Consider the following 115,343-nt stretch of genomic DNA (forward strand, 5'->3'; position numbering starts at 1 on the left):
CATTATAAACTATATCCGTTTTTCTTTGTCAGCTCAAGAACCGACTTTTCTATCGCTTTTCCAAGGTCATCAGAACCTGAGCTTCCTCTTTTTTTCATTTCTTCATCAATGTAATTCTGGCGCTTCTTAGACAATTCTTCAATTTCTTTCTGAATTTTTTCACGTTCGGCAGATTTTGCGGCAACCGCTTTTGTGATTTCTTCTTTGCTCTTACCTTTGAGCTCTTTCGGAAGTTCTTCTTCTTTTACCGATGACATGAAATTAGCGTCTTTTTCGGCACGGTCCACCAAATCCCAGTGATCGTTTTTGTAAGCATTTTTCTTAGATTTGGCAACGGTTCTTTCCACGGCGTTAGAAACAGACTGAGCTTCTGCATTTCTGTCCTGTGCAGCCTGTTTTACCTTATATTCTGAACCATGACTTCCGTAATAGATATATGTATCGTTCAGTTTTGTATTACATTCAGAAATCCTTATATCATAAGGTGTTTCAATATAAATCACTTTTCTGTTGCTGTCGATGTTAAAATATTTTCCGCCTCCGAGTAAAGCCCCGTTTTGCCAGAAAGTCTGGATGCCTTCATTTCTGTCACCACAAAAGATGGTATTCGTATAAATATTCTTTCTTTTGACACTTGAGATCACATCTTTATAATTAATTTTTCCCTGATCAAAAGACTCATTTCCGACAATATAGATCAGCTTCATGCTTTTCTCGTTTCCGTCCCAGTTCAGATTAAGGGCTGCATCACGAATAACAGCTCCGCAATATTCACTTCCGCCATTCGTTCTTAGGGCAAAAAGCTTTTCCGAGATTAAATCCAGGTCTTGCGTCAACGGAGCAACCTGCCGGATATAATTTTCATCTTTCAGTCCGTCATTTCCATATTCATACAAAGCAATTTCCACTTGCGGAGCTTTTCCGTTATATTTTAAGGTAGTTAAAGTATTCACGATATTCCAAAGTCGGGATTTTGCCTGGTCGATCAGTCCGTCCATACTGTTGGAAGTGTCCAGAAGTAGTGCAACCTGAATTTTATTTTCTTTCAAAATAGCATCATAAGGTTTTGTTTGTACAAGACTTTGATGTTCTTTTCTATCGGTAGTTTTATTTTCGCAAATTCGATTGGATATATTGGGACTTAAAAAAACAGCGCCCAATATGAGTGTTAAAATTTTTGTAGTCATTGTAATGTTTTTTAGTTATCTGGTGTAGTATTGTATTTGTAGATCCTTTGGATATTTTATTTCATAAGAGAAATTTATTTTCTCTGAACCTCCGCTAATAATTGTTCTGTTCCAGAGCAGGCTTCCGGTCTTATCATCATAATTTCCTCCATTAATGTCTGTTGCTTTTACCAAAATTTTAGAATTTTCACTGATAGGAAGCTGATCGAGAATTTCAAGATTGATACTTTCTTTGGTATTATTTCTAATATCAATCTGATATTTTTCCGTTTCTGATTTATTAGAAGTATTGGTCTTCTGTGACATTTTATCTTCAAATTTTGTCCTTTTTACGACAATTCTTTCATCTGCACCTAAAGAAATCGGGAATTCATCTTTTATATAATTGCTTGTGATGGTAATTTTACCAATATAATTATCTTCAAAATAGATGTTCGCTTCCCCTGAAATAAGATTAAGATTCTGCCAGTTTTTAACAAAAGCCATCAGGAAAACCTGGTTGCTGAGTTTGGGAACTGTGTGGTATTTGTAAGTGGCATCTATTTGCTTTTTATCGAGAATTACATATTGTTCTCTTTCTTGGCTTATAATATTCTGGCTGTATTTTAATTCATACAAAATATTCATCTGGCTTTCGGAAACGGTTGCCACCGGAATCTGGCTTGGTTTTGCAGCTTGCTCTCTCATTTGGTAAGAATTCATATTTACGGTAGATGCTTTTAGCTGATAATCTTTTGTTTCGGACTGAGAATTATAAGGGGAATATTCTGCTACATAAAGCGGTGACAGAATAGGTCGGTTTTGATTATATGAAGGTCTGTACGTTGATACAAAAAGTTTTATATTATTCCAATCCTGACCTGTTTTCTGATAAATTTTTCCTTTATAAACAATTTCTAACGGATTTTTTACAGATTCTGCTCTAAGATCATAAGAAGGAATCCATCCTGCATTGGAAACAATATAACTTAACCCAAGGTTTAGATTAATTTCATTTTCGGTTAATATTTCCAGCAAAAGCTCCTTGGTATTTGTATTTTGATGATTCTGGGTTTCTGCAAATTTCTGATTGATTTTTTCAACATTTTCATTGAATATATTTTTCTGTTCGCTGAGAAGAAAAACTTCATTATCAATTTCAAGCATTCTTTTTCTGTAAAATTCAGTAAGCTTTGCCAGTTGTTTTTGAGGAGTTTCCCTGTCATTAGTTGAAATTTTCAGATTATCATTAATAATTTTCTTTTCGCCTTCGAGCGTATTAATTTTAATATTTAGCAGATCTGCCTGTCTTTGGATTTTCTTTTTTTCAAAATCAAGTTTCTTGTCACTTTCAGACAATTCTCCGTTTTTTAAAGCAGCTGTTTGTGGAGTGATGGAAAGAAGGGTAGTGTTCTTGTCAAGATTGATTTTATATGTATTTTCATCAAGATCATTGGGAAGATTGATTATCCTCACCGTATTTCTTCCTTTTTGAAGGCTTACGTTGGTACTTCCAAAAACTTTGGCGCCTTGCAAAAATACAGTTGCTTGTTTTACATCGATCTCTTTCTTTATTTCCTGTGACTTAAAAATAGAAACAAAGAATATAAGAAGTATTAAAAAGTATCTCATAGTTTATTATTATCTTTCTTAAATAAAATTACACCTAATTAGAAACCGATTTTTGAAGACTTGGTGAAGGTGAATTTTGACTTGGTGAAACCTTAGCGATGAAAATAAGACAGCCCTTTCAGACTGTCTTAATTTATTCTAAAGAATTTCGTATTTCGTTTTGATGCTGTATTTCAGCTTGATATTTTCGATATTCTCAAAAGAATAATCGATTCCTGTATCTGCGGCTTCCAGTTGTATATTGCTTACCCTTGCAGATTTATAAGCAGCAGGAATAACTGTATCGCTGGTATAATCTTCAATTTCTACGATTTCAAGAGGTGCTCCTGTTTTTTTGTTCATGCTTTCCAGTAAATAATCTGCTTTTTCTTTGGCCGCTTTTAAGGCATTGATCTTTACCGTTTTTCTGAAATCTGCAATCTTTGTGTTTTTAATTTCGGCAATGCTGATGTTGCTTACCCACTTTTGATTAAGGTTTTCAAACAGATTGCCCATGTCAGTTTTCCTGTCCACTTTAAACTGAAAACTTTTCGTAAAAGTCTTTTTAAGATAAATATTCTGATACATCGATTTAAATTTGATGTCTTCGTTTTTTACCCCGTTGTTTTTCAGGATTTCAAATAGTTTTTTTTCGTTGGTGGCAAGATCATTCTTGTTATCGCCTTTTATTCCGATACTGAAGATGATCTCATCCGGTTCTACTTCCATTTCTGCAACTCCGGTTACTTCAATGGCATTTTTCTTTACTTCCTGTGCATTGGCAAAACTTGCTACTGTAAAGAATCCGATCAATAAAAAATGTTTAAGTCTCATAATTTCCTGTTTAAATTTCTAAAGTAAAATTACCCTAAACAGAAACTGAAATCTGACAAACTTGGTGAATTGAGGCTTTCACTTGGTGAAAGAAATAGAAATGAATCTCGATGCTAATCAACCAGGATATGGAATCTGTCCTGTAATGCATTCATCCCTTTATGATCAACTGATTTAGCTTTTATTATCTGATTGTTAAAAGAAAAAATAATCGAATCATCGTTTTCGTTTTTTATCAATGAATGTTTTGAAACATTATGCTGATCGTCTTCAATAATGATTTGCTGATCAAATGAGATGTCGTAATGAAAAGAGATCATCTTTTCTGAAGATTCTTCCATGAAGATCAGATAATGGTCTTTATGAAAGAATATGTATTGATAGGGGCAATTCAGTGAAGTTACGTGATAGGCTCCTGCTAAACCTAAAGAATCTTTTTTGGCTTCAGTATTAAGATCATTATGTAAATAAGGCATTCCTATTTTAATAAAGATTATTCCTAAAATGAGAATCTTAAAAAATGTTTTATAGGGTAAAAATAGAGGTCGATCAAAAAAGGTTTTATCTTTAAAACTGATAATAATAAGAATAAGTTTCCACCCGTTTTTTCTTACAAGAAAAAGGCTCATTCCAAGCAAGATCAGTGAAAAGAATTTTACAGAAATATCAAAACTGATATTGATAATAAATACCTGAGCGAAACAGATAATAGCCAGTAACAAGCCTGAAAGCCGGAAGCTTCTGAACAACAATAAAATACCTGAGAAAAATTCAATAGAACCTATGATTGTATTATAAATCTTCGATGTTCCTATTGTGCTCCAAAACAGAATATCTTTATCTAAATTTCCCAGTCTTGTCAACAGAAGATTAGATTCAGGCTCCGGGAACTGGGTTTTAAAAATCTTATCAATACCATATTTTATCAGAATAACGGCAATATACATTGTACATATATATTCTGTAACCAGTAAAAAATAACGGGTCCATTTTTCCTTCATCAAACAACTGAAAATGATGGAAGTAAACAGTAAAATAAGTATCAGAATCAACATTGAATAACTGTCCGAACTGTAATCTATTCTTACATACTTTTTACTGAAAATAGTTTCCAGTATAAATTGCGTACTATTTCCGAAAACAAATTGTGTAAATTTCAGCTGAAAATCATACAAGAAGTTCAATGGAAAAAAAAGGATAAGCTGCAGAAAAAAAGCACAGATAAAAATATTGATCTTTCTCATCATTCGTAGTTGAAGTAAAGTGATAATCTTAACGGGACTTTCTATAAGCCACAACGAAAGCCAATACGGCGATACTGATAACGATATAATACAGCATTTCTTCTTTTGACTTTAAACCATTTATTTCTGCAGTTTTTATTTTCTTTTTACTGGGAATCGGTTTGTACTGTTTTGTTTTTTTATCATATTTAAGAAACACAGTACTGTCGAGATCATTCTGAAAATTATAATTTCTTCTCAGCACATTTTTCACACTGTCAATATTCTGACTGGAAAAAATAGCATGGTTGTATACTGTATCTCTTCCCGGTTTCCATTTTTCGGTATTGGACGTTCTCCTGTTTTTGCAGAATACTGAAGTTACAATCACGCTTTTGTTATCATCAATGATAAGTACACTATCCAATTTTGAATTGACAACATACCGTTCCGGTGCAACTCCAAGATTGGAATAATTGGTATTGTAGCTGTCCTCTACAATATTTTTTTCGAAGTATTCCATATTTCCGCTATGGCTTTTGTATGAAATTAATTTGGTTTGAGCCGATACGTGACCACTTAAAAGTAATACGGCAAAATGAATTAAAAAAGATAGATTTTTCATAAGAAGTAAGATTAAATATTGACACAAACTTAGTTTCATAATTAAAAGAAGAAGTTGTAGACTTGGTGAACACCAGTTTTCACTTGGTGAATAGTTTTTGGACAAACTATATATATGTATATCTTTGTTTTATGAAAATGTTGCGGCTTTTTGTAGTCTTTTCACTGATGGTTTTTGGGAGTAAAATGTATTCCCAGGCAATAAATACGGCCCAGGAAGTTCAAAAAGAAAGTAAAAAACTCAAGAAAGCTGTCGATAACAAGGATGAAAGCGCACAGGCCGATTCTTATTACAATATTGCTGAAAGTTTTTTCAATGACGGTAATTTTCCGAAAAGTGAAGAATATTACAATAAAGCGAAAAATATTTATGAAAAGCTCGATGATAAGCCTAATATTGAAAAGACCAGCCGGAAATTAGCCCAATCTCAGGAAAAACAGAAAAAAATAACTCCTGCAATCAGCAACTACAGCAGAGCAGCAGAAATGAGCTTTACCGAAAAAAGTAAACAGGTAAACTCAAATGATGCAACAAGACTTTCCGCCAGTTCTGCGGAAGAAAAAGCAACAGTGATTCAGAATAATATCCAGATCAACGAAAAAGAGAAAGATAAGGGAAATTTAGCGGCAAGCTACAGCCAAATGGCGGATGTGAATATTGAGCAGAAAAATATTCCTAAAGCCGAAGAAAACCTGAATAACGCTTACAAGGCTTCCAGACAGGCTGCACCGCAACAGGCTTTAGAAATCAGTCAGAAGCTCACAAACTTTTATGTTGAAAATAAAAATTTCGATAAAGCCATTGAAACTAAAAAAAAGGTCTTAAAAGAATCTTTTGTAAAGGATAATTCTCAGGAAAAAGTGAACCAGATTCAGGAGCTTGCCGATATTTATATCAAAAAAAATGATACTGAAGCTGCTGTTTCCTTATTGAAAAACGCCTACAAACTTTCCCTGGAAAAAGGACATACACTGGAAGCTCAAAAAAGTGTAAAAAAACTGGACAGTCTTTATAACATCTCTCAAAATACCGATGCATCAGTCCTGTTGTACAGAGATTTTCTGGAGAAATTACCGGATTTGGTTTCTAAAGATAAAAGTCTGATCGATAAGAAAGTACTTGAAGATACAGAAGAAAGAATCTCACAGCTGGAAAAGGAAAAAGGACTGAAAGATGAGCTGATCCGTAAGAAAAATGTTTTCAATTACAGTCTTATCGGTGCTTTACTTGTTCTGGTTGGATTGGTTATCGTTATTTTTAGAACCCTGAAAAAAGTTCAGATTAAAAACAAGAAAATTGCTTTACAGTCGCTCAGACGTGAGATGAATCCGCATTTTATCTTTAATAGTTTGAATTCTGTAAATCATTTTATCGCAACTAATAATGAATTGGAAGCCAATCAGTATTTAACGAAATTTTCAAAACTTATGCGGGGGGTGATGGAAAACTCTACCGAAGATTTTATTCCTTTTCAGCAGGAACTGGATCTGCTTCAAAACTATCTTGCATTAGAAAAAACGCGGTTTTCAGATAAATTCGATTATGAAATTGAGGTTGATGAAAGTCTCAATACTCAAAGTTTAAAAGTTCCGGGAATGTTGGTTCAGCCATTTCTCGAAAACGCAATCTGGCACGGACTTCGTTACAGAACAACAAAAGGATTTTTAAAATTAATTTTTGAAAAAGAAAATCAATATTTGAAAATCACGATCGAAGACAACGGTATCGGTATTGAGGAAAGCAAAAAACAAAAAACGCAGCATCAAAAAAATCGCGAAGGCCGCGGAATGAAAAATACACTGGAAAGAATTGCTCTTCTGAACGATCTGTATCACCAGAAAATTCAATGCAAAATCACTGATAAGAAAGATGAGAAGGGAGTTCTTGTGGAAGTTACCTATAAATTGATCAATTTATAAAATATACTGTAATCCTGCAACCTGTAATCTATAACCTAAATCCTAATCTATGAAAATAAAAGCCGTAATTGTAGACGATGAAGCTATTGCAAGAGATGTTTTAAGAAATTATCTCACCAAATACTGTCCGCAGGTTGAGATTTTAGGGGAAGCAGAAAATATTAAAGAAGCGGTTCCTTTGATCGCGAAAATGCAGCCTCAATTGGTTTTCCTGGATGTAGAAATGCCATTTGGAAATGCTTTCGATGTGCTGGAAGCTACAAAGGATTTTTCCTATGAAACCATCTTTATCACAGCATTTTCCCAATATTCTCTACAGGCTTTGAATAAATCGGCAAGTTATTATATTTTAAAACCTATTGATATCCAGGAGCTTATTTTGGCGGTCAATAAAGTATCTGAAAGTCTGCAAAGCAAAGAAGAGCTCAACCGGAATAAAATTCTTCTTGAAAACCTGAAGTTAAAACCTGAAAAACAGCAATTAATTCTTCCTACTCTTCAAGGTTTTGATGTAGTGAAAACTGAAGATATTGTCAGACTTCAGGCAGACGGAAACTTCACCCAGGTTTACCTTACGGACGGTTCAAAGAAAATGGTCTGCAGATTTTTAAAACATTTCGATGATATCCTGGAAAATCCTTTTGTGAGAGTTCACCGTTCACACATCATCAATACCCGTTTTGTGAAATCTTACCATAAAAGCGGAACGGCAACACTTTCAGATGAAACGGAAATTGAGGTTTCAGGAAGTTTTAAAGATCATTTTCTTAAAATTTTTTCCTAAACGGTCTGTTTCTGGACTGTTTAAGGCATCATTTTTGAACTTTCATAGCAACCACACAAATACTTGTATTATGAAGACTCTTCAAAAAATTGCCATTCCGGTTTCATTAGGTGTTTTAGGATTGATATTATTTAATTCATGTTCTACTGGAATTCCCAAAGGAGCTACTGCTGTAAAAAACTTTAATGCAGATAAATACCTCGGAAAATGGTATGAAATAGCCCGTTTCGATTATAAATTTGAAAAAGATATGGATAATGTGACTGCCACTTATTCTCAAAATCCAAACGGTACCATTCGTGTTGACAATAAAGGATACAATTACGTTAAAAAAGAATGGAAAGAATCCATCGGGGAAGCAAAATTCGTGAAAGATAAAAATGAAGCCCAGCTGAAAGTATCATTCTTTAAGCCAATTTGGGCTGGATACAATGTCATTGATATTGATGAAAACTACCAGTATGCTTTAGTTGCTGGAAGCAGTTTAAAATATCTGTGGATTCTCTCCCGAACAAAAGAGCTTCCTGAAAGCATTCGACAACGTTTTTTAGAAAAAGCAAAAAATATTGGTTACAATACAAATGAGTTAATTTGGGTAAAACATAATTAAGTCATTGCGAGGAGCTAAGCGACGAAGCAATCTCTTCACATAATAATACAAAGTCTATCATTCTGACGAAGGAAGAATCTATGCTATTTGAAAATTTCTTTACATAATAAAGGATTCTTCAGTACGCTTTGCTTCTTTCAGGATGACAGGCTTTGCGTTTTAATTCAAACTTTTATACTCTTTCCATTCCTCATACCGATGATCTATAAGCTGTTTCATAAGATCATAGTTTTTGTAGGTATCTTCAATATGGTAGAACGTTTCGTATTCATAATCACTTTCTTCCGCTTTTGCATCAAAAAGATTGATATAATCATCAGCAAATGAACTGAACCTGTTCCCAAAATCAGTGTCATCAGCATAATAATCCTTTGCAAAACTGTTTCCCAGATCATTAAGATCATATTTAGAAAACTTCCCGTCCATAACATCCATAACGAATTCTGCACCTGTGATCTCTCTTCTTTTTAATTTTTCAATTTCTTCTTGATAATCTTCTTTCAGTTCATCAGAAATTAAATCGTGAGTAATACACCAGTTTAAGAACATTCCGGTGTGGGTAGCGCCGTTTTTTTCAGGAAGACCTTCTGGAAAATCACCTCCATAATGCCATGAAGCATCATCATATTTTGACATAAACAAATTATAATTTTAAACAATTTCCGCCAAAAATAGAAAAAATCAATTTATATTGCCCGTCAATGAGAATTTTCCGTCATTTGTAGACGAATTTTTTTCGAAAAATAAATATGAAAAATGCTGTTCTGATTACGATTGGTGACGAAATCCTTTCCGGAAATACGGTTGATACCAATTCGAATTTTATTGCCACCGAGCTTAAAAATATAGGAATTAAAGTTTCACAGATCTTTACCATTTCAGATGAAATAGAAACCATTAAAAAAACAATTGAATCGGCCTTTGAAACAGGAGATTTAATTATTACAACAGGAGGTTTAGGACCAACAAGAGATGATAAGACCAAAAAAGCGATCGCTGAATTCTTTCATGATGAAATTGCTTTGGACGAAGCTACCTTCAACCATCTTAAAAGCTATATGGAAAGAAGGGGCCGTCTGGAAATTCTTGAGAGAAATCGAGAACAAGCCTTCGTGCCTACAAAATCTACGGTTTTTCAGAATCATTTTGGAACCGCACCTTGTATGATGATGGAGCAGGACGGGAAATTGCTATTCAGTTTGCCGGGAGTTCCGTACGAAGTAAAACCGCTTATTAAAGATCAGATTGTTCCTTTTCTACAGGAAAAATATAATCTGGACTATATTTTTACAAGAATAGTTTCCGTTGTAGGAATTCCGGAAAGTATTTTAGCAGATACTATAGAACCTTGGGAACTGGCTTTGCCTGAAAATTTAGCCTTATCTTATCTTCCTATCGGAACCCGTGTGAAACTAAGACTGACAGGAAGCGGGGAAAACGAAACGCTTTTGCAACAGCAATTGGAAGAAGAAATTCAGAAATTATTGCCTTTAATCAAAGACAATGTTATTGCAACTTCTGAAGATAAGATAGAGAAAATTCTTGCAGAGATTTTAACGGAGAGACAACTGACAGTTTCTACGGCTGAAAGCTGTACAGGAGGTGAGCTGGCAAAAATGATTACTTCTATTTCAGGAAGTTCAAAATATTATCTCGGAGGAATCGTGGCTTATGCAACTGAAAAGAAAATCGGGATTTTAAAGGTTAAAAAAGAAACGGTTGATGAATTTACAGTAGTCAGTGAACAGGTGGCTTCAGAAATGGCGGAAGGTTGTCAGCAATTATTTGGAACTCATATTTCACTTTCAACAACCGGTGTTGCAGGTCCGGGAAAAGGAGAGGACGGAAAAGATGTGGGAACGGTTTTTTACACCATCAGAATCGGTGAAAAAGAAATGACTTCAAAATTATATATGCCTCATTTGGAACGACTTGATTTTATGAATTTTGTTTCACAGAAAATTATTCAGGATTTAGTGGGAGTTTTGATAAATAATTAAGAGCCAACGAATTTTAATTTTTTTTTAATTAAATTCGAGATAGATTTTCATGCTTTTTGACCTCACTGAAAAAAATATAAATTGTGGAAAATTCAAGACAGATTTTTCAGACCGATAATAAAAAACGTTGGAGAAACGTCCAATGGGGAACCCGTGTTTTCATCTTTGTTGCGGTACTGCTTTTCTTGGCTCTAGGTCTGATGATGACATTGGACAGAAGCCCTAAAATTCCGTTTAAAGAAGATTATAAAGCGGTAATTACAGCGAACAAACCCTTTCTTCAGGAAAATAAAATTTCAAAAGAATATAAAGGTTTCAGAAATTTTATTTCTGAAAAGACAATTCATACCAATCTTGCAAAAATTGAAAAAGCAAGAGCGGAAAGACTTAAGAATCAAAACCGAAACTGGGCTCAATTTCCCGGAGGAATACGTTCTGCATTCTATGTAGCATGGGACCCTCAGTCTCTGATGTCTTTAAAGAGAAACGTTAAGCATATCAATCTGGTTTTCCCTGAATGGTTTTTCCTTGATCCTAAAACAGGTGACCTGAAAACGAACGTTGATCCTGAAGGTTATAAAGTGATCAAAAGAACAGGGGTTGCTGCAATGCCGATCTTAAGCAATAACTTCCAGCAGGAATTCCATTCTGAAGGTCTAGGAAAAGTTTTGAAAAATCCTCAGGAAAGAACAAAGCTGATTCAAAAACTGGTTCAGCAATGTCTTAAATTTAATTTTAAAGGAATCAATATTGACTTTGAGGAAATGAATCTGGATTCTGATGAGAATCTGATTGCCTTCATGAAAGAACTTTCTGATACTTTCAAGCAAAATAAGCTGCTCGTTACAATGGATGTGATGACGGATAATGATGATTATAATATTGAGAAATTAAATCCGTACGTAGATTATTTTGTATTAATGGCTTATGACGAATACTCTGCAGATAGTGATGCCGGACCTATTTCTTCGCAAAAATGGGTAGAAGCCCAAACCGGAAAATTTTTAAAGAAAACATCTCCGAACAAAATAATTTTAGGATTGGGAGCTTATGGTTACGACTGGAGTACCAATAAAGATGATAACAGCTCAGTAACCTATATGCAGGCGATTACAAAAGCCAATGCAAGTAAAGCAGTTATTAATTTTGATGATAATACTTTCAATTTAAACTATTCATATACTGACTCAAAAAACAATACCCATACCGTATTTTTCAATGATGCGGCTTCCATTTTCAATACCATGCGTTTTTCTTCAGAATATCCTTTGGCGGGAACTGCACTTTGGAGATTGGGAAGTGAAGACAGCCGGATATGGAACTTTTATGATAAGGATCTGACTTTTGCGGGGTTGGCAAAATTAAATTTAAAAACGCTGGAAAATGTGAAAGGTCAGACGATGGTCGATTATATTGGTGATGGAGAAGTTCTGGATGTGTTGAATACGCCTCACGATGGAAAAATTGCTGTGGAAATTGATCCAAAAGAAAAAATAATTACCGATGAAAATTACCTGACGTATCCAAGTTCTTATGAAGTGAAAAAATATGGGCAGGCTCCTCAAAAAGAATTGGTATTGACGTTTGATGATGGTCCGGATGAAACCTACACTCCTCAAATCCTGGATGTACTATCTAAATACCATGTTCCGGCAGCATTCTTTTTAGTAGGTCTAAATGCTGAAAAAAACCTTCCTTTGGTTAAAAGAATTTATAGAGAAGGTCATGAAATAGGAAACCATACTTTTACGCACGAAAATGTTGCAAAAGTAAGTCCGGAAAGAGCTTTGCTGGAACTGAAGCTGACAAGACTGCTGATAGAATGTATTACAGGACACAGCACCATTCTTTTCAGAGCGCCGTATAACGCAGATTCTGAGCCTACAACTTCAGAAGAAATAATACCTGTTGCTTTGGCAAGACAGCAAAATTATTTAGACATCGGTGAAAATATCGATCCTGAAGACTGGCAGCCCGGAGTAACAGCGGATGAAATCGTAAAACGTGTAATGGCCGGGATAAAAGCAGAGCGTGGAAACATTATTCTTCTCCACGATGCAGGGGGTGATACCCGTGAAGAAACCGTAAAAGCATTGAAAATCCTGATTCCGGCTTTGCAGAAACAAGGATATCATTTTACCAATCTGGCATCGATTTTACATAAAAATAAAGGAGAGTTGATGCCTGAAGTTCCTAAGACAAGAGCATATTATGTTATGCAGCTAAATCTGGTTCTGGCAACGATTATTTACGGAGTCAGCCACTTTTTGGTAGCACTTTTTACCATCTTTATCGGTTTGGGACTCGTAAGATTGATTATTATGCTGTATTGGGCTTTTAAAGAAAAAAGAAAAGAGAAAAAACTAGGAGAATTTCCGGTTCTGGAAACGTATCCAAAAGTTTCAATCATTGTGCCGGCTTACAATGAGGAGGTAAATATTGTGTCTTCTTTGCATAATTTATTAAAGCAGACCTATCCGAATTTCAATATCATATTAGTTGATGACGGAAGTAAAGATTCTACTTATGAAAAGGCAAAAGAAGTATTTTCTGATCATCCGAAACTGAAGATTTTACGTAAAGCAAATGGGGGAAAAGCAACAGCTCTAAACTTCGGAATTTCTCAAACCGATGCGGAATATGTAGTTTGTATTGACGCCGATACAAAACTGGAACAGAATGCTGTAAAATATTTGATAGCGAGGTTTTTAAACTCGACTCCGGAAGAAAAAATTGCCGCTGTTGCAGGAAACGTAAAAGTTGGAAATACAGTAAACTGGTTAACAAAATGGCAGTCTATAGAATATACAACCAGTCAGAATTTTGACCGATTGGCTTATGCGAATATCAATGCCATCACAGTGATTCCGGGAGCAATTGGAGCGTTCAGAAAATCTGTTGTTGAGGAGGTTGGAGGATATTCTTCTGATACTTTGGCAGAAGATTGTGATATAACCGTAAAAATTTTAAGAAATGGTTATACCGTTGCCAATGAAAATCTTGCGGTTGCCGTAACAGAAGCGCCTGAAACTGTAAAACAGTTTTTAAAACAACGTTTCAGATGGACCTACGGAATCATGCAGATGTTCTGGAAGCAGAGACAGACTTTTCTTAATCCGAAATATAAAGGACTCGGACTTTGGGCAATGCCGAATATATTATTGTTTCAGTATATTATTCCGTTTTTTTCTCCGCTTGCGGATGTTATCATGTTTTTTGGGATTTTATCAGGAAACGGAAGTAAAATATTCAGTTACTATTTAATTTTCCTTTTGGTGGATGCTTCATTGGCTTTTATAGCTTTCATTATGCAGAAAGAAAAACTGGTGAACTTACTATATGTTATTCCGCAACGTTTCGGATACAGATGGTTGATGTATATTGTACTGTTCCGAAGCTTAAGAAGAGCGCTTAAAGGTGAAATGCAGACTTGGGGATTCCTGAAACGCACCGGTAATGTAAAAGAAATTGCAGCTTCTTAATATTTTGTTTTAGAAGCTATTTCCTGCTTTCGCTACTCGCTTTTTCTGGTTTTCGGCGCGGCGGCAAAGCCGCCGCGCCGAAAACCAGAAAAGAGCTCAAACATACCGCTCAATCAGGGCTAGAGTGGTAATTATTAATTTAGAATCAGGAAAAAAATACAAAGTTTTATCATTTTTTTAAGATCAAAACAATGTTTTTTTAATATGATAAATCTCCTTTATTCAGAGTAAAGAATTTAAATGTAAACTTGATCTTAATATTTAATTAAATTTGTTTTCATAAAAAAGTAACAAATTAAAAAAAAGTTACACTTATTGTTAAATTGTAATTAGAAATGAAAAAATTAACGCTTTCTTTGGCTTTATTAGCAGGGATTGCTTCACAAACAGTGAACGCTCAGGCTACAGACAAAGGCTTAGACCTTAGCTTGATGGATAAATCAGTTCGTCCACAAGATGATTTTTATAATTATGTGAGCGGAACTTGGATGAAAACTGCAAAAATCCCTTCCGATAAACCAACTTGGGGAAGTTTCAACAAATTGGCTGATGATACAGACAATAACTCGATGACGATCCTGAACTCTCTTCTGAAAGATAAATTTGCTGACGGAAGCGAAGGGAAAAAAATCCAGGATTTGTATGCTACTTATATGAATATGCAGAAGAGAAATGCTGACGGAATTAAACCTATTCAGGAAAACATCAAGAAAATTGATGCCATTAAAAACCTAAATGACCTTCAGAATTATCTTATTTCTGTAACAAAAGAAGGAGAAAACACACTTTACGGATGGGGAGTTGATGCAGATTTGAAAGACTCCAAAATGAACGCTGTTTATTTGGGGAATCCTTCTCTTGGTTTAGGAAGAGACTACTATCAGAAAGTAAACGAGAAAAATACGGAAGCTCTTGCTGAGTACACAAAATATGTAGCTTCAATGCTAAAAGAATTGGGGTACAAAAATGCTGATGCAGCTGCAAAAGGAATTGTAGATTACGAAAAAAACCTTGCAAAAACGTATCTTACGAACGAGCAGAGCCGTGATAATACCCTTCAGTACAACCCAAGAACAATGGCTGAACTTAAGACATTGGTGAAAGGAGTTGATCTTCCTGCCTATCTTCAAAAAGTTGGAGTAAACACAGATAAAGTAATTATCGGGGAAATCGGTTTCTATAAAGACTTCGATAAATTGATCAATGCTCAAAACCTTCCTGTTATTAAAGACTATCTTAAATTCCACATGATTCACGGAAGTGCTTCTTACCTAAGTGAAAAATTAGGTGATATGAAATTTGCTTTCTATGGTAAATATTTAAGAGGTCAACAAGAACAGAGAGCTTTAAATAAGAGAGGGTATGAATTAATCAACGGAACATTAGGAGAAGCTTTCGGAAAACTTTACGTTGAAAAATATTTCCCTGCTGAAGCAAAAGCTCAGATGGTTGAGTTAATTGATTACCTGAAGAAAAGCTTTGCAGTTCACATCAATGGTTTAACATGGATGTCTTCAACGACGAAGCAAAAAGCAATGGAAAAACTGAATAAGTTTACCGTAAAAGTTGCGTATCCTGACAAATGGAAAGATTACTCTAAATTGAATATTGTTTCTGAAGCTAAAGGAGGAACTTTATACAGCAATCTTCAGAATATTGGTGAATGGCAGTATAATAAAGACTTAGCAAAAATCGGAAAACCGGTTGATAAAACAGAGTGGGGAATGACTCCGCAAACGGTAAATGCTTACTATAACCCGGTTAACAACGAAATCGTATTCCCTGCTGCAATCCTTCAGCCGCCTTTCTTCAATCCTAAAGCAGATGCTGCTGTTAATTTCGGAGGAATCGGTGCAGTTATCGGTCACGAAATGAGCCACGGATTTGATGATTCAGGAGCACAGTTCGATGCAGACGGAAACTTGGTAGACTGGTGGACTCCGGAAGACAAAGCCAACTTCGAAAAAGCGACTAAAGCTCTTGCTGCTCAATATGACAAATATGAGCCTGTAAAAGGAACTTTCGTAAACGGAACATTTACAAACGGTGAAAATATCGCTGATTTAGGTGGAGTAAACATCGCCTACGATGCCCTTCAGATGTATTTGAAAGATAAAGGTAATCCTGGAATGATCAGTGGTTATACACAGGATCAGAGATTCTTCCTGAGTTGGGCAACCGTTTGGAGAACATTATCAAGTGAGAAATACATGGTAAATCAGGTAAAAACAGATCCGCACTCTCCTGGATATTTCAGAAGTTTCGGACCTATCATCAATGTTGATGCATTCTACAAAGCATTCGACGTGAAGCAGGGAGACAAACTATACAAAGCTCCTGCAGACAGAATTAAAATCTGGTAATTGTTACAAAACTATAGCAAAACCGTTCAGAAATGAGCGGTTTTTTGTTTTAATAATTAAATAGATGCTTCGACAAGCTCAGCATGACACCGCTAAAAATGCATTGTTAAAAATATATAGATTAGTATTAGAAATGTCATGCTGAGCTTGTCGAAGTATCTAACTCATGACTCATAATTTATAACTTTTAGCTATCCATCAAAATTCGTATATTTGATAAGTTTGTGTACAATCAAAAATTATCTTTAATGAAAAAGCTAAATATTGGAATACTTGCCTTTTCGGGTTTGGTATTTTTAAATTCGTGTGGAACGACAAAGACTGCTGAAACTCAAAAACCAGAAACAATGAAAGACGTTGTTGTAGAACAGGTGAAAAAAGAGGAAGTAAAAGAAGAAGGACTCAATTTATCTTATATGGATAAAACGGTGCGTCCGCAGGATGATTTTTTTAGCTATGTGAACGGAAATTGGGTGAAAACGACTCAGATTCCTTCAGATAAAGCGAGTTGGGGTTCTTTCAATGCGTTGAGAGAAAATGTAGATGATGCTTCTTTGGATATTTTAAACAAAATTTTATCCGAATCCTATCCTGCAGGCTCCGAAGGCCAGAAAATCCAGAATCTGTATGCTTCTTTTATGGATACAAGTAAAAGAAATGCAGAAGGATTAGCTCCTATTAAAGGAGATTTGGCAAAAATTGACGCCATCAAAAACCTTAATGATCTTCAGAAATATCTGCTAGAAGCAACAAAATTAGGAGATAATTCTTTCTACGGATGGAGAGTTGGTGCAGATATGAAGAATTCTAATATGAATGCAGTTTATCTTGGCGGTCCGGATCTAGGTTTGGGAAGAGATTACTATCAGAAAGTAAACGAAGCCAACACAAAAACCTTGGCAGAGTACCAGTCTTATGTTGGGAAATTATTCGGAGTTTTGGGATATAAAAATTCTGAATCAGCTGCGAAAAATGTCGTTGATTTTGAAAAACAATTAGCTAATTATTTACTGACACTTGAGCAGAACAGAGATGCCAATTTAAGATACAATCCAAAAAATGTATCAGAATTACCTGCTTTGGTAAAAAATGTAAACCTTCCTAAATACTTAAAAGAAGCCGGTGTAAATACAGACAGAGTAATCATTGGTGAATTGAAGTATTATCAAAATATGGATTCGTTCCTGACGCAAAAGAATCTTCCGTTGTTAAAAGATTATCTCAAATACCACTTAATAAATGGTAACGCGAGTAATCTGGATGAAAACTTGGAACAAATCAGATTCGATTTCTACTCTAAATATCTTCAGGGACAGAAAGAACAGCGCCCGATGAACAAAAGAGGTCTTTCTCTGGTAAACAGTGTTCTGGGTGAAGCCTTCGGAAAATTATATGTTGAAAAATATTTTACACCTGAAGCAAAAGCTCAGATGGAAACATATATCGACTATATTTTGAAGTCGTTCAAGCAGCATATCAATGATATGGATTGGATGTCTCCGGAAACAAAAGTAAAGGCTCAGGAAAAACTGTCAAAATTCACTGTGAAAATTGCTTATCCGGATAAATGGAAAGACTATACCCAGTTGAAGGTGGAATCTCCAAAAACGGGGGCAACTTTATATTCCAATCTTCAGAATGTTTCCGCTTGGCAATATCAGAGAAATCTGGACAAAGTAGGAAAACCGGTTGACAAAACAGAATGGGGAATGACGCCGCAAACTGTAAATGCATACTATAGCGGATCTAATAACGAAATCGTTTTCCCTGCAGCCATCCTGCAGCCGCCTTTCTACAATCCTAAAGCAGATGCAGCCGTTAATTTTGGTGGAATTGGTGCAGTTATCGGTCACGAAATTTCTCACGGATTTGACGACAGTGGTTCAAGATTCGATGGAGATGGTAACTTAAATAACTGGTGGACGGATGCAGACCGTAAAAACTTTGACGCCAAAGTAGGGCAGTTGGCAGCACAGTACAGCAGCTACGAACCGGTAAAAGGAAGCTTTGTGAACGGGAAATTTACAAGTGGAGAAAATATCGGAGACTTGGGAGGTGTTGCCGTTGCGTATGATGCATTGCAAATGTATCTTAAAGATAAGGGAAATCCTGGATTAATCAGCGGTTTCACTCAGGATCAGAGATTTTTCATGAGCTGGGCAACAGTTTGGAGAACAAAGGCAACAGACCAGTACATGGTGAACCAGGTAAAAACAGATCCACACTCGCCGGGAGTTTTCAGGGCATTTGGTCCACTGGTAAATCAGGATGCATTTATTAAAGCATTTGATATAAAACCGGGAGATAAAATGTATAAAGCTCCTCAGGACAGAATAAAAATTTGGTAACATAGCCAAGAAATTGTTAGAAAGAAAAACGCATCAGAAATGATGCGTTTTTTGTTTATTTTTCATAGTTTAGTGATTTTGTAAAGTGGTAATAATAAGATACTTATTTGTAGGCGATATTAAATATTTCAATAAAAAATCTTAACAAAATTTTGTATGTTACAGTTTTTTTTTAAATTTAAACATTGGATTGGACATTTGTTTGATTCAGACAAAACCAATTCACACCAAAACAAAAAATCTCAAAATATTAATAATATGGCAATGTTTAATTATGGTGTTGGCGGCAACGAGGTAAAAGTAGACGCTAATGAAGCTATTCAGGAAATACAAGAAAATAAGTCTCTGATAGTAAGCCAACTTACAACAGAAGAATCTTATACCCCTGAAATTGTAACAGGATTAAAAACAGTGGAAGACGTCTTCAAACATTTCCAACCTTCTGTGAATGTACAGCATGAAACGGAAGAAGGTAATGTAGTGGAAGAGGAATTCCGTTTTCAAAATCTTGCGGATTTCACTCCCAAAAATCTTATTCAGAAATCAGATTATTTGCAGCAGCTAAGTATGGAGCAGGAGCAATATAATAAAATTGTTCGTCAGCTAAAGACGAATAAGATTCTGCGTAATATGTTGGAAAATGAGCAGACAAGAGCTGCTTTTGTGGAAGTGTTAAAAGAGGTGGCACAAGAACTTGAAAAATAATTTTAAAGACGTTACATTACATCATGGATAGTAAATTACAGGCAGCTGAAAGCCAACAACAAGGACAACAGCAACACGCAGGACAGCCGAAAGGAAATCCTCTTGCCGAACTGAATAAAATAGGAGGTTTCGGTTTTGTTGAATCTGTTGTGGATGGCATTGCCAATATGAACCCTACAAGAAAAGCTAGGAAAGAAATCTTCCTTAATGATAGCAATAAAGGAGAAGAAAGAAAAGAACTTCTGCAAAAGATCAATCTCTGGATCAATCTTTTAGAAGGCAATGAATCTGCTGATAAAATGGCAGAAACCTGCAAAAACAAAGCACAGCAGGCAGATCAGAATTTAAAGACCAATCTGAAAAATACATTGGATGCTGTTCGCTTATTAGAAACGAATTACAGAACCGTAGCTCAATTTTACAAAAATACAGAACTTGATAAAGTAGACAATGTAAGTATTGTAAATGCAAGCTTAGACCAGGTTTCGGATTTGGATAATCCTTTATTTATAGATGCTATTGCTGAAGAATTCAAGAATTATTACGACCGTTTAGATCTAAGAGATAATTACTCAATTTTGGCGATTCCTGGTTACTTAGGATCCAATAAAGTGATCGAAAAATGGGCGAAAATCTGTAATGAAAACAAAGTAATGATGGTTACGGATTTTGCAAACCTTGATAAACCGGACGATGTGGTAGACTTATTCCATTCGGCAAACCTTACAGGAGGAGAATTGCACAGGAGTAACGTGATTATGACGTGTAACTGGCTTGTTGGTCGAGGAAAAGCAGAAGAAGTAGGAGAAGAGGAAAATGTAGAACTTCCGCCTTCCACTTCATTAGCTGGAAAAATACATAAAACTTTGATGTCGCAGGTTGCAGCAGGTAAAAAACATGGGAACATTAATGAAGTGGATGCTGTAAAATTCGAACTGAAGAAAAGCGAAATTTCCCAGCTGGAAAAAATGGGATTGGTTCCTATGGTGAATGAATACGGGAAGATCATGGCTTTCTCGGCAAAAACATTATTTACAGGAGATAATATAGGGCTTCAGACCTATTCGGTAGTTCGTGTATTTGATTATGTAACCAAAGTTTTGCTGGATTTCCTAAACAGAAGAGCTTTTGAAAACTGGAATGCAAGAAATGAAGACGATCTGAGAAGACAGATTGTAACCTTCCTTGATGGTATCAAAGGACCGGATAAGCTGATTGAGAAATTTAAGATTGTTCGTTTCGAACAGGATAAAGTAAACAAAGACAGAGTTTGGTTAGATATTCGTTTGACACCTTATTTCCCTACAAAAAGTTTCGTTATTAAACTAGACGGACACAAAGGAGATGATGGAAACGAATGGGATGCTGAATATTCACAAGAATAAACAACAACACTTCTTAATAAATAATTAATGAAAAACCGATGCTGTTCAAACATCGGTTTTTCTATACCAATCACCAAAAGCAAAAATAAATATGAAAGTGAAAATGATGATCTTTCTATCCCTGTTTTTCATAATAAGCTGCGAAGAAAAACGACCTCAAATAGAACATAAAATTGATCTTTTTGCAGACGAAAGGCAGGAAGGTAAAGCTTATGTAATGAATGCGGACGAATGTTTCAGTGCAAGTGAAGTTGTGATTTCAACTTCAAAAATACAGCTTACAGATAGTTCTTCCGGTCGTGGAAAGGCGGTTTTTATTTATAAGGTCGATTCAGGAAATGTAATAAAAACGACTAAAGACTCGGTAATTAGCTTTCCTTTGCAGTTTCTGGCGAATCAGAAGTTAAAATTAAAAAAAGACTCTTCCGTATATGTTTATCTTAAAAAACTTGAAGGTTTTCGCTTTATTGCAGAAGAAAAACATCTTAAATATCAGTGGGTGAAAGGAGCTTCCGTTTTTGAAGTGAAAAAATAAAGTATCTTTGCATTATTAGCAGATGCTTCGGCTTCGCTCAGCATGACAATTCTAATACTAACTGCTTTAAGTCTGCAATCTATTTTTAGCGATGTCATGCTGAGCGAAGCCGAAGCATCTCTGCAGAAAATATTTCCTCAAAATTTAAGTAAACAGTTTTTGAAAAATACAGAGACACCAGGTTTCAAACATATAGGTAACGCACTTCTTCACTGGTACAAAAACAATGCACGTGATTTGCCTTTCAGGCAGACAAAAGATCCCTATAAAATCTGGATCTGCGAGATTGTTTTTCAACAGACGAGAATTAATCAGGGACTCAATCATTACAACAATTTTATCAAAAGATTTCCGGATGTAAAGACATTGGCAGAAGCTGATGAAGATGAGGTTTTGCTACACTGGAAAGGATTGGGATATTATTCAAGAGCAATTAATATTCATAAAGCTGCAAAGCAGATCATGACCTACTATAACGGCTCCTTTCCTTCTGAGTACGAAGAAATCCTAAAACTGAAAGGCGTTGGAAAATATACTGCAGCAGCAGTTTCAAGTATCTGTTTTAATGGGAAAATGCCTGCTGTTGATGGTAATTTTTACCGAGTTCTGAGCCGGTTTTTTGCAGACGATTTCGATATTTCCAATTCAAGAGCTTTCAGTTACTTTTCGGAATTAGCAGCTTTAATTATGCCTGAAAATGTTGGTGATTTCAATCAGGCGATGATGGATTTGGGTTCAGAAATCTGTAAACCTAAAAATCCTCTTTGTGATGAATGTCCGCTTCATGAAAATTGTCTGGCTTTTTCTTTGCAGAAGACCTCATATTTCCCTGTTAAAACAAAAAAAGTAAAGGCAGAAGATCTTCAGCTTACTTATTATTTTGTTCACAGAAATGGTCAGTTTTTAATTCAGCAAAGAAAAGACGATTTTATTTGGAAAAAGCTGTTTGAATTTCCGCCTGTAATTTCCGATGAATTAATACCGTTTATTAAAAGCGTAAAAACAGTCAATCATAAACTGACGCACAAGAATTTAAGCATAGAAATTTTTAATGTTGAGGTAGATTCGGAGGAAGTCTGGAAAAATTTTACTGCTGAAAATGATTTCATTGTAACCGATGTTGAGGGTTCTCACGAAAGATCTTTTCCGAAACCTTTGGAGAATTATATACAAAGTTATGATACAGCGTATAAAATTCTATAATTAAACGTCTGTCTGTTATTCTGACGAAGCAAGAAGCTATTTATATAATTGGAAGAGATTCTTCACTCCACTTCGTTCCGTTCAGAATGACAAAACTCAATCTCAGTTTCAAAACGTATTGAGATGCTGAAATTTGTCTTTCAAAATCTGAAATCTAATTTGTACTTTTGCAAAATGATTAAAAACATCATTTTTATTTTTATAGCCTTAGTTTTAGTGTCTTGCGGAAAAGACTCTGTTCCCAAGCCTTATGGAGAACTTCGTCTGGAATATCCTGCTCCAAAATATCAGAAATTTGAGAGCAATTGCGCATACACTTTTGAATACTCAGATTTTGCTAAAATTACAGATGCCAAAAAACCATGTTGGTATTATCTGAACTATCCTAAAATGAAGGCTAAAGTATTTATTACCTATTTTCCGATCAAAAATGATTTCGTAGATCATCTGAAAGAAGCTGAGAAAATGGTATATGAGCATACGGTGAAAGCCAGCTCAATCGATACAAAATCATTCGAATATCCTGATAAAAAAGTCTTTGGTAATTTTTATGAACTGAAAGGGCAGAGTGCTTCCAACCTGCAGTTTTATATTACAGACAGCACAAGACATTTTGTAACGGGATATCTTTACTTTAATACAAGACCAAAACCAGACTCATTGGCTCCGGCTGTCAACTATATCAAACAGGATATGAAGCATTTGCTGGATACCTTTGAATGGAAAAATTAAAATTCTTAAAATTTACATTAAAACATATATGAAACTTTTAGTTGTAGGAAGTGTTGCATTTGATGCAATTGAAACACCATTTGGTAAAACAGATAAAATCTTAGGAGGTGCAGCCACTTATATCGGAATCACATCGTCTATCTTAGGAGTGAAATCCGGAATCGTTTCTGTAGTAGGAGGAGATTTTCCGCAGGAATATCTTGATATGTTTACAGACAGAGATGTAAATATTGAAGGAATTGAAATCGTAAAAGAAGGAAAAACATTCTTCTGGGCAGGAAAATACCATAATGATCTGAACACAAGAGATACATTAGCTACTGAAGTCAACGTTTTAGAGAACTTTGATCCGAAAATTCCGGATTCTATGCAGGATGCTGAGATTTTGCTGTTAGGAAACCTTCATCCGGGAGTTCAGTTGTCTGTTCTTGAAAAAATGAACAAACGTCCGCAACTTGTTATTCTTGATACCATGAATTTCTGGATGGATACAGCTTGGGATATTTTGATGGATATGATTGCTAAAACTGATGTAATCACTATTAATGATGAAGAAGCAAGACAACTTTCAGGAGAATATTCTTTGGTGAAAGCTGCTAAAAAAATCCATACCATGGGGCCGAAATATGTGATCATTAAAAAAGGAGAGCACGGAGCTTTACTTTTCCATGATAATAACGTTTTTGCCATTCCTGCATTACCTTTAGAAGAAGTTTTTGATCCAACAGGAGCGGGAGATACTTTTGCAGGAGGTTTTGCTGCTTATCTTGCTAAAAAAGGTAAAATTGATTTTGAAACTATGAAGTCTGCATTAATCGTAGGATCTGCAATGGCGTCATTTACCGTTGAGAAATTCGGAACGGAAAGAATTCAGGAAGTGGAAGAATCTGATATGTTCAGCCGATTGAGACAATTCAAAGAATTGACAACTTTTGATGTTGAACTACAATAAATAAAGCTTTTTAAGAAATATTTATAATAAAAAATTTAGTCTAATTGATTAAGAATTCTAAATTTGCAACTTGTTTAAAATAGTAAAATGATAAATAAACTAAAAATCACTTTTCTTTTTGGGATTTTCATGCTGATTTTTTCTGCTAACATAAATGCTCAGCTAAAGAAGGGACAGTTAGTAGACGGTATTTCAGCGGTAATAGGAGATGAAATTGTTCTAGAATCTGATGTAGAAGAGCAAATGAATTATGGAAAGCAACAGGGAATTTCCAATGTAAACAAATGTGAGTTTTTGGAAAACTTAATTAATAACAAACTTTTAGTATATCAGGCTAAAAGAGATACGTTAATTGAGAACCGTTCTGCATCTATAAAAGAAGGTGCAAATGCGAAATATCAGCAGTTACTTTCTCAGTTTCCGGACGAAAAAACGATGTTGGCAGCTTATAAGTTCAGAAATGCTTATGAAATGAAGAATACGATCGAGAAAATTGATACCGATCAGTATTACGGACAGGCTAAATATCAGAGAATTACAGAAAAAGCTGACGTTACTCCAAATGAAGTAACAGACTTCTACAATATGTACAAGACACAATTGCCGGAAATTAAAGACGAAGTGTCTTTAGGGCAAATCATGATGTACCCTAAATTGACGGAAGCTCATAAGCAAGAATTAATCAATAGACTAAAAAAAGTAAAACAGGATATTCTTGGAGGTGAAAGCTTTGAGAGCCAGGCAAGAATTTATTCAGAAGACGAAGGTTCTGCAGTAAACGGAGGTTTGATGAAGAACATTTATAAAGGTCAGATGGTAAAGCCTTTCGAAGCAGCAGCATTAAACCTGCAGGAAGGTGAGATCTCAGACCCGATAGAATCTGAATTTGGTTACCACATTATCCAACTGGTGAAAAAGACAGGGAAAATGTATGATGCAAGACACATCTTGTTGATGGGTACTCCTACAGACGAGGAAATCAAGACTGCTAAAAAGAAACTGGATAGTATCAGAACCCTTATTGTGGATGGAAAAATCAGCTTTAAAGATGCGGCATTCAGATTTTCAGATGATAAGAGAACTAAATTCAACGGAGGGTTAGTTCCTGGAGCAGACGGTTCAAGTAAAATTGAAAGAGAAAGTATCCCGGGAACCATTACTTACGAGTTGGCAGGTCTTAAAAAAGGAGATATTACAACAGCTTTTGAAGATGCAGAAAACAAAAGAAAAGTTGTGAAAATCATCAAGATTGAAGATGAAATTCCTTCTCACAAGATTACCTTAGAAACAGATTACGACAGGATAAAGCAGTTAGCTCTCAATAAAAAGAAAAATGAAATGATCGAAAAGTATGTGAATTCAAAACTGCCGACTACATTTATTTCGATTGATGGCCGATATGATTCTTGTAGTTTCAAAGGAAACTGGAAAAAAGAATCCCTTAAAAAATAAATAAAAAACCTTCAGAATTTTCTGAAGGTTTTTTTATGTCTGAATATCTTACTTTTGATATAAATAATAAAAGATGGATTACGACTTTTATAAAAGAACATTTCAGGAAATAATAAAAGATATTCCACGAAAACAGTTTGAAGACGCAGGCTTGGAATTATCAGTTCATGAAGTGATGGACTCAATTGCTTTGAAAATTTATAAACCGGCATGGTCTAATGATTTGCAATCTCCGCTAACTTCAAAAAGCAGAATATTTTTTTCAGTATGGATAAATGATAAAACGAATAAAGAAGAAAAGCTGTACTATAATATTCATGCTTTGAAGCTTCGTGAATTGAAAGGTTATCAAATAACGAGTAGAGATTTTGCTGAAAAATTTAGAAACAGATTTATTGAAAACCAAAAAGATTGGGAAAATGTAAGAATAGATTTTGGGCCGTTAACGTTAATGGAAGGGTGGATAAATCTGAATGCCGAAACCATTCATAATGATATAATTGATCTGTCTGAAAAATTTCTAAAAATAAGCCCCATTATTGATGAGACTTTAAAAACATTTTAATCTTTACAGAGCTTTATTTGAAATGATTTTTCATATTTTTTATTCATGGAAAACAACTGTTTTTAGTATTTTTACAAGATGAGTAACTTTATAGATTTCAATTCAGCTAAAAAACTTCATGAAATGCAGCAGAGTCAAAATAGAATCACGCAACTTTTTGATATACAATATCCTATTATTCAGGCAGGAATGATTTGGCATTCCGGATGGAGATTGGCTTCCGCGGTTTCTAATTGTGGTGGTTTAGGATTAATAGGCGCGGGAAGTATGTATCCGGATGTTTTAAGAGAAAACATCCAGAAATGTAAACAGGCTACAGATAAACCTTTTGGAGTAAATGTACCTATGCTGTATCCGAATCTGGATGAAGTGATTCAGATTATTTTGGAAGAAGGGGTAAAGATTGTATTTACTTCCGCAGGAAATCCGAAAACTTATACAGAAACCCTTCAGAAAGAAGGTTTAAAAGTAGCTCACGTAGTTTCTTCTACCAAATTTGCAATGAAATGTGAAGATGCAGGCGTGGATGCAATAGTAGCCGAAGGTTTTGAAGCAGGAGGTCACAACGGAAGAGATGAAACCACTACATTTTGTTTAATTCCCAACGTAAAAAAGCATATTTCCAAGCCATTAATTGCTGCAGGAGGAATTGCATTAGGTTCTCAGATAAAGGCCGCCATGATTCTCGGTGCAGATGGGGTTCAGATCGGTTCCCGTTTTGCAGCAACTGTAGAAGCAAGTGCTCATGAAAACTGGAAACGAAAAATCACCGAACTCAAGGAAGGAGATACTCATTTAACATTAAAAGAACTGGCACCTGTAAGGATGGTTAAAAATAAGTTCTTTAATGAATTGGAAGAGATTTACAACGTAGGAAGAAATAAAGAATCTTTAATCGCTTCTCTAGGTCGCGCAAGAGCTAAGAAAGGGATGTTCGAAGGAGATATGGAAGATGGAGAGTTGGAAATCGGGCAGGTTTCAGCTTTAATTGATGATATTCTTCCGGTAGATACTGTTTTCAGAAATTTATTAAAGGAATTTGAAGCAGCACATAATCCAAGCTTATAAAAGCAATCAAATAGTAGTTATTTAAATAACAAAATGCATAAAAATTTTAACCATTAAGAACTTTAGAGCATTAAGATTAGCCTACTATTCTAGAAGATCTATGGATTTCTATCTTAACTCTGCTTAAAATTTAATTCTCCTTATGGTTAAAATAAAATTTAAAGTTTCTAAATAAATGGAAGGGAAAATAGTTGATGTAAACGGTAAAAAACTTTATATAGAATATCAGAATTCATTTCAAAATAAACCTACCATTGTCTTTTTACACGATTCTTTAGGATCTGCACAGCTTTGGAGGGATTTTCCTTCAAAATTATCCGAAGCTACTCAATGCAACGTTCTTGTCTATGATCGTTTGGGATACGGAAAGTCTTTTCCGATGCCTACTCACGAAAGAGAAAACAATTATATGGAGATCGAAGCGGATATTCTGAATGATATTTTAAATAAATTCAATATCAATGATGTCATTCTTTTCGGGCACAGTGACGGAGGTACGATTGCATTGATTACCGCCTCAAAATACCCTGAAAAAATAAAAGCTGTCATTTGTGAAGCCGGACATATTTTCGTGGAAGAGGTAACCGTAAAAGGAGTAAAAGATGCTTTGGAAGCTTATCAAACAACCAATCTTCCGGAACGTTTGCAGAAATATCATGGTGATAAAGTTCCGATGATGGTAAAAGCATGGACGGAAATCTGGCTGAGCGAAAAATTCAGAAGCTGGAATATTGAGTATCTGCTGAAAAATATTAAAAGTCCGCTGCTTTTTATTCAGGGAGAAGCCGATGAATACGGAACATTAGATCAGGTGGAAAAAACCATTTCGCAGGTAAGCGGAAGCGCAGAAAAATTGATCATTCCCAATATCGGGCACACTCCACATAAAGAAACTCCGGATGTTGTTTTGAATAAAGCAGCTGAATTTATTAAACAACAAATAGAAATTTAAGAATGTAAAGCTTCTCTGAGGCAATCAGGAATAACAAAAGCGGGCTTTAGCCCGCTTAATTTTTTATGAACAAAACTTATTAAAGCTGCTTGCCATTCTGAAAGAAGCGAAGCGTATTGAAGAATCTTATGATTAAATGGATTCTTCACTTTAGGAAGACTGTATCATAGAAATTTTCCAATTTCCCACTCAATATTCTTCTTCGCCTGTTCCTCATACTTTTCTCTGAAATAATCTGTTTTAAAAATCTTTTCCATAGCTAAAAAATGTTTCAAAACCTTTCTTCTTCCCGGTTTATACAGAAGGTCTGGATAAATAGAATATTCCTTTCGAATCTTTTTAGTGTAATCCATATATGTTTCCAAATCCTTTCCAAGAATAGAAAGATCAGCATCCAAAAGATAATCAACGTCTATATCATTAGAACTTAGATGAGCTTTGGTAGCTAAAATTTGTCGGTAGATTTCAGAAATATCTATTTCATTGATGTTGAGTTCTCGAAGCCTTACTTTTGCAAAATCTGCACTTTTCTCTTCATTAGATTTTGACGAAGCATCATAAATGACATCATGATAAAAGACACTGAACGAAATATTGGGATAATTTGAAATTTTGTCCTTTACCTCATCAAGCTCAGAGAACATACTTTCCAGATGTTCAAGATTGTGATAATGTCTGCCTTTCTGAGAATAATTTATTTCAATCTCGGACCATAGTTTTTCGACAAGCTTTTGATCTTGGGTAAACTGCAGGCCATTTTCTGAAAACCTTTCTTTCAAATTCATGCTAAGATTTTTATATAAAAAAAGGAACTTTAAAAAGTTCCTTGATTTGCTTCGATCGTTGCTTTCAGGTCTGCCCAACCGCCACCATTGTAGCCGTCTTTCAAACCTTGAGCATTTAAATATTCTAATGCTTTTCCGCTTCTGTTTCCGCTTCTGCAGAATAGGATAACCGGTTTCTCGATAGAAAGAATTTCATCCTGTCTGTCTTCTACTTCTCCCAATGGGATATTGGTAGCACCATCAATATTTCCGTCCATTTCCAGTTCCATAGGTTCACGAACGTCGATCAATTCATAATTTCCTGATTTTATTACTTCTGCTAAAGACATAATTACTAATATTTTAGAGTTAAAAAAATTACAATGGATTCCTTGAAAGATATCTACCTTTGCATAAGAATCCAAAGCCTAAACAAATTTATAAAATAATCTTAGTTTTGCAATGCGAAATTATGAATTCAACTGCCGAAAAATATTCACAGCTTATTAAAGCCAAAGCTAAAAGTTTTGGATTCCAGAATTGTGGAATTTCGAAAGCAGATTTCCTCGAAGAAGAGGCATCCCGCCTGGAAAAATGGCTAAAGAATGATTTTCATGGCGAGATGAAATACATGGAAAATCATTTCGATAAAAGACTGGATCCGAGATTGTTGGTAGAAGGTTCAAAATCTGTCATTTCACTTTCGTATAATTATTTTCCCGAAGAGAAAATTTCTGCACTGGAGAATTTCAAGATTTCAAAATATGCTTATGCAGAAGATTATCATGAAGTGATTAAAGAAATTCTTCGCGAAATGGTGTCTGAGCTCCAGGAAGAGATCGGAGAATTCGGATTTCGTGTTTTTGTAGATTCGGCACCCGTTTTGGAAAGAAGCTGGGCCAGGAAATCAGGAATAGGATGGGTAGGAAAGAACGCGAATCTGATTACCAAGCAAAGCGGTTCTTTTTACTTTTTGGCAGAAATCATCTGTGATCTAGAGCTTATACCGGATCATCCGGTAACCGATCATTGCGGAAGCTGTAGAAAATGCATTGATGCCTGTCCTACCAACGCCATTATTTCTGAAAAAATTATTGACGGAAGCAAATGTATTTCGTATGCAACCATAGAACTGAAAAACGAAATTCCGGATTATTTCAAAGATAAGATGGATGACTGGATGTTCGGCTGTGACGTTTGTCAGGATGTTTGTCCCTGGAACAGGTTTTCGGCTCCCAATAAACAAAGCAGGTTTCAGCCAAATGAAGCTTTAAAAAACTTTAAAAAAGGAGAATGGAAAGAACTGACCCAGGAATTATTCTCCGAAATCTTCAGAAAATCTCCTGTAAAGAGAACAAAATTCGCAGGTTTGAAAAGAAATATTGAGTTTTTAGACCCTTCCAAAGAGAAAAAATAGACTGTTTTTTGGTGACAAATCCTCACCTGGAATTATGGAGTTCCAAAGCAAGGAGAGAAAATCGGCCATACCTTAAAATTTCAGTCTTTAAGGAGGAAGAGGTTTATTGAAGAAAAAGTGCTTCCAATAAAGAAAAAATTGACTTCCGGGAGATTGGATCTCACCAAAAATCAACGTCTTTTTTGTACTCTTTTAGGGGCAACTTTTACTCTAATTTTAAATCTCTTTTGGGATTTGGAAGTTTTGTGCATATTTGTGATATTTTGTTACTTAAATTTAATAAAAATTTGATTTAAAAACAAATATTTTCATTAAACTTGATTGTTAAATTTCATTAATATAAAACATGAATGTAAAAAAAATGCTGATCCTGCTATTAAAGATATTAGGTACTGTTTTAGGGGTTGTTATTCTCTATGTTGTGTTGGGCTATCTTCTGCCTTTCATTGAAGTCTCTGCAAAAGACGACGGGCAAAAGAAAGAGATCCCGGTGTATATCTATACCAACGGCGTTCATACAGATATTGTAATGCCGGTAAAGAATGATCTGCAGGATTGGAGTCTGAAGCTTCCATTTAATAATATAAGGTCTAAGAAAACGGATTATAATTATATTGGAGTAGGATGGGGAGACAAAGGCTTTTATCTTGATACTCCTACTTGGGCGGATCTGAAGTTTTCCACAGCTTTTAAAGCTGCATTCTGGTTAAGCGAGTCTGCCATGCACTGTACATATTACAGAGAAATGAAGGAAGGGGAAGATTGTAAGAAGATTATGATCAGCAGAAGCCAGTATCAGAAATTAGTACAATTTGTTGAAAATAAGTTTGATCAGGATCAAAACGGGAAATTTATTTTGATTCCTACCAATGCGATGTATGGCGATAATGATGCCTTTTATGATGCTAAAGGTACGTATAGCTTTCTGTATACCTGCAATACCTGGGCAAATGACGCTCTGAAAGCCGCCGAACAAAAAGCTGCTTTCTGGACTCCTTCGGATTACGGAATATTTTTACATTATAAATAAGTAGACATAATAAATGCTTCCATCTCTGGAAGCATTTTTAGTATTATATTGATTTTTCTATTTTTTACAGTTCATCTTCAAGGATGGCTACGATTTTATCAATAACGTCCTGCTTATTTACTTTCTTTTGATAAGTGGGCTTTGGTTCTGCAACAATATTTTGTTGTTTTTTATCAAACAGAGCATATAGGTCCAAATCTGGATGGGTTTCAATATACCATGCTAAAAAATTAAGAGGCATTGCATTTTTCCCAGAGAAATAAAGTTGGATAGATTGCGGTGTCACGCCATAAGCAGTGGCGATATCCTTCATGGTTTCTCCCTTTTCTTTGCTGTATTCTCGTATCTTCTGGTATATTTTCATATTGAATAATTTTTTTTTAATCAAAACAACTATATATTGTAAAAACAATGAATTATTGTTTATTTTGATATATAATTGTATATTTGTCTTGCAAATTAATTTGCGATGAGACACAAAATTACGAAAAAAGGTTAAACAAAATTATTTCATTCATGGGCAAATTGGAGACCGCTCCCGATCAGAAGACGATTGATGAGAAGTATGATTTCATTGAACGATGGTTACCGGCACATTATACAACTTCAGTGAATATTATTTTAAAAGAAGATGTAAGAAAACCTGCATATATAAGGAAGGTGAAAAAAGAAAGGATCTCTGACCAAAAAATTCTCGATGCATTATACAAAGTAGCACTGCTCAATAAACTGCAGGTGGAAACCTGAAGATGTATACAATCTGCAATCTTACCAATAAATATTGATTTCAGAATACTGCTTATTTATTGATACTCAAAATCTAAAAAAATCTAAAATCTTTGCATGGTATGGCTATTAATTGTAACCATACCGTGCATGTATATTCAGCTTCAATTTAAACACAATATGAATTATGAAAAAAAACTATGTTATCATTACAGAGTGTTTCAAATGCGGAACACGCTATGAAAATCATTTTACCGCATCACCATGCTGCAAATCGATTATGATGAAAGTAAATACAAACGGAGAGCGTACAACAATTACTTATTTGAATTCATTTATTATTCCTAAGCCGGATCCGGTAAAAAAATAGGGCGAAAAGTAAATGAACTTAACTTATATAATAAAATCACGAATTAATTGTTCTTAAATATAATTTAATATGAAAAATAGAAAATTGATGAAATTTGTAAAAAAATTTAGCCATTTGATAGGTAAAACAAAGAGTGAAATTATTTCAAAATTCGGAAATAGCTATGTATATTCAGATCATGGTTTGTATTATACCCTCAATCGGACATGGTTTACGAAAGGAATAACCTTGTCGGTAAAATTTGACGGACAGGAAAGAGTAGAGAAAATTGATGTTTTGGAAAATGATAAAGCAATACTTCCTTATCTCTTTAGTTTATCTGATTCAAATAATCAGTATAAAATTTTTGAAAGAATTCAGCAGAATAAAGAAGAGCTAAGCCAAGCGGTATAAAGAATGGTAAAAATCTTTATTTTTTAATTAAAACAAAACCTCTTAATATTGGGTTTTTGAAATCAAAGGCTGTTTCAATTTGAAACAGCCTTTGTTGTGTTGGTTAGGTTTAAAAAATGTTGTTTTTACATGGTGAAAAGGAAATTATTTAGAATAATAACGCACTAAAAAATACTCCAAAGTTATTCTCATTATGCTTAACTGGGCCATACCAGTCGAAGTTAGGGACAAGACCAAAGGTAAACTCCTTATGGGTGATTCCGGCTCTGAGCATGAGTTTTTGCAATGGTAGAAATTACTTTTACTATTTGTTTTACATACTTTCAAACGATATTAAATGTTTATATATTTAAACAAATTTTTATCAATGCCAACGCCTCAAGATATTCAGAAAATTTTCGCCCCTTATTACAACGCTGAAACCAATATCTGGGAGCGCTTTTCGGAAAAAATAGCGGTCAGAGAATTTCAGAAAAATGAGGTCATAAAAGATTATCAGGGTGTAGAAAAATATTTGAATATTGTAGCCAAAGGTTCTGTAGGCTTATTCGTTTGGAACGGAAAGAAAGACATCTGCATCAATTTACTGTATGAAAACAGTTTTATGAGTGATTATTTTTCTTTCCTCAAGCAGCAGCCTTCAGGCATTAAAACACAGGCATTGGAAGACTGTACTTTATGGTCGATCAGTTATCCTGATCTTAATGAGCTCTATTCCCGTAATGAAACAGGATTAAGGATCGGAAAAGCGATTCCCGAAATATTGTTCCTGCGAAAACAACAGGATCAGATTAATCTTCTGACATTAAGTCCGGAAGAACGTTATCTCAACCTCATCAGCCAGCGTCCCGAAATTTTCCAGCGTACACCTCTTAAAATAATCGCTTCTTACCTTGGATTAACAGCCGAAAGTCTTAGCCGCCTCAGAAAAAGAGTTACCGGAAAGTAAAACTTACCCATCGTCAAGTGGATTTGGCTTTCTTATAATTAATTTTGGATAATCTAATTCAAAAAATATGAAAGAAAGAAAACTACTTTGGAGCATTATTGTTTTTTATGCTATTGCCATTCTGTTTCGCTTTTTGGCGGTGAAAACCAATTTGTTCGACTTTACCGATAACGAATTTATAAAAATTTTACTCCGTGGAATTGGCCCCGCTATTGGTGCTTTGGTTGCGGTTAAATTATTTAATATTCCTTTAAAACTTTCCCTGAAAGGAAATTACCGAAGCTTATTTTTGCCTTTGCTTGTTTTCTGGATTGTTCCGGTCGTTCTTATTGGAACGGTTAGCTATATTCAACAGGGACAATTTCCTTTTGTGCTTCTTTTCACGGTTTTGGTCTACGGTTTATTGGAGGAAATCGGTTGGCGCGGATTTTTACAGGAACAGCTGAAAGATCTGCCGAAGTTTCAAAGCATCATCATTATCGCCGTTTTATGGTTTATCTGGCACTTGAATTTTGAATTCACTACTTCCAATATATTTTTTCTTGGTGTTTTGTTTTTGGCTACTTGGGGAATCGGCAAAGTATATAGTAAGACTTATTCATTACTGGCTGTAGCCGGATTTCATTCGCTGAATAATTTTTTCAGAAACGGGCTTCATCAGACGGAATTGATCTTAATTGTCATATTATTAGTGATCTGGATTGCATTTATAATCTTCTATAAATCTCTCGAAAAGACGGGGAAATAAATACTTCTGTTTTAATAACGAACCTTTATTAAGTAAATATCAATCCGAAAAATAGGAGGAAATATTACAATTAAATCATCATATAAACAATGGTACACCAATCAAAGCGAGAAAATTATTTTATCAAACTGGTATTAATAACTATAATATTGATAAGTTCAGCGTTAAACGTCTTTGGGCAGACAAAGCAACTTAAACCTGATCAGAAATATCCGGCAGACAGCTTACGTCAATGGACATCAGGACTAATGAATGAGATCAGCAAAAAGCATCCGGGATTCTACAGATATACGGATAAGGAAAAGTTTGGATTTTTGATTGATTCCACTCGACAGAGCATCCGTGATTCTTTAACCCAACTGCAATATTACAGGAAGCTGAAACCTTTGTTTGCTAAGATTGGATGCCTTCATACCGGGATTGAGCTGCCGGAAGAATATAAAGCTTATCTCAATGCTTCGAATACTTTGTTGCCGTTAGAAATTTTCGTGGATGCCAAGAATCAGAAGGTATTAATCTCAAAAAATTACTCAGAAAATAAAGATATTAAACAGGGTGCAGAGTTGGTTTCAATTAATGGAACTCCTATTTCAGAGGTATTAAAAAAATTACTTAACGCAATTCCTTCTGATGGATATAACCAAACGGAAAAAATTCTTTTGCTGAATTACAGATTTCCCTTTTGGTATCAGGAAATAATAGATGCGCCTAAAGCTTTTAAAGTTGTTGTGAGATCAGAAGGCATTGATCAGACTTTTGAGTTAAACGGTGCTTCCAAAAATGTGTTTCCTGCTTTGGAACAGCTTGAAAAGAATTATAATTTACCGCTTGAATTCGAGGTGAAAAATGGAATCGCTATTTTAAAAGTTCATTCCTTTGCCGATACTGCAATAAAGCAAAGCGGGCAGAATTTTAAGAAATTTATCAAGGAAATATTCCAGACTCTGCAACAACAGAATATTAAGGACCTTATCATTGATGTACGGAACAATACAGGAGGAACGGATGATAATGCAGCTTTGCTGGCGTCTTTCTTCTTTGACAAGAGATTCAGATACTGGGACAAAATTGAAGTTACAGAAGCTGTAGCGAAAGAGATCAAGGGTGTCAATAAGATGTTTTACAAAAAACCTGAGGAAAATAACGGATTGTACCTATGGAAAAAATCCTGGATCACAAAAGAATTCGATTATTATGAACCGCAGGAACCTGCCAAGATGAATTTTAAAGGAAACAGCTATCTGCTAACCAATGGTTTGTGTCTTTCATCCTGTGCTGATTTTACGGCAGTAATGTCGTATAACAAAAAAGCTGTAGTGATCGGGCAGGAGACAGGTGGTGGTTATCAAGGCAATACAAGCGGAATGCTGAGCAGGGCTAAAATTCCGACCGGGTTGGTTATTACTATACCTTTGCAGAAATATACCAACGCGGTTGATCTGAATAAAAACTTCGGTCACGGCACAATACCGGATCACGAAATGGCAACGACATTCGAAAATTGGATCAATAAGCAAGATGTGGAATTAGGTTATACCATTCAATTAATAAATAAAAAGTAACTGAATTTAGCTCAGGCAAAACATACACGAGCAAACCGAAATGTAACAGTTCTAAAATGATAATTGTCTTAATTATAGACTAAAGCCACATAATCAATTCTTATTTTTAGGACAGGAAGTGTTGAAAGATTTATCCAATTGAAATTAATTAATCAAAAAATTAATATGAAACAATTAACAAACATTCTACTCGTTGGTTTCTGTTTATTAACAGCAACATTAACCCAGGCTCAGAAAAAAATGAATGGGCTAGTCAATGATTTTATAAAAGTTGAAGGAAGCTGGACAGGGCAATTAACCTATCTGGATTACAGCTCTGGAAAACCTTATACGATGTCTGCGGATCTTGAAATAAAAAGAATTCCCAACACCAATGAGTTCCTTTTTGTTCACACTTATCCCAAAGAAAAAAGTGCGAATAAAACCGATACCATTATCATTTCAAAAGATGGACAATACATTGGTAAAGAAAAACTGGTTTCAAGGAAAAAGCTTTCCAACGGCGCTACGATGATCATCACCGAAAAAGAAGGTAAGGATGGAAACGATGGCAAAAAAGCAACCATAAGACAGACATATACATTAGGTAACTCATCATTTTCCACACAGAAAGATGTACTTTTTTCCGGAGAAACTGCATGGATTAAAAGACATGAATATGTTTACAAGAGACATTAATTATTTAAATGAACACTTCAAAAAGACAAAAGATTATACTATATGAAATATTTTTATTTTATCTTCTTTTTAATAATAATGGGGTGTCAAACTACGAGTCAGACCCCAGATGAAGTGATTGATAATTATTACCGAAAGGGAAAATTCAATGGAAGCATATTAATCGCTCAAAACGATCAAATCGTTGTGGATACCGTTTTCGGGTACCGAGACTTACATCAGAAAGCGGTACTGAAAAAAGAAACACCATTTTATATTGCTTCATTAAGTAAATCCTTCACTGCCGTTGCTATTTTTCAACTGGTGGAAAAAGGATTACTTTCACTCGATGATGATGCCGTAAAGTTTGTTGACGATATTCCTGCCTACGCCCGTCACATTAACATCAAGCAATTGCTGAATCACACTTCAGGAATAAGAGATTATGAAAATAGGCTTACAAAAAAAGGTTTGACTAATAGTGAGGTTATCCATTGGCTTCAAAGTCAGTCTGGATTAGATTTTAAATCCGGAACAAAATTTCAGTACAGCAATTCTGGCTACATTATTCTGTCCTTAATTATCGAAAAGATTTCCGGAATGTCCTATGCCCAATTTTTGAAAGAAAATATTTTCAATCCTCTGCAAATGCACCACACAACAGTTTTTGAATCAAATACAGTCATTCCCGATAAAGCTATAGGGTATAATAAGGATAAAAAGCTGGATGACTATTCCATTCTTACAACAGGAGACGGAGGTATTTATGCTACTGCGGAAGACCTTTACAAATTGGACAGGGCGTTAAGAACCTATCAATTATTATCAGAAGAAAGCACAAAATTACTTTATCAGACGCCGATTTTGGAAGACGGTACCCATTCTCAATATGGATCAGGCTGGTTTATCGAGGAATCTGACAGTTCGATGATTGCCCGGCATACGGGAGGATTGGCGGGTTTCAGAAGTCTGTTCTGGAGAGATCTGAAAAACGGCAATACGATCATTACATTGACCAATCAAGGGGATGCCTTTCCTGTATTTGATTTTCTGAACGACATAAAAAAGACTTTGAAATAATTAGAGTAAACGAACACCAACAGTACATCACCTCTGCAAACAGTTAATATGATACTATGAAAACAATGCGGATTATCCTCCTATTCTTACTTGTTTCGGGAACTATTTTTGCCCAGAAACAGGACAATAAAAACATTCCAAAAACCGATAAAGAACAGATTAAAGAAACACTTTACAACTATATGGACGGAGTGGCTAATGGAGAGCCGGAAAAACTCCGGAAAGCATTTCATCCTGATTTTAATCTGTATACCGTAACTTCAGATACATTGTGGATCCGTTCGGGACAACAATATATCAGTGCTATAAAACCGGGCAATAAGGTGAATAGGATCGGACGCATTATCTCGATTGATATTGAAAAAGATGCTGCTATCGCAAAAGGGGAGATTGTAGTTCCGGGCTGGAGAAAATTTATTGATTATTTTTTACTGATGAAATACCAAGGGAACTGGAAGATTGTACAGAAAAGCTATACCTGGTGGGATTTGCCGAAGGATTAACGGTATAGAGGCTAGTATTGCAGAAAGGATATTTAAATTAAAAGAGTTATTATGGTAAATAAAATCAAGTTGACAGGCGTTCTTATATGGTTGGGGTTTTGCTCATTGTATGCCCAGCAAACTCTCTGGGCCCGTCAACAGGAAAAGGAAAATATATACAGCATTCAGGATAGTGTTATGATCCGCACAAGAGATGGTGCAGAGATTTCTGCAATGGTCGTACGCAAAAAAAATGACAATGTTCCTCGGCCTGCCGTGTTACAATTTACAATCTATGTGCGGGATCAAGAACGCGATATGCAGTCGCTTAAAGAAGCTGCAGATAGGGGATATGTAGGTGTTATGGCTTATACAAGAGGGAAGCGTTTCAGCAAATCTGAGATTTATCCTTATGAAACCGATGGAAAAGATGCTTATGATGTTATAGACTGGATCAGCAAACAGCCTTGGTGTAATGGTAAAATAGGAATGTATGGAGGAAGCTACAATGGTTTCACACAATGGGCGGCAGCTAAAAATCTTCATCCTGCACTGAAAACAATTGTCCCTTATGTTGCCAATCGCCCTGGAATGGGACTTCCTATGGAGAATAATATTTTTATCAATCCCAATTACGAATGGTCTTTTTATGTAGGCAACAATAAATACCTTGACAATAAAACGGGAGATGACAGAAAGAGATTCCGGGATATGATGTTCAAATGGTGGGAAACCGGAGCTGCTTATAATAAAATGGACAGCATTGATGGCACACCGAACCGACTTTTTCAACGCTGGATAAGTCATCCTGCATTTGATACGTACTGGCAGAATATGGCGCCCTATAAAGAGGATTTTGCAAAGATTAATATTCCCGTACTGGCATTCGACGGCTATTATAATGATTCTCAGAATTCAGGAATTTACTACCTACGTGAGCTTAACAAATACAGCCCTCAGACGCCAGCTTATCTTGTGATCGGTCCTTATGGACATTTTGGAACACAGATGGGCGGCCAGGAAGTTATCAACGGATATACAGTGAGTAAAAATGCTTTATTTCCGATCAAAGAATATACGTATCAATGGTTGGATTATATTTTGAAAGGTGCTGAAAAACCTGCTTTTCTGAAAGATAAGATCAATTATCAGGTAATGGGCACAGATGAATGGCGAAGCGCCGCTTCATTGGAGGCTATGCATAACAGTTATTTGAAATTTTATCTAAGTTCAGTTAAAGTCAGCGAGAAGGAGTATTTGCTGAGACAAAATAAGCCTGAATCCAATAAATATTTGGTTCAGAAAGTAGATTTTGCAGACCGTACAACCAGCAATAATGATTATTATCCGGATCCTATTATTCGGGAAAGCGTTTCCGATAATGGCTATGTTTTTATAAGCGAACCTCTCGATGCTATGCTCGTAAACGGATCATTCCTTGGAAATATAAAACTGAGTATCAACAAAAAAGACATAGATCTGGGAGTTACCCTTTACGAACTCACTCCCGAAGGCAGATATTTTCATCTTTCCTACTATATCGGTCGTGCAAGCTATGCCAGAGACAATACTAAAAGAAAATTGCTGACCCCAGGTAAAAAAGAAACTATCACATTTGAAAATACACATCTGATCAGCAAACAACTGCAGAAAGGAAGCCGACTGGTCATTGTACTGAATGTCAATAAAAACGCTTTTTCAGAACTGAATTATGGAAGCGGAAAAACAGTAACTACCGAAACCATTGCCGATGCAAAAGACCCATTGATTATCCATTGGTTTAATGATAGTTTTGTTGAGATCCCTGTTTTAAAATAATTACTGTAAGTTTCTTTAACTATTCTAAAAAGATAAATTATGTATATGAAAAAATATTTGATAATCATACTTTTAAGCTTTATAGCATTAGGCTGCAGATCCGGCAAAATTTCTGATGCTGAGAGAAAAACTATTTTGAACGAATTGGATTACATCTATACCATTGACCAAAAATATGCAGGTATTCCTTTTCCTGAGCTGAAAGAAAAATATGGAGAGGAAAAAGTATGGGATGTATTCCTGAAAATGAGAGACAGTGTTGGTCTTGAAAACCAAAACAGAATAAAAAAACTTTATTCAAAATATGGCTATCTCGGATATGATAAAATCGGTGAAAAGGAAACCCAGTTTTGGATTTCAATCCAGCATACGGATAATGATGTTCCGTTTCAGCAAGAAATGCTGAAAACTCTGAAAAAAGAAATTCGGAAAAAAAATGCCGACAGAAGTCATTATGCCATGCTGGAGGATAGAATTGCAGTCAATCAAAAGAAAAAACAACGGTTTGGCTCACAGGTAACGTATAACAAAATTGGGCAGGCTGTTCCCCAATACGGACTTATAGACAGTACCCGAGTAGACAAATGGAGAGCCCAATACAATTTGCCTTCTTTCAAAAAATATTATAACGATATGACCATCATGCATTTCGAAATGAATAAAGTACAACTTAAAAAAGCGGGTATTAACGAACCGGTATTGTATAAATAAAAACATAAAAAGCTCAACCATTGAATCCAACCAGCGAAATATTTTTTCAGTCTTTTATGTGCTTTTACAGATTATTTCCTGATAATCAAATACAAGGTTGATGTAAAAAGTAAGATGAAAAATATTACATTAAAAAAATTTTGTTAGGGACAGTTTAATGATAAAAGTGATATAAAAAAACTAACTAATTACATGTGAAATCTGTATTTCAAATAAATTATTTTAATTTAAAAAAATTATGGTCTATTATTAACGGGCAAAATAGATTTTGGAAGTCGAATCAGAAGAAGTATGATACAAATCAAACAAAAAAAATGAATCAGTGCTGTATAAACTAAAGAATTGTAAAAGTCTAAGAAATCATAATCTTTATTGATGTTGTAATAAAATAAACCGCCAGTTACTGCAATACCCAATGCTCCCGCAAACTGTTGTATAGTAGAATATACTCCAGATGCATTGCCTATAATATTTTCTGGTAGTCCTTTAAGGGCGATATTGGCAAAAGAAGGCAAAACCAGAGCAACACCGGTTCCATGAATAACCATGATCAGATAGCTTTTCCAGTCAATCGTTGAATGATTAAATAAAATCAATTGTAGAATTAACGCAGTTATGATAAGGCAGGTTCCAAAGATCAGAATATTTTTTCCGAATCTTAAAATTAAACGGGGTGCAAACAAAGAAGTGATAATAAATCCACTTCCCTGAAATATAATAAACTGACCAGCTTCCACTGGCAACAAATGCATTCCTTCCTGTAGAAATATTGCCAATACAAAGAAGTATGCATCCAGCATAAACATAAAAAACGCAGCCGCAGCAATAGCCAGATTAAAGTTTTTATATTGGAATAGTGCTAAGTTTAAAAGCGCACTATTTTCCTGACCTTTCTTTTTCTGTCTTTTAATAAAATAAATCCATAAAAGAATAGAGAAGGAGAGCGTGATAAATGGTATTATTAAAGAATATTCCAATCCGATGGTTATAGAGAATAGCATCAGAATCAGGACGATGCATAATATAAAAGTGCTCTTATAATCCATATGCTGAGCAGATGTGTCGGCTGAATTTTTCAGAAACAAAACAGCAAGAAATATATTAATTATACAAATAGGAATATTAATCAAAAATATGTACCGCCATGACTGATCAACAAAAACAGGCTTTACTTCTACTAAGAACCCTCCAAGAAATTGTCCCAACATTGTACCGATACCAATGGCAATTCCGTAACATCCTAATGCATAGGTTCTTTCTTTATGCCCAGGAAACAAAATCTGTATATAAGAAAGCACTTGCGGCGACATTAATCCTGCACTTATTCCCTGTAAGAATCTAAACAAAATTAATTGTTCGGGTGAAGTTGCAAATCCACAGCTTGCGGAGAAAATCATAAAAAATAACAACCCAATTATAAATAGCTTTTTCCTTCCATAATAATCTCCGGCTCTTCCGCCTATAATAAGAAAAGATGCAAACCCAATCATATACATTGCTACAACCAATTGTGTATCGGCATTGGTGGTTTTCAATCCTTTTTGAATAGAAGGAATTGCGATATTAACAATGAAGATATCAACGATTGTCAACAGATGTGCGGTAATAAGAACTAATAAGGCTATCCACCTTTTATTTTCAATTTTCATAATATATAGAAAGATCTATCTATTTTTAAATAAAAAAAGGCAACTATATACTTCAATGTACCAAGGTTGATTACCACCAAAAATACAACAAACAAAATTTTAACAAAACATTATGCTTTTATTAGTAAAATTTAACAATCCACTTTGTATAGTAATGCAAAAATATTAAAATGCACAAACCAGATTTACAATTAGACAATGTTATTTTCAAGTCAATCATAGATTTAATTGACACTTTACAAACTGATACTGATTGTAGAATTTTATTAGAAAAACTTAGATGGGAGAATGAACCTATATGCCCACATTGCGGTAGTCAATCATTTAATCATTATCAATTAAGAAATAGAGGATGTTTTGAAGGCCTTTATAAATGTAAAGATTGTAGAAGTAGATTTACTGTAACTGTAGGAACCATGTTTGCTTCAACACATATTCCATTAAGAAAATGGTTTATGGCTATCTATCTATTTGCTTCAAACAAGAAAGGCATAAGCAGTATTCAACTACATAAGTTTATTAATGTGACACAGAAGACTGCTTGGTTCATTTTGAGTAGAATACGTCATAATTTCACTCAAGATACCGATTTTATCTTTGACAATGATACACAAGCCGATGAAACCTATGTCGGTGGTAAAACTAGAAATAAAAGATACAAGAAAATATCAAATACTCAAGGTAGAAGCTTAAAGGCTAAGAAACCTGTATTCGGTCTTTTATCAGAAGGTTTAGTTTATACTAAAGTAATACCTGATGCTAAAGGTCCAACACTAAAAGCTATCATCAATAATCATGTAGCTAAAGGTAGTACAATCGTTACTGATGGTTGGAGAGGATATAAAGGCTTGCACTACCATTACCAGCATGAAGTTATTGAGCATAACAAAGGGCTTTACACAAAGGGCATCTATCATACCAATAGCATTGAAGGTTTCTGGAGTCAATTGAAACGTGGCCTTATTGGAATATACCACATGATTTCATTTAAACACCTTCAAGGCTATTGCAATGAATTTGCATTTAGACACAATACACGTTTACTAAGTGATGGAGAAAGATTCAATGAAGTATTGAGAATTGTTAGTAGACGATTGACTTATAAAGAATTAATAAATACAGAATAAAACAATTTTAAACAACAAATTATGAGCACGAACAAAACATTTGTAGTAAAACATGCGTCTGATATGACAAATGTTGAATTATTTGAAGAACTTAAAATGCGAGGTTTCTTTACATTTCCATTTAATTTAAATAATATAAGAAAACCAGAACAATTAAAAAATATGGTAGTAGGTGTTAGTGAACCTGACGAAGATATTTTTTATCGCTTACATCATGATTTTTATACCAAAAATAAAGAGGATATTTTAAATGGTAAGTATGATGACCCTAAATAGTAATGTTTTATTGTTCATGTCCAACACCTAGTATGCTTATGCATTCGGCAATTGTTATAAAATATGGTCTATTAATTTTACTAACTATAGATTCGGCAATTTCCTTAATTTCTCCTAAATCAGTAATTTCTCCGATATATAAATATTGAGTTATAGGCAAATTATATTCTTTACCATTTTCATCATCTATAAATTTGTGTGAAAAACTAATATTTTCCAACATCTTGGTTTTCAATTTACCATAATCGCTTAAACTATTTTTATCAGATAAATATAAGTCTACACAAATTATAAATTTTGACATAATTTATAAGTTTTTAAATCCACCCAAAAATATCACAACAATTTGAAATAAACAAATATCCCGCACAAATTTGTGTGGGATATTTGTTTAATGCTGTTTCTGCGGTATAGTAACCGGACTTGGTGCACCAAATGTAGCATCTGATAAATCAATCTTTCTAACATCTGCATCATACTTAGCATTTGCTGATTTCTGCTTTAGTGACTGCATCCAATCAACTTGTTCATCAAAAACAATTCTTAGATTGTCATTAGATAAATGCACATTAGCATTTTCTACAACAATTGGCATTTCATTAATTTTAAATTCTTCTTCTCTTGGTTGTTGAAAATCATTTATAGAAGTACTTTTAATAGATTTGTCATTAAAAACGTAAAATTTATTTCTAAATGATAAGTCTTTTCGTATGTCAATTTGCATAATTGTTTTGATTTTACCTTCTATTGCAGTGCCATAATAGTAACAAGAACATTGTGAACTATCAAAGAAGTAAAATTCACCATTCAATTTACCATTGTTAAAATTGACTGTGTACTGTGGAAAATTTAGTTTATCATCAATACTTGTTAGTCTACCATTGTTAAATACTGTTTTTGTAGTCGTCCATTTATTAGTAGTACTATTAAGATAAGTGTAAACTTGTGGACCATCATAACTGCCATTATCACTATAATTGTAAACTCTTTCCATACTACTGCCATTCATAAATGGCTGAGCTGAATAAACTAAAGTATTATTATGATAATATCTAATAAGTCCTACACTGGTATCATTTCGATATTCTATGTTTACTCCGTTTAATTGTCCCATTGAATTATATTCAATAATGTTAACAGGTCGATTAGTAAACCTATTAACATTCCTAACTGTTTTTGCAGGCTTTACTAATTTTGATTTATTGAAATAAGGTAATGTTGCATTATACAATTTAACTTGTGCACTAACACTTGTAATTGATAAAATGATACTACTAAGGTAGAGAATGTTTTTTCTCATGTCATAAATGTTTAGATACTTCACACCCTCAAAGAAGATAATTATTAAAGTTTTCTAAAACGAAAGCGTGAGGGTTGCTAAACTTACTTTATTGAATAGGCTCTGGTAAACCATTGGGTAAAATAAGTAGCAATGCCCTCACGCCATATATAATGACATGAGAGTTGCTAACATATTCTCCCCAGTTTAAAATTTACCAGATTTTATTCAAGAGAATGTATTAGACACTTTCGTGTTTATCGTTAAAATTTAGATTGTAAAAATATTCAATTTTTATAACGCGTGAAAACTTTTGTTAAATAATGCCTAAACTTTATACAAATTAATGTATTATAATACTATAACTTAATAAACAATTTATATTATGGACAACACTAAACGTTTTCTTTCTAGCGAAGAAAGATTTGAAAAATCAGAACATAAAAATTTAGCTGTTAAGCTTGCAGAACAGCTAAAGGGCAAAACACACAATGAAATTGAGGAAATTTTAGAATTTGTTAAAATGCATATTGATAGTACATTTAAACTTACTTAGATTTTATAAGCTTTATAAGTTCAGTTAACACTACATTTTGTTCAGCAATATTTAATCGTACTTCCAGAATATTACGTGTTTGCAAATATTGGAAAAATAATGCTAAATTTTTAGAATCATTCATGTCAATATTTGCCTGACCTATGAATTTTTTATAATCATCTACATATTTTAAAAATTCTTCGTTTGTTATCATAATGATTAGTTTTTGATAAATGTATGTAATAAAATTTATAATGTCATACTAAGTATAATAAATTTTTATTACATACGCTTGGTACATTGAAGTATATAGTTGCCTAAAAAAATTATAACATTTGAGGAATTATACCTTTAATATCTTCAAGGTCTTGTGTAGTTCCTTTGATACTGCTGGAAACAATTGCACCTTCAATCATCAGGAAAATCATATTTGTTAATTGTTGGTCGTTCAAAACAGAATTCTGCTCAATTGATGAAATAATAGTATGGATAGAATTTCTTTGTTGCTGCTTATGTTCATTCACAATGTTTTCAACATCCTTATTTTTTCGGCCAATTTCTGCATTGATTTTAATGAAATGACAGCCTGAGCAGCTTGATTGTTGCTGAAGTTGGATGCGATAATCAATTAATTTTAATAATTTTCCTTTTGGATTCTGCTCATTGATGAGAAAATTTTCCAGATTATTAAAAAATTCTGTTTCTTGTTGTTTAAGATAATACAACAAAAGATCTTCTTTTGACTTGAAATGTTTATAAAGCGAACCAATCGCAATATCGGCTTCCGAAATAATCTGATTGATTCCGGTGCTGTTGAATCCTTGATGATAAAAAAGTCGAGATGCAGTTTCGACAATACGTTCTTTAACGCTCAATTTCCCAGCCATTGATTTTATTTTTTTACAAATATAATTTAAAAATAGATAGAATTATCTATTTTTTTAAAATTTTAAAATGGCATCGAGATTAGAGAAAGATTTAAATAAGATTACGATTTTGCTAGAGATAAGGTATGAAAAGAACTTAAAATTTTTCTGATTTCTGCGTGTAATGATAATTTCTTGATATTATATCAAAAAACAACAATAAACCTTTAAATAAAACGGCGTAACCTTTAATGAAACTTAAATAGAGATTTATACTTATATAGTGGTATTTTCAAGACGATTTATAACAATTGTTTCAGAAATTCTTATTGAAGACTCAAACTGAAATAATAAAATATTAACTATTTGATTTATAGATAATATACATAAAAAAAACAAGATAACTATTTGATATTATATAATTAAATTCCCAATACCAAAGAAATATCGAAACATTTGTTGAAAGATTTAGAAAGAATTTCGAAGTCATCAGATATGAAATATTAAACTTTATAGATGCTTTAAGATTTAACCTACTATAAATTCAAATTATAGGTTCATTATCAAAGGTTAACAGACGTTTTCCACTTGGCTTCTCTCCAAAAATGATTTTGTTTTTAAAATAGTGTCTTTGTATATTGCAGACAAATAAATATTTGTAAATGTCCAATTTTGAAGTTTTTTACGACTACATTCAAAAATTGTCCGGAAAAATTCTTTCTGAGGAGGACAAAGCTGTGATTGAGAAACATATGAAACCCAGAAAGTTCAGAAAAAAACAGTATTTTCTGCAAGAAGGTGATGTGTGTAAATACACCGGGTTCATAGTGAAAGGGTCTGCCAAAACATTTTCTGTGGATGACGAAGGGAATGAAAACATTCTGAAACTATGTATCGAGAATTGGTGGCTCACAGATTTTGAAAGTTTTTATCAGCTCACGCCAAGTCGCTACAATATAGAAGCAATGGAGGATCTTGAAGTTTTGCAGACGACTAATGCACAAGTTGAAGGGTTTTTAAAATCTATCCCAGCATTTTCAGCGATGATGGAGGTTATCAAGCAGAATAACGCAATTGCTAATCAAAAAAGGATGCAAACCATAATCCGTTATACTGCTGAAGAACGTTATGCCGATTTTGTCAATAATTACCCGCACTTTCTACAACGCTTTCCGCAAAATGTGATTGCTTCCTATTTAGGTTTGTCTCCTGAAACCTTGAGCAGATTGCGGAAAAAATTAAATTCAAAGTAAAATTTACCCTAATTCCTTCTGTTCTATTTTCCATCTTTTACTTTCTAAAAAGAATTCCTAAACTTCAAATCTTTGACTTGATTTAGATCAAGTGTATTTCATGATTCAGGTCAAGAACGCATTAATGATGTGGAAATATCTTTGTACTATAATTCAGAACAGAATATCTGATCAATTTAAAATGTACAATTATGAGTAAATTAAAAAACAAAGTTGCAGTGATCACAGGAGGTAACAGCGGTATAGGTCTTGGTATTGCGAAGGCATTAAAAAATGAAGGTGCGACAGGAGCAATTATAGGTAGAAATCAGGAAACTTTAGATAGCGCAGTAGCACTTCTTGGAGATGGTTTTATAGGGATTAATGCAGATGTGACCAAGTCAGAAGACCTTGAAAGAGTGTTTAAAACAGCATCTGAGAAATTTGGAAAGATTGATGTTTTGGTTGCCAATGCAGGTGCGGGAAGTGTAGGAACAGTCGCAACTACCACTGAAGAAGATTATGATAAATTAATGAATTTAAATCTGAAAGCTGTTTATTTTACGGTTCAAAAAGCATTACCATATCTGAATGATGGTAGTTCTGTTATTCTTATCGGGTCTAATGCTGCTCATCGTGCTTATGGCTCTTTCACCCTTTATGGCGCTGCAAAATCTGCTGTAATATATTTGGCTAAAGGATTTTCCATGGATCTTTTAGACAGAAAAATAAGAGCCAATGTTATAACACCAGGTACAACAGATACTCCAGCATTTGAAAAGTTTATCCCCGCTGAGCAGGTAGATGCTGTAAAGCAGCAATTTGCAGGAGCAGTGCCTGCTGGTAGGATCGGACAACCTGCTGATATTGGCAATGCGGCAGTGTTTCTTGCCTCTGACGATTCATCTTTTATGCTTGGTACTGAACTACTCGTTGATGGTGGAATGACCTATCTTGTAAAGTAGTAGTTAATTCTCATCAATTTTCCAGTCTCAAAAGTGTCAAATAACGATAAAATTATTTGGCATTTTTATTCATATTCACAGATAAATACATTATTACGCAAAATTTCACAATTTGTTTTTTATTGTATAATTTTACCTTAGACCTTCAAGTAAAAAACAGGATTTATGTGTATGTCAAAACATTATCAATTTCAGAACTTTTTTTCTGGTTGGATATTTTCTTTTTACTAAAAACTAAAAACCCCAGTAAATACTGAGGTTTTAACAAACTGTACTGAATTGTTTTGCGAGACAATACCATAATTTAATTATTGAACATTTTTGTGGGAATAAACTTTGCAATTTTTCATTTTTGCAGCTATGATTTAGAAACCATACATACCACCTGAAACAGAAATTTGTTCACCCGTGATCCATGCTGCGTCATCAGAAGCCAAAAATACCGTGGCTTTCGCAATATCTTCTGGCAGACCTCTTCGTCCGAGAGGTGTTTTCTCAATAAACATCTTTTCATAATCACTGCCGGTTGTAACACCCGCACTCGTTGCGCCTTCTGTATCTGTAGCACCCGGTAAAATAGAGTTAATACGAATGTTTTTGGGGCCCAATTCTTTAGACAATGCGATGGTGAAAGCGTCCATTGCAGCCTTGGTTGAAGAATAAACTGAGGCATTAGGAAGTGGCGACTTACTTGCTCCTGAACTGATATTGATGATATTACCGCCTTTTTCTCCAAAAAGTTTCAAAGCGGACTGGATAGTCAATATGGTTCCTAATACATTAACATCGAAACTTCTACGAAAATCTTCTATCGTAATTTGTTCAATGGGTGCAAATCCTTGCGATACAGCATTGTTAACTAAGATATCAAGTGTGCCGAAAGCTCTTCGCGTTTCTTCAAACAATCTGCTCACATCCGCTTCATTGGATACATCGGCCTGTATAGCTATGGCAACGCCACCATGATTGGTAATCATCTTTACCACGTTCTCCGCAGCTTCTTTACTAGAGGCGTAATTTACAACAACTTTTGCACCTTCGTGCGCAAAATGTTTTGCGATTGCGGCGCCTATTCCTTTGGCAGCACCGGTAACAATTGCTACCTTATTTTCTAATTTACTCATGATTTTTATTACTAATTGATTAATACTTTTCAGATTTTTTACGCTCTGAATTATATTACAAAGTTGCGGCATCACATCAAGCTGTGCATTGATATTCATCACTGTTTAATGATGATAAATATCAATTGAAACCAGTGACTTTAATCAGGAAATCTTAGTAAATAATTGTAAAATAGAAGTTTATAAAAAATATAAAAATCAAAGTTTCGGATGGAGTGGAATAGCAAACGCGTAAAATCTTTGCTTAAAACTTTTGATTTATTAAAAGCTTTGATTTCGAATAAATAAAATTGAGATAGCTGAAAGAACCAATCATCAAAGTTTTAAAGAATCGGACATTCATTAATAACTTGTTATAATAAGAGGAAGGAGGTTTGCGATATTTTTATGCAAAGGATTTATTTTAATGCATTTTTCTTGATTCTACTCAGAGTTTCAGAAGATAATCCAAGATAAGAGGCAATCATTTGTTGTGAAAACCGCTGCAAAAAATACGGATAGTTTTTCACCAGTTCCTCATAACGTTCTTCAGCAGAATAGTTAATAGTGTTCATTCTTTTTTGTGAAGCAATAGTACTATTCTGACTGATTATGTTCGACATTGCTGAAAAGGCGGGAATATTTTTGAGAAATTCCTCAATTTCTGCATTTGTTGTCTGCAGTAGTTCTAATTCCTCCAACGCTTCAATATTATAGAGGCTTGGCGTCAAACGGTAAAAGCTTTCGAAATCTGTGAGCCACCAGTTTTCCACAGATAATCTCAATATATTTTCGTGTCCTTTTTCGTCTACTGTAAATGTCTTGGCGGAACCTTTCACTATAAACGCAATAAATTTGCACACGTCACCTTCCTGTAAAAAATATTGTCGTTTTCGAAGTTTTCGAGGTTTAAAGTGTGCTGTAAGCAAGAGTTGATCTTCTTCCGACAGTATTTTGCCTGATATTTCTTGAATGTAATCGAAAAATATTTCAAAATTGGACATTGTAAAAGATACTTAAAGATTTGCAATTTACTCAATTTTTAACTTATCTCAAATCTACAGATAACGGTTATTGGTAGATTGGTCGAACTGTATAAAATGACCGCAATTTTTATTGTGAACATTTATGTAGGTATATAAGCTTTCATCATATACATACAAGGAGATTATAACAGATTTTATCTAGTAATTATAAAATCACATTATCAATATTTCTGAACTTCAATAGCTAAGTAGTGGTCCGATTCTGTTTATGATATAACACTGTAGAAATCGAACCTATTACAATGTAGATTTTAACTATTGATTATTAATTTTTATAAGTGTCTAAAAAAACAGAAAAGCAATCTATAAAAATAGACTGCTTTTAACTATTGTACAAACCGAGAGATAACGAAACATTTGGTAGAAGATTTAGAAAGAATTGTAGCATTAAATAATCGTTTTATAATGAAAGGCATTGATGTATAAACTAGTTAAAACAGTACCATATACTGCAACAGCACTGTAAGTAACATGATAAATTTTATATGAGCCCTCAACACCAGAAAGTGTTGAGGGCTTTTCTATTTAAATCATACGAATATGCCGTGTAGTTATTTTACTACACGAACTTCCATGTTCCACTACAAATAAATTTTTTTCACTGCTGTAGATTTGTAATGTCAAAAGATGATAATTCAACAAGAATAAAAATTAAAAATAATATTATCATGAAAAAACAAATCGTAATCGCAGCTTTAACTTTCGGAGCAATCATATTAGGAACTAGCAATGTTCAGGCTCAGAAGACATATACCCAAGCAGTAACTTATACAGCAACAGCTTTATAATTACTGAGTTTTAATAAAATTATTTATTTTTTAAATCAGATATATTATGGAAAAAAATGAAACTATAGTAACAGAGTGCTTCAAATGTGGAACACGTTATAAGAACTATTTTAAAGCATCACCCTGCTGTAAATCAATTATTTTGAAAGTAGATGAAAATGGAAGCCGTACAAGTATAACTTTTATCAGCTCATTATCATTACCAGGTTCAGAGTTTATTAGAGTAAATAGATAATAAAATATAAAATATGTCTGCAGGAATTAAATAGTATCAAAAATTAATTTTATTTTTTAGCAAATTGTTGGCCTAAAAAGATCTGCAGCTGCCACATCCGGAATCAGGATGTTAGCAAAATTTATTTCCCGGCTGAAAAGTAAATATTTTTCATATTAATATTTTGTGATTTGGTGTTTCAAAGGTTTCCTATAGGAGGCCTTTGATTTTGTATGTATAGATACCGATATGGAGAAAATTCAAAATCCGGGAATAAGTATCGATCAGATGTAAGGTAAAATCTATGTTTCTGGACAAATCTAATTAATACATCATACCACACATTCCTTTATCCAAAACTCCTCAAAAACTCCTCTTAAAGGGTTTGGTTGGAAAGGAAAATACCACTTACTCTATTAATGTTTATTATAGCTTTACCTCAATTTAACAATACTTTTAAAGTTTTTAGTATAGATAATATAATCTAAAATCAATCATAGGAACAGAATTATACATAGACCTAGTTGATCAGAAAAAAATATTTCGGTGTTTTTAATTTATCAGTTTGTGCTGCTGCCAGATAACTAATAAACGTCATGTCGTAAGTACGACGAAGAATATGCCTGCCTTTTTGTTCTATTAATTCGTCTTCTTCTCAAAAGTATACTCAGATGCCTCCACTTTCTCTTTGGCAGCGTTCATCTCTTAGTACCAAATCAAAAAAATAGTCTTGGAAAAGACAATCGAATTACCTATTATTGCATTTACTGGCATTAAATCCTCTTTGTGAGAAAAAAATGTCTACAAACCTGAATCAGAGATTAATTAATTTTAATTACAACACAAATACCGTATGATGATTCAAGAATGGTTTGGCATAGAAATAAAAAAATAATAGTTAACCGTGTTCTAAAAGGGCAGTAGTGGATTTTAAGCATTAATATTAGATTTATGGATAATGTTGTCAACGAACTGCAGTTAAAAATCGAAAGACTGGAAAACGAAATCAATTTCAAAAACGGACTGATCTCGATATTGTCTCATGACTCAAAAGAAATGTTTGGAACATTTTTGTTGCTTATAGAAGAGCTAGAGCAAAAGAACATACGTAAGGAAGATTTTTTTAAGTTGTTGCCCCAGGTAAAAAGAGATGCCCAAAAGAACCTACAAACTGTTCAGGACAGCATTGCCTGGCTAAAAACACAGTACGGGGAATTTAAGATTAAACCCATTGAAATTATGGTGATGGATCTTTTTCACTATTTAGAAGAAAGATATGCTGCTCAATTAAAAGAAAAAAATATTAATTTTTATTTTAAAGGAGAACATAATGCATTTCTTGCGGGCGATCGAGTGTTACTCGAATATGTTTTAGACAAAATTTTTAACAATGCGGTAAAATATTCCTTTCCGAATCAAGATATTTATTTACAAGTGATTACAGAAGGTAATCAAGTTGTGCTTTCTATAATTGATTCCGGATCAGGAATCAAGGAAAACTATTTGTCAGGGATCTACACTCATGGTAATCCCATATTCCTGGGAACTGCTGGCGAGAAAGGAGTTGGGTTAAGTTTGAAAATTGTAAAAAATTTCATGTCCTTGCTGAATGGAGACATCCAAATCATTTCCGCTGAAAATAAAGGCACTACGGTTTCTCTTTTTTTACGTAAATTTATAGAATGATGGGTTCAAAAGTAAACGTTCGTATTGCTGTAGCAGATGACCATAGTATCGTCCGTATGGGCTTGATACAAACAATCAAACGATTCAAACCCGATGCCATCATTTCAGAAGTAGAGGATTATAAATCGCTGTACAAACTCATTCTGAAAGAAGAATTTAATCTGGCCATTATGGATGTTAATATGCCTAATGGTAGTGTTCAGGAAGCAATAGATTATATAAAAATTCACCAACCTGAATTAAAAATTCTAATATTTTCTTCGCAGGATGAAGAGCTGTATGGGATGCGTTATTTAAAGATGGGTGTTGGTGGGTATCTAAGCAAGCTAAGCTCCAGTGAAGTAATTGAGACTGCTTTAACAGAGATGCTTAGTAAGGGCAGATATGTCAGTGATAATTTAAAAGAAGCGATTTTTTTAGAAACATTAAACGGCGCGACAAAAAATTCTCCCTTTGAAACATTATCAGACCGCGAATTGCAAATTGCCAATAAGCTTGCGGAGGGTCTTCCACTTAAAGAAATTTCTAATCAATTGAATCTCCATTCATCGACGATCAGTACTTATAAAAACAGGTTGTTTGAGAAGCTGAAAATACGATCCATACCCGAATTGGTAGAGATTCTTAGGTTGTATAATCAGTAGGGATTCTAACAAAAAAATTGATTGTGATTCAAGAAATTATGCAGTATACTGCTTTTATTTCACCTACAAAGCCAAAATCAGTTCTAAGTGATGACCCATTAGCATTCGAAACTGGAATTTTTCGGAGTCATTGAACGTGTTTTGATAGAGCTTTTCAGAATGTGGTTCATCTTTGTCTTAAATAGCAATGTGATTCATGTTAATTAAATAATGCCACTTCATTCCAATAGTGCCTGCTATTTTCACCATAAGAAATTTGAGAAGTAGCATAGAAGCCTGATATTCATCAAAACCTTCTTTATCAGCTAAAATCATACGATTGTTTTTCCCAACAGCAACATCATCTTTCATTTTAAGATACATTCCAGCAGCAGTATACGAATGAACAATTTTGACTCCATCAGCTATATTAAGTTCTGACGATAAAGTAAAAGTACAATGATTGAAAAAAGCCACCTTTTCAACCATCCTAAAAATCAAAAGCCTCTGAAAATCAAATGATTTCAGAGGCTTTTTGTACCCGTAACCGAAGAAATATCGAAACATTTAGTGGAAGATTTAGAAAGAATTGTAGAGTTAAATAATCCTGTCAAGGGACCTTAACGAGCGCATCTTCAAACACTTTTATCGATGATTTGGTTCACTTGGGCCCAATTAAATAAGAATTGCAAAACTTTTTTATTAACTAATTTCTTCCAGAAAGTTAAAGCAATTTAGTTTTAAGTATTAAAAATATGAGAAGCCTGACTTTAATTTTTGATTAGTGGCTATTTTTTCATGAACCTAAGTAAAAAAAGTGAATCATATAGATTCACTTTTTATTTTGTATATATTCCTGATTATGGCATAATAAGCTCCAAAAGATCTTTATTAATAGTTTCGTGCTCCGTAGTCAGCATCTCGTGAGGAGAAACCTGGATAAGTAATCAATTTTACATTTTTCAGCAACTTTGCAGATTTGATTGTAGAATGTTTCGAAGATCTGTCGCATTTTTCCTATACATTCAAAAAACATTTTGGTTACAGTCCTACGATTATAAATGCTTTGATATAGTTATCGGACTATTATAATTTCCGGAAAATTATAATTAAATTTGTTCTGAAACTGAAAATCAATGTTCGAAATTTTCCTAAAATACCTTACCGACAAAATAGAACTTTCTGACCAAGAAATCCAATTAATAGAATCGGTCTGCAAGCTGAAAAAACTTCGTAAAAAACAATTCCTTTCTCAGGAAGACGAAGTTTGGCATTACAACGCTTTTATTTGCAGAGGTTTGGTGAAAACATTTTCAATTGCTGAGAATGGAACCGAACATATTATCAATTTTGCACCGGAAAATTATTGGACAGGCGACCGTGAAAGTTTAATCAATGGAACTCCGTCCCGCCTTAATATCGATGCAATCGAACCAACAGAATTGATTTTAATCGAAAAAGCAGATTTTGAAAAGCTTTGCGTTGAAATTCCTCAACTGAATCAAATGGTCAATCAGATTATTCAGAAAAGTTTTATCGTTTCGCAAGGCAGAATTTTAGCCAATATCAGTTTTACGGCGGAAGAAAAATATCAGAATTTCCTTGAAAAATACCCTCACATCGTCAATCGTATTCCTCAGCATATGATTGCATCCTACATCGGAATTACTCCTGAAACCCTCACCAGACTGCGTAGAAATATGTTCAGGAAATAAAAAATTTCATTTTCATTGACATTTGTTTGCTATTTTTTCGAGCTTTTGTCAATGGAAGAAAGCCTGCTGTTCCTGCATCTTTGTCTTATCAAAATAACAATTAAAAATAAGACAAAATGAACACAACAGTTTTTATCACAGGAACAAGCACAGGCTTTGGAAAATTAACAGCAACAACACTTGCCAATGCAGGATATACCGTAATTGCGGGAATGCGTGGCATTTCGGGGAAGAATGAAACCGTAGCCAAAGAATTGGGAGCGCTCCCGAATATTGAAGTCGTTGAAATTGATGTAACCGATGATGCTTCGGTCACCAATGCTTTCGAAAAAGTACTTCAAAAATATGGCAAAATAGACGTATTGGTAAACAATGCCGCTGTTTCAGGCTTTGGATTATTGGAAGCATACAGTTTGGATAAAATCCGACAAATGTTTGAAGTGAATTTCTACGGAGTTATCAGAACTTACCAGGCGGTATTGCCTTCTATGAGAAAACATAAAAGCGGTTTGATTATCAATATTAGTTCCGGAGCAAGTGCCCATACATCTCCTTTTATGATTCCATATTTCGCATCAAAATTCGGCGTTGAAAGCATTACAGAAGGTTTACAGGACGAATTAAAACAATTCAATATCGATAACGTTTCCATCCAGCCCGGAGTTTATCCGACAGAAATGAATACAGGCGAAAAAGCCGGAGTCAATGCAGACAAACCAGAAATTGCAACTTTGTATGACCCTGTTGCAACAGAACAATTCAATGCCATTGGTACTGCGCTATTCGGTAAGATGAAAGAATTCAATATGAATCCACAAACCATCGCAGACGGAATTTTGGAATTAATTCAGATGAAAGAAGGTTTTCGTCCGTTACGTTTTCCGTTGGATGCTGTTGCGCAGGGAACCGATTTAGAATTCATCAATGCAAGAGCTGAATTAAAGGCAAAATGGCTAGCGAAATATAGCGATTAACTAACTACAAAAATTAATAGATAAAGGTTGAAGAATTTACGCTTCAACCTTTTTTTGTGCCTAAATATTAAAACCAATCCTCAAACATCTCTTAAACCTTCAATTTCATTGACATTTGTTTGCTTTTTTTTCAAGCTTTTATCAATGGAAGAAGACCACTGAATGTCGGAGATTTGCTTTATAAAATAACAACAAAAAAATATCACAATGAGCAATTTAAAAAAACAAATCAAAGCCAACGCAGCAGCAGTAGCAAGTGCACTTTTATTATCAGCAGCAGTTTCAAATACTTCAGCGCAGGAAAAAACAGGAATTCTAGGAATCGACCACGTGGGAATCAACGTTCCGGATATGAAACAAGCCGTGAACTTTTTCACGGATGTTTTGGGATTTTCAGCAATTACAAGCTTAGGTCCGATTCCTTTGGATGATGCCTGGAAAAAGAATAATCGTATGAATCCCAAAACTGGTCCAGTATCCTTCAAAATGGTAAAAGCAGGAACGGGAGCCAACATCGAATTATTCGAATATCAGGACAATAAAGGAAGTTCACAACAACCTGGAGGAGACGATATCGGAGCGAGTCACGTTGCTTTTTATACCAATGATATCAGCAAAAGTGTAGCTTATCTTAAAAGCAAAGGCGTACAATTCTTGGGAGAACCGTTTTTGATGCCATCGGGAGATACAGAAGGTGAAACTTGGGTCTATTTTGTGACACCTTGGGGTTCTAAAATGGAATTGGTTTCTTACCCGAACGGAAAAGGCTACGAGAAAAAAAATCCAGCAACGATTTTATGGTCACCTAAAGATGCTGTGAAAAACCAAACTGAAAAATCAGATTCAAAACCACTTTCTGAAAATGAAATTAAATCTTTAGTAGAAGGACATTTAGCAATATGGAACGAGATAGACCTTAAAAAACGTGAAGCATTAATGTCAAAGATCTATGCGGACAATATTGAAATGGTAGACAGTCACTTTATCGCTGTCGGTCACAAAGAAATCAATGGTTTTGTAGATGGATTGCAACAGAAAAGTCCAAATTCTAAATTTTCTCACATCAAAGCAGTCGACGTTAATCATAACATTGCAAGACTCTACTGGCAAAACGGAACTCCCGAAAAACCGGATGCCGTAACAGGAATGGATCTTTTCGTTTTCGAAAACGGAAAAGCAGTCAAATTATATGTTTTTGTAGACAACAAAAAATAAACAGAATTCTTGTTCCCATTTTTCAAAAAATTTAATCAAACTCAATTTTTAACATTTAAAATAAAATAGTATGAAATCATCAGTAATCAATCCAAATTCAGCCAACGAAACATTAATCCGTGAATTGTGCAGAATTGCAGAAGAACAGGATACGCAAGGCTTTGTAGATCTTTTTGCAGAAGACGGCTATTTCTGGGACGTATCTGCAGGAACAAAGTATTACGGCCAGGACATCGGCAAAACTGTAGATGTTTACGCAACAGCTTTTCCGGATATGCACAGGGAATTATATGATCTCTATGTCTTGGAAAGTGAGAATACAGTAGTAGTGGAACTATCTTTAAACGGAACTCATAAAGGCCCGCTTGAGTTACCTTCCGGAACTATTCCGGCGACAAATAAAACAATGCAGACCCCTTGTTGTGATGTTTTCAAAATCGAGAACGGAAAAATAAAATCATTTCATTGTTACACTGCCGCAACGATACTTTTAGGTCAGTTAGGCATCTTCTAAATACTTTAAATTAATCAAGGTAAGTGATGACTTATCATTTGCCTTTATTTAAAACATAAAATCAAATGAAAAATATAATAGAATTATTGAACTGGAGATACGCCACAAAAAAGATGACGGGAGAGAAAATCTCTTCAGAAAAAATCAATAATATTTTGAAAGCGGCTCATCTGGCTCCTTCAGGAATTGGATTACAGCCTTACGAAATCATCGTTATCAGTGATCCAGAAATAAAAAAGAAAATATTGCCCATTGCAATGAATCAGCCTCAAGTAGTTGAATCTTCACATCTTTTGGTTTTTGCAGTCTGGGATGAATACTCTAAAGAGAGAATCGATCACGTATTCGATTATCTGACGAAAAAACGTAATGTCGATTCTGCTAAATATGATAAACAAAGAGAATTTTCAAAACAATTTTTCGGAAATATGAGCATCGAGGAAAATTTTCATCACGCTGCCAAACAGGCAAATATTGCATTGGGTTTAGCGATTGTTGAAGCCGCTTCTGAAGGAATAGATTCTACGCCGATGGAAGGTTTTGACCCGATAGCAGTTGATGAATTTTTGAAACTTCCGTCAAAAGGTTTAAGAAGCTCAATGCTTTTAGCTTTGGGGTACAGAGACCAGGAAAATGACTGGAATCTAAAACTGGAAAAAGTACGCAAACCATTTGAAGAATTTGTGACTTTTCTTTAATCATTAATTTTAAATAAAATAATATGAATCATTCAGAAAAAATTGGAACATCCAATAACCACGATAAAACACAAACCACAGGAATCACGGTAAGCGCTTATTACAAAGTACATCCCGATGATAGACAGATTTTCATTAACGCCGTTATTCCCGAAATGATTGCAGCAAACGAGCTGGAAGGTTGTATTTATTATACATTCTCGCAGGATTTGACAGATGAAAATATATTCCATCTTTTGGAAGGCTGGAAAGATGAAGAAGCTTATGAACGTCATGAAAACTCGGAAACATTTTTGAAAGCTTTGAGTACGGTTGTGAAAAATGTTAGAATTGTTGACCGAGAAGGAGTTCGTTACGACGTTGCAAAAATTCATATCGACGACCCTCGCGGAAAGGTACGATTGTAGATTATGATTAATTCTTAAATTAATAGAATGAAAAACATTAATAAACTGATTTGGTTTTTACTTGCTGGTTTTCTGCTTATTCAGTTTTTCAGACCGGAAAATATCAATGACGGAAAACCTACGCAAGACCTTGTGAATGTTCCCAAAGATGTCAATACAATTCTCAGAAATTCGTGTTTTGATTGTCATTCTTCGGAAGCCAATTTACGTTGGTATGATAAAATAACACCGGCTAATTTTTTTGTCAATTCTCACATCAAAGAAGGTCGTGAAGCGCTTGATTTTTCTAAATGGAATTCGTGGCCAAAACCACAGCAGAATTCAACGATTTATTACGCTATAAATAAAGTTTTATCTGGCGAAATGCCAATTCCGAGTTATGCCGCAGTTCATTCTTCTGCAAAATTGAATGAACATCAAATTGAAATTCTTAAAAATTATGCATTATCATTTTCTCCAAGAAAAGTTTCGGATAGTTCACAAATCAATTCGGCGGAAAAGCAATACAATTCTTGGATTAAAGGAGAACTTAAACATCCGACTGTAAAGCCTTCTCCAAACGGTTTGCAATATATTCCTGATTATCGAAACTGGAAAGCCATCAGCACAACCGACCGCTTTGACAATGGAACAATGCGTATTATTTTCGGAAATGATATTGCGGTAAAAGCGATTCAGGAGAAACATACGAATCCTTGGCCGGATGGAACTGCATTTGCAAAAACAGCTTGGAAACAGTTGGTGAAAAAAGATGGAAGCGTGGCAACCGGAGATTTTGTTCAGGTGGAATTTATGGTAAAAGATGCGAAAAAATATGAAAAAACCAAAGGTTGGGCTTGGGGAAGATGGAAAGGAAATGACCTGAAACCTTATGGAGACACGCCGGATTTTGATAAAGAATGCATCGAATGTCACAAGCCAATGGCAGATAGAGATTATGTTTTTACATCGCCTTTGTATTTAATTTCACAACTCAAAAAAATTCAGAAATAATGAAAAAATACAGATTGTTTTTGATTCTTATTTTAATCATTTCCTGCAGTGAAAAGTCTCAGGAATTACTTAACATTAATGCATCAATCCAACAGAGCAACGAATTGAAAGAAAATCCTTTGCTGATGCATCCGATAACGTTCTCGATCAAGCCAAAAGACAGCACAATGTCAACTTTGTATGGAAATGAAATTGCTTTTGATTATGCAAAACAACATTCTGATTTCAAATATCCCAAAGGTGCAATTCTTTATGAAGTGACTTGGAGGCAAAAATCTGATGAACTTTGGTTTGGTGGAAATATCCCGAAAGAAATTTATTCTGTTGAGAAAATTTCTTTTGACAATGATAATTCTGTTTACGAAAAATTTAAAGGGAAGACTTTGAAGAAAACGAAAGTTGATGACTCTGAAGAAAAATTGAGAAAATATTTTATTTCTGAACAGAAAATGACAGTGTCAAAATAGTGTATTTTGTATTCTAATTCTGTAATCATTTAGCTATTGATATTATGTTTATAGATGATTTGAAACATTTCATAATAACATTAAATGACAACATTTTTATGTACCAAAGTTTATTTTATCTAAGTCATAGCAATTATGAAAAAGAAATTAGAAATTGAAAAAATAGATATTTATGATTCAATAAGTTTTCTTAAAGAAGAAGATGATATAGACTTATCTGTAGAAGAAGCAATTATGATTACAGACTTTTTTAAGATTATATCATATTTTGCTATTAAGCAACTTCTTAAAGAAAAATATTTTAATGTACTATAGAGAGTCGAGCTTATTTTACATTTGGTTCGATTCCTTTTATGTTGACAAGACAAAAAAGTCGAACCATTAATCAATGGTGTTTAATGTACTGATTATTAATGGTTTGCGTTTTATTTCTTATTTGTGAAATAAATTATGTAAGTAGCTGAGAATGAGTGTTAAAAAATAAAAATGGCACCAACTGTCTTTAGTTGGTGCCATTTGACTTCTGTACCCATAACCGAAGACATATCGAAACATTTGGTTGAGGATTTGGAAAGAATTGCAGAATTAAATAATCCTGTCATGTGACCTTAACGAGCGTATCTTCAAACACTTTTATTGATGATTTGGTTCGTTTGAGTCAAATTAAACAAGAATTACAGGGCTCATTTTATCATAATTTCATTTAGTTTGAACTAATACAATTTAATAAAGTAAAAAACAATAAACATTGGAATTCCATACTTGGCTGCAATTGTCCACTTTAAAATCAAGAAGGATGATTTACTATGACAAATTAAAAATAGTAGTTTATATTGTTATAAAATAGTTTCTGAAATATACTCTTCGACTCTGTCCCGCTTGGTGTACATATCATACCATATCTCTGCGATTTTATCCTGTACGCCGGAACCTTCCTGCATCCACACCCCAATGCCGATATGTCCAGCATAAATACCTTTGTCGGATAACTCGGTGTTTAGATTAAGAACATGATTACGCAGTCCTGCCATTGCGATCCCGACGTTGCCCATCATAGGCGTTGGGTGGATAGACGAGCCTCCGGTCGTAAATAGCAATGCTCCCGTATGTTTTTCCAACATCGTCGGAAGTACTTCACCAATGCATGAAATGGCGCCCAAAACGTTAAACTGAAATTGCTGAAGTGCGTTTTCTTCATTGACAGCCAACGTTCCCGCCAAATTTTGGACGCTCGGTATCGGGCTGTACTCAAGGACATCTATAAAGCCGTATTTTTCCTTAATCGCATCAAAGGCAGAACTGATCTGCGTCTTATCCGTAATATCCGCCGTAAAAGCTGCTGCTTCGATTCCTAATTTATTCAGTTCCGCTACCAGACTGTCCAGCTTTTCTTGATTTCGTGCGATTAGGGCTACCCTGAATCCATTTTCACCAAATTTTTTTGCGATGGACAGACCCAATCCGGAACCTGCCCCAACTATTGCTATTGTTTTCATTTTTAATGATTATATGTAAAATCTTTATGTATTTAATTGCATTCTCCGTCAATTGAACAGCTTTTTCCCTGTATCGTTTCCAATGTGGTCTGCGGGTTTTCTTTCTGCCATTCGGAAAAAGACCTTTCAAGGGTTTGCAAAATGTCATTGGGCTGTTGTGCTCCTGCGATGGCGTATTTTCGGTTGACCACGAAAAAAGGGACACCTTTGGCGCCTAAGGTCTGGGCTTCACGACTGTCGTTTTCTACTTTCTGTAAGTAAAGAGGATTAGTAAGTGCTGTATTGACCTCGGTTTCCGTTAAACCGATCTCTTTTCCAAGCTCGATAAGGGTTGCTTTATCATTTAGATTTTTGCCTCGTGTAAAATAAGCATAGAACAAGATTTCTTCCGCTTTTTCCCCAAACCCTTTGGTTTTGGCAAACTGTATGATGCGGTGACCTTTCATCGAATTGGTGACCAAAGCTTTATCAAGGTTATAATCAAGACCTACACTTTTGGCATATTGTATCAGATCTTGATGTCTCGCTTTTGACTGCTCATATGTCATACCTTTTCGGTCGGCTACAAACCTATACATATCATCCTGGTACTTGGGTACTTCGGGCATAGCAGGATCGATCTGAAAACTTTTCCATTCTACTTCTATGAGTTCTTTATTTGGGAACTGTGCTAGAGCTTTCTCGAAATTACGTTTTCCGATATAGCAGAATGGACACATAATATCAGACCATATTTCTATTTTCATTTTATTTTCCATTGTCCTGTTTTTTGTTTTTGTCAATTGTCCTTGATGCTTTTCCTGACCGAAAGTCATAAAGAAGAGCAAGGAGAAAATCACTGTCAGTGAACTATTTTTCATAGTTCAATTTACGGAAATAATAATAGGATACGGCAAGCAATGTAAACGGAACAAGCGGGGCAACACCTTTCGCTAGTCCATCTACCATACCGTGCGCCAGACTTGCTGACAGCAAGAGGATTCCGAATCCTACGTAAGCCCATTCTTTAAACATCGTTGGGATAGCCGGAATGAGGATAATGATCGCTCCCACGATCTTCAAGATATCCAGTTCAAGTGGGAAATAATCAGGGAACTGTAATTTTTTGATCGTCTCGATGAGGTATTCTTTTGGTGCGAAATACGATGGTAGGATGATCAAAGCCATCGTAAGGCTGGTGATGATCCAATAGATACGTTTTGCTTTTTTATCAGGATTTTGGGAGAAGTCGGTCTGCTTTGTCATTTTTTTAATTAATAGTTAAAAATTTATGTTACAATTTTTTAATAACACAAAATTACATATATTTGCTTACATTTTGTAAGCAGTTACCCAAATGTAAGCGGTTACCTTAAAGTAAGCAGTATGAAAGAACAATTCCCAAAAAGTACCGAAACCGAATGTCTGGCGAGAATGCTGACCGTGCGTGATGCCCTTGACGTAATCAGTGGCAAATGGAAGATCCTGATCATTATTTCCATTATGAGCGGTCACAAACGTTTCAGGGAAATAGAAAGGAGCATTCCGAAAATTTCCTCAAAAGTTTTAGCTAAAGAACTGAAAGACCTGGAGGAGCATCAGCTCATCAAACGCACCGTCTATGACGAATCTCCTGTCTTGGTGGAGTACACCGCCACGGATTATGTTTTCACATTACAAAAGGTCATTGAGGAACTGCATAATTGGGGAGCCAATCACAGGAAAAAGATATTGGGAAAGTAAGATATTATTTGCAAGTTCAGAGCAATATACTAGATGTTTTCGCGGATAAGTTCATTTAATATTAAGAGATAATGAATAATAATATTACAAAATCTTATTTAAAATCTAAATTCTCGAATTTGGCAAAAGACCCAATATTCAATTAACATAAAATACTCTCACCAAAAATTGTAGGTGTAAAACATCTTTATTAATATTGTGTTCATATGTCCACAAAAGAAGCTTTTAGAACGTTTGGTTTCCCCAAGGTTGGTACCGTTTTATTTTTGTTGCTGATGATTTTGCATGGTTGCAAGGATGCTTCAACAAAATCGGATAAAATCAAAATCGGCTTTTCGCAAGGTTTGGGAAATCATCCCTGGAGACAGGCTATGAATCATTCCATGGAGATTCAGGCGTCTTTGCATTCTGAGGTACAGCTAAGCATTAGTAAAGCAGAAGGTTCGGTTCAGAAGCAAATCGAGGATATTCAGAAGATGATAGATAATGAAGCGGATATCATCATTATTTCACCCATTGACCCCAATTCGCTGGTTCCGGTGGTGGAAAAAGCCTTTGCGAAAAAGATTCCTGTGATTTTGGTGGATAGGAAAATCAATTCTGATAAATATGCTACTTATATCGGTGCTGATAATGTGGAGATTGGCAAAGAAGCAGCGCAGTATATTATCTCGGATTCTAAAAATTTAAAAAAAGTCATTGAAATAAAAGGCGATGACAATTCTTCGCCTACAACGGAAAGAAGTCTGGGTTTCCAGCAGACTATTAAAAATAATTCAAATACAGAACTGATAAAAACCTTCAAAGGTCTTCCGGCTGAAGCATTCAGAAAAACTCTGGATTCATTGGGAAATCAGGCTCTTTATGTTTTTGCTTTCAATGACCAACTCGCTACGCAAGCATGGCAAATAGCGAGAAATGCCGGTGTGGAAAATCAAATCAAATTTATCGGTGTGGATGGTCTGAATACCAAAGACGGTGGAATTCAGATGGTTCTTGACGGTAAATTGAATGCCACTTTACTTTATCCTACCGGCGGAACGGAAGCCATTGAGACTGCCATTAAAATCTACCACGGGCACATTCCACCGAAACGCATCAAGCTCAGTACAACCATTATCGACAGGCTGAATGCTGAAATTATGCGCAACCAGTTCGATAAAATCATAGAACAGCAGGGCGTGATTGAAAATCAGGTGAATGCCGTGAAAAAGCAGACCGAACTCTATTCTTCCCAAAGAGAATTGTTCCGATGGTCTGTTGTACTTTTGATTCTGATGTTTTGCCTGATTGCCTATGCTATTTACCTGATTTATACCATTAAAATTAAAAATAAACAGCTTATTCTCACCAACGAACGTGTGACGATTCAAAGGAATCAGATTGAAACCATTGCTAACGAGCTCAAGGAAAGTAATGAAGCAAGAGTAAACTTTTTTACGGGTTTGTCCCACGAGTTCAAAACACCGATAACCCTCATTTTAAGTTCTTTGGAATCATTGAAAGATACCTTTAAAAGCAAGGGGACAAAGCCGTCTTATGAGCTGGAGCTGATTAATAAAAATTCAAACCGTTTGCTAAGGTTGGTGGATAATCTTTTGGATTTCAGGAAAATAGAAAATAAAACCTTTAATTTAAGGGTTTCCAAAACCAATATCTACGATTTCACTTATGGCATTTTCAGGGATTTTGAAAACGAAGCGAAAAAAAGGAATATTAAGTTTGAAATTCATTCTGCAAACAAAAATCTGGAACTGTATATTGACAGAAACCTGATGGATAAAGTATATTTTAACCTTTTGTCAAATGCTTTTAAATTTACACCGGACAACGGGAAAATTGAAATTACGATTCAGGAAAAAGGAAATCAGGCAGTTATCAGCTTCAAAGACAACGGTATAGGAATTCCGGAAAAAGAGATCAGCAACGTTTTCGAACCCTACTTCAAAGGTTCCAACAACCGGAAAAATAGTTCAGGAATCGGGCTTCATCTCAGCCGTCAGTTTGTGGAGCTTCATCTCGGGAAAATCGAGGTCAGCTCTTTTCAGGGAACGGAATTTATCATCAGTCTTTACAAAGGAAACAAGCATTTCAATGAAGATCAGATGATAAAAGAACCGAGTATTATGGATGCGGAAACGTTGGCAAAAGATGCTGTTTTCGGCGTGGCGGAAGAAGGAAGTTTTATGCAAAACCAGGAAAATCCAGGTGATCGGTATTCTTTGCTTTTGGTGGAGGATAACTCGGATTTGTCTTTTTTCCTCAGCAATAAGCTTCAGACGGAATTTGATGTAATGGTTTCCGATGGTACGGATGCGATTGATAAAGCGCTAAGTGAGATTCCCGACATCATTGTCTGCGATGTGAATCTTCCTGGAAAAAATGGCTTTGAAATCTGCGAAATCCTTAAAAACGACCTCAGAACATCTCATATTCCGGTTATTCTCCTTACGGCTTTGGACAATAAGGAATCTTATCTTCAGGGACTGAAATCCGGGGTTGATCTTTATCTTACGAAGCCATTCAGCTATCCGATTCTGACACAGTCGCTGCGTTCATTGCTTTACAACCGCGAAAAACTACGTTATTATTACACCAACAACATCGGAAGAATTGTGGACAGCAAATCCTTCGGAAGTATGGAGCAGACGTTCGTGAACAAATTGAATCAGATTATCAAAACCAATATTGATAATCCCGATTTTTCAGTGGAAAATCTTGCAGATTTACTTAATATTTCAAGAATCCAGCTTTACAGGAAAATCAAGGCAATGTTTGATGTGAATGTAAGCGACTACATCAACAATATCCGTCTGGAACAGGCGAAATCGATGCTGCAAAATCCGGGACTGACGATTTCCGAAATTGCTTATAAAACCGGCTTCTCTTCTCCGAATTATTTCTCCACAGTCTTCAAAAATAAGTTTGGGGTTTCTCCGAATGTGTTTAGAAGAGCGTTGGCGATGAATAATTCTAATTGAAAAATGCTGCAAGTGATGTTAAAACTATAAATATGAAACTAGATTGGATTATCGAAAGTCAAGATATTCTTAAAGTTAACGATTTAATAGATAGAAATAAAAATAAAATTTTCTATAAACAACGTTTAGAGAAGAATATATATAAAAAAGAAGTGATTTCTGATAGAGAAAGAATTTGGAAAAGCATTATTGTTTGTCTTCTTACTTCTCAACAAAATTCAAGCGCAGAAAGCCCGGTTGCAAGATTTTCGGGCTTAAAGCCATTTCCTTTAAGTTTAGAAATTTGTCAATCTGAATCAGAACAATTGGAGAAATTTATAGCAGACAAATTGAAAAGTTTTGGAGGAATAAGGTTTTACGATAGAATTGCAAACCTTTTGATAAAGAATTTTGAATATTTGGAAATGTCTAACTGGATAATTTTGAGTGAAATAAATACATCTTTAGAAAATAGAAACTTAAATGTAAAAACTCAGATTCAATTGGAGAGAAAATGTGCAAAGAAAGTTCAAGACAAACTGATGGGTTTTGGCCCGAAACAATCCCGAAATCTTCTTCAAATGTTGGGTTTAACGGTTTACGAAATACCGATTGACAGCAGAATTACAAAATGGCTCAATAATGAATTAAATTTTCCAATTACAGTTTCTGTGGCAACTTTGCAGGATTTGAATTTCTACTGTTTCGTTTCGGATGCTATTCAAAATCTTTGCGAAAAATGCCATATAGAACCTTGTTTATTTGATGCAGCTGTTTTTATTGAGGGAGATAAGGGAGAATGGACTCTTGAAAATTCAATATTTTAGGAGTAAACTTTCCTATCGTGTATTTTGAAATTTATTAAATTATCTCTCCACAGTTTTCAAAAATTGCTTGCTCGAAGTATTCATCTTATAAAAACTAAAGCCGTAGTTTCCCAAAACCCGACCTCAAATTTCGGTCAATCTTCCCACACTAACATTCGTTCATACTTCTGAAAATCCTCATAATCCACGTAACATTTTTATAGAATGGTGTTACATTTTTGAAACATCGTTATCATATTTTGAAATTAAATCAATTTTAAAATTTTGATTTTCAGTTAATTAAAGTTGGTTAACAAATAATTAACCTTGACGAAATATTTTGTTACATAATTAGACCTTCGCATTCCTGTCCCGGGATATATTAGCCACAAACAAATTAATAATTCTATTTATGAATAAAATTTTGATGTGGTCTGTCACTGCAGCTTTGGCAGGATTTCTTTTCGGGTTTGATGTTGTGGTGATTTCCGGAGCCGATAAAAAATTGCAGGCACTTTGGCAGAGTTCAGACGCATTCCACGGTGCGGTAGTAATGGGAATGGCATTGTGGGGAACCGTTATCGGCGCCATCTTTGGCGGAATTCCGACCAACACATTCGGGCGTAAAAAAACACTTTTGGCAATCGGCGCCTTATATGCACTTTCAGCAATCGGAACGGCGCTTTCCAATGATCCTTATATTTTCGCATTCTTCAGATTTATGGGCGGCTTGGGCGTTGGAGCATCCACTATCGCTGCACCGGCTTATATTTCCGAAATCGCTCCTGCAAAAGACCGAGGAAGATTGGTTTCCCTGTATCAGTTCAATATTGTTTTGGGGATTTTGGTTGCCTTTTTATCCAATTACCTACTCAGTGGAATCGGAGATAACGACTGGAGATGGATGCTTGGTGTTCAGGCAATTCCGGCAAGTATCTACACCTTATGTGTACTTATAATTCCGGAAAGCCCGAGATGGCTCGTTTCCAAAGGCAGAATAAATGAAGCCAAAAATGTAGTTAAAATCGTAAATCCGGATCAGGATTCTGACCTACTCATTTCTCAGATGGAAGACGATCACGCCGAAGCGCCAAAGGAAAATATTTTTATGAAAAAATATCGTTTTCCGCTGATGCTCGCTTTCCTTGTCGCATTTTTCAATCAGATGTCGGGCATCAATGCATTCTTATATTATGCACCGAGAATTTTTGGTGAGGCTGGATTGGGCGAGAAAACCGCACTTCTCAGCAGCATCGGGATTGGTATTGTCAATATGGTTTTCACACTGGTTGGTGTTAATCTCATTGACAAAGTGGGCAGAAGAACTTTGATGTATATTGGTTCCATAGGCTATATTATCTCTTTGGGACTCGTTTCTATGGCATTTTATTTCCATTGGTCAGGTTTAGCGATTCCTGTGTTTTTATTCCTGTTTATCGCTTCTCACGCCATCGGACAGGGAACGGTGATCTGGGTTTTTATCTCCGAGATTTTTCCGAACCATCTCCGTGCATCAGGACAGGCATTCGGAAGTTCCACACACTGGGTTTTGGCAGCGATAATTCCGTCCCTTATCCCGACTTTATTTTCAACGATTGGCGCCGGAACGGTATTTCTGGTATTCACGATCGCTATGGTATTCCAGCTGTTATTTGTGATTTTTATGATGCCGGAAACAAAAGGCATGTCACTGGAAAAATTAAGCAAAACACTTACAAAAGAATAAACCCTTCAAAATCTTCGAGAAAAAATAATCAATGAAAAAAATAATATCAAGTTTAATTGTCGCTTCTGTCTTTTTTTCGAATCTCAACGCTCAGTCGGATTCGCAGAAGGAAGAGCAGCTTTACCGCCCCAATTTCCATTTCAGTCCCAAAAAAGGATGGATGAATGATCCGAACGGTCTTTATTACAAAGACGGTGTTTATCACCTGTTCTTCCAGCATTATCCCGATGGAAACAAATGGGGACCGATGCATTGGGGACACGCCACAAGCAAAGACCTTGTCAAGTGGGAAGAGCAGCCGATTGCTCTTTATCCGGATGATTTAGGATATATTTTCTCAGGAAGTGCGGTGGTCGATAAAAACAATACTTCAGGTTTCGGAGATTCCAAAAATAATCCTGTCGTTGCGGTGTACACTTACCACAATCCCAACCGGGAAAAAGACGGTAAGATAGATGTGGAATCACAGGGAATTGCTTACTCTTTGGATAATAGCAAGACTTGGACAAAATATAGTGCAAATCCTGTTCTTAAAAATCCGGGAGTCCGTGATTTTCGTGACCCAAAGGTGTTTTGGGACAGCAAAAGACAGCAATGGATTATGGTTTTGGCGGCTCAGGACAGAACGCACTTTTACGCCTCAAAAAACCTGAAGGAATGGACCTTTCAATCCGAATTTGGAAAAGATCTGGGCGGTCACGGCGGCGTTTGGGAATGCCCCGATCTATTTCCGTTGAAAGTCGAAGGTACCAATGAAGAAAAATGGGTTCTGATCGTCAATATCAATCCAGGCGGACCGAATAATGGTTCTGCAGGACAATATTTTGTCGGTGATTTTGACGGGAAAACTTTTAAGATTGATGAACATTTCACGAAACAGCTTCAGAAAGAAAAAGCAGCCTGGCTCGATTGGGGAAAAGACAATTATGCCAGTGTTTCATTTGATAATGTTCCGCAGGGAAAAAGGGTGATTATCGGCTGGATGAGCAACTGGGAATATGCGCAGGAAGTTCCTACGGAAGCGTGGAGAAGCAGTACAACAATGGCGAGGGAAGTTTCACTCAAAAAAACAAAAGACGGCTATATCCTTAAAAATATTCCGGTTGCCGGACTGAAAAATTATCAAGGGAAATCTATCCGGAAAAAAATCAATCTGAAAAGTGAAAATAAATTAATAGATAAATCAGAAATTGACCTGACTAAAGCTGTTCTCGATTTAGATGTAAAGAAAATGACTGCCGGAACTTATAGCTTTTCTCTGAAAAATTCTTTAAGAGAAGAAGTCGTTTTTGGAATTGATAATAAAACAAAAGAATTGTTCGTAGACCGTTCCAAATCAGGGAAAACAGATTTCGGAAAAAACTATTCAACACCTGTTACCAAAGCACCTTTGAATCAGATGTATCCTGAAGCAAAAATGAAACTTGTTATCGACAAGACTTCCATTGAAATCTTCTTTAATGACGGCGAAAAAGTACTGACCGAAATCTTCTTCCCGAACGAACATCTCTCGGAACTGACCTTATCAACAGACACGAAAGGAAGCTCATTAGATATCAATGCAAATCAGCTTGATATTAATAAGAGATAGCAATGTAGAACATTCCGTAGACAATTAATTAAAATTAAAACTATATGATATGAAGAAATATAAAATTGCAGTCGCCTTTTGTCTTCTTCCGTTTTCCTACATTTTTGCGCAGGAAATTGTGAAAGGAAAGGTACTGTCTCCCAATCAGAAACCGCTGAGCGGCGTTACCGTAACAGTTTCTGAAACAGGTACTACTACAACGACTGATAGCAATGGAACATTTCAGATCAATGATTTGAAGAAAGGAAACACGCTGGTTTTTACCTATTCCGATTATACTACGAAAGAAGTGGTGGTGGATGAAAAAACTGTCCTCAACATCATTCTGGCAGCCGATAAGGTGAAGAACATTGACGAAGTTGTGGTGACCGGATATACTAAGCAGAAAAAAGCCGACATCACCGGAGCAGTTTCCATTGTTGATATGAAAGATCTTAACAAACAGGCGGAACCGAATCCCATCAAATCACTACAGGGAAGAGTAGCTGGGGTGAATATCTCCGCCGATGGCTCGCCTTCAGGAGGAAGTACCAAAGTTCTGATTCGTGGTGTCGGGACACTGAACAATACCGACCCGCTTTATGTCATAGACGGTGTACCAACAAAAGCAGGAATGCACGAGCTGAATCCGGGCGACATCGAAACGATGCAGGTACTGAAAGATGCTTCTTCCGCAAGTATTTATGGTTCCAGAGCGGCAAACGGTGTGATTATCATTACCACCAAAAAAGGGAAAAAAGGCAAGATGAGAATCGACCTGAATTATTATACTGCTTTTTCCCAATATGCGAAAAAAACGCCTGTTCTCAACGCAAAACAATTCGGGCAGGTGCTTTGGCAGGCTAATATCAATGACGGTCTGAATCCGAACAATAATAACCTGAGCTACAGCTTCGACTGGGGCGTTCAGAACGGCGTTCCGACCTTGTACAACAGCTACGTTCCGGAATATCTGGATACAGCAAAAACCATCAAATCTGCCAACACCAATTGGTATGATGAGGTTTCCCAGACCGGTGTTGCCAATTCTTTGGATGTGGCGGCTTCAAGCGCGTCAGACAAAGGTTCTTACTATTTCTCGATGGGGTATTATGACAATGACGGTATCGTAAAGCTGACCAATTTCAAGAGATTGTCTGCCCGTGTGAATACTTCCTATAATTTTTTCGATGGTAAATTAAAAATCGGGGAAAATTTTACATACAATAAAACTAACGAATTGATCGATCCGGGTGTTCTTGATCCGGCTTTGAGAGCGTTGCCGATTATTCCTGTTCATACCGTGGACGGAATCGGATGGGGCGGTCCGGTTGGAGGGATGAATGACCGTCAAAATCCTGTCCGTCTTTTGGAATACAACAAAGACAACGGTTATCGTTACCAGCGTTTTTTCGGAAATGTTTATGCCGAATTACAGCCTGTGAAAAACCTGACGTTGAAATCAAGCTTCGGTGTTGATTTTTCGAATTATTATAAAAGAATGTTACAAAGAAGCTATGTTTCGGGCTATCTTCAGAATAAAACAAATGCTGTAAATATTGACCAGTCGGATACTGAAAAATGGACCTGGACCAATACCGCTCAATACACGGCCAAAGCAGGAAATCACCACTTCGATTTGCTGGGCGGAATGGAAATGTATAAAGATATCTATAACAATACATGGCTCAGAAAAGAAGGATTTCTGATTGAAACGCCAGATTATATGTATCCTGATGCGGGAACGGGAGATGCATTCAACGGTGGAAGTTCTACCTATTACAGCTTGTTGTCGTACTTCGGGAAGTTTTCCTACGATTATGACAATCGTTATCTTTTCTCTGCAACAGTGCGCTATGATGGCTCGTCAAGATTCGGGAAGAACAATCGTTTTGGAACATTCCCGGCATTTTCGGCTGGATGGAGAATCAACAAGGAAGATTTTGCGGAGAAATGGATTCCGTTTTTCTCAGATTTAAGGCTGAGAGCAGGTTGGGGACAGACCGGAAACCAGGAAATCAGCAATTCGGCAGTATATTCTCTTTACATTGCCAATTATGCAGGCGGAAATCCGACCTGGGCAACTTCTTACGGAACGGCTTACGATATTTCCGGGGTGGGAAGCGGTTTATTGCCTTCAGGATTCATCGCAACACAAACCAAAAATGATGATCTGAAATGGGAAACTACCACGCAAACCAACCTAGGTCTGGATTTCGGATTTTTTAATCAGAAACTGACGGGAAGCGTGGATATTTATAAAAAAGATACCAAAGATATTCTCGTTTTACCTCCTTATCTGGGCGTGATTGGCGAAGGCGGAAACCGCTGGATCAACGGCGCTTCGATGGAAAATAAAGGGATTGAGGTTGCCTTAGGTTATCAGGACAAAACTTCCGGTGGATTCGGATACGAGATTTCAGGAAATTTCTCAATGAACCGGAACAAAATCACGGAATTACCACAATCTGTTATCAACAATTATGGCGGAAACGGGACAACCGATAATATTCTCGGAAGGCCAATCAATTCAATGTATGGTTATGTTGCCGACGGACTTTTCAGAACGCAGGCAGAAGTTGATAATTCCGCTACGCAGCCGGGTAAAGGTTTAGGAAGAATCTGTTATGCCGATTTAAATAATGATGGAATTATCGACGACAAAGACAGAACGTGGATCGGAAATCCGAATCCGGGATTTATGTATGGCGTTAATCTTAATTTTTCCTACAAAAATTTCGATTTGTCTACCTTTTGGCAAGGCATCGGCGATGTGGATGTCATTAATTCTAAAAAATACCAGACCGATTTCTGGAGTGTGGATGATGTAGGATCTAATAAAGGAACAAGATTGCTCAACGCATGGTCACCACAGAATCCGAACTCTGATATTCCGGCACTCACAACAGTGGACAGCAACGCAGAATCCAGATTTTCATCCTATTATGTAGAGAACGGAAGCTATCTGAAATTAAGGGTTTTACAGTTAGGGTACAGCCTTCCTAAAAATGTGTTGGAGCAGTACAGGCTTACCAATTTCAGGATTTACATCAGCGCACAGAATCTTCTGACTATCAAATCCAAAAGTTTCACGGGTATTGATCCGGAAACACCGGCTTTCGGTTATCCGCTACCGCTGACGTTCAATTTTGGAGTTAATTTATCCCTTTAAATTTTAAAATATTAAAACAATGAAAAAATATATACTATTAACAGTTGCCTGTGCATTTTTTTTGGGAACAACTTCCTGCAACGATTTTCTGGACAATGAACCAAGAGGCGTGCTTTCCGAAGCCGATGTTGTAACACCTGAGAATGTGGACGGTTTTGTGATCGCAGCTTATGCGGCACTTGGAAACGACCATTACGATACGCCTTTCAGTCTTTGGCCATACGGAAATGTACGTTCGGACGATGCTTACAAAGGCGGAAGCGGAACTAATGATATTCAGGCATTTCACTTTTTTGAAATTTCCAACAATATCCGTTCGGATTTTGGTGAATTGGACCGTCTCTGGTATCTGCATTATGTCGGAATCGGAAGATGCAACAAAGCAATTGCAGCGCTTAACCAGCTTTCTGAAGCGCAATACCCAAACAAGAAGAAACGTATTGCCGAGATGAAATTTGTGAGAGGACATTTTTATTTTATGTTGAAGATCCTTTTCAAATATGTGCCTTACGTAGATGAAAATACACCGATTGATGATTACCCGAAAATCTCCAACCGTGCGAAAACCGACCAGCAACTGTGGGATGCCATCGCTTCAAATTTTGAAGATGCTGCCGCCAATTTGCCTGCAACGCAATCCGAAGTCGGAAGACCAAAGAAAAGTGCGGCTTATGCATATTTGGCAAAAGTGAGATTGTATCAGGCTTATGAGCAGGACGATAATTATACGGTGACCCAAATCAATCCGGTAACGCTTCAGAAATCCATTGACGCAGCTAATCAGGTGATCGGAAATTATACCCTGGAATCAGATTTTGGGTATAACTTCCTTCCGGGAACGCATGAGAATGGTCCGGAATCGGTTTTCTCCATTCAATATTCCGATAATGACGGAACGCTTTTCGGAAGGTTGAATTATGGTGATGTGCTTTCTCTCCCACAAGGTTTAGGATGTTGCGATTTCCACAAACCAAGCCAGAATCTGGTGAATGCTTTCAAGACAACGTCACAAGGTTTGCCGATGTTCGATACATATAATGACACGGATTTGAATTATAATCAGCTCAATAATTACAAAGTAGATCCAAGACTTTACCACACGGTTGCTTTGCCGGGATTGCCTTGGAAATATGAGGAAAACAAAATCTATCAGGAAAGCTGGAACAGAAGCCCGGGAACGTACGGGTATTATGCTTCGTTAAAGGAAAATGTACCGGTTGGCTGTGGCTGTACCGTGAATGTAGACCCGTTTTATGCCAATTCTAAAAACAGGATCATCATCCGTTATTCCGATGTGTTGCTGATGAAAGCCGAAGCTTTAATAGAGCTTGGACAAATCAACGAAGCGTTGCCATTGATTAATCAGGTGAGACAACGTGCAGCAAACAGTACCGTTTTGACCGGAAGTTACACTTCAAACAATCTGATCAGCAAATATGAACCGGGCGTGAACTGTACATGGAATCAGGATTTTGCAAGAAAAGCCCTGAGATGGGAGCGCAGAATGGAATTTGCAATGGAAGGCAGCCGTTTCTTCGACCTTGTGAGGTGGGGAACCGCAGCAGGTACGATGAATACCTATTATTCCGGAGAAAAAACGAAAAGATCTTACTATTCCCAGGCAGGATTTGACCATGGAATCGAAGAATACTGCCCGATTCCATTGGCTCAGATCAATTTCAGCCAAGGATTGTACAAGCAAAATAACGGTTATTAAAAACGAAAGATTTATGAAAACAATATTTAATAAACTCCTGGTATATTTCATTTTGCTGGTTTCCGCTATGTTGGTCTGGTCCTGCGACAACAGCATGGAAGACGGTCTGGTAACAGATGTTTCGGTGAATGTGTCTTCCTTTAAAGTAAACGGTGTTTCAGGAGACATTGACAATAAAAATGATAAAATCACGGTAACATTGCCTTACGGAACGAGTGTAAAAGCTTTATCGCCAATAATAGAAATTCCACAAGGTGCAATTATTTCCCCGGCCTCGGGAGCTGTAATTGATTTTTCACAGCCTGTCAAATTCAGAGTAAAGAATGGTAATATTTATAAAGATTATCAGGTGACGGTTCAGGCTCAGGTTCCGATTATCAGTTTTAAAATCAACGGATTATTGGCAACCATCAACCATTCCAGCAAGACGATTTCACTTACAATGCCGGAAGGAACTAATCTTACCGCATTGCAGCCTATGATAGAAATGGCAAATGGTGTGAGCATCAATCCTGCATCAGGAACTACAATTAATTTCAGCAGTCCTGTACAGTTCACCGTTTCCAATGCGAATCTGACTGAAATCTATACGGCAAAAGTAACCACTCCGGTTTCTGGACCAACAGTGGCATTTCTCGGAACGGCAGCAACCAGAACAGGTCTTACCAATCCTGATGAAATTGCAGCTTCTGACTGGCTTTTCGGAAAATTTTCTGGAGCAGTTTACGTTTCAATGGCAGATGTGGCGAGTGGTGCAGCTAACCTTACGGGCATCAATGTGATTTGGTGGCATTTTGACTCGGCTACCACTTTGCCTGGTGATGCACTGAATGCAAATGTAACTTCCAAAATCAAAACCTATCTGAATGCGGGCGGAAATATTCTTTTAACAGGATTTGCTGCTCAATATGTGGATGCTTTGGGAATTGTGCCTTCGGGAAAAGGTCCGAATAATGTTTTCGGGGATTTCTTACCGAACGGGTTTGTAGATGCGAACAATGATTGGGGAATTTCTTTCAAAGGGAACGAAGCACATCCTGTTTTTGACGGGCTCCAGACCTACGAATCCGGGAAAGCCAATTTCCTTCAGAAAGGAACATTCAGATTGAATCACACCGCTTGGTGGTTCTTGCCGGACTGGGGTGGCTATGTAAACGGAGCCGGATGGAGAACACAGACAGGAGGAAATAACCTTGCCAGTGAAGCTTGGGACAATACTCTAGACGGACGTGTTGCCGTGGCCGAATTTCCGGGTGGAACTGCCAATAAAAAGTGTATCACCATCTCAATGGGCGCTTATGACTGGTACAACGAAACCTCGAACGGAACATCAAGTCAGCCAAACGGATTTTTGGATAACATCAAAAAAATCACGGAGAACAGCCTTAATTATCTTGTAACGCATTAATATCAGAATCAATGACAATCAAAACAATATATTTAGCCGCTGTGATGGCTTTGGCAACTTATTCCTGCCAAAATCATGATTCGGAGGCCGATGTGAATCCGGATGATATTTTCAGACAGACGAACATCTTTCCACAACCGCCCAATCAGTGGATGGAAACTACTAATCCTTATTACACTGCTGGTTATGTTGGTGATGTAATGCCATATTACGAAAACGGAAAATTCCACCTTTTCTTTCTGCACGATGCTAAAACCAAACCTGCAGGCGAAGGATTTCACGATATTCACAGCTTTGAGACGACCAATTTTAAAGATTTTACTTATCAAGGGAGACAAATTCTCTACGGAACGGCTTCCGAACCGGATTTTGGTGTTGGAACGGGTAGTCTTGTGAAGGTCGGGAGTACGTATTTTTACTATTACACAGGTCATAATGAGATTGCTTCATTTTTAGCGGGTAATCCGAGGGAAAGCGTGCTTTTGGCTACAAGTACCGATATGAAAAACTGGACGAAAGTGAAGAATTTTAAAATCACTGCTCCGGCTGGCTATTATGATTATGAATTCCGCGATCCGCATGTTTTGTTCAATGCAGAAGATGGGAAATACTGGATGCTGGTTTCTGCACAGACTTCGGCTAAAAAAGCGGTTGTTCTTAAATTTACAACAACCAATCCTGCCAGCGGAAACTGGACGGTGGAAAATCCGATTTACACGACAACTTCTTCAGAAAATTACATTATGCTGGAATGTCCCGACCTTTTCAAAATGGGCAATTACTGGTATCTTGTTTTCTCAGAAAACTGGAGTAACAATACCGGAACACATTACAGAATCGGAACTTCACCAAACGGACCGTGGACTACACCTGCAAATGACCGGTTGGACGGCTCTTATCTCTACGCTGCAAAAACTGTTTCGGACAATGCCAACCGTTATCTGGTAGGTTGGACTGCAAGAAAAGTTCCTGAAAGCAACACTGGTGGAAAAGACTGGGCGGGAAATCTTGTAGCACATCAATTAGTTCAGAATCAGGATGGAACGTTGGCGGTAAAACCTATTTCTACCTTGCAATCTGTATTTGGACAAAGTGCTTCACTTTCTGTAGATAAAATTATAGGAAATGCTTCTCAAAATGGTAACGGTTTTAATTTGTCTGCCAATTCGCAAGTGATGTTTGGGAAACTTCAGAAAGCAAATCAAATAAGCTTTACGTTGAACGCTTATGCTAACGGAAAATCAGGATTGATTCTGGCGCAGGATAATGAAGGAAAAAATGGTTTTAAAATTGCATTCGAACCTTCCTCCAACAGAATAGCAAGTTATGTAATGAACGGCGGAAGTGAGGATTTTGCCAATGCTTATCCTTTGTCCGGAATCTCGGGAACCAACTATAATGTAACGGTTTTCATCAGCAATGATGTTTGTGTGGTCTATGTGAATGACAAGTTGGCGTTCAGCAATCGAGTGTACGATGTTGTTAACAAAAAATGGAGTATTTTTGGTTCTTCGGACAGTTCATTCAGTAATATTAATGTCAAAAATCCTTAATTAATGTTTCTTAATAAAAAAATAAATGCAGTCAGTTTCGGAGAGGTGCTCTTCGATGTGTTTGGAGAAGAAAAGAAAATCGGCGGTGCTCCGCTCAATCTGGCACTCAGAACGGTGTCTTTCGGATTTCCGGTGGCGATGATAAGTGCTGTTGGAAATGATGAGGATGGAAAGGTAATTTGTGACTATGTCAGTGAAAATCAACTTGATACCAGTGGAATCATGACAACCCAGGATTATGATACGGGTATTGTCCAGGTAACATTGAACGAGCGTGGTTCTGCAACTTATGAAATCAAATTTCCGTCTGCCTGGGATTTTATTGAAATCAATAATGATGCTTTGAATATCGTTAAAAATGCCGATGTCTTTTTTTACGGAAGCCTTGTGTGTAGGAATGATGCTTCAAGAAATACACTTTTTAATTTACTGGATTCAAATCCTGGAATGTTCAAGGTTTTTGATGTGAATTTGAGAAAACCTTTCTACCATATTGAACTTCTGGAACAATTAATGAATAAAGCCGATTTCATTAAATTTAATGATGAAGAAATCCTTGAAATTGCCGCTGCGTTAGGTTTTAAATCAGATGATTTGGAAGAAAATATCCGTTTCATTTCAGAAAAAACAAATACAGGTTCTATTTGTGTCACGTTGGGAAAACACGGCTCAATATTACTCTGGAACAACAAGTTTTACAAACACGGTGGCTATCCTGTGAAAGTGGCCGATACGGTTGGAGCAGGGGATTCGTTTCTGGCAAGTTTGATTGCCCGATTGTTGTCAGATAAAAATCCTGAAACGGCACTGGATTTTGCGAGTGCGGTTGGTGCTTTGGTGGCGAGTTATTCGGGAGCCAATCCGAAACTTCGGAATGAAGAGATTGAAGAGTTTATAAAGGAAAGGGTTTGAGAGAATTCTAATTTTTCATAAAAACTGAAAGCAAAAATAAAAAATAGCGTTAACTGTTTTTAGTTGGCGCTATTTGTCTTTAGCTAACTTTACAAAATAGTATTTAAAATCTTTGTGCTGATTTGGAAATTGTTTTGAGTTTAATTGAGTATAATCTACCCCGAAAATTCATCCAGTATATCCATACTTGGAACAAAAAACAATGTTCCCGTCTGTGCAGTACTGAAATCAAGGATACGGTCATAATTTCCGGGTGGGTTACCGATGAACATATTAGTCAGCATTTTTTCAACTGTGCTGAATGTGCTTGCATAACAGATAAAATAAGTTCCCATTTCATTGCTTGCTACGCTTCCAAAAGGCATATATCGAAGTGAAACGTAAAATCATTGGTTCGATATTCCCTGAAAAACTGCAATTTTTTAAAAATCATTATCGAACCACTCAAACTAATGTTTTACTCTCTTACATATATCAGATAAACAATGAGTTAGGAGCGAAAAAAAACCGGAAAGAAAGTGAATTATCACCTCTTTCCGGTCTTGTACCCAGGACCGGGATCGAACCGGTACTCCTAAGAACTGGTGTTTGAGACCAGCGCGTCTACCAATTCCGCCACCTGGGCAAGTGTGTTACCTTGTTTTGAATCGGTGTGCAAATATAGAAACTTTTCTTAATACTCCAAAGTTTTTTATAAGAATTTTTTTAGAAATTAATCTCCAAACCATCGTAGGCAAGGTGTATTCCGGGTGGAAGTTGCTTGTCTTCAATATCATGCAGACCCAGATGATGGCTGATATGAGTTAAAAATAATTTTTTAGGTTTTAACTCTTCAAACAGTTTTATGACATCAGGAAGGATGAAATGGGCAGGATGCGGATCAAACTTTCTTATGCAGTTTAAAATTAACACATCAAGATTCTTCAATTTCTCTTTTTCAGTATCTGAAATAAATCCTGCATCCGTAATGTAAGCAAGGTTTTTAAATTTATATCCGAAAACTGTAATTTGAAAGTGAATCACTTCAATCGGGGTGATGTCTACATCTAAAACACGAAAAGGCTCATTCTCAATATCATGAAGATCAAATGCAGGTGCTCCGGGATACCTCATGTCCGCAAAAGCATAAGGAAAACGGTTTTTAACTTCATTTCCTACTCTTTGATAGCAATAAAGGGGGATGTTTTTTCCGCTTTTGAAAATCAAAGGGCGCATATCATCAAGCCCGATTACGTGGTCATTATGTTCATGAGTAAGCAGGGTGATATCGACGTGGGTTTCGTGGTTTGAAAGCATTTGCTGCCTAAAATCAGGACCGCAGTCGATAAGTATTTTTTTGTTTTCGTCTGTAGTTACCATGACAGAAGATCTGAGCCGACTGTCTTTTGGATTTTTTGAAGTACACACTTCGCAAGTGCAGCCAATAACGGGTACGCCTTGGGAAGTTCCCGTTCCTAAAAATTTCAACTTCATTTTCTTTTGAGGTTGGTTTAATTTTGGTAAATTTACGAAAAATTTAATGTCCTAATGTATCAGAAACTAACTCCTAAACAAAAAGCATTAACAATTAATCTAGATCCTACTATTTATGGTACTTTCGCGGAAATTGGAGCAGGGCAGGAGACTGTTCGACACTTTTTTAGAGCAGGAGGAGCTTCGGGTACAATCGCTAAGGCAATGTCAGCTTACGACAAAGATTTTAGTGATGCGATCTATGGAAAAGAGGTAAAAAACAGATACGTTACCCAAAACAGACTTCGAAAAATGCTTCGCTATGAAGTGGCATTGATTGAAGAAAGAATTTCCAGAGAAAATAACCCCAACAGAAAGTTCTTTTCTTACGCCAATACGGTAACTACGATCAATTTTGATAAAACCGTTAAAGGTCACGGTTGGGTTGGAATCCGTTTTCAGGTAAAAGAAAATGAGGATTATAATGAAATCGTTATTCATGTAAAGTTTAAAGAGAATGATGCTACTTTACAGCAGGAAACTTTGGGGAATCTTGGAGTAAACCTTATTTTCGGAGCTTTCAATTACTATGATAATCCAAGGACTTTGGTTGAATCTCTGTATGATGATGTAGCCAAAGACAACCTTGAAATTGATATGATCGATTTTAACGGACCGGCTTTTGCTTATGTTGATAACAGATTGATGTCTCTGCAGCTAGTGAAAAACGGAATGACAGATGCGGTGATTTTCAATTCACAAGGGAATAATATGCTTCCTGCAGATATTTTGTATAAGAAAAATATTTTTGCGGTAAGAGGAAGTTTCAGACCCGTAACCAAGGTAAATATTGATATGCTTCAGAATGGACTGGGCATGTTCATGAAAGATGCTGCATGTACTCAGGATGAAACGGAAGTTTTAATAGAAATCACCATTTCAAACCTCCGTGCAGACGGGGATATTGATGAAAGAGATTTCTTAGACAGGGTAGATGTTCTTGGGAAACTTGGATATACGGTAATTGTTTCTAACTTCTCGGAATATTATCGTCTAATCGATTATTTTGCATCTTATACCAATGGAAATATTGGAGTTGCGATGGGAGTTAATAATTTATTGATGGTATTTGATGAGAAGTACTATAAAGATTTGTCAGGGGGTATTCTTGAAGCTTTTGGAAAATTCTTCAGAAACGGCATGAGAGTGTATCTGTATCCTTATAAAGATCCGGAAACACACGAGTTATTGGATTCAGAAACCCTTAAAGTAGGAGAAAATCTGAAAGAATTGTATAAATATTTCAAACTCAACGAGCGTATTGTAGATATTAACAACTACAATCCTGAGTTTTTGGAAATTTATTCAAGAGATATTTTGAAAAAAATTGGATGCAATATCAAAGGCTGGGAAAATCAGGTTCCTGAAGGTGTTGCAGAAATGATTAAAGAACGAGGAATGTTTGGGTTTAAAGAAGATTTTTCTTTAAAACAATTCTCTTAAAAATAATATAATAATGTCAGAATTAAAGAAAAGACTTTCTTCTATCCTGGAAAGTCCTAAACATAATACGGAGGAAAAACTTGAAAAAGTTTGTCACCTTTTGGATCAGGAAATTTCTTATTTCAACTGGACGGGTTTTTATTTTAAAAATGGGGATAAAGATGAATTGAAATTAGGTCCTTATGTAGGAGCACCTACAGATCATACCATTATTCCTTACGGAAAAGGGATTTGCGGACAGGTTGCTGTTTCCAATGAAACGTTCGTTGTTCCGGATGTGAACGAAGAAAGCAATTATTTAAGCTGTTCGATTGATACTAAAGCTGAAATTGTAGTTCCTATTTTCAAAGACGGTAAGAACATTGGGCAGATCGATATTGATTCCCATACCATTGATCCGTTTACTGCTGAAGACAGAGAATTGTTGGAATGGCTTTGTAATGAAGTATCTAAAATAGTATAATTGAATATTTATATTAAAAATAAACAAAAAACTCCGGCTCGAAGAGCCGGAGTTTTTTGTTTTTGTAATAGACTGATCTAAATGATTTTTACCATTAAGAATTTTGAAACGTATCAATTTCCTCAAGCAATTCCTTAAAATAGTTCTCACATTTTGCAATATGCGTTCCGTACCAGGAAAATGCTTCTCCGTATACGATCATAATTTTTTTATCAGGATATAGTTCTTTGAATTCCTCAATGTGCTTCACTTTAAACGGAAAAGGTTCTGAAGAAAGCATAATAATATCAGCTTCTGCTAAATCTTCTGCTTGAATTTCCGGATAGCGGGTTCTGTTCTTAAAAATATTTTCGAATCCGATTTCAGTCAGAATTTTGTGAATGAACGTATCTGAACCTATCGTCATATAAGGGTTTTTCCAGATAAGATAAGCGACTTTTATCTTGGAGTTAATTTTAGCCTGATTTAAAACCTCATAGATTTTAAGATTAAAAAGCTGCGCTTTGTCTTCTTTATGAAAGGTTTTGCCCAGACTTTTAAGCAAATAGTAATTATCTTCAATGGTTTCTACATTGGTGACTATGACCTTAAAATCATCCATCAAAGCTTCTACCTGCTCTTTGATGTTTTCTTCTTTATTGGCTAGAATTAAATCGGGTTGTAAGGCCTTTATTTTTTCAATATTAATATTTTTTGTTCCCCCGATAATAGTTACATTTTTTACTTTTTCTCCAGGATGAATACAGAATTTTGTCCTTCCGACAACTTCGTTTTCGGTTAAACCCAAATCGAATAAAGCCTCCGTAATAGAGGGAACAAGAGAAACAACTTTCATGATAATATTTTAGATCTGCCTAAAATTACAAAAGTTTGCCGGTTAAGAAAAGCCCTGCTACAGAAAAATAAATGATAAGCCCTGTTACATCTACCAGTGTTGCTACAAACGGGGCAGAAGATGTTGCCGGATCCAGCTTTAATTTTTTTAGAATAAAGGGAACCATAGATCCTGAAAGAGTACCCCAAAGTACGATCATAATTAAAGAAACTCCAACACTAAGACCTACATAAGGCCAGTACATTCCATAATTGAAGAACCCAGCTTCATGCCAGATCATGATTCGTAAAAAACCAATGGCACCCAAGATACTTCCCAGGAATAAACCAGTGAAAATCTCTTTTTTCATAACATACCACCAATCCTTTAAGCCGATTTCCTGAAGAGCCATTGCTCTGATGATCAGCGTTGCAGCCTGGGAACCGGAATTTCCGCCACTCGAGATAATCAAAGGGACAAATAAAGCCAGAACAACTGCTTTCTGAATTTCATCTTCAAAATATCCCATGGCTGAAGCAGTTAACATTTCTGAAAAGAATAAGATAATCAGCCACATTCCTCTTTTTTTAACCATTTCGATCAAAGAGGTTTGGGTATAAGGAACGTCTAACGCTTCAAGTCCCCCGAACTTCTGAATATCTTCAGTGTTTTGCTGCTCAATTTGGTCAAGAATGTCATCAATAGTTACAATTCCTACAAGAACTCCGGCTTCAGTGATGATAGGAAGTGCTGCTCTGTCATATTTCTCAAAATACTGTACAGCATCTTCTTTTGAAGTGGTAGTGGTGATAGCAACAAAATGATTGTCGGTGATTTCTGATATTAAAGTGTCTTCTTCCGCTAATAATAAGCTTCCCAATGCAATATCATCAATCAGTCGGTTTCTTTCGTCTACTACATAAAGGTGGTTCATGGTTTCCACTCTTTTTCCTACCTTTTTTATTTGCTGCAGACACTTTTTTACGGTCCATTCCTTACGGATCTGGATGTAATAGGGGGTCATCAGACGGGCAATAGAATCAGAATTGTACCCTAAAAGCTTTAGAGCAATTCTTCTCTCCTGCGGATTAAGATGGTTGATGGAATATTTGATCAGTTCATCGGGGAAATCTTCAAATAAAGCGGTCCTGTCATCCGGAGTCATGGCATTCAGAATCTCGGAAACTTCATCACTTCCGATACTTCTGATGGTTTCCTCCTGGAAATCAGGATCAAGATGCGAAAAAACATCTGCTTTGTATTCTTTCGGAACTTTCAAGAATGCTAAAAGCCTCTCATCAGCGGGAAGTCCACTAAGAGTTTCGGCAATATCGGCAGGATTAAAGATAAGTTCGTCTCTAGAATTCAAAACGTAAAAAATTTTTGGATATGCAAAAATAATTTAAATTTTCAAGAAACGGGAAGAATGTAGAAAAATTAAGGAATATTTAAAACCCTAGAATCCGGATTCAGCAGTAGGTCTTATCTTCTTTAATTTTTTTAGAATACCTTTTATAGCACCATTGGTTCCTATTTTTATAGAATTTTCGGTAGATCCCAATAGACGCATATTTTTACGGTAGGTATCGTAATCTGTTTCTGTGAGAAGATTTCCGGTGGAATCAAAAAGCTTCATGCTGATAACCACCTGATTGGAGAATACATATTTTCCTAATCCTACTTTAAAATATTTTACTTTAGGAACAATAGCGAAATCAGTAGCATTATTGCTGCAATAATCTATGATGGTCTGTTTGTCGATACTGTCATAAGGAATCTGCACTTCAGCTCTCAGCATTTTGTTTCTCTTCATATTGCTGGTGTTATCAGAAACGGCACTGAAAAAGGCATTGTTGGTAGGCTCTTTTATTTCCTCAATATCCGGCTCTACTTCTGGATTGAAGTAAAGAACTTTCTTTATCTTATCATCGGGGCTTCTCTGTGCTTTCATTGAAGCGGTCCCGATCAATAAAACAGAAGTAAAGGCTAAAAAAAATAAAACTTTTCCCATTTGTAATTTCGATTGCAAAATTACTGTCTTTTAGTGGGATGACATAATTTTTTTAAGAATTTTTTAACATTTTTTTCTATCAAATTCCATATATGAAATCGATAATGTTGGTGGAATCAAAATAAAGTCGTAATTTTGCAGCCGTTACATAATAATCATTAAACAATATTGGAATGTACTTAACAACAGAAAAAAAAGCAGAAATTTTCGCAAAACATGGAAAATCTGCACAAGACACAGGGAGCGCTGAAGGACAAGTAGCTCTTTTTACTTTCAGAATTAACCACTTATCTCAGCATTTGAAGGCTAATCGTCACGATTTCAATACTGAAAGATCTTTGGTGAAATTAGTAGGTAAAAGAAAAAGTTTATTGGACTATCTTAAGAAAAAAGATATTACAAGATACAGAGCTATTATCGCTGAACTAGGTTTAAGAAAATAATCTGTAAAGATTTTCAAATAAAAGCAACTTCGAAAGAGGTTGCTTTTTTTGTGGATTTGTGTCAAATATGTAACAAATGAACGAATTTTAAATATTTTTTCTGGGTTTTATTAAATGAATATTTAAATTTGTTTCCTTTTTAATTAAAGATTGATTTTGAGGAATTTTTATATTTATTTTTTGATTTTATTATCTGTTTTCTATAAAGCTCAAGAAGCGGACTCTTTAAAACCAAAACTTTGGACGGCCAGTGCTAATGCGGAATATGGAATGGTTTTACCGACTAATATTCATTTAAAAAGTTATCCCCATAAAGCTTTTGCAGCTTATTCTTTCGAATTTTTAAAGCAAACTAACGGGAATAGAGATTGGGAGTCCTTATATAGTTATCCACAAGTCGGAGTGGGTGTTATTGCCGTCGACTACCTAACCAATAAACAATTGGGAAGTCCCTACGCTATTTATGGAATTTATAATGCAAAAATAAAACAGTGGGATAAGCTTAAATGGTATCACAGTATTAATTTTGGAATCTCTTTCAATTCGACTCCCTATAATTCTGATCTCGGATACCTTAACAGTTCCATAGGTTCAAAAACAAATATGTTCATTAGTCTGGGAACAGGATTGTATTATGAAATAGGGAAACATTTTGACTTAGGACTGAGTCTTAAATTTAATCATCTTTCCAACGGTTCTTTAAAAACACCCAATAGAGGATTGAACAGTGTTGCTCCTCAGTTAAGTTTAGTTTATTATCCTGAACGCGTAACTCCTCAAAAATCAGATACCGTTAGAATCGTTCATGATAAATATAATACGGTGGAATTTTCTGTATTTGCAGCTCGAAAAAGTGCTTTTTATAAAGGAACAGATCGTGATCCGGGTAATTATTATCAGGGATATATTTACAATATTTACGGGGCGGAAGCTTTTTATTTCCGTCAGTATTCTGAAAAATCGGCATATGGAATCGGAGTGGGCATTACTCAGGATGATGAATATAACCATACGATGTACCTTGAAAACGGTTTTGTATATGATAAAAAACGATTTTCTAAAAATCAGGTTCTGGCAAGTGTTATTCCCAGTTATCGTTTAATTATGGGAAAATTATATGTGAATATCGGAGCCGGATATTATCTTTTCAAGAAAACATGGAAATATGATAAAACAGCTTTCTTTCAAAGAATAGGTCTGCAATATCAGGTTACAGACCGTCTGTTTGCCTCTTTCGGAATTAATGCTTATGATTTTCATGTAGCCAATTATCTTGAATGGAAATTAGGATATACTTTTTCAAAAAAAGTCAGGAAATAGAATTTAGGGTATTAAATGAGGAGTAATAAAGCTTTTTTTTAGTAATTTAAGTAGTTTAAAGGGAAAGCAATTTCAATTAAAAACAGGTTTTATCCAAATAATACATTAAATTTGCAAACGAAAATTTAAAAAGTTTAAATAATAATCGTACTCAATACGGAGTACAAGAGACGAAAATTTATGAGTATACCTCAAGCGTTTACAGAAACGATTACTCTTGCAGACGGCAGGGAAATCACATTAGAAACAGGGAAGTTGGCGAAACAGGCTGATGGATCTGTGGTAGTAAAATTAGGTGGAACGATGCTTTTAGCAACAGTTGTAGCCAACAAAGAAGCAAATCCAGGAGTGGATTTTTTACCATTAACGGTAGATTACAGAGAAAAATTCTATGCAGGGGGTAGAATTCCAGGAAACTTTTTCCGTAGAGAAGCAAGACCTTCTGATCAGGAAATTTTAACAATGCGTTTAGTAGACAGAGTTCTGCGTCCGCTTTTCCCTGAAGATTTCCATGCGGAAGTTCAGGTGATGATTTCATTAATTTCTTATGACGGGCAAACAATTCCTGATGATTTAGCAGGTTTAGCAGCTTCTGCAGCCATTGCTATTACCGATATTCCTTTCGACGGACCAATGTCTGAAGTAAGAGTGGTAAGATTCAACGGAGAGTTGTCGATTAACCCAAGTTATGAATCATTAAAAGATGCTGAGTTGGATATTATGGTTGGAGCTACTAAAGATTCAATCGTAATGGTGGAAGGAGAGATGAAGGAAATTTCTGAGCAGGAAATGTTGGAAGCTATTAATTTCGCTCATGTTGAAATTAAAAAACAGATTGAAGCTCAGGAAAGACTGGCAGAAAAAGTAGGAAAAGCTTTCCCTAAGAGAGAATATTCTCACGAAAATCACGATGAAGAAATCCGTGAAAAAGTTTGGAAAGAAACTTACGATAAAGTATATGAAGTAGCAAAAACTCCTTCAAGCAAAGAAGAAAGAGGAGAAAAATTTAAAGCGGTACGTGAAGAATTCCTTGCTCAATATGCAGATAACGCAGAAGAATTAGAAAGAGTAACGCCTTTCGTAAAAGTATATTATCATGATGTAGAGAAAGAAGCAATGCGTCAGATGATCCTTGAAGACAATATCCGTCTGGATGGTCGTGATCCTCAGACGATCCGTCCGATATGGTCAGAAATTGATTATCTTCCGGGAGCTCACGGATCTGCGATCTTTACAAGAGGAGAAACTCAGTCTTTAACGGCTGTAACGTTAGGTTCTGTGAAAGATGCAAACATGGTGGACAGTGTAATTACACAACACGATGAGAAATTCTTCTTACATTACAATTTCCCTCCGTTCTCAACAGGTGAAGCAAGACCTTTAAGAGGGACTTCAAGAAGAGAAGTGGGACACGGAAACCTGGCTCAAAGAGCCTTACAGGCAGTAATTCCTGAAGAAAATCCATATACAATCAGAATTGTTTCTGATATTTTAGAATCAAACGGTTCGTCTTCAATGGCAACAGTTTGTGCAGGAACATTAGCTCTAATGGATGCAGGAGTGCAGATTACAAAACCTGTTTCCGGAATTGCAATGGGATTGATTACAGATACAAAATCAGGTAAATTCACTGTACTTTCTGATATCTTAGGAGATGAAGATCACCTTGGAGATATGGACTTTAAAGTGACAGGAACTGCAGATGGTATCACGGCTTGTCAGATGGATATCAAAATCCAGGGACTTTCTATGGATATCATGGAAAAAGCTTTAATGCAGGCAAGAGACGGAAGATTACATATCCTTAACAAAATCACTGAAACAATTGCTACACCAAGACCTGACGTGAAACCTCACGCTCCGAAAATGGTAGTAATGGAAATTCCTAAAGATTTCATTGGAGCTGTAATCGGACCTGGTGGAAAAATCATTCAGCAAATGCAGAAAGATACTGACACAGTTATCGCCATTGAAGAAGTTGGCGAAATCGGACGTATCGAGATTGCAGGAACAGACAGAGAGAAAATCAATGCAGCTGTTGCGAAGATCAACGAAATTACTTTTGTACCGGTTGTAGGCGAGGTTTACAAAGGTAAAGTAGTAAAAGTAATGGATTTTGGTGCTTTCGTAGCGATTGCTAAAGGAACTGAAGGTCTTCTTCATATTTCTGAAATTGAATGGGCTCGTCTAGATAAAGTTCCTTATGCAGAAGGTGATGAAGTTGAAGTAAAATTCATGGGGTACGACGATCGTAAGAAAATGAAACTTTCAAGAAAAGTTCTTTTGCCAAGACCTCCAAAACCTGAAGGAAAACCAAGACCAGAAGGACAGGGGAGACCAGAGGGGCAAGGAAGACCTGAAAGACCCAATAGACCGGAAGGACAAAATCAAGCTAGACCGGAAGGTGAAAAACCTGCTGATCAGGCTTAATAAAAATAGAAACCATCGAAATTTTTCGGTGGTTTTTTATTTCTATATACTTGATTTTAATGAACAAAGAAAGACGGAGATGAAAGTAGATTGAAACTCAATTATTTAAATCGACCCCGACTTGTTTTGTGTTGTTATTTTTCGTATATTTGTATATTATCTTAAAGACAGGTTCTCTGCTTTCAAGTGTTGTGATTATTTGGAATATCATTTTTCTTTTTTCATCTTTTTAAATTGTTCTCAGAACAATCTGTTCAAATAAAGACAACCGGAAAACATATTACATCTCTTTTAGAAAGAGGTATTAATATTGTATAGTTTGAATATTATACGATGTTTAAACTTAAAACAGTACTCAGTAACAATTAAATTTAAAAAGATATATGGCGGATTCTTTCTCTAAAAAAGAAAATTTCAAAAAGAAACAGCAAAAACTAAAAGAAAAGGCTCTACGTCGTGAAGAGCGTAAGGAAAACAATGATAAAGGTAAAAGCCTTGATGAAATGTTTATGTATGTAGATGCAAACGGACAACTGACGTCTACACCTCCGGATCAGGATGCAAGACAGGAAATTGATCTTGATAACATTCAGTTGGGAGCAGCTCCAATCGAAGCTGAAGAAGTTTTAAAAACAGGAATTGTAACTTTTTTAAGTGAAAAAGGATACGGCTTCATTACTGAAGATAAAACAAAAGAAAATATCTTCTTCCACAATAATAACTGCATCGATCAGATTAAAAAAGGAAACAAGGTATCTTTCGAAAAAGAAAAATCTCCAAAAGGATTTTCTGCAACGGAGATCAGACTGGTAAAATAATTAATTCTGTTTAAGATTAATTTCTCAGATATAGTAAAATCCCTCAAAAATGAGGGATTTTTTATGTAATAAACTTAATTACTGATAAAGATTTTCTCTGATTTCAATTAAAAGTTTTGTCGTTTTCTCCAGATCCGGATAATCGGGAAGAGCAGAAATAGAATGATAATGTTCAATTGACCGGATAAGATCTTCTGCTTTTTTCATTACCGCTTCATACGACCAGTTTCCGGCCTTAATATCCAATAGCTCATCCCGGTTTTCTACGCGAATATTTAAAGAATTTGTTTTAAAAATCTGTTCACATGACTGTAATAAACGAATGGTGTGCATCATGTTCTTACTGTCATAATTCTGTCCGTGATGTTGATTCACTTTATAGCGGTCTTCATTTCGCTCCGAAACCCATTTCCAGTATTCACGATAATCTTTGCAGTAAGTCGAGTAGGCTTCAAGATTACAGAACAGATAAGCCAACACCTTTTCACCTTTCGGAACCGATGAAACAGATAGCTGATTGGCTTCCTTTCCAGTAAGGATTTTTTGTTAAGACAAAAGAAAATAAATGAAAAATTAAATATCCGTTTAATACTCAGAATTTAGTAATTTGCATCCCATCATTTAATCTAATAAAAAAGAAAAAACTTCCATTACATCAATGTTAGCATACGAACTACAACACAAAATCGATTTCAAGACAAAACCATTAGGAGCATTAGGATTTTTAGAGCAATTGGCCTATAAAATCGGAATGGTTCAGCAGACAACATCTCCAAGATTAATCAAACCTCACATGGTTGTTTTTGCGGCCGATCACGGAATTGCAGCAGCCGGAGTCAGCGCTTATCCACAGGAAGTTACGTATCAAATGGTGATGAATTTTTTAGGCGGAGGAGCGGCGATCAATGTTTTCTGCAGACAGAATGGGATTAACATAAAAATTGTGGATGCAGGTGTTAATTTTGATTTTCCGGAAGGTTTGGATTTGATCGATAAAAAAGTTCGAAAATCCAGTAGAAATATGATGGAAGAACCGGCAATGACTGCTGAAGAATATCAGCGGGCAGTAGAAAACGGTAAATCTGTTGTTGAAGAAATTGCTAAAACTGGCTGTAATATCATTGGTTTTGGAGAAATGGGAATTGGTAATACTTCGGCTTCCTCGTTAATGATGAGTAAGCTATTCAATATTCCGATTGCAGATTGCGTGGGAAGAGGAACCGGTTTAAATGATGCTCAGTTACAGAATAAAATTGATCTTCTTTCAACATCTGTAGAAAAGTATCCGGATCTTAAAACGATAGACGAAATTGCCCAGACTTTTGGCGGGCTGGAAATTGTGCAGATGATGGGAGCAATGGAAGAAGCATACCGACAGAATATGCTGATTCTTGTTGACGGATTTATCGCTACGGTTGCTATTTCCGTTTTATTTAAAAAGAATCCTGAAATTATAAAGAACTGTATTTTCTGCCATGTCAGTGATGAGTATGCACACATCAAATTGTTAGAATTATTAGGACAAAAAGCTTTGCTGAATCTTAATCTGCGAGTAGGAGAGGGAACAGGTTGTGCATTGGCCTACCCACTGATTCAAAGTGCGGTCAATTTCCTGAACGAAATGTCGAGTTTTGAGGATGCGAATGTTTCAAATAAAGATTAAATGAAAGTCGTCAAGAATGAACTGATTTATTTCGCAACAGCGGTGATGTTCTTCACCCGAATTCCTGTTCCGTTCAAAGTTCCGTATTCAAGTGAAATTATGAACAGATCCCAGAAATACTTTTCCTGGGTGGGATTATTGGTTGGAGCCATTAATGCTGTTGTTTTCTACCTTTCTTTTCAGCTTTTTAATCTTGAAATTGCTATTGTTTTAATGATGGTTTCCAGTGTTTTGCTGACCGGAGCTTTTCACGAGGATGGTTTTACCGATGTATGTGACAGTTTCGGAGGCGGTTACGGAAAAGAGAAAATCATGACCATTATGAAAGACAGCCGTGTAGGAGCTTACGGAGCGATTGGAATTATTTTATTATTTGCCTTAAAGTTTTTCAGCATTAAAGAATTGGGAAGTATTGATATCATGAAAACTTTAGCTATCATTATTTTTGCCCATACTTCAAGCCGGTTTATTTCGGGAACAATGATTTATACCCATCAATACGTCACAGATATTGACGTGAGTAAATCAAAACCATTGGCGAATAAACCGTTGGATGGAAAGTCTTTATTGATAAGTTTTCTGGCTGTTCTTATTGCTTTTTCATTGCTTCCGGATTGGAGGCTAATTCCAGCTTTTGTATTAGCTTATATCGGGAAAATCTACTTGGGTTGGTATTTTAAAAAACATATCGGCGGTTATACCGGAGATTGCTTGGGGACGGTTCAGCAGGTTTGTGAGGTTATATTCTATTTAGGAACCATTATCGTATGGAAATTCATTTAATTCGTCATACCGCAGTAGAAAATCCGGATCATTTGTGTTACGGATTTGCAGAAATGCCTTTGAGAAAAGACTTTGAAGAAGATGTAAAGGATATTCAAATTGATAAAGATTTTGATTTGATAATTTCAAGTCCGTCTCAACGATGTCAGTTATTGGCAAAATATTTTCTGCTGCATTATGAAACTGATGGAAGAATCCGGGAAATGAATTTCGGCGATTGGGAACTGAAAAAATGGTCGGAAATTCCGGAAGTGGAAATCAATCCGTGGTATGAAGATTTCATTACTATAAAAGCCAAAAACGGGGAGAATCTATTAGAAATGAAAAGCCGGGTTTCTGAGTTTTGGAATGAACTGATTTTAAAAGAAGGCATCAATAAAGTCTTAATTATCGCCCACGCCGGAGTTATTCGGCTGATTCTCCATTCTATCCTTCAATTTCCTTTAGAAAATATGTTCAGTATTCAGATTGATTATGGGAAAAAAGTTGTGATTGAAGTAAAAAATAGATTGCTTTCTATTAAAAATATTAATTTATAAAGCTATCGCAGATTTAGCTAATTAGGCAGATTTTGTAAGGGTAATCGTTAATTTTTAGCGGAAAGTTTCCAAGTCTTGAATTTTTGTTTCTTTTGTTTTAAGACAAAAAAAATAATGATTTTAAACAAAACTGCCATTTCAAGAATTCACTTAAAATGACAGTAAAAGTTATTTGAAAATTTTGATGAAGCTGTCTTTTTCCAGGTTTTCCAAAGAAAAATCGAAATCTGCTTCATCTTTATCAGAAGTAATCGTTGCGCCCAATTCTTCAACCAGCTGATTGAAAGAAAATGCTTCATTCCATTGCTGATACAAAGCACGGGTTGCCATTACGGAGACATCGCTATTTCCGGAAACATGAGAATGGCCTGCTCCGAAGTTTAACAGTACAAAACATTGTTTTCCGTCTTTTGGCAATAACATTCCCAAAATTGTTTGTTTCTGAACCGAGCTACATTTAGCTTCAGCAAAGACTTTGTTAGGAGCCATCATATAATCATAGGAAATCTGATCTCCTTTTCCAATTACAATTTTATAACCGCAGTTGGCATCACCGTAGTACACATTGTTTAATACCAAAGTTGGTGTCACCAAGCCTTTGTCGGCATATAAATATTCTACGGCGCCTTGTGGGGCAGAAGTCATATCTCCGGAATACATCAATTGACCATTGTCTTGATTGTAAACTGAATTCCAGCCTATTTTCCCGGCAATATTTAATCCCGAAAGGTCAAGGTCAAAACCTCCCCACGCATCTTCCCAGTAAATTCCGACCGCCATTTGTTCAGCGTAAAATCTTGTTCCGGTAGGAATATTTCCTACAAACATTTTTTCTGAAGTTGGCAAAGCAAATTCTACATTTTCAGGGAAATAGAATTTCTTTCCTGACAGATCATATTTTAATTTTAAATAATCTAAAATGAACTCGTAGTTTGACATATTCACAAATGTATCCTGACCTTTTTTCGCCCACGATTTTCCGTTTCGGATTCTGTATACAAAAGTATCCTGACCATATATTCTTGAATAACAAGCTGACAACGCCTTAAACAAAGCAAATGGAGTGGCATTTTCCAGCCAGTGAAAATCACCGACTTCCAGTAATGTATTCGTAGCATCATTCAACGGATTGGTAATTAATGGCTTATGGTAAGTTTTTGAAAGCTTCGAAATTTTATTAATCATTTTTTGCGCTCTGTTTTTATATGCTAAAAATAAAGGTTTGAAACGGTTGAAAATTTCTGCCAGTTTTTCCAGTCCGAAACTTTCAAATAAATACGTAGGATTGAATGTGCTTTGCTTGATAAGATTGATCAATTCATCATTTTTAATTAAAAGTGTCGTCTGGGTTGTTTTGTAAATGACATATCGGAAAAATTCAATTGAATTTTCAGGGTAAATATCATATTTGTCTGCAATTTTAATGACAGCTTCCTTGTTTCTGATATTTTCCTTTCCGGTAAAATCATAATCCAGATCATTATGTAAAATATTCAATGCATCATCGATCGTTTCTTCTTTCAAGGCAATACCCGATCTCAGAATAGAAAGACATTTTTCCTTCATTTCTTCTACTGTATACGCTTTAATGACTTTAAAACTCAACTTTAAATCGGGAATATTTAATACTTCATTCGGGATATAAATTTCATTCTGGAAGTTACTTCTATACGTCGAAATATAATGTTTGATCTGTTCAAGTAACAATTTTGTTCCTGAGCTTTCTTTTATTTTCTGCCACGATTTGTGAAAGGTTTTGTTCAGATCATTTCCGTTTAGTTTTTCTTTGGCATAATAGGAAATAATTTCTTTTTTTGCCCAAACTGCGCCAGGTTCAATGATAAAACCTTCCTCAGAAATAAATGCTTTTGCATCAGATTCTTTGGCTAATACGGCATTGAATAATTGTAATGTTTTCATTGTTTTTTAATTTTAAAAAATAAGTGAGGAGTAGTTTTCTTTAAAGTGAATAATATAGGAACTCCTTTTACCTATAGTTTATAAAAAGCGGGGAGTAGTTGTCCAAATTATAGGAACTCCCTTTGCCTTAGATTTTAAAAAGGCGGAAAGTAAATAGGAAATATAGGAACTTTCTTAGCCTTATTTTTATTTTGAAGAGCAGACAGGACTCGAACCTGCGACCAACAACTTTGATGTTGTACAGGAACCTTTTTTGCCAAGGACGAAAAGCAATCTGTTGCTCTAACCATCTGAGCTGCTGCTCTTACCTTATTAAAAGTTTTCATGAACCTTACAAGTTTTTTAAGTCTGCAAGGTTTGTACATTAGTTTTTTTATTAAACGCAAAGGCGCAAAATTTTTCTGTATTTCGTTTTTTAAGGCGCAAGAAAATCAAAGATTTTAGCAACATATTCAGCATTAAATTTTATCAAAGATAAAATCCTTGTGCCTTTATAGTTTTAAGTTTTGGAAATAAGCTCTGCGTCTTTGCGATTGACCAATAATTAAGCTTTTCTAAACTTTTTCTTTTTTTTCCACGGTGCATTCTTCTGAACATCACCCGCCATAATACATCCGTAAGGCATCACTTCATCCAGAACTTCACAAAGTTCGAATTCTTCAATCTGTGCTCTCACATTTTTGGCGTTTTTATAAGCAGTTGGAAGTTCCGAAATATCAATTTCATTTGAAAAGAAACGAACATCCAGTCCTTTTGTTTCCTCTGCAAAAATTTCTTCAGTCGTTTTATGAGCCAAAGATTTTTTATGCTGACTTCTGCTGAAATTTCTTCCCGCTCCGTGAGGTGCAAAACCGAGATTTCTTTCATTGGTTTTTCCCTGAACAATCAAGACAGGTTCTGCCATATTTAGTGGAATCAATCTTGGACCTGTAATATCCGGCATGAATTTGTCATCCAGTGGAGTGGCTCCTTTTGCGTGGTAAAATAAATCTCCATCCTTGAAAACGAAATTATGTTCGTTCCAATATCTGTTTTCTTTCTCAATTCCTAATTTATTTAAAGTCGCATCATGAATAGAAATATGGTTTTCTTTTGTCCATGTTCTTATCAGCTGAAGCGCTTCCCAATACGATTTTCCTTCTTCAGAATCATATGGAATCCAGGCGTTTTCTCTCAAGGTTTCAGGAGAATTTTCCATTCTGAATTTATTGGCCACCTTCATTCCTTTATCATACAAAGCGGCTCCCGGAGCTCTTGAACCGTGGTGCGTCACCAGCATCGTATTTCCGGTATTTTTTGAGATTCCGACAAATAAGAAATGGTTTCCGTCACCCTGCGTTCCCATATGAGAACGGGCAATACTTATCAGTTTTTCATCATTCAGGAAGTCATTTTCTCTGAAAGCATCCATCAGCTCATCAGACATTGGCATTTGTTCCCCTCTTGGTCTTCCTCCGTATCCAAAATGCGTCACTGAATGAGCGGCATCCAATACTTCTTTAGGATCAGCTTTTCCAAAATCCGTCAGCATCACCGAACAGCAGATATCTGCGCTATGAAATCCCGGATGAATAGCATTTTTAGCCACAACAACTCCACCAACAGGAATCTGACCAACCGGACCTGTAGGACAGGCATCCGGCATAATCGCACCGGCAACCAGAGTCGGGGTTTTCATCAGGACGTTCATCGTATTGATTACTTTTTCCACATTATCATTTTCACTTTCATGTTCTGCTCTGATGTTGATCACGAAATCTTTTGCTGTTTCATGAAGAGGAATCAGTTCAGGTTGTTTAAATTGCTCTAAATATTCCTTGATTTGATTTTCACCCAGTTTGTTTTCGTTTATATATTCCAAAGCTTCCGCAAACCATTTCGCAGGTCTATACCCTAATTCGATTAAGTGATTTCCATTAAATTCCATGTGTTCTCTCATTTTGTTGATGCAAAGTAAAAACTAAAGTGTGCAATGTTTTTGCGTATTAGAAAAATTTTATATTTTTATTCAAAATTATTTTACACAAGATGGAAAATTTAAATCCGGAAATATTTCAGGCATTTCAAAACAAACTAAAAACAGGCAATAGAAGAGGTGTTCACTTAAATGCAATTCCCGGAAATTCAAGATATAAATTTGATCTTGCACGGCTTTCTGAAATTCATAAAAGTCTTCCCGAGCATTTTATCATGAACCTTTTAACGCAGAAAAACGTTAATTTTAAATTCTCCATTCACGATAAAATTACGGATGAGATTTCTAAAACGGAGGAAAAAGAGAGTACTTATCTGTTTGATGATGAAAATGAAGGAACCGAAAATAAGACGACAGAAGTTGCTCAGATTAAAGATAAAACGCGAGAAACGGTCTTGGAAAAACTTTCCATAGGTTTGGAAAATCTGATCTTTCAAAATGAAGTGATACAATCTGAAAAAGGAATCAATTCTCTGGGATTTGGTTTTCCTATGCTAATCCGAAAAGATATGGACGGACAAATTTCTGCTTCACCTATTCTAATCTGGTCTGTCAATATAAAGCCAGTCAATGAGCTTAATACATGGGAAATCAGCAGAACCGAAGATGACCCGATTTATGTGAATGAAGTTCTGATCAATCACCTGCAAAATGATTCGGGAATTGTAGTAGAGCAGATTTCTGAAGAAATGCTTGCTGACGGAAAAATAGATAAACCTGAGCTTTCGCAGATCTGCCAAACTCTGTTAGATCAGCTTAAAATAACGCAGAATTTAGATTTTATCCTTAATAATTATGAGGAAATTCCATTGATCAAAACGAAAGCTTCCTACGAAGAACAGCTTCAGAACAATGGAGATGCAATAATCATTAAATCCGGTGTTTTTTCCATTTTTGAAGTTCAGAAACAAAATATCATTAATGATTATGAGTCGTTGAAGAGGGAATTTAAACCTCTTGAAAATGTAATAAAACCAGACTTTCAATCTATAGCTTCGGTAGAAACAGATCCTTCTCAGCAGGGAATTTTAGAATCATTAAAATCCCAGACGAAAATTCTGATTCAGGGGCCTCCGGGAACAGGAAAAAGTCAGACTTTGACTGCAGTTTTAGTCAATGCATTGGAAAATAAACAGAAAACAATTGTTGTTTGCGAAAAACAGACTGCATTGGAGGTTTTATATAATGCACTTCATAAACTTGGATTGGAAAGGTATTGTATTATGATCAAAGACAGTGTTTCCGACAGGAAGTTTGTGGTAGATGCTGTCCGGAATACCATTGATACGATCGATTTCAAAAAACAAAAGCCATCCCATTCTGTTCAGTCGCTGAAAGATCAGCTGACCGAAATTTTACAGCATAAAACAACCATTAACACGGTTCATGAACTCCTGAATTCAGATTTGATTTCCGGCAAAAACTGGACGGAGATTGTGGGTGATCTTTTAACATTTCATAATACGAAAGAAAATATAGATGTTCAGGATATCCGGTTTTCTTTTTCAGAAGAAGAGGGTAAGGAAATTGAATATGTCTTGGAAAAAGGAAAAGAAGTGTATCAGGAATATCAACCTTTTGAAAAATCTTCATTTATTAATCCTGAACAGCTGATTCGTGAGAATTTTCATAACAGTCTGCAGAATTTAGATGATACTTTCCGGGATTATGAAAAGAGGTGGGATGAGATTCAGTCACTGATCATAAATTTTAAGCCTGTGTATGAAGAAAAGAAAAAACAGGATTTTAGTCAGAATTTTCAAAAATTATCATCTTTAATCAATGAAACGGAAGTGATTACCTCTGTTCTTAATCAAAATTCCGAAGAATTTCATCCGGAAATTACAAATGGTTTTTTCTATAAGTTCACCGCATTGTTTTCTTCCGCAAAGAAAAAGAAGATCAGTAATCAGAAAAGATTATTGGAAATAAGTTCAGCAATTAAAAAGATAAGTTTAAATGAATTTTTTCCTTCGATCGAACTGTCCGACAATCTTTGGAACAATAGAAATGAAATTCTAAATTACCGTCAGAAAATACAACATCTTCAGTCCGAATTTTCGTCCCAACTGGAACAACAGTTCAATACTATTGATTTCCTGAATGTTTTTGATCCTGTAATTTCCGGAAAAGAAACGGAGATAATTGCCCAGCGGATTCAGCAGTTGAAAAAAAATATTTCAAATGATCAGTGGGTGAAAGATCTGAACTTTGGAAACACCTATCAAAACTTTGATCAGTATATGATTGCTGTTTTGGATCAATACAGAACGTATAGAAATCATCCTGAAAATCCGTTGTTGGCAGAATTTAACTGGTTTTATTTTTACCAGCCTTTAAATGTTTTCCAGAAAAAGATGTTGGAAAAACTTCAGTCCGTTAGTAATTGGAAAGCTTCTTTCTATGCTGCCTATTTTCCGTTATTGTTGAGTAAATATTCTGATTCTCAACTTAATTTTAATGAAAAGAATTACGAAGAAATTAGAAAGCAGATAATGCAGTACAGATCTTCCCAGCAGAATTTTATTCAGTATTTCTGGAATGATGCTCAGCAAAATGCAGTGAAGACCTTTGAGCAAACGAATAAAGATATTACAGTTGCTAATCTTTATAATAAGCGGAGCAGTGTAAATCATAAAAGATTAACATTGAGGCAGATTGTTCAAAAGGATATCGATCTTTTTACCAAATTTTTCCCTATTATTCTTACCACACCCGATGCATGCAGCAATCTTTTTCAGGGGAAGAACTTTTACTTTGATCATGTGGTATTCGACGAAGCCAGCCAGCTGAAACTGGAAGACAATCTTCCGGCCATGCTGAAAGGGAAAAATATCATTATTGCAGGAGATGAGCATCAGATGCCGCCTTCCAATTATTTCAGTAAAGTTTTTGACGGAACAATTGAAGATGAGGACGAGATTGAATCTGAAAATGAAGTGATCACCTATAAAAATTCCTTGTTAAATATTGAATCTTTATTGGATTTTGCTACGGAAAGTCAGTTTGAAAAAAATCATCTGGACTTCCATTACCGATCAAAACATCCTTATTTGATTGATTTTTCAAATCATGCGTTTTATAATTCGCGGTTGAAGCCTCTTCCTATAAAATCTGAAAGTGTACCGATTGAGTTCTTTCAGGTGGATGGAATTTTTGATGACCATAAAAATAAGGAAGAAGCAGAAAAAGTACTGGAAATTTTACAGAACATTCAGCCTTTGAAAGATGGAAATTATCCGTCGGTGGGAATTGCCACCTTTAATATTTCGCAGCGAAATTATATTAAAAGAAAAATTGTTCAGGAAACCAATCTTCCCGGAAATGAGGTTTTTAAAGAAAAGATCCAGGGACTGGAGGCGGCCGGGTTGTTCATCAAAAACCTTGAAAATATTCAGGGTGATGAAAGAGATATTATTATCCTGTCTACAACCTATGGAAGAAAACCTGGAGGGAAGTTTATCCAGAGCTTTGGGCCAATCAATCATACAAAAGGGTATAAATTGCTGAATGTTATTATCACAAGAGCGAAAGAAAAGATCTACGTGTGTAATTCGATTCCTGAAGAGATTTTCTCGAATTATAAAGAAGCTTTGGCTCAGGAAGGTTCAAATAACAGAAAAGCTGTTTTGTATGCGTATCTGGCGTATTGTAAAGCGGTGAGCGGTAAAAATGAAAATCAAAGACTGGAAATTCTGAATACACTGGATCAGTTTGGCTATACGAATCGTGCCGAGAAAAACAATGGTTCCAGCGCTTTTATTGATGTAATTTATAACCGATTAGAGAAAGATCTTCCTCATTTGAAGTTACTGAAGAATCATCATTTTGGAGGCTATGAATTTGATATTCTCATTGAAAAAGAAGATGGGAAATCTATTATAGTCGAAGCAATGAGTAAAGAAAAATATTCCGGAAATCTTGGATATCTGGAAGATGTACATAAAGAAAAGATCGTAAAGAATACGGGTTCTGAATACGTAAGAATATGGAGCCAGAACTGTTGGCAAAACTTTGATGCTGAAATACAGAAAATACATAAAAAAATATCATGACAGAACAATTAAAAAATGCACCGGAAACTATTCAATTTAAAGAAGTAATTGCTCATATTGATGATCATTACCATTTTACACCAACGAAATTTACCAATGGAAATACGGTAAATGAAGAAAACCAGAATAATGGTTCGTGTAAAGTGTTCAGCTATGCAAAACTGAATAGTTTATCAAAAGAAGATACTTTACATCTTTTCGGAGAGTTTTACAGAGAAGATGTGTTGAAAAATCCTGAAGGAACAGATCATCAGAACATCAGAAACTTTATTGAATTTGGCTGGGGCGGAATTGCTTTTGAAGGTGAGGCTCTAATTAAAAAATAAATTAAAATGCCTCCCTGTCATTCTGACGAAGGAAGAATCTCTATATAAAAAACGGATTCTTCCTTCGTCAGAATGACAACTAACTGTTCATTAAAAACTTAAAAACACAGGAATCATGTCATCCAATAAAAACGCGCTCATCCGGTATAAAACACTCGATAAATGCCTGAAAAATAAATACAGGAAATATACACTCGAAGATCTTATCGACGAATGTTCCGAAGCATTATTCGAATTTGAAGGAAAAGAATCTTTCGTAAGCAAACGTACCGTGCAACTGGATTTGCAGAATATGCGAAGTGAAAAGTTCGGGTATGAAGCACCGATTGAAGTCTATGAAAGAAAATATTACAGGTACAGCGATCCTGAATACAGCATTCATAACATTTCGGTAAATGAAAGTGATCTGAAAGCAATGAATAATGCAGTGCAGATTCTAAAGCAGTTCAAGGATTTCTCGATGTTCAAGGAAATGAACGGGGTAATTCAGAAGCTGGAAGACTCTATTCATTCGACCAGTCAGAAATCAATTATCCACTTGGATAAAAATGAGCAGTTAAAAGGATTGGAACATATCGATATGCTGTATGATGCTATTTTAAATAAAAAAGTTTTAAATATCACTTATAAAAGCTTTAAAGCCAGAGAATCTGATTCTTATGTTGTACATCCGCAACTGCTGAAAGAGTTTAATAACCGTTGGTTTCTGATTTGTTTTAATAAAGACTATGCCTATAATCTGGCATTAGATAGGATGGAAAACATTCAGGTCGAAGAAAAAATAGAGTATATCGATAAAAACCTGGATGGAGATGAATACTTTAAAGATATTGTAGGAGTAACGGTTTCTCCGACTATGGCTCCTAGAAATGTTGTGTTTTTTGTAGATGCTGCCAATGCACCTTACGTAAAAACAAAACCCTTTCATGCAAGCCAGGAAATTATAAGTGAGACGAATGAAGGGATAATTTTTAAAATATGTGTTCAGCTTAACTATGAATTGGAAAGACTTTTACTTGGGTTCGGAGAATCTTTGGTGGTTCATAAGCCGAGAAAACTAAGGCTGAGATTACAGGAGAAGTTTATGGCAGCTCATAAAAACTATGAAAATTTTGTTGCGGATGATGAAGATTGAGTGTTTTTAAATTTATGGCTTAAAAATTGTATCTCTTAAAAAACATAAAAAAATAAATAGTATGAAATCAAGAATATTTAAAGCTGTTCTCGCGGTTGTAGCACCTTTGGTAATTGAATTTATAGTAAAGAAAATTTCCGAAAAACTGGATAAAAAATCACAGGAAGCAGAGCCTAAAAAACTTCCTGCATAAAATTAGAAGTAGTTAGATTTAATATTATAGAAAAGAGACTGTTGATTTTGTAACAGTCTCTTTTTGCTTTTATATGAATATATTGTCATTCTGACGAAGGAAGAATCTTATAAATCAAAAGATTCTTCCTTCGTCAGAATGACACAATTGTATTTCAAAAATCAGATAAAATCATACACTCCATTTTTCCAGCCCAACACTTTAGAAGAATCTGCTTTCAACCAATTCTTAAGAATGGTAGCATATACTTTTCTAAAATCTTCAGAATAAATTAAATCGCCTTCATTCAAATGCGTTAAATCGGGAAGAGTATTCAAAAGTCCTTTCTTTTTCAATCCTCCACTGATGAAAAACATTTGATTGGCTGTTCCGTGATCCGTTCCGTTACTCGCATTTTGGGCTACACGACGACCAAATTCGGAGAAGGTCATTAATAAAATATTATCAAAAAGTCCGTTACTTTTCATGTCGGCAACAAAAGATTTTACCGCTTCATTAATGTCTGCAAATAATTTTTGCTGTCTTTCATTTTGATTGACGTGGGTATCAAAGCTTCCGACCGATAAATAATACACTCTTGTATTAATATCGGATTTTATTAATGAAGAAACAGTTTTAAAATCTTTTCCCAATTGGGAATTCGGGTAGGTTTGCTCTGTCTTTTTAGCTTTACTCTTTTCAAAAATATAACCGGCATTGTTGATGGTTGAACCTAATGTCTGATATAAATAAGAAACAGTCTCGTCGTCGTGATGGTGGTCATATAATGATTTGAAATATTTTTCCTGACTCGTCTGATACAGCCTTTTCGGATCTTTAAAGGCAAATGCCTTATTGTTTTGTCCTTTTAAAGCTAAACTTAGCATGTCATCAACTTCTAACGCTTGTGTCGGATGTTCGCAGCGATAGCATTCTTCATCCAGAAATCTTCCTAGCCAGCCTGTTTCAAGATATTGATCACTTCTGCTGGCTGAATGCCAAATATCCATACTTCGAAAATGGGATTTGTCGGGATTGGGATAGCCTACATTATTCATTACAGAAAGCTCACCGCTGTCATACAACTCTTTAAAATAGGAGAGTGCAGGATTGATTCCGGCTTCATCGGTTAATTGTAATGAATTTTGAATGGCAATGGTATTTCTTTGTTTAAAATAAATATCGTTTCGGGTCGGAATGATCGTATTCAGACCGTCATTTCCACCTGTGAACTGAAGCACGATCAATATCTTATCGCTTGGTTCCAGTGCTTCATCGAATGTCATTGCTTTCAGGAAGTTTGGCATCAATAAAGATGCAGTAGCCAATGAACTTATTTTTAGGAATTCTCTTCTTTTGATTAACATACAGCTAGTTTTTTTAAGTTAAAGATGATCGGTTGCAGGTGAAAAACTTAAGTCGAGATCTGCAACCCGCTACCTTACATTAACTGATATTCTGGTGTTGACATTAGATTAATAACATTCATTTTCAAACTGTTGTCCGAGAAATCTTTCACAGAATTTATATCTAATGATTGGTTGTTTTGAATTAAATAATCTTCAACATTCTTACCATTAAATATCTTTTCCAAACGGTCCCAGTCAATTGTGATATTTGGGTTTTTAAAGCTTTTTGCTAAGGCGTTTACATTGTTTTTCAATCCCATATCCAGATCATCATCTTCTTTGGGGCGATAATCGAGTGGTCTTAATCCCGACCAAATCTGGGGAATCTGCAATCTTAGCATCAAGGTAGAACTGTCAATCCACGATTTTCCATTAGGCCAGCCTGCAACATTCGGTGGATACAAAAGCATTTGTCCCAGTAATTTCTGATAAACGATGAGGTTTTCCGGATTTTGAATATTCATAGGAAGTGTCCGCATCATTCCGGCCATTAGTTCAATCGGCGATTTTATTCTGTTTCCGATGTTTTTCTTATCATAAAACCATGAACTTGAAAAAATATCCGTCATTAGTTTCTTGATATCGTAATTAGAGTGGTAAAAGCTTTCACTTAGTGTATTGACAATAGCTTCATCTACATTTTCATTGACAAAGAATTTATAAATCTTAGTCGTGATAAATTTTGAAGTTGCTTTTTGCTCAAGGATAATATTGAGGGCATCAGTTCCTGTAAAGTTTCCGGTTTTTCCCAAAAATGTTTTTGTTCCCTCATCATGTAGTTTTTTTCTTTCCACGAAATTGCTTTCCTTGTCAAATCCCCATCCTGTAAATGCTCTTGCTCCCTCTCTGATGTCTTTTTCCGTGTAATTTCCTCTTCCCATCGTGAAAAGCTCCATTACTTCACGCGCAAAGTTTTCATTTGGATGATCCTTTTTATTTTGCTGATTATTTAAAAAGTTCAGCATGGCAGGAGCCTGGCTTACCTCAAATAAAAGATCTTTGAAGTTTCCCAGTGCATTTTTTCGGATCACATTCAGAATTTGCCTGTTGAATTTTGGATTAACCACTCTGGAAGCAAAATGGCCATGCCAGAAAAATGACATTTTTTCTCTCATCTGCTCTTTGCTGTTCACCATTTTATCAAGAAAATTCAGGTTCAACTCTTCATTTTGTTCACGGTAAACCTGTTGCATTTCCTTTTTCTTTTCAGCCGGAGCTTTATCGTTCATCATGTAATTGCCACTTTCAGCAATATCAGGCGTTTCATAATTGATAAAAAGAAAAGCCTCTTCTGTAAAGAGATCATGAATTAAGCTTTTAATATCCTTTTTGTGAAGATCTTCGAGCTGATTGATGCCTGCTCCGAAACCTGCACGCCAGAGAAGATGTTTGTTATTGGTGAGCGATGAGGTTGCCATATTGGTATTTTGCTTTTTGGATAGATTTGATGATGAAAAGTTAAATTAATAATTATTAATATTTCTTTTAAAAATTCCAATCTTTTTATAATATATATTTATCATTCTGAATAAAACATAATGAAATGAACAATCTTTCGGTAATGGAGTAGATTCCTCCTTTCTTCGGACCGATATACCTTGGAAAAGAACATATTATAAAAGTCGATTTTTTTATGAAAAATGATTAAACAATCATTTAAATTTAGTGAAATATAATTAATTGAAAACCATTATTTTGTGATTTTAATTAGTGTTAAAAGAAGTGTTTTTTCCTTGCTTGGCACGATTTTTACATCTTCTTGGATAGTAAAATTTAAAAATCAGAGTTATGAAAATGTTTAAACAAGCAATTTTATTTGCTGGAATTTTAACAGCGGGTGTATTAAGTGCGCAGGACTCAAAAATGAATAATATGATTAAAGTAGGAGCGAATGCAGGTTTAGCTGTTCCTGCGGATAACGTTTCTGCTGCAGTTGGTGTGGATGTTGCTTATCAGAATCTAATTACACCGGGATTTGGTTTAGGTATCGCAACAGGATATACTCATTATTTTGGAAAAAACAATAACGGATATAATAATAATGACGTAGGTGTAATTCCTGTAGGAGCATTAATCAGAGTTTATCCGAAACAGACAGGATTTTACTTCGGAACCGATTTAGGTTATGGATTCCTGGTTGGAGATAACAAAGTAGCTTCTAATTCTACAGTGGATAGACCAGACGGTGGTTTTTACATCAAACCGGAAATCGGATACCATAACCAAAGCTGGAATTTCTTTGTACAATATCAGAAAGTATTTGCAGGAAGTAAAGGAGATTTAGCTGGTCAGGACTATAATGTGGGCAACCTTGGTATAGGATTCTCTTATAATATTCCATTAGGAAAGTAAAAATATTTTATTATAAACAATTATTAACCAAACCTTTTCAGTTTTGTGAAAAGGTTTTTTATTTACCTGTAGAATTTACAAAAAGTATTATTATATTTGATAAAACTTGAGATTATGAACTTAAATCCAAAATTTCCGCTTTATTTACCAGGAGTGAAGAATGGTAATAATGACAATGTTTCGATTATTGGAGCAAGCCTTAGTGAAGATGTGACGACATTAGGTTATTTTGTTTCCGGTAATGAAGGACTAAATATAAAAATTCAGACTCATTATCCTACGAAGTCGTTTTCTTCTTTTTCTGAGATTTTAGAAAAATTTATTCAGGAAAATCAACTTGAAAATGTAAAACGATTAGGTATTGCAATTCCGGGTCCGGTAATGAATGGGAAAAGTCATCCTATACGATTAGGCTGGAGTTTTGATCAGCAAGAATTTATCACAAAATTCGGGTTCGAAAGAGCTGATATGCTGAACGACCTTGAAGCTTCTGCATATGGTATGGCACTTTTAGAAGACAATGATCTGGATCCTATTTATACAAGCGGTCATCTGGAAAAAGGAAATGTGGCGATTATAGCACCTGGGAACGGACTGGGTGAAGCCGGATATTTCTTTGATGGAAAATACCTAAGACCTTTTGCTTCTGAAGGTGGACATTCTGAGTTTTCTCCGCGTACCAACGTAGAGGTAGAATTCTATCAGTTCTTAAACAATATTTATGGAATTGTGAGTTGGGAAAATGTGCTTTCAAAAACAGGATTATTCAATATCTATAGATTTTTGAGAGATGTAAAAAGACATCCTGAACCGGAATGGTTAGGAGAGAAGCTTACAAAAGGTGATTTTGTTCAGGAGCTATTTAAAGCTGCCATGGAAGAAGATGTTCTTATCTGTAAAATAACATTAGATACTTTTCTGGAATTTTTAGCGAGAGAAGCCAATAATCTTGCCCTTAAGCTTAAAGCGACCGGAGGACTGCTGATTGCAGGAGATATTCCTCAATCGATAAGAGCATATATTAATAAGGAAAACTTCTATGAGAAATATAAGATCAGTGATAAGATGGAAGAAATGTTGAAAAGCATTCCGATTTACCTGATAAAGAATAATAATACGGCATTGAACGGAGCAGCGCTCTATACGGCTTATTATCAAGAATAAAAAAATCTCCGAAGAAATTCGGAGATTTTTTTTGATGATATGATTCATGAAAATAATTAACTTTATTGATGTACATCAATGAAATCTATCAGGTAAGTTGTCTATTTTTGCATCAGTTAAATAAACAAGTAATAACTTAATTCAATGAAAAAAATATTTTTATTAGCGGTTTTAGCTGGTGGATTAGCTTTCGGGCAGACAAAAAAAGTAGTAGCATCTGATGTTCATTGGTGGGGATATAAAGTAGCTAAATCTGAAGCTAGTTCTCATGACGGAACGATCAAAGTAAAATCTGGTAACGTAGTTTTAAAAGGAAACCAGGTTGTAGGAGGTACTTTCGTTTTGGATATGACTTCAATCAACTCAACGGATCTTTCTGGGGAATATCAGCAGAAGCTTAACGGGCACTTGAAAAACGGAGATTTCTTCGAAGTTGAAAAATACCCTACAGGAACCTTCAAAATCACTTCTGTAAAGAAAAACAACGATAAGACCTACAATAGCCTGGTAACAGGAAACCTTACTGTAAAAGGTAAAACAAATCCTGTTTCTTTCCCTGCTAAGATTGCAGTTGCTAACGGAGCAGTAACTATTGAGTCTAATAAGTTCTCTTTCGACAGACAAAAATTTGACGTTGCTTACAAGTCTACCATGCAAGATGTTTTTGTGAAAGATGATATCGACATGACCGTAAAAGTGACTGCTAAATAATTTAAACAAAAAAAGATTGTTAAAAGTGTAGAAGTTCTACACTTTTTTTTATTTTTGTTGAATTGTAAATAAAAAAGAATGAAAAGATTACTATTGTTGGCTATGATGTGTGTTTGCATGTCATTTGTTTTTGCTCAAAAGAAAGGAGATAAAGTGATAAAGGTGACTTCATCCGAAATCAGATGGTGGGGTTATAAAGTTGTAAAGACTCAGGAAACGTCACACTCTGGAACTGTAAAGCTAAAAAGCGGGAAATTCAATTTCGATAAAACAGTTTTGATAGATGGTGAGTTTGTTATTGATATGAGAAGCTTAATGGCGGGAGATGTTTCTGAAGAAGATCAGATTAAGCTTACCAACGACTTAAAAAGTACAAATTTCTTTGAGGTTAAAAAGTTTCCAACGGCAACGTTTCATTTAACTAAAATTTTACCATTGGCAAATGGGGCTTACAATTCAACAGTATACGGAGATTTTACATTGAAAGGTGTTAGAAAAACGATTTCTTTCCCTGCGAATGTATATATCACTCAGTTTACAGTAATCATTGAATCTGCTAAGTTCTCATTGAACAGAAGAGATTTCAAAGTATTCTACCAGTCTTCATTAAAAGATTATTTTATTAAAAATGAAATGGATATTCAATTCAAGATTTCTACAGAGAAACTGGATAACGAAAACAGAGTTCCTGTAAAAAAGAAATAATTTTTTTAACAATATTTAAATATGGACAGCTTTCAGAAGTTGTCCATATTTTTTATTTTAGAGGGATGAAAATTTATGTAATAAGCGGATTAGGAGCCGATTTTAAAGTGCTGGAAAAAATACAGTTTCCTACACAACATGAAATTGTCTTTATAGACTGGCTCATTCCTGAGAAAGATGAAAGCTTTGCTGCTTATATAAAAAGGATGGCTGAAAAGGTTGATGATTCGCAGCCGTTTTATCTTTTAGGATACTCTTTCGGAGGAATAATGGTGCAGGAAATTAATAAGCTGAAACCTGCTGAAAAAGTGGTGATTTTGGGAAGTATAAGATCGGATAAAGAAAAATCAAGATTAATAAAAGCGGGAGAAATTACAAGAATTCCTAAAATTCTACCTGAGAGTTTATTCAATGAAAAAACAACAAGGGCTTATTCCGTATTTCGAAAATTTTTTGATCCCAAAAACCCTAAAGTTTTACAATATTTCAGGGTAAAAGATCCTTATTATTTAAAATGGTCTATAGAAAAGATTTCCGAATGGAAGTTTGAAGAAACATCGAAAGTTGTACAGATATTGGGTGATAGAGATATTGTCTTTCCTATCAAGAACTCTAAACCGGATTATGTGATTAAAGGAGGAACTCATCTTTTTCCGGCTACAAAGTTTAAAGAAGTATCCCGTATTTTACAGCATGAATTTATTTAAATTGATTTTCTTTTAAAAATGCCCTATTTATTATGGGGTATTTTTTATTTATTTTAGTTTATTTTGAAAAATTATTACTACTTTTGATGGGGTAATTGAAAATTTTATGAAAGTAGGACTTAAATGGGTAGTGTCATTTGCTATCATTTCTCTAGTGGCAATCGGTGGATTGTTTTGGAGTCCCATTGCAGATTTCCCGAATACAGGAGAATTCTTAGATGAAAGTAAAATTGTTGGTGCAGATGTTGCCTGGATTTTGGCAGCTGCAGGTTTGGTTTTATTAATGACTCCGGGCCTATCATTTTTCTATGGCGGAATGGTGGGTAAGAAAAATGTAATTTCTACCATGCTGCAAAGCTTTATTGCTTTGGGTGTAATTTCTATTTTATGGGTAGTAGTTGGTTTTTCGCTTTCTTTTGGAGATTCTATTGGCTTTACGATGAATGGAGAACATTATGGAATAATAGGAAACCCTTTAAGCTATCCCTTTTTCAGCAGAGTAGGAGTATTGCCGCATAAAGCAATGGCTTCTACAATTCCCTTTATTCTTTTTGCTTTGTTTCAAATGAAATTTGCAGTTATTACACCGGCTTTGATCACGGGATCATTTGCTGAAAGAGTGAGGTTTATTTCTTATCTGTTGTTCATGGTTTTGTTCAGCCTGTTTATCTATACTCCTTTATGTCATATGGTATGGCATCCGGATGGACTTTTAAATAAATATTTCGGAGTGAAAGACTTTGCAGGAGGAACAGTGGTTCATATGAGTGCAGGGTTTGCAGCATTGGCAGGAGCCATAGTGGTGGGGAAAAGAAAAAATCCACATCATGAACCTTCAAATATTTCATATGTAATGTTGGGAACAGGCATGCTCTGGTTCGGATGGTTCGGTTTCAACGCGGGTTCTGCGTTAAGTGCCAACGCGACTGCAGCAACTGCTTTTGGAACTACAACGATTGCTTCAGCTTCAGCCATGATGACATGGATCTTTTTTGACCGGATCAATAAAAGAAAAGTTTCGGCTTTAGGAGCGTGCATCGGAGCCGTAGTTGGTTTGGTTGCCATTACTCCGGCATGTGGCTTTGTTTCTGTTTCAGAAAGTCTTTTTATCGGTTTTATTTCGGCAATTGTTTCCAATATAATGGTGAACTGGAAAGCGTTGAAGAAGGTAGATGACACGTTGGATGTTTTTGCCTGTCATGGAGTGGGAGGAATTATGGGAATGGTCTTAACTGCAATTTTTGCTCATGGTGAAAATGCAAGCCTTCTTCATGGAGGAATTGAAGTATTTGCTCATCATATGATTGCATTAGTGCTTGTTTCGTTATTTGCATTTTTTGGATCGTTGCTTTTGTATAAGATTACAGATAGTATTATAACGTTAAGAGTCTCAGAAGAGTCAGAGAATATGGGATTGGATATCTCACAACATGAAGAAAGCCTTTGTTAAAAGTCAATTGTGAATTATCTATTCGTTTTATGGCAATACTAAGTTCACATTCATAATATTTGAGTTCATATAGTTTTAATTTTGAAAGCCGGAGGTGAAATTTCATCTTCGGCTTTTGCTTTTCAATTTATCGTGTATCTTTGTGTTTAGGAAAAATGATGAATTTTCTATATGGAATCAATATCGGTTTTTGAGATTATTAAAGTGGGAATAGGTCCGTCCAGTTCGCATACAATGGGACCTTGGAATGCAGCTTCTGCATTCATAAGAATTATAAAAAGAGAAAGATCAATAGAGGAGGTAAAGGAAGTCTTCGTTGAGTTTTTCGGTTCACTGGCAAAAACGGGAATCGGACACGGAACGGATATAGCTGGAATGTTGGGGTTGAGTGGAGAAGACTTTAAAACAATCGACACTACTAAAATTGATGAAAAAATTGAAAAAATAAAAACTACTCAGATTCTTAACCTGGGCGGTGAAAAGGAAATTCCTTTCATCTATGGACATCATTTGATTTTAAATATGCAAAAATCACTTGATTATCATCCGAACGGCATGATCTTTAAGGCGATTTTTGAAGACGGAACAGAGCTTGTTCAGGATTTTTATTCCGTAGGTGGTGGATTTATTATGAGTCAGGAAAAAAAATCAATCCAGAAACATTGTATCCGTACTTTATATCCTTGTCATAAATCTTCAGATATTGTAAAATATTGTGAAAAACTGGGGCTTAGCAGAATTTCAGATTTAATCCTGATGAATGAAGAAAGTTGGAGAACACAGGAGGAGACAAGAAAGGAAGCGCTTTATATCTGGCAGCAAATTAAAGAATGTATCTATAAAGGGGTCAATAAAGAAGGAATTCTTCCCGGAGGTTTAAATGTAACAAGAAGAGCAGCCGGACTGAACAGAAAATTATTAGGAGATAAAATCTATAAAAATAAAGACGAGTGGTTCCAGCAAGTAGTGGATGCTGAAGAGAATTTCACAAACATCAATAAATGGATCGCTTGTTTTGCATTGGCGGTAAATGAAGAAAATGCAAGCTTCGGAAGAATTATCACGGCACCTACAAACGGAGCAAGTGGAGTAATTCCGGCAGTGTTAATGTATTCGCAGGCTTTCACGGACTCTATAAGCGAAGATGATATTGTAAGATTTTTATTGGTAGCAGGTGAAATTGGAACTTTATTTAAGAAAAATGCGACAATCTCTGCAGCAATGGGAGGTTGTCAGGCAGAAATCGGGGTTTCATCAGCAATGGCTGCGGCTGGTTTAACGGAAATTCTTGGCGGAAGTGTCGGTCAGGTTTTAATGGCAGCGGAAATTGCCATGGAACATCATCTGGGGCTTACCTGCGATCCGATCAAAGGATTGGTTCAGATTCCGTGTATTGAAAGGAATACAATGGGAGCCATAAAAGCTATCACGGCAGCAAATATTGCATTAGAAAGTGACCCTACAAAAGCAAAAGTAACTTTAGATGAGGTGATTCAGACGATGTGGGAAACAGCTTTGGCGATGAGTGACCGTTTTAAAGAGACTTCAGAAGGGGGATTGGCGATTGCGGTGAATGTGCCGGAATGTTAAGAAAATTTTTGACTTAAATAGAAAAAACCTCAGATCTAAGTATCTGAGGTTTTCATTTATTTTTTCTTATTGAATAAAAACTTTCCACCGCCTTGTTCCAGCTGCATTTCTGCTTTTTCGGGAAAGAAAGTCATCTTCAGACCGGCATTGTCAAATTTAAACTGGTCTTTTTCTACATATTCCAAAGGAAATTCAGGTTGTCCTGTTCCCTGTCCGAATAATCCTCCGTTCTTAATGAAGATTTTAAGACCAAGTGGAATATCTTTAGATGAATAATCTCCAACGTATTGTTTTAGCTCAGTTTCTGTAATTTTTGTAGTTGCAAAATTAGGGAGGCTAAATTCTTTATTATAAAGTATACTTAAAATATCAATAGTGAAATTATTGGCTCCGATTCTGTCAGCGTTCAAAGAATAAGAAATTGAAATATCATCTTCACCGTTATAGATCATTAGTGAATTGGTTCCGTAGGTTCCGCCGCTGTGTCCTACAAACATTTTGGAATAAAAAGGAACTAAAGCGAGTCCCATTCCGAATCTGTCCTCTTTAGGCATCATAGCGGAAAGACTTTCTTTAGAGACTATTTTTCCTGCAAAAAGAGCATTAATAATGATATTTAAATTCGTTGGTGCAGTGGCAATATCACCTACACCCACTACATTGTTGAAATCAAAATCTTTTACAGGCTCCCACGCATTGGCATAGCTGTAAGAACTGAAAACATTGGTAGGCTTTTGGCTCACTGTATAAAAGTTCTTTAATTGTAAAGGCTGTGCAAATGTTTCCCTTAAATTA

Annotated in this window: 106 protein-coding genes, 2 tRNA genes and 1 pseudogene (1 of these 109 running past the window's edge); 76 read left to right on the forward strand and 33 right to left on the reverse strand. The window is 35.5% G+C overall.

Annotated features, from left to right (window positions below; all coding sequences use genetic code 11):
- Positions 1–2 precede the first annotated feature (2 nt).
- From P0Y62_18760 to P0Y62_18780, 5 genes are all read right to left on the reverse strand, one after another.
- Positions 3–1,187, reverse strand: a complete 1,185-nt coding sequence (locus P0Y62_18760) for a VWA domain-containing protein (GenBank protein WEK69834.1) — start codon at positions 1,185–1,187, stop codon at positions 3–5.
- 15 nt (positions 1,188–1,202) lie between these two features.
- A complete protein-coding gene (locus tag P0Y62_18765) occupies positions 1,203–2,798 on the reverse strand; it encodes a DUF4139 domain-containing protein (GenBank protein WEK69835.1) in 1,596 nt (531 codons plus the stop codon).
- 138 nt (positions 2,799–2,936) lie between these two features.
- A complete protein-coding gene (locus P0Y62_18770; GenBank protein WEK69836.1) occupies positions 2,937–3,611 on the reverse strand; it encodes an SIMPL domain-containing protein in 675 nt (224 codons plus the stop codon).
- Positions 3,612–3,724: 113 nt separating this feature from the next.
- Positions 3,725–4,858 carry a hypothetical protein gene (locus P0Y62_18775; protein WEK69837.1) on the reverse strand — a complete coding sequence of 378 codons (1,134 nt, stop codon included), beginning with the start codon at positions 4,856–4,858 and terminating at the stop codon, positions 3,725–3,727.
- 25 nt (positions 4,859–4,883) lie between these two features.
- Entirely contained in the window at positions 4,884–5,459 is a 576-nt protein-coding gene (locus tag P0Y62_18780) for a hypothetical protein (protein WEK69838.1), read from the reverse strand.
- Between the two features lie 131 nt (positions 5,460–5,590).
- On the opposite strand from P0Y62_18780, the gene P0Y62_18785 reads away from it, so the two are divergent.
- From P0Y62_18785 to P0Y62_18795, 3 genes are all read left to right on the forward strand, one after another.
- The gene (locus P0Y62_18785) at positions 5,591–7,378 is read left to right on the forward strand and encodes a histidine kinase (GenBank protein WEK69839.1); all 1,788 of its coding nucleotides are present in this window, start codon (positions 5,591–5,593) and stop codon (positions 7,376–7,378) included.
- 49 nt (positions 7,379–7,427) lie between these two features.
- The gene (locus P0Y62_18790; GenBank protein ID WEK69840.1) at positions 7,428–8,162 is read left to right on the forward strand and encodes a LytTR family DNA-binding domain-containing protein; all 735 of its coding nucleotides are present in this window, start codon (positions 7,428–7,430) and stop codon (positions 8,160–8,162) included.
- A 70-nt stretch (positions 8,163–8,232) separates the two neighbouring features.
- Positions 8,233–8,772: a lipocalin family protein gene (locus P0Y62_18795; protein ID WEK69841.1), complete on the forward strand. Its 540-nt coding sequence runs from the start codon at positions 8,233–8,235 to the stop codon at positions 8,770–8,772.
- A gap of 159 nt (positions 8,773–8,931) precedes the next feature.
- Here P0Y62_18795 and P0Y62_18800 read toward each other — a convergent pair whose 3' ends face one another.
- Positions 8,932–9,408: a hypothetical protein gene (locus tag P0Y62_18800; protein WEK69842.1), complete on the reverse strand. Its 477-nt coding sequence runs from the start codon at positions 9,406–9,408 to the stop codon at positions 8,932–8,934.
- A gap of 113 nt (positions 9,409–9,521) precedes the next feature.
- Between P0Y62_18800 and P0Y62_18805 the strand changes: the two genes are divergently transcribed.
- The 14 genes from P0Y62_18805 (at position 9,522) to P0Y62_18870 (ending at position 28,514) form a co-directional block, all read left to right on the forward strand.
- Complete coding sequence (locus P0Y62_18805; protein WEK69843.1) at positions 9,522–10,772, forward strand: CinA family nicotinamide mononucleotide deamidase-related protein; 1,251 nt, start codon at positions 9,522–9,524, stop codon at positions 10,770–10,772.
- A gap of 83 nt (positions 10,773–10,855) precedes the next feature.
- Positions 10,856–14,254, forward strand: a complete 3,399-nt coding sequence (locus tag P0Y62_18810) for a glycosyltransferase (GenBank protein ID WEK69844.1) — start codon at positions 10,856–10,858, stop codon at positions 14,252–14,254.
- Between the two features lie 335 nt (positions 14,255–14,589).
- On the forward strand, positions 14,590–16,617 hold the full coding sequence (locus P0Y62_18815; protein WEK69845.1) for a M13 family metallopeptidase: 2,028 nt from the start codon (positions 14,590–14,592) through the stop codon (positions 16,615–16,617).
- Between the two features lie 248 nt (positions 16,618–16,865).
- The gene (locus P0Y62_18820; protein WEK69846.1) at positions 16,866–18,965 is read left to right on the forward strand and encodes a M13 family metallopeptidase; all 2,100 of its coding nucleotides are present in this window, start codon (positions 16,866–16,868) and stop codon (positions 18,963–18,965) included.
- A 258-nt stretch (positions 18,966–19,223) separates the two neighbouring features.
- Positions 19,224–19,670: a type VI secretion system contractile sheath small subunit gene (locus P0Y62_18825; GenBank protein WEK69847.1), complete on the forward strand. Its 447-nt coding sequence runs from the start codon at positions 19,224–19,226 to the stop codon at positions 19,668–19,670.
- A 23-nt stretch (positions 19,671–19,693) separates the two neighbouring features.
- Positions 19,694–21,055 (forward strand): DUF5458 family protein, encoded by a 1,362-nt coding sequence (locus tag P0Y62_18830; protein ID WEK69848.1) that lies wholly within the window; start codon positions 19,694–19,696, stop codon positions 21,053–21,055.
- A gap of 91 nt (positions 21,056–21,146) precedes the next feature.
- The gene (locus P0Y62_18835) at positions 21,147–21,590 is read left to right on the forward strand and encodes a hypothetical protein (protein WEK69849.1); all 444 of its coding nucleotides are present in this window, start codon (positions 21,147–21,149) and stop codon (positions 21,588–21,590) included.
- Positions 21,591–21,632: 42 nt separating this feature from the next.
- Complete coding sequence (gene mutY, locus P0Y62_18840; protein ID WEK69850.1) at positions 21,633–22,793, forward strand: A/G-specific adenine glycosylase; 1,161 nt, start codon at positions 21,633–21,635, stop codon at positions 22,791–22,793.
- 174 nt (positions 22,794–22,967) lie between these two features.
- Entirely contained in the window at positions 22,968–23,525 is a 558-nt protein-coding gene (gene gldD / locus P0Y62_18845; GenBank protein WEK69851.1) for a gliding motility lipoprotein GldD, read from the forward strand.
- A 28-nt stretch (positions 23,526–23,553) separates the two neighbouring features.
- The gene (locus tag P0Y62_18850) at positions 23,554–24,477 is read left to right on the forward strand and encodes a PfkB family carbohydrate kinase (protein ID WEK69852.1); all 924 of its coding nucleotides are present in this window, start codon (positions 23,554–23,556) and stop codon (positions 24,475–24,477) included.
- Positions 24,478–24,564: 87 nt separating this feature from the next.
- Positions 24,565–25,929 carry a peptidylprolyl isomerase gene (locus P0Y62_18855; protein ID WEK69853.1) on the forward strand — a complete coding sequence of 455 codons (1,365 nt, stop codon included), beginning with the start codon at positions 24,565–24,567 and terminating at the stop codon, positions 25,927–25,929.
- 73 nt (positions 25,930–26,002) lie between these two features.
- The gene (locus P0Y62_18860; GenBank protein WEK69854.1) at positions 26,003–26,494 is read left to right on the forward strand and encodes a hypothetical protein; all 492 of its coding nucleotides are present in this window, start codon (positions 26,003–26,005) and stop codon (positions 26,492–26,494) included.
- Between the two features lie 78 nt (positions 26,495–26,572).
- Entirely contained in the window at positions 26,573–27,562 is a 990-nt protein-coding gene (locus P0Y62_18865; GenBank protein WEK69855.1) for a nitronate monooxygenase, read from the forward strand.
- 175 nt (positions 27,563–27,737) lie between these two features.
- Entirely contained in the window at positions 27,738–28,514 is a 777-nt protein-coding gene (locus tag P0Y62_18870) for an alpha/beta hydrolase (protein ID WEK69856.1), read from the forward strand.
- A gap of 164 nt (positions 28,515–28,678) precedes the next feature.
- Here P0Y62_18870 and P0Y62_18875 read toward each other — a convergent pair whose 3' ends face one another.
- Together P0Y62_18875 and P0Y62_18880 are read right to left on the reverse strand one after the other, a co-directional pair.
- Positions 28,679–29,299 (reverse strand): hypothetical protein, encoded by a 621-nt coding sequence (locus P0Y62_18875; GenBank protein ID WEK69857.1) that lies wholly within the window; start codon positions 29,297–29,299, stop codon positions 28,679–28,681.
- Positions 29,300–29,328: 29 nt separating this feature from the next.
- Entirely contained in the window at positions 29,329–29,628 is a 300-nt protein-coding gene (locus P0Y62_18880) for a rhodanese-like domain-containing protein (GenBank protein ID WEK69858.1), read from the reverse strand.
- A gap of 122 nt (positions 29,629–29,750) precedes the next feature.
- On the opposite strand from P0Y62_18880, the gene queG reads away from it, so the two are divergent.
- Together queG and P0Y62_18890 are read left to right on the forward strand one after the other, a co-directional pair.
- The gene (gene queG / locus P0Y62_18885; GenBank protein WEK69859.1) at positions 29,751–30,695 is read left to right on the forward strand and encodes a tRNA epoxyqueuosine(34) reductase QueG; all 945 of its coding nucleotides are present in this window, start codon (positions 29,751–29,753) and stop codon (positions 30,693–30,695) included.
- Positions 30,696–31,041: 346 nt separating this feature from the next.
- Complete coding sequence (locus P0Y62_18890) at positions 31,042–31,725, forward strand: TIGR02117 family protein (GenBank protein WEK69860.1); 684 nt, start codon at positions 31,042–31,044, stop codon at positions 31,723–31,725.
- Positions 31,726–31,789: 64 nt separating this feature from the next.
- Here P0Y62_18890 and P0Y62_18895 read toward each other — a convergent pair whose 3' ends face one another.
- Complete coding sequence (locus P0Y62_18895) at positions 31,790–32,089, reverse strand: helix-turn-helix transcriptional regulator (GenBank protein WEK69861.1); 300 nt, start codon at positions 32,087–32,089, stop codon at positions 31,790–31,792.
- 152 nt (positions 32,090–32,241) lie between these two features.
- Here P0Y62_18895 and P0Y62_18900 point away from each other — a divergent pair, with 152 nt between their 5' ends.
- The 11 genes from P0Y62_18900 to P0Y62_18950 all read left to right on the forward strand — a co-directional run bounded on the left by P0Y62_18900 (position 32,242) and on the right by P0Y62_18950 (position 41,221).
- Positions 32,242–32,472, forward strand: coding sequence for a hypothetical protein (locus P0Y62_18900; protein WEK69862.1), 231 nt, complete (start codon positions 32,242–32,244; stop codon positions 32,470–32,472).
- A 166-nt stretch (positions 32,473–32,638) separates the two neighbouring features.
- Entirely contained in the window at positions 32,639–32,821 is a 183-nt protein-coding gene (locus P0Y62_18905) for a hypothetical protein (protein WEK69863.1), read from the forward strand.
- 69 nt (positions 32,822–32,890) lie between these two features.
- Positions 32,891–33,214 carry a hypothetical protein gene (locus P0Y62_18910; GenBank protein WEK69864.1) on the forward strand — a complete coding sequence of 108 codons (324 nt, stop codon included), beginning with the start codon at positions 32,891–32,893 and terminating at the stop codon, positions 33,212–33,214.
- A gap of 367 nt (positions 33,215–33,581) precedes the next feature.
- Positions 33,582–34,163, forward strand: a complete 582-nt coding sequence (locus tag P0Y62_18915; protein ID WEK69865.1) for a Crp/Fnr family transcriptional regulator — start codon at positions 33,582–33,584, stop codon at positions 34,161–34,163.
- Positions 34,164–34,230: 67 nt separating this feature from the next.
- Entirely contained in the window at positions 34,231–34,911 is a 681-nt protein-coding gene (locus P0Y62_18920) for a CPBP family intramembrane metalloprotease (GenBank protein ID WEK69866.1), read from the forward strand.
- A 149-nt stretch (positions 34,912–35,060) separates the two neighbouring features.
- Positions 35,061–36,473 (forward strand): S41 family peptidase, encoded by a 1,413-nt coding sequence (locus tag P0Y62_18925; GenBank protein ID WEK69867.1) that lies wholly within the window; start codon positions 35,061–35,063, stop codon positions 36,471–36,473.
- 165 nt (positions 36,474–36,638) lie between these two features.
- Positions 36,639–37,151: a hypothetical protein gene (locus P0Y62_18930; GenBank protein WEK69868.1), complete on the forward strand. Its 513-nt coding sequence runs from the start codon at positions 36,639–36,641 to the stop codon at positions 37,149–37,151.
- 78 nt (positions 37,152–37,229) lie between these two features.
- Positions 37,230–38,210, forward strand: a complete 981-nt coding sequence (locus tag P0Y62_18935; protein WEK69869.1) for a serine hydrolase — start codon at positions 37,230–37,232, stop codon at positions 38,208–38,210.
- Positions 38,211–38,266: 56 nt separating this feature from the next.
- Positions 38,267–38,713: a nuclear transport factor 2 family protein gene (locus P0Y62_18940; protein ID WEK69870.1), complete on the forward strand. Its 447-nt coding sequence runs from the start codon at positions 38,267–38,269 to the stop codon at positions 38,711–38,713.
- 51 nt (positions 38,714–38,764) lie between these two features.
- Positions 38,765–40,510 (forward strand): CocE/NonD family hydrolase, encoded by a 1,746-nt coding sequence (locus P0Y62_18945; protein WEK69871.1) that lies wholly within the window; start codon positions 38,765–38,767, stop codon positions 40,508–40,510.
- A 45-nt stretch (positions 40,511–40,555) separates the two neighbouring features.
- Positions 40,556–41,221 (forward strand): hypothetical protein, encoded by a 666-nt coding sequence (locus tag P0Y62_18950; protein WEK69872.1) that lies wholly within the window; start codon positions 40,556–40,558, stop codon positions 41,219–41,221.
- A 236-nt stretch (positions 41,222–41,457) separates the two neighbouring features.
- On the opposite strand, the gene P0Y62_18955 is transcribed toward P0Y62_18950, so the two are convergent.
- Positions 41,458–42,870 (reverse strand): MFS transporter, encoded by a 1,413-nt coding sequence (locus P0Y62_18955; protein WEK69873.1) that lies wholly within the window; start codon positions 42,868–42,870, stop codon positions 41,458–41,460.
- 170 nt (positions 42,871–43,040) lie between these two features.
- Between P0Y62_18955 and P0Y62_18960 the strand changes: the two genes are divergently transcribed.
- On the forward strand, positions 43,041–43,997 hold the full coding sequence (locus P0Y62_18960; protein ID WEK69874.1) for an IS1595 family transposase: 957 nt from the start codon (positions 43,041–43,043) through the stop codon (positions 43,995–43,997).
- A 21-nt stretch (positions 43,998–44,018) separates the two neighbouring features.
- Positions 44,019–44,273, forward strand: a complete 255-nt coding sequence (locus P0Y62_18965; GenBank protein ID WEK69875.1) for a hypothetical protein — start codon at positions 44,019–44,021, stop codon at positions 44,271–44,273.
- Positions 44,274–44,280: 7 nt separating this feature from the next.
- Here P0Y62_18965 and P0Y62_18970 read toward each other — a convergent pair whose 3' ends face one another.
- Both P0Y62_18970 and P0Y62_18975 read right to left on the reverse strand, forming a co-directional pair.
- Complete coding sequence (locus P0Y62_18970) at positions 44,281–44,577, reverse strand: hypothetical protein (protein ID WEK69876.1); 297 nt, start codon at positions 44,575–44,577, stop codon at positions 44,281–44,283.
- An 87-nt stretch (positions 44,578–44,664) separates the two neighbouring features.
- On the reverse strand, positions 44,665–45,573 hold the full coding sequence (locus P0Y62_18975) for a hypothetical protein (protein WEK69877.1): 909 nt from the start codon (positions 45,571–45,573) through the stop codon (positions 44,665–44,667).
- Positions 45,574–45,937: 364 nt separating this feature from the next.
- Between P0Y62_18975 and P0Y62_18980 the strand changes: the two genes are divergently transcribed.
- Entirely contained in the window at positions 45,938–46,108 is a 171-nt protein-coding gene (locus P0Y62_18980) for a hypothetical protein (protein ID WEK69878.1), read from the forward strand.
- Here P0Y62_18980 and P0Y62_18985 read toward each other — a convergent pair.
- Positions 46,101–46,304 (reverse strand): hypothetical protein, encoded by a 204-nt coding sequence (locus P0Y62_18985; protein WEK69879.1) that lies wholly within the window; start codon positions 46,302–46,304, stop codon positions 46,101–46,103. The two genes, P0Y62_18980 and P0Y62_18985, sit on opposite strands and share 8 nt — an antisense overlap.
- A 112-nt stretch (positions 46,305–46,416) precedes the next feature.
- A complete protein-coding gene (locus P0Y62_18990; GenBank protein ID WEK69880.1) occupies positions 46,417–46,977 on the reverse strand; it encodes a TetR/AcrR family transcriptional regulator in 561 nt (186 codons plus the stop codon).
- A gap of 641 nt (positions 46,978–47,618) precedes the next feature.
- On the opposite strand from P0Y62_18990, the gene P0Y62_18995 reads away from it, so the two are divergent.
- The gene (locus tag P0Y62_18995) at positions 47,619–48,209 is read left to right on the forward strand and encodes a Crp/Fnr family transcriptional regulator (GenBank protein WEK69881.1); all 591 of its coding nucleotides are present in this window, start codon (positions 47,619–47,621) and stop codon (positions 48,207–48,209) included.
- Positions 48,210–48,400: 191 nt separating this feature from the next.
- Positions 48,401–49,153 carry a glucose 1-dehydrogenase gene (locus P0Y62_19000; GenBank protein WEK69882.1) on the forward strand — a complete coding sequence of 251 codons (753 nt, stop codon included), beginning with the start codon at positions 48,401–48,403 and terminating at the stop codon, positions 49,151–49,153.
- A 365-nt stretch (positions 49,154–49,518) separates the two neighbouring features.
- Here P0Y62_19000 and P0Y62_19005 read toward each other — a convergent pair whose 3' ends face one another.
- Entirely contained in the window at positions 49,519–50,376 is an 858-nt protein-coding gene (locus P0Y62_19005; GenBank protein ID WEK69883.1) for a glucose 1-dehydrogenase, read from the reverse strand.
- Between the two features lie 299 nt (positions 50,377–50,675).
- Complete coding sequence (locus P0Y62_19010) at positions 50,676–51,260, reverse strand: Crp/Fnr family transcriptional regulator (GenBank protein ID WEK69884.1); 585 nt, start codon at positions 51,258–51,260, stop codon at positions 50,676–50,678.
- Between the two features lie 2,100 nt (positions 51,261–53,360).
- On the opposite strand from P0Y62_19010, the gene P0Y62_19015 reads away from it, so the two are divergent.
- Positions 53,361–53,990 (forward strand): HAMP domain-containing sensor histidine kinase, encoded by a 630-nt coding sequence (locus tag P0Y62_19015; GenBank protein WEK69885.1) that lies wholly within the window; start codon positions 53,361–53,363, stop codon positions 53,988–53,990.
- Positions 53,987–54,634, forward strand: a complete 648-nt coding sequence (locus P0Y62_19020; GenBank protein ID WEK69886.1) for a response regulator transcription factor — start codon at positions 53,987–53,989, stop codon at positions 54,632–54,634. The genes P0Y62_19015 and P0Y62_19020 overlap by 4 nt, the downstream gene beginning before the upstream one ends.
- Before the next feature lie 177 nt (positions 54,635–54,811).
- Here the strand turns inward: P0Y62_19020 and P0Y62_19025 are convergent, their stop codons facing one another.
- Positions 54,812–55,180, reverse strand: coding sequence for a hypothetical protein (locus P0Y62_19025; GenBank protein WEK69887.1), 369 nt, complete (start codon positions 55,178–55,180; stop codon positions 54,812–54,814).
- Between the two features lie 569 nt (positions 55,181–55,749).
- Here P0Y62_19025 and P0Y62_19030 point away from each other — a divergent pair.
- The 9 genes from P0Y62_19030 (at position 55,750) to P0Y62_19070 (ending at position 61,911) form a co-directional block, all read left to right on the forward strand.
- Complete coding sequence (locus P0Y62_19030) at positions 55,750–56,328, forward strand: Crp/Fnr family transcriptional regulator (protein ID WEK69888.1); 579 nt, start codon at positions 55,750–55,752, stop codon at positions 56,326–56,328.
- Between the two features lie 116 nt (positions 56,329–56,444).
- Positions 56,445–57,302, forward strand: a complete 858-nt coding sequence (locus tag P0Y62_19035; protein ID WEK69889.1) for an SDR family oxidoreductase — start codon at positions 56,445–56,447, stop codon at positions 57,300–57,302.
- A gap of 207 nt (positions 57,303–57,509) precedes the next feature.
- Positions 57,510–58,517: a VOC family protein gene (locus tag P0Y62_19040; GenBank protein ID WEK69890.1), complete on the forward strand. Its 1,008-nt coding sequence runs from the start codon at positions 57,510–57,512 to the stop codon at positions 58,515–58,517.
- Positions 58,518–58,587: 70 nt separating this feature from the next.
- The gene (locus P0Y62_19045; protein WEK69891.1) at positions 58,588–59,031 is read left to right on the forward strand and encodes a nuclear transport factor 2 family protein; all 444 of its coding nucleotides are present in this window, start codon (positions 58,588–58,590) and stop codon (positions 59,029–59,031) included.
- 65 nt (positions 59,032–59,096) lie between these two features.
- Positions 59,097–59,729, forward strand: coding sequence for an NAD(P)H-dependent oxidoreductase (locus P0Y62_19050; protein WEK69892.1), 633 nt, complete (start codon positions 59,097–59,099; stop codon positions 59,727–59,729).
- A gap of 23 nt (positions 59,730–59,752) precedes the next feature.
- The gene (locus P0Y62_19055) at positions 59,753–60,136 is read left to right on the forward strand and encodes an antibiotic biosynthesis monooxygenase (protein ID WEK69893.1); all 384 of its coding nucleotides are present in this window, start codon (positions 59,753–59,755) and stop codon (positions 60,134–60,136) included.
- A 27-nt stretch (positions 60,137–60,163) separates the two neighbouring features.
- Positions 60,164–61,129 carry a heme-binding domain-containing protein gene (locus P0Y62_19060; GenBank protein WEK69894.1) on the forward strand — a complete coding sequence of 322 codons (966 nt, stop codon included), beginning with the start codon at positions 60,164–60,166 and terminating at the stop codon, positions 61,127–61,129.
- Positions 61,129–61,596, forward strand: a complete 468-nt coding sequence (locus tag P0Y62_19065) for a hypothetical protein (protein WEK69895.1) — start codon at positions 61,129–61,131, stop codon at positions 61,594–61,596. The genes P0Y62_19060 and P0Y62_19065 overlap by 1 nt, the downstream gene beginning before the upstream one ends.
- Positions 61,597–61,731: 135 nt before the next feature.
- Positions 61,732–61,911 carry a hypothetical protein gene (locus P0Y62_19070; protein WEK69896.1) on the forward strand — a complete coding sequence of 60 codons (180 nt, stop codon included), beginning with the start codon at positions 61,732–61,734 and terminating at the stop codon, positions 61,909–61,911.
- Between the two features lie 521 nt (positions 61,912–62,432).
- Here P0Y62_19070 and P0Y62_19075 read toward each other — a convergent pair.
- From P0Y62_19075 to P0Y62_19085, 3 genes are all read right to left on the reverse strand, one after another.
- Positions 62,433–63,092 (reverse strand): SDR family NAD(P)-dependent oxidoreductase, encoded by a 660-nt coding sequence (locus P0Y62_19075; GenBank protein WEK69897.1) that lies wholly within the window; start codon positions 63,090–63,092, stop codon positions 62,433–62,435.
- 32 nt (positions 63,093–63,124) lie between these two features.
- On the reverse strand, positions 63,125–63,838 hold the full coding sequence (locus tag P0Y62_19080) for a DsbA family oxidoreductase (GenBank protein WEK71829.1): 714 nt from the start codon (positions 63,836–63,838) through the stop codon (positions 63,125–63,127).
- Positions 63,839–63,941: 103 nt separating this feature from the next.
- Positions 63,942–64,337 carry a DoxX family protein gene (locus P0Y62_19085; protein WEK69898.1) on the reverse strand — a complete coding sequence of 132 codons (396 nt, stop codon included), beginning with the start codon at positions 64,335–64,337 and terminating at the stop codon, positions 63,942–63,944.
- Between the two features lie 168 nt (positions 64,338–64,505).
- Here P0Y62_19085 and P0Y62_19090 point away from each other — a divergent pair, with 168 nt between their 5' ends.
- From P0Y62_19090 to P0Y62_19135, 10 genes are all read left to right on the forward strand, one after another.
- A complete protein-coding gene (locus tag P0Y62_19090; protein WEK69899.1) occupies positions 64,506–64,814 on the forward strand; it encodes a helix-turn-helix domain-containing protein in 309 nt (102 codons plus the stop codon).
- Positions 64,815–65,020: 206 nt separating this feature from the next.
- Complete coding sequence (locus P0Y62_19095; protein ID WEK69900.1) at positions 65,021–67,795, forward strand: substrate-binding domain-containing protein; 2,775 nt, start codon at positions 65,021–65,023, stop codon at positions 67,793–67,795.
- A 32-nt stretch (positions 67,796–67,827) separates the two neighbouring features.
- Positions 67,828–68,601 (forward strand): hypothetical protein, encoded by a 774-nt coding sequence (locus P0Y62_19100; GenBank protein ID WEK69901.1) that lies wholly within the window; start codon positions 67,828–67,830, stop codon positions 68,599–68,601.
- A gap of 391 nt (positions 68,602–68,992) precedes the next feature.
- Entirely contained in the window at positions 68,993–70,306 is a 1,314-nt protein-coding gene (locus P0Y62_19105) for a sugar porter family MFS transporter (protein WEK69902.1), read from the forward strand.
- Positions 70,307–70,337: 31 nt separating this feature from the next.
- On the forward strand, positions 70,338–71,897 hold the full coding sequence (locus P0Y62_19110) for a glycoside hydrolase family 32 protein (protein WEK69903.1): 1,560 nt from the start codon (positions 70,338–70,340) through the stop codon (positions 71,895–71,897).
- A 49-nt stretch (positions 71,898–71,946) separates the two neighbouring features.
- Positions 71,947–75,048 (forward strand): TonB-dependent receptor, encoded by a 3,102-nt coding sequence (locus P0Y62_19115; protein ID WEK69904.1) that lies wholly within the window; start codon positions 71,947–71,949, stop codon positions 75,046–75,048.
- Positions 75,049–75,067: 19 nt separating this feature from the next.
- Positions 75,068–76,765, forward strand: coding sequence for a RagB/SusD family nutrient uptake outer membrane protein (locus tag P0Y62_19120; protein WEK69905.1), 1,698 nt, complete (start codon positions 75,068–75,070; stop codon positions 76,763–76,765).
- Positions 76,766–76,778: 13 nt separating this feature from the next.
- Positions 76,779–78,173 (forward strand): DUF4960 domain-containing protein, encoded by a 1,395-nt coding sequence (locus P0Y62_19125; GenBank protein WEK69906.1) that lies wholly within the window; start codon positions 76,779–76,781, stop codon positions 78,171–78,173.
- Positions 78,174–78,184: 11 nt separating this feature from the next.
- The gene (locus P0Y62_19130; GenBank protein WEK69907.1) at positions 78,185–79,726 is read left to right on the forward strand and encodes a glycoside hydrolase family 32 protein; all 1,542 of its coding nucleotides are present in this window, start codon (positions 78,185–78,187) and stop codon (positions 79,724–79,726) included.
- A 3-nt stretch (positions 79,727–79,729) separates the two neighbouring features.
- Positions 79,730–80,638, forward strand: a complete 909-nt coding sequence (locus tag P0Y62_19135; GenBank protein ID WEK69908.1) for a carbohydrate kinase — start codon at positions 79,730–79,732, stop codon at positions 80,636–80,638.
- Positions 80,639–80,793: 155 nt separating this feature from the next.
- Here the strand turns inward: P0Y62_19135 and P0Y62_19140 are convergent.
- The 3 genes and pseudogenes from P0Y62_19140 to P0Y62_19150 form a co-directional block, all read right to left on the reverse strand.
- Positions 80,794–81,003, reverse strand: a pseudogene (locus P0Y62_19140) (Dyp-type peroxidase).
- 180 nt (positions 81,004–81,183) lie between these two features.
- Positions 81,184–81,263, reverse strand: a tRNA-Leu gene (locus P0Y62_19145).
- 80 nt (positions 81,264–81,343) lie between these two features.
- Positions 81,344–82,111: an MBL fold metallo-hydrolase gene (locus P0Y62_19150; protein WEK69909.1), complete on the reverse strand. Its 768-nt coding sequence runs from the start codon at positions 82,109–82,111 to the stop codon at positions 81,344–81,346.
- 54 nt (positions 82,112–82,165) lie between these two features.
- Between P0Y62_19150 and P0Y62_19155 the strand changes: the two genes are divergently transcribed.
- Together P0Y62_19155 and P0Y62_19160 are read left to right on the forward strand one after the other, a co-directional pair.
- On the forward strand, positions 82,166–83,593 hold the full coding sequence (locus tag P0Y62_19155) for a TonB-dependent receptor (GenBank protein WEK69910.1): 1,428 nt from the start codon (positions 82,166–82,168) through the stop codon (positions 83,591–83,593).
- Between the two features lie 13 nt (positions 83,594–83,606).
- Positions 83,607–84,056 (forward strand): GAF domain-containing protein, encoded by a 450-nt coding sequence (locus P0Y62_19160; GenBank protein WEK69911.1) that lies wholly within the window; start codon positions 83,607–83,609, stop codon positions 84,054–84,056.
- Positions 84,057–84,150: 94 nt separating this feature from the next.
- On the opposite strand, the gene P0Y62_19165 is transcribed toward P0Y62_19160, so the two are convergent.
- From P0Y62_19165 to P0Y62_19175, 3 genes are all read right to left on the reverse strand, one after another.
- Positions 84,151–84,891 carry a helical backbone metal receptor gene (locus P0Y62_19165; protein ID WEK69912.1) on the reverse strand — a complete coding sequence of 247 codons (741 nt, stop codon included), beginning with the start codon at positions 84,889–84,891 and terminating at the stop codon, positions 84,151–84,153.
- 25 nt (positions 84,892–84,916) lie between these two features.
- The gene (gene mgtE, locus P0Y62_19170) at positions 84,917–86,239 is read right to left on the reverse strand and encodes a magnesium transporter (GenBank protein WEK69913.1); all 1,323 of its coding nucleotides are present in this window, start codon (positions 86,237–86,239) and stop codon (positions 84,917–84,919) included.
- An 87-nt stretch (positions 86,240–86,326) separates the two neighbouring features.
- Positions 86,327–86,881 carry a pyruvate decarboxylase gene (locus P0Y62_19175; GenBank protein WEK69914.1) on the reverse strand — a complete coding sequence of 185 codons (555 nt, stop codon included), beginning with the start codon at positions 86,879–86,881 and terminating at the stop codon, positions 86,327–86,329.
- 173 nt (positions 86,882–87,054) lie between these two features.
- Here P0Y62_19175 and rpsO point away from each other — a divergent pair, with 173 nt between their 5' ends.
- The 4 genes from rpsO (at position 87,055) to P0Y62_19195 (ending at position 91,892) form a co-directional block, all read left to right on the forward strand.
- Entirely contained in the window at positions 87,055–87,324 is a 270-nt protein-coding gene (rpsO, locus tag P0Y62_19180) for a 30S ribosomal protein S15 (GenBank protein ID WEK69915.1), read from the forward strand.
- A 180-nt stretch (positions 87,325–87,504) separates the two neighbouring features.
- Entirely contained in the window at positions 87,505–88,644 is a 1,140-nt protein-coding gene (locus tag P0Y62_19185; GenBank protein WEK69916.1) for an acyloxyacyl hydrolase, read from the forward strand.
- 180 nt (positions 88,645–88,824) lie between these two features.
- Positions 88,825–91,074 carry a polyribonucleotide nucleotidyltransferase gene (locus P0Y62_19190; protein WEK69917.1) on the forward strand — a complete coding sequence of 750 codons (2,250 nt, stop codon included), beginning with the start codon at positions 88,825–88,827 and terminating at the stop codon, positions 91,072–91,074.
- Positions 91,075–91,457: 383 nt separating this feature from the next.
- Positions 91,458–91,892 (forward strand): cold shock domain-containing protein, encoded by a 435-nt coding sequence (locus tag P0Y62_19195; protein ID WEK69918.1) that lies wholly within the window; start codon positions 91,458–91,460, stop codon positions 91,890–91,892.
- Positions 91,893–91,970: 78 nt separating this feature from the next.
- On the opposite strand, the gene P0Y62_19200 is transcribed toward P0Y62_19195, so the two are convergent.
- Positions 91,971–92,369 (reverse strand): hypothetical protein, encoded by a 399-nt coding sequence (locus tag P0Y62_19200; protein ID WEK69919.1) that lies wholly within the window; start codon positions 92,367–92,369, stop codon positions 91,971–91,973.
- Between the two features lie 181 nt (positions 92,370–92,550).
- Here P0Y62_19200 and cobT point away from each other — a divergent pair, with 181 nt between their 5' ends.
- From cobT to P0Y62_19215, 3 genes are read left to right on the forward strand one after another with little or no spacing between them, the layout of a single operon-like run.
- The gene (gene cobT / locus P0Y62_19205) at positions 92,551–93,555 is read left to right on the forward strand and encodes a nicotinate-nucleotide--dimethylbenzimidazole phosphoribosyltransferase (protein WEK69920.1); all 1,005 of its coding nucleotides are present in this window, start codon (positions 92,551–92,553) and stop codon (positions 93,553–93,555) included.
- The gene (locus tag P0Y62_19210) at positions 93,556–94,338 is read left to right on the forward strand and encodes an adenosylcobinamide-GDP ribazoletransferase (GenBank protein ID WEK69921.1); all 783 of its coding nucleotides are present in this window, start codon (positions 93,556–93,558) and stop codon (positions 94,336–94,338) included.
- Positions 94,323–94,877, forward strand: coding sequence for a histidine phosphatase family protein (locus P0Y62_19215; protein WEK69922.1), 555 nt, complete (start codon positions 94,323–94,325; stop codon positions 94,875–94,877). The genes P0Y62_19210 and P0Y62_19215 overlap by 16 nt, the downstream gene beginning before the upstream one ends.
- A 168-nt stretch (positions 94,878–95,045) precedes the next feature.
- On the opposite strand, the gene P0Y62_19220 is transcribed toward P0Y62_19215, so the two are convergent.
- The 3 genes from P0Y62_19220 to P0Y62_19230 all read right to left on the reverse strand — a co-directional run bounded on the left by P0Y62_19220 (position 95,046) and on the right by P0Y62_19230 (position 98,724).
- The gene (locus P0Y62_19220) at positions 95,046–96,797 is read right to left on the reverse strand and encodes a hypothetical protein (protein WEK69923.1); all 1,752 of its coding nucleotides are present in this window, start codon (positions 96,795–96,797) and stop codon (positions 95,046–95,048) included.
- Positions 96,798–96,991: 194 nt separating this feature from the next.
- Positions 96,992–97,102, reverse strand: a tRNA-OTHER gene (locus P0Y62_19225).
- A gap of 239 nt (positions 97,103–97,341) precedes the next feature.
- Complete coding sequence (locus P0Y62_19230; protein ID WEK71830.1) at positions 97,342–98,724, reverse strand: RtcB family protein; 1,383 nt, start codon at positions 98,722–98,724, stop codon at positions 97,342–97,344.
- A 101-nt stretch (positions 98,725–98,825) separates the two neighbouring features.
- Here P0Y62_19230 and P0Y62_19235 point away from each other — a divergent pair, with 101 nt between their 5' ends.
- From P0Y62_19235 to P0Y62_19250, 4 genes are all read left to right on the forward strand, one after another.
- Complete coding sequence (locus P0Y62_19235; protein ID WEK69924.1) at positions 98,826–102,827, forward strand: AAA domain-containing protein; 4,002 nt, start codon at positions 98,826–98,828, stop codon at positions 102,825–102,827.
- Positions 102,821–103,153 carry a HopJ type III effector protein gene (locus P0Y62_19240; protein ID WEK71831.1) on the forward strand — a complete coding sequence of 111 codons (333 nt, stop codon included), beginning with the start codon at positions 102,821–102,823 and terminating at the stop codon, positions 103,151–103,153. Before P0Y62_19235 ends, P0Y62_19240 begins: the two co-directional genes overlap by 7 nt.
- 115 nt (positions 103,154–103,268) lie before the next feature.
- Complete coding sequence (locus P0Y62_19245; GenBank protein ID WEK69925.1) at positions 103,269–104,288, forward strand: WYL domain-containing protein; 1,020 nt, start codon at positions 103,269–103,271, stop codon at positions 104,286–104,288.
- Positions 104,289–104,349: 61 nt separating this feature from the next.
- Entirely contained in the window at positions 104,350–104,481 is a 132-nt protein-coding gene (locus P0Y62_19250; GenBank protein ID WEK69926.1) for a hypothetical protein, read from the forward strand.
- A gap of 161 nt (positions 104,482–104,642) precedes the next feature.
- On the opposite strand, the gene P0Y62_19255 is transcribed toward P0Y62_19250, so the two are convergent.
- Positions 104,643–105,827 (reverse strand): DUF1501 domain-containing protein, encoded by a 1,185-nt coding sequence (locus P0Y62_19255; protein WEK69927.1) that lies wholly within the window; start codon positions 105,825–105,827, stop codon positions 104,643–104,645.
- Positions 105,828–105,901: 74 nt separating this feature from the next.
- Positions 105,902–107,287 (reverse strand): DUF1800 domain-containing protein, encoded by a 1,386-nt coding sequence (locus P0Y62_19260; protein WEK69928.1) that lies wholly within the window; start codon positions 107,285–107,287, stop codon positions 105,902–105,904.
- A gap of 370 nt (positions 107,288–107,657) precedes the next feature.
- On the opposite strand from P0Y62_19260, the gene P0Y62_19265 reads away from it, so the two are divergent.
- From P0Y62_19265 to P0Y62_19295, 7 genes are all read left to right on the forward strand, one after another.
- Entirely contained in the window at positions 107,658–108,221 is a 564-nt protein-coding gene (locus P0Y62_19265) for a hypothetical protein (protein WEK69929.1), read from the forward strand.
- A gap of 114 nt (positions 108,222–108,335) precedes the next feature.
- Entirely contained in the window at positions 108,336–109,385 is a 1,050-nt protein-coding gene (locus tag P0Y62_19270) for a glucokinase (GenBank protein WEK69930.1), read from the forward strand.
- A 144-nt stretch (positions 109,386–109,529) separates the two neighbouring features.
- The gene (locus P0Y62_19275; GenBank protein ID WEK69931.1) at positions 109,530–110,096 is read left to right on the forward strand and encodes a YceI family protein; all 567 of its coding nucleotides are present in this window, start codon (positions 109,530–109,532) and stop codon (positions 110,094–110,096) included.
- Positions 110,097–110,174: 78 nt separating this feature from the next.
- Positions 110,175–110,801: a YceI family protein gene (locus P0Y62_19280; protein WEK69932.1), complete on the forward strand. Its 627-nt coding sequence runs from the start codon at positions 110,175–110,177 to the stop codon at positions 110,799–110,801.
- Between the two features lie 65 nt (positions 110,802–110,866).
- On the forward strand, positions 110,867–111,508 hold the full coding sequence (locus P0Y62_19285; GenBank protein ID WEK69933.1) for an alpha/beta hydrolase: 642 nt from the start codon (positions 110,867–110,869) through the stop codon (positions 111,506–111,508).
- A 106-nt stretch (positions 111,509–111,614) separates the two neighbouring features.
- Complete coding sequence (locus P0Y62_19290; protein ID WEK69934.1) at positions 111,615–112,958, forward strand: ammonium transporter; 1,344 nt, start codon at positions 111,615–111,617, stop codon at positions 112,956–112,958.
- Between the two features lie 171 nt (positions 112,959–113,129).
- Complete coding sequence (locus P0Y62_19295) at positions 113,130–114,548, forward strand: L-serine ammonia-lyase (protein WEK69935.1); 1,419 nt, start codon at positions 113,130–113,132, stop codon at positions 114,546–114,548.
- Positions 114,549–114,604: 56 nt separating this feature from the next.
- Here the strand turns inward: P0Y62_19295 and P0Y62_19300 are convergent, their stop codons facing one another.
- Positions 114,605–115,343, reverse strand: the final stretch of a protein-coding gene (locus P0Y62_19300) for a serine hydrolase (protein ID WEK69936.1). The gene runs 905 nt beyond the window's last position; the window shows 739 of its 1,644 coding nt (coding positions 906–1,644); its start codon lies beyond the right edge, outside the window — the gene reads right to left on this strand; the stop codon is at positions 114,605–114,607.

Source organism: Candidatus Chryseobacterium colombiense, assembly GCA_029203185.1.
GTDB classification, from domain to species: domain Bacteria; phylum Bacteroidota; class Bacteroidia; order Flavobacteriales; family Weeksellaceae; genus Chryseobacterium; species Chryseobacterium colombiense.

Excerpts from the sequence above, each read along its gene's own strand:
- P0Y62_19060 (WEK69894.1), top strand. The coding sequence starts at position 60,164 with ATGAAAAACATTAATAAACTGATTTGGTTTTTACTTGCTGGTTTTCTG.
- P0Y62_18915 (WEK69865.1), top strand. The coding sequence starts at position 33,582 with ATGCCAACGCCTCAAGATATTCAGAAAATTTTCGCCCCTTATTACAAC.
- P0Y62_19025 (WEK69887.1), bottom strand. The coding sequence starts at position 55,180 with ATGTTTCGATATTTCTTCGGTTACGGGTACAAAAAGCCTCTGAAATCA.
- P0Y62_18935 (WEK69869.1), top strand. The coding sequence starts at position 37,230 with ATGGGGTGTCAAACTACGAGTCAGACCCCAGATGAAGTGATTGATAAT.
- P0Y62_19265 (WEK69929.1), top strand. The coding sequence starts at position 107,658 with ATGAAAATGTTTAAACAAGCAATTTTATTTGCTGGAATTTTAACAGCG.
- P0Y62_19085 (WEK69898.1), bottom strand. The coding sequence starts at position 64,337 with ATGACAAAGCAGACCGACTTCTCCCAAAATCCTGATAAAAAAGCAAAA.
- P0Y62_18770 (WEK69836.1), bottom strand. The coding sequence starts at position 3,611 with ATGAGACTTAAACATTTTTTATTGATCGGATTCTTTACAGTAGCAAGT.
- P0Y62_19245 (WEK69925.1), top strand. The coding sequence starts at position 103,269 with ATGTCATCCAATAAAAACGCGCTCATCCGGTATAAAACACTCGATAAA.
- P0Y62_19005 (WEK69883.1), bottom strand. The coding sequence starts at position 50,376 with ATGAATATCAATGCACAGCTTGATGTGATGCCGCAACTTTGTAATATA.
- P0Y62_19015 (WEK69885.1), top strand. The coding sequence starts at position 53,361 with ATGTTTGGAACATTTTTGTTGCTTATAGAAGAGCTAGAGCAAAAGAAC.
- P0Y62_19055 (WEK69893.1), top strand. The coding sequence starts at position 59,753 with ATGAATCATTCAGAAAAAATTGGAACATCCAATAACCACGATAAAACA.
- mutY (WEK69850.1), top strand. The coding sequence starts at position 21,633 with ATGACAATTCTAATACTAACTGCTTTAAGTCTGCAATCTATTTTTAGC.
- P0Y62_19175 (WEK69914.1), bottom strand. The coding sequence starts at position 86,881 with ATGGGAAAAGTTTTATTTTTTTTAGCCTTTACTTCTGTTTTATTGATC.
- P0Y62_18975 (WEK69877.1), bottom strand. The coding sequence starts at position 45,573 with ATGAGAAAAAACATTCTCTACCTTAGTAGTATCATTTTATCAATTACA.
- P0Y62_19135 (WEK69908.1), top strand. The coding sequence starts at position 79,730 with ATGTTTCTTAATAAAAAAATAAATGCAGTCAGTTTCGGAGAGGTGCTC.
- P0Y62_18860 (WEK69854.1), top strand. The coding sequence starts at position 26,003 with ATGGATTACGACTTTTATAAAAGAACATTTCAGGAAATAATAAAAGAT.
- P0Y62_19040 (WEK69890.1), top strand. The coding sequence starts at position 57,510 with ATGAGCAATTTAAAAAAACAAATCAAAGCCAACGCAGCAGCAGTAGCA.
- P0Y62_19045 (WEK69891.1), top strand. The coding sequence starts at position 58,588 with ATGAAATCATCAGTAATCAATCCAAATTCAGCCAACGAAACATTAATC.
- P0Y62_19295 (WEK69935.1), top strand. The coding sequence starts at position 113,130 with ATGGAATCAATATCGGTTTTTGAGATTATTAAAGTGGGAATAGGTCCG.
- P0Y62_19280 (WEK69932.1), top strand. The coding sequence starts at position 110,175 with ATGAAAAGATTACTATTGTTGGCTATGATGTGTGTTTGCATGTCATTT.
- P0Y62_18950 (WEK69872.1), top strand. The coding sequence starts at position 40,556 with ATGAAAAAATATTTGATAATCATACTTTTAAGCTTTATAGCATTAGGC.
- P0Y62_19010 (WEK69884.1), bottom strand. The coding sequence starts at position 51,260 with ATGTCCAATTTTGAAATATTTTTCGATTACATTCAAGAAATATCAGGC.
- P0Y62_19115 (WEK69904.1), top strand. The coding sequence starts at position 71,947 with ATGAAGAAATATAAAATTGCAGTCGCCTTTTGTCTTCTTCCGTTTTCC.
- P0Y62_19035 (WEK69889.1), top strand. The coding sequence starts at position 56,445 with ATGAACACAACAGTTTTTATCACAGGAACAAGCACAGGCTTTGGAAAA.
- P0Y62_18920 (WEK69866.1), top strand. The coding sequence starts at position 34,231 with ATGAAAGAAAGAAAACTACTTTGGAGCATTATTGTTTTTTATGCTATT.
- P0Y62_19255 (WEK69927.1), bottom strand. The coding sequence starts at position 105,827 with ATGTTAATCAAAAGAAGAGAATTCCTAAAAATAAGTTCATTGGCTACT.
- P0Y62_19260 (WEK69928.1), bottom strand. The coding sequence starts at position 107,287 with ATGGCAACCTCATCGCTCACCAATAACAAACATCTTCTCTGGCGTGCA.
- P0Y62_19120 (WEK69905.1), top strand. The coding sequence starts at position 75,068 with ATGAAAAAATATATACTATTAACAGTTGCCTGTGCATTTTTTTTGGGA.
- P0Y62_19130 (WEK69907.1), top strand. The coding sequence starts at position 78,185 with ATGACAATCAAAACAATATATTTAGCCGCTGTGATGGCTTTGGCAACT.
- queG (WEK69859.1), top strand. The coding sequence starts at position 29,751 with ATGAATTCAACTGCCGAAAAATATTCACAGCTTATTAAAGCCAAAGCT.
- P0Y62_18760 (WEK69834.1), bottom strand. The coding sequence starts at position 1,187 with ATGACTACAAAAATTTTAACACTCATATTGGGCGCTGTTTTTTTAAGT.
- P0Y62_19000 (WEK69882.1), top strand. The coding sequence starts at position 48,401 with ATGAGTAAATTAAAAAACAAAGTTGCAGTGATCACAGGAGGTAACAGC.
- P0Y62_18905 (WEK69863.1), top strand. The coding sequence starts at position 32,639 with ATGAAAAAAAACTATGTTATCATTACAGAGTGTTTCAAATGCGGAACA.
- P0Y62_19070 (WEK69896.1), top strand. The coding sequence starts at position 61,732 with ATGAAAAAGAAATTAGAAATTGAAAAAATAGATATTTATGATTCAATA.
- P0Y62_18960 (WEK69874.1), top strand. The coding sequence starts at position 43,041 with ATGCACAAACCAGATTTACAATTAGACAATGTTATTTTCAAGTCAATC.
- P0Y62_18985 (WEK69879.1), bottom strand. The coding sequence starts at position 46,304 with ATGATAACAAACGAAGAATTTTTAAAATATGTAGATGATTATAAAAAA.
- P0Y62_18765 (WEK69835.1), bottom strand. The coding sequence starts at position 2,798 with ATGAGATACTTTTTAATACTTCTTATATTCTTTGTTTCTATTTTTAAG.
- P0Y62_19125 (WEK69906.1), top strand. The coding sequence starts at position 76,779 with ATGAAAACAATATTTAATAAACTCCTGGTATATTTCATTTTGCTGGTT.
- P0Y62_18940 (WEK69870.1), top strand. The coding sequence starts at position 38,267 with ATGAAAACAATGCGGATTATCCTCCTATTCTTACTTGTTTCGGGAACT.
- P0Y62_18785 (WEK69839.1), top strand. The coding sequence starts at position 5,591 with ATGAAAATGTTGCGGCTTTTTGTAGTCTTTTCACTGATGGTTTTTGGG.
- P0Y62_18870 (WEK69856.1), top strand. The coding sequence starts at position 27,738 with ATGGAAGGGAAAATAGTTGATGTAAACGGTAAAAAACTTTATATAGAA.
- P0Y62_19100 (WEK69901.1), top strand. The coding sequence starts at position 67,828 with ATGAAACTAGATTGGATTATCGAAAGTCAAGATATTCTTAAAGTTAAC.
- P0Y62_18835 (WEK69849.1), top strand. The coding sequence starts at position 21,147 with ATGAAAGTGAAAATGATGATCTTTCTATCCCTGTTTTTCATAATAAGC.
- P0Y62_19290 (WEK69934.1), top strand. The coding sequence starts at position 111,615 with ATGAAAGTAGGACTTAAATGGGTAGTGTCATTTGCTATCATTTCTCTA.
- P0Y62_19160 (WEK69911.1), top strand. The coding sequence starts at position 83,607 with ATGTCAGAATTAAAGAAAAGACTTTCTTCTATCCTGGAAAGTCCTAAA.
- P0Y62_19195 (WEK69918.1), top strand. The coding sequence starts at position 91,458 with ATGGCGGATTCTTTCTCTAAAAAAGAAAATTTCAAAAAGAAACAGCAA.
- P0Y62_18965 (WEK69875.1), top strand. The coding sequence starts at position 44,019 with ATGAGCACGAACAAAACATTTGTAGTAAAACATGCGTCTGATATGACA.
- P0Y62_18830 (WEK69848.1), top strand. The coding sequence starts at position 19,694 with ATGGATAGTAAATTACAGGCAGCTGAAAGCCAACAACAAGGACAACAG.
- P0Y62_18865 (WEK69855.1), top strand. The coding sequence starts at position 26,573 with ATGAGTAACTTTATAGATTTCAATTCAGCTAAAAAACTTCATGAAATG.
- gldD (WEK69851.1), top strand. The coding sequence starts at position 22,968 with ATGATTAAAAACATCATTTTTATTTTTATAGCCTTAGTTTTAGTGTCT.
- cobT (WEK69920.1), top strand. The coding sequence starts at position 92,551 with ATGTTAGCATACGAACTACAACACAAAATCGATTTCAAGACAAAACCA.
- P0Y62_18805 (WEK69843.1), top strand. The coding sequence starts at position 9,522 with ATGAAAAATGCTGTTCTGATTACGATTGGTGACGAAATCCTTTCCGGA.
- P0Y62_19075 (WEK69897.1), bottom strand. The coding sequence starts at position 63,092 with ATGAAAACAATAGCAATAGTTGGGGCAGGTTCCGGATTGGGTCTGTCC.
- P0Y62_18780 (WEK69838.1), bottom strand. The coding sequence starts at position 5,459 with ATGAAAAATCTATCTTTTTTAATTCATTTTGCCGTATTACTTTTAAGT.
- P0Y62_18790 (WEK69840.1), top strand. The coding sequence starts at position 7,428 with ATGAAAATAAAAGCCGTAATTGTAGACGATGAAGCTATTGCAAGAGAT.
- P0Y62_18945 (WEK69871.1), top strand. The coding sequence starts at position 38,765 with ATGGTAAATAAAATCAAGTTGACAGGCGTTCTTATATGGTTGGGGTTT.
- P0Y62_19220 (WEK69923.1), bottom strand. The coding sequence starts at position 96,797 with ATGAAAACATTACAATTATTCAATGCCGTATTAGCCAAAGAATCTGAT.
- P0Y62_19150 (WEK69909.1), bottom strand. The coding sequence starts at position 82,111 with ATGAAGTTGAAATTTTTAGGAACGGGAACTTCCCAAGGCGTACCCGTT.
- P0Y62_19210 (WEK69921.1), top strand. The coding sequence starts at position 93,556 with ATGAAAGTCGTCAAGAATGAACTGATTTATTTCGCAACAGCGGTGATG.
- P0Y62_18995 (WEK69881.1), top strand. The coding sequence starts at position 47,619 with ATGTCCAATTTTGAAGTTTTTTACGACTACATTCAAAAATTGTCCGGA.
- P0Y62_18795 (WEK69841.1), top strand. The coding sequence starts at position 8,233 with ATGAAGACTCTTCAAAAAATTGCCATTCCGGTTTCATTAGGTGTTTTA.
- P0Y62_18825 (WEK69847.1), top strand. The coding sequence starts at position 19,224 with ATGGCAATGTTTAATTATGGTGTTGGCGGCAACGAGGTAAAAGTAGAC.
- rpsO (WEK69915.1), top strand. The coding sequence starts at position 87,055 with ATGTACTTAACAACAGAAAAAAAAGCAGAAATTTTCGCAAAACATGGA.
- P0Y62_19050 (WEK69892.1), top strand. The coding sequence starts at position 59,097 with ATGAAAAATATAATAGAATTATTGAACTGGAGATACGCCACAAAAAAG.
- P0Y62_19250 (WEK69926.1), top strand. The coding sequence starts at position 104,350 with ATGAAATCAAGAATATTTAAAGCTGTTCTCGCGGTTGTAGCACCTTTG.
- P0Y62_19270 (WEK69930.1), top strand. The coding sequence starts at position 108,336 with ATGAACTTAAATCCAAAATTTCCGCTTTATTTACCAGGAGTGAAGAAT.
- P0Y62_19230 (WEK71830.1), bottom strand. The coding sequence starts at position 98,724 with ATGGAATTTAATGGAAATCACTTAATCGAATTAGGGTATAGACCTGCG.
- P0Y62_19030 (WEK69888.1), top strand. The coding sequence starts at position 55,750 with ATGTTCGAAATTTTCCTAAAATACCTTACCGACAAAATAGAACTTTCT.
- P0Y62_18815 (WEK69845.1), top strand. The coding sequence starts at position 14,590 with ATGAAAAAATTAACGCTTTCTTTGGCTTTATTAGCAGGGATTGCTTCA.
- P0Y62_19275 (WEK69931.1), top strand. The coding sequence starts at position 109,530 with ATGAAAAAAATATTTTTATTAGCGGTTTTAGCTGGTGGATTAGCTTTC.
- P0Y62_18820 (WEK69846.1), top strand. The coding sequence starts at position 16,866 with ATGAAAAAGCTAAATATTGGAATACTTGCCTTTTCGGGTTTGGTATTT.
- P0Y62_18880 (WEK69858.1), bottom strand. The coding sequence starts at position 29,628 with ATGTCTTTAGCAGAAGTAATAAAATCAGGAAATTATGAATTGATCGAC.
- P0Y62_18775 (WEK69837.1), bottom strand. The coding sequence starts at position 4,858 with ATGATGAGAAAGATCAATATTTTTATCTGTGCTTTTTTTCTGCAGCTT.
- P0Y62_18990 (WEK69880.1), bottom strand. The coding sequence starts at position 46,977 with ATGGCTGGGAAATTGAGCGTTAAAGAACGTATTGTCGAAACTGCATCT.
- P0Y62_19080 (WEK71829.1), bottom strand. The coding sequence starts at position 63,838 with ATGAAAATAGAAATATGGTCTGATATTATGTGTCCATTCTGCTATATC.
- P0Y62_18980 (WEK69878.1), top strand. The coding sequence starts at position 45,938 with ATGGACAACACTAAACGTTTTCTTTCTAGCGAAGAAAGATTTGAAAAA.
- P0Y62_18850 (WEK69852.1), top strand. The coding sequence starts at position 23,554 with ATGAAACTTTTAGTTGTAGGAAGTGTTGCATTTGATGCAATTGAAACA.
- P0Y62_19065 (WEK69895.1), top strand. The coding sequence starts at position 61,129 with ATGAAAAAATACAGATTGTTTTTGATTCTTATTTTAATCATTTCCTGC.
- P0Y62_19285 (WEK69933.1), top strand. The coding sequence starts at position 110,867 with ATGAAAATTTATGTAATAAGCGGATTAGGAGCCGATTTTAAAGTGCTG.
- P0Y62_18930 (WEK69868.1), top strand. The coding sequence starts at position 36,639 with ATGAAACAATTAACAAACATTCTACTCGTTGGTTTCTGTTTATTAACA.
- P0Y62_18855 (WEK69853.1), top strand. The coding sequence starts at position 24,565 with ATGATAAATAAACTAAAAATCACTTTTCTTTTTGGGATTTTCATGCTG.
- P0Y62_19110 (WEK69903.1), top strand. The coding sequence starts at position 70,338 with ATGAAAAAAATAATATCAAGTTTAATTGTCGCTTCTGTCTTTTTTTCG.
- P0Y62_18910 (WEK69864.1), top strand. The coding sequence starts at position 32,891 with ATGAAAAATAGAAAATTGATGAAATTTGTAAAAAAATTTAGCCATTTG.
- P0Y62_19165 (WEK69912.1), bottom strand. The coding sequence starts at position 84,891 with ATGAAAGTTGTTTCTCTTGTTCCCTCTATTACGGAGGCTTTATTCGAT.
- P0Y62_19095 (WEK69900.1), top strand. The coding sequence starts at position 65,021 with ATGTCCACAAAAGAAGCTTTTAGAACGTTTGGTTTCCCCAAGGTTGGT.
- P0Y62_19105 (WEK69902.1), top strand. The coding sequence starts at position 68,993 with ATGAATAAAATTTTGATGTGGTCTGTCACTGCAGCTTTGGCAGGATTT.
- P0Y62_19235 (WEK69924.1), top strand. The coding sequence starts at position 98,826 with ATGGAAAATTTAAATCCGGAAATATTTCAGGCATTTCAAAACAAACTA.
- P0Y62_19155 (WEK69910.1), top strand. The coding sequence starts at position 82,166 with ATGTATCAGAAACTAACTCCTAAACAAAAAGCATTAACAATTAATCTA.
- P0Y62_18955 (WEK69873.1), bottom strand. The coding sequence starts at position 42,870 with ATGAAAATTGAAAATAAAAGGTGGATAGCCTTATTAGTTCTTATTACC.
- P0Y62_19215 (WEK69922.1), top strand. The coding sequence starts at position 94,323 with ATGGAAATTCATTTAATTCGTCATACCGCAGTAGAAAATCCGGATCAT.
- P0Y62_18900 (WEK69862.1), top strand. The coding sequence starts at position 32,242 with ATGGGCAAATTGGAGACCGCTCCCGATCAGAAGACGATTGATGAGAAG.
- P0Y62_19090 (WEK69899.1), top strand. The coding sequence starts at position 64,506 with ATGCTGACCGTGCGTGATGCCCTTGACGTAATCAGTGGCAAATGGAAG.
- P0Y62_19020 (WEK69886.1), top strand. The coding sequence starts at position 53,987 with ATGATGGGTTCAAAAGTAAACGTTCGTATTGCTGTAGCAGATGACCAT.
- P0Y62_18895 (WEK69861.1), bottom strand. The coding sequence starts at position 32,089 with ATGAAAATATACCAGAAGATACGAGAATACAGCAAAGAAAAGGGAGAA.
- P0Y62_18800 (WEK69842.1), bottom strand. The coding sequence starts at position 9,408 with ATGTCAAAATATGATGATGCTTCATGGCATTATGGAGGTGATTTTCCA.
- P0Y62_18890 (WEK69860.1), top strand. The coding sequence starts at position 31,042 with ATGAATGTAAAAAAAATGCTGATCCTGCTATTAAAGATATTAGGTACT.
- P0Y62_18970 (WEK69876.1), bottom strand. The coding sequence starts at position 44,577 with ATGTCAAAATTTATAATTTGTGTAGACTTATATTTATCTGATAAAAAT.
- P0Y62_18875 (WEK69857.1), bottom strand. The coding sequence starts at position 29,299 with ATGAATTTGAAAGAAAGGTTTTCAGAAAATGGCCTGCAGTTTACCCAA.
- P0Y62_19190 (WEK69917.1), top strand. The coding sequence starts at position 88,825 with ATGAGTATACCTCAAGCGTTTACAGAAACGATTACTCTTGCAGACGGC.